The 115,343-nt window shown below is 64.5% G+C and carries 97 protein-coding genes and 1 pseudogene (2 of these 98 only partly in view); 60 read left to right on the forward strand and 38 right to left on the reverse strand.

Annotated elements, in window-relative coordinates; all coding sequences use genetic code 11:
- The 15 genes from FNA67_RS07855 to FNA67_RS07925 all read left to right on the forward strand — a co-directional run.
- Positions 1-169 carry the 3' portion of a glycosyl hydrolase family 8 gene (locus FNA67_RS07855; RefSeq protein WP_244616533.1) on the forward strand. It extends 860 nt beyond the left edge of the window, so the window shows 169 of its 1,029 coding nt (coding positions 861-1,029); its start codon lies off the left edge, out of view; the stop codon is at positions 167-169.
- Positions 166-2,163, forward strand: coding sequence for a tetratricopeptide repeat protein (locus tag FNA67_RS07860; protein WP_147655651.1), 1,998 nt, complete (start codon positions 166-168; stop codon positions 2,161-2,163). Before FNA67_RS07855 ends, FNA67_RS07860 begins: the two co-directional genes overlap by 4 nt.
- A 63-nt stretch (positions 2,164-2,226) precedes the next feature.
- On the forward strand, positions 2,227-3,621 hold the full coding sequence (locus tag FNA67_RS07865; protein ID WP_147655652.1) for an aminotransferase-like domain-containing protein: 1,395 nt from the start codon (positions 2,227-2,229) through the stop codon (positions 3,619-3,621).
- Positions 3,622-3,717: 96 nt separating this feature from the next.
- A complete protein-coding gene (locus tag FNA67_RS07870) occupies positions 3,718-4,152 on the forward strand; it encodes a DUF983 domain-containing protein (RefSeq protein WP_147655653.1) in 435 nt (144 codons plus the stop codon).
- A 318-nt stretch (positions 4,153-4,470) separates the two neighbouring features.
- Positions 4,471-5,664 carry an ROK family transcriptional regulator gene (locus tag FNA67_RS07875; protein WP_147655654.1) on the forward strand — a complete coding sequence of 398 codons (1,194 nt, stop codon included), beginning with the start codon at positions 4,471-4,473 and terminating at the stop codon, positions 5,662-5,664.
- Between the two features lie 141 nt (positions 5,665-5,805).
- Positions 5,806-7,443, forward strand: coding sequence for an ABC transporter substrate-binding protein (locus FNA67_RS07880; protein ID WP_170267246.1), 1,638 nt, complete (start codon positions 5,806-5,808; stop codon positions 7,441-7,443).
- A 64-nt stretch (positions 7,444-7,507) separates the two neighbouring features.
- Positions 7,508-8,494 (forward strand): ABC transporter permease, encoded by a 987-nt coding sequence (locus FNA67_RS07885; protein WP_147655656.1) that lies wholly within the window; start codon positions 7,508-7,510, stop codon positions 8,492-8,494.
- A complete protein-coding gene (locus tag FNA67_RS07890; RefSeq protein ID WP_147655657.1) occupies positions 8,495-9,421 on the forward strand; it encodes an ABC transporter permease in 927 nt (308 codons plus the stop codon).
- On the forward strand, positions 9,414-11,045 hold the full coding sequence (locus FNA67_RS07895) for a dipeptide ABC transporter ATP-binding protein (RefSeq protein ID WP_147655658.1): 1,632 nt from the start codon (positions 9,414-9,416) through the stop codon (positions 11,043-11,045). Before FNA67_RS07890 ends, FNA67_RS07895 begins: the two co-directional genes overlap by 8 nt.
- A 2-nt stretch (positions 11,046-11,047) precedes the next feature.
- The gene (locus FNA67_RS07900) at positions 11,048-12,121 is read left to right on the forward strand and encodes a sugar phosphate isomerase/epimerase family protein (protein ID WP_147655659.1); all 1,074 of its coding nucleotides are present in this window, start codon (positions 11,048-11,050) and stop codon (positions 12,119-12,121) included.
- Positions 12,122-12,128: 7 nt separating this feature from the next.
- Positions 12,129-12,950: a PIG-L deacetylase family protein gene (locus FNA67_RS07905; protein ID WP_147655660.1), complete on the forward strand. Its 822-nt coding sequence runs from the start codon at positions 12,129-12,131 to the stop codon at positions 12,948-12,950.
- Positions 12,951-13,370: 420 nt separating this feature from the next.
- Entirely contained in the window at positions 13,371-14,801 is a 1,431-nt protein-coding gene (locus FNA67_RS07910; RefSeq protein WP_049704674.1) for an extracellular solute-binding protein, read from the forward strand.
- Positions 14,802-14,966: 165 nt separating this feature from the next.
- Positions 14,967-15,806, forward strand: a complete 840-nt coding sequence (locus FNA67_RS07915; protein ID WP_049704675.1) for a carbohydrate ABC transporter permease — start codon at positions 14,967-14,969, stop codon at positions 15,804-15,806.
- Positions 15,803-16,696, forward strand: a complete 894-nt coding sequence (locus FNA67_RS07920; protein WP_147655661.1) for a carbohydrate ABC transporter permease — start codon at positions 15,803-15,805, stop codon at positions 16,694-16,696. The genes FNA67_RS07915 and FNA67_RS07920 overlap by 4 nt, the downstream gene beginning before the upstream one ends.
- Positions 16,693-18,132 (forward strand): amidohydrolase family protein, encoded by a 1,440-nt coding sequence (locus FNA67_RS07925; RefSeq protein WP_147655662.1) that lies wholly within the window; start codon positions 16,693-16,695, stop codon positions 18,130-18,132. The genes FNA67_RS07920 and FNA67_RS07925 overlap by 4 nt, the downstream gene beginning before the upstream one ends.
- 47 nt (positions 18,133-18,179) lie before the next feature.
- Here the strand turns inward: FNA67_RS07925 and FNA67_RS07930 are convergent, their stop codons facing one another.
- Entirely contained in the window at positions 18,180-20,363 is a 2,184-nt protein-coding gene (locus FNA67_RS07930; protein WP_147655663.1) for a malate synthase G, read from the reverse strand.
- Positions 20,364-20,762: 399 nt separating this feature from the next.
- Here FNA67_RS07930 and FNA67_RS07935 point away from each other — a divergent pair, with 399 nt between their 5' ends.
- Genes FNA67_RS07935 through FNA67_RS07945 form a run of 3 tightly spaced genes read left to right on the forward strand, consistent with a single transcriptional unit; the run spans position 20,763 to position 24,237 of the window.
- Positions 20,763-21,839, forward strand: a complete 1,077-nt coding sequence (locus FNA67_RS07935) for a sugar phosphate isomerase/epimerase family protein (RefSeq protein ID WP_147655664.1) — start codon at positions 20,763-20,765, stop codon at positions 21,837-21,839.
- Positions 21,836-22,768 carry a sugar phosphate isomerase/epimerase family protein gene (locus FNA67_RS07940; protein WP_170267247.1) on the forward strand — a complete coding sequence of 311 codons (933 nt, stop codon included), beginning with the start codon at positions 21,836-21,838 and terminating at the stop codon, positions 22,766-22,768. The genes FNA67_RS07935 and FNA67_RS07940 overlap by 4 nt, the downstream gene beginning before the upstream one ends.
- Entirely contained in the window at positions 22,765-24,237 is a 1,473-nt protein-coding gene (locus tag FNA67_RS07945) for an amidohydrolase family protein (protein WP_147655666.1), read from the forward strand. The genes FNA67_RS07940 and FNA67_RS07945 overlap by 4 nt, the downstream gene beginning before the upstream one ends.
- 21 nt (positions 24,238-24,258) lie before the next feature.
- Here the strand turns inward: FNA67_RS07945 and FNA67_RS07950 are convergent, their stop codons facing one another.
- Positions 24,259-25,446 (reverse strand): M24 family metallopeptidase, encoded by a 1,188-nt coding sequence (locus FNA67_RS07950; protein WP_170267248.1) that lies wholly within the window; start codon positions 25,444-25,446, stop codon positions 24,259-24,261.
- A gap of 134 nt (positions 25,447-25,580) precedes the next feature.
- Here FNA67_RS07950 and puuE point away from each other — a divergent pair, with 134 nt between their 5' ends.
- Entirely contained in the window at positions 25,581-26,987 is a 1,407-nt protein-coding gene (gene puuE, locus FNA67_RS07955; protein WP_147655668.1) for an allantoinase PuuE, read from the forward strand.
- A gap of 27 nt (positions 26,988-27,014) precedes the next feature.
- Here the strand turns inward: puuE and FNA67_RS07960 are convergent, their stop codons facing one another.
- Entirely contained in the window at positions 27,015-27,725 is a 711-nt protein-coding gene (locus FNA67_RS07960) for a GntR family transcriptional regulator (RefSeq protein ID WP_049704684.1), read from the reverse strand.
- Between the two features lie 226 nt (positions 27,726-27,951).
- On the opposite strand from FNA67_RS07960, the gene alc reads away from it, so the two are divergent.
- Positions 27,952-28,944 carry an allantoicase gene (gene alc, locus FNA67_RS07965; RefSeq protein ID WP_147655669.1) on the forward strand — a complete coding sequence of 331 codons (993 nt, stop codon included), beginning with the start codon at positions 27,952-27,954 and terminating at the stop codon, positions 28,942-28,944.
- A 50-nt stretch (positions 28,945-28,994) separates the two neighbouring features.
- Here alc and FNA67_RS07970 read toward each other — a convergent pair whose 3' ends face one another.
- Together FNA67_RS07970 and FNA67_RS07975 are read right to left on the reverse strand one after the other, a co-directional pair.
- A complete protein-coding gene (locus FNA67_RS07970; protein ID WP_147655670.1) occupies positions 28,995-29,705 on the reverse strand; it encodes a GntR family transcriptional regulator in 711 nt (236 codons plus the stop codon).
- 82 nt (positions 29,706-29,787) lie between these two features.
- Entirely contained in the window at positions 29,788-30,537 is a 750-nt protein-coding gene (locus tag FNA67_RS07975) for an aspartate/glutamate racemase family protein (RefSeq protein ID WP_147655671.1), read from the reverse strand.
- Between the two features lie 508 nt (positions 30,538-31,045).
- Here FNA67_RS07975 and FNA67_RS07980 point away from each other — a divergent pair.
- The 14 genes and pseudogenes from FNA67_RS07980 to FNA67_RS22070 all read left to right on the forward strand — a co-directional run bounded on the left by FNA67_RS07980 (position 31,046) and on the right by FNA67_RS22070 (position 46,979).
- Positions 31,046-32,614, forward strand: a complete 1,569-nt coding sequence (locus tag FNA67_RS07980) for an ABC transporter substrate-binding protein (RefSeq protein WP_170267250.1) — start codon at positions 31,046-31,048, stop codon at positions 32,612-32,614.
- Positions 32,615-32,625: 11 nt separating this feature from the next.
- Positions 32,626-33,669, forward strand: a complete 1,044-nt coding sequence (locus tag FNA67_RS07985; RefSeq protein WP_049704688.1) for an ABC transporter permease — start codon at positions 32,626-32,628, stop codon at positions 33,667-33,669.
- Positions 33,666-34,520, forward strand: a complete 855-nt coding sequence (locus FNA67_RS07990) for an ABC transporter permease (protein ID WP_147655673.1) — start codon at positions 33,666-33,668, stop codon at positions 34,518-34,520. Before FNA67_RS07985 ends, FNA67_RS07990 begins: the two co-directional genes overlap by 4 nt.
- Before the next feature lies 1 nt (position 34,521).
- Positions 34,522-35,538 (forward strand): ABC transporter ATP-binding protein, encoded by a 1,017-nt coding sequence (locus FNA67_RS07995; RefSeq protein ID WP_244616535.1) that lies wholly within the window; start codon positions 34,522-34,524, stop codon positions 35,536-35,538.
- Between the two features lie 3 nt (positions 35,539-35,541).
- A complete protein-coding gene (locus tag FNA67_RS08000) occupies positions 35,542-36,360 on the forward strand; it encodes an ATP-binding cassette domain-containing protein (RefSeq protein ID WP_147655674.1) in 819 nt (272 codons plus the stop codon).
- A gap of 17 nt (positions 36,361-36,377) precedes the next feature.
- Positions 36,378-37,466 carry a sugar phosphate isomerase/epimerase family protein gene (locus FNA67_RS08005; protein ID WP_147655675.1) on the forward strand — a complete coding sequence of 363 codons (1,089 nt, stop codon included), beginning with the start codon at positions 36,378-36,380 and terminating at the stop codon, positions 37,464-37,466.
- Positions 37,467-37,732: 266 nt separating this feature from the next.
- Positions 37,733-38,683, forward strand: coding sequence for a sugar-binding transcriptional regulator (locus FNA67_RS08010; protein ID WP_049704692.1), 951 nt, complete (start codon positions 37,733-37,735; stop codon positions 38,681-38,683).
- Positions 38,684-38,832: 149 nt separating this feature from the next.
- A complete protein-coding gene (locus tag FNA67_RS08015) occupies positions 38,833-40,143 on the forward strand; it encodes an ABC transporter substrate-binding protein (RefSeq protein WP_147655676.1) in 1,311 nt (436 codons plus the stop codon).
- Positions 40,144-40,246: 103 nt separating this feature from the next.
- Positions 40,247-41,116: a carbohydrate ABC transporter permease gene (locus tag FNA67_RS08020; RefSeq protein ID WP_049704694.1), complete on the forward strand. Its 870-nt coding sequence runs from the start codon at positions 40,247-40,249 to the stop codon at positions 41,114-41,116.
- Between the two features lie 188 nt (positions 41,117-41,304).
- A complete protein-coding gene (locus tag FNA67_RS08025; RefSeq protein ID WP_049704696.1) occupies positions 41,305-42,132 on the forward strand; it encodes a carbohydrate ABC transporter permease in 828 nt (275 codons plus the stop codon).
- An 11-nt stretch (positions 42,133-42,143) separates the two neighbouring features.
- The gene (locus FNA67_RS08030; RefSeq protein WP_147655677.1) at positions 42,144-43,145 is read left to right on the forward strand and encodes an ABC transporter ATP-binding protein; all 1,002 of its coding nucleotides are present in this window, start codon (positions 42,144-42,146) and stop codon (positions 43,143-43,145) included.
- Positions 43,146-43,162: 17 nt separating this feature from the next.
- Positions 43,163-44,641, forward strand: coding sequence for a mannitol dehydrogenase family protein (locus FNA67_RS08035; RefSeq protein WP_147655678.1), 1,479 nt, complete (start codon positions 43,163-43,165; stop codon positions 44,639-44,641).
- A gap of 67 nt (positions 44,642-44,708) precedes the next feature.
- Positions 44,709-45,260 (forward strand): annotated as a pseudogene (locus FNA67_RS22245) (HAD family hydrolase); the annotation flags it as partial.
- Between the two features lie 75 nt (positions 45,261-45,335).
- Positions 45,336-46,979, forward strand: a complete 1,644-nt coding sequence (locus FNA67_RS22070) for an FGGY-family carbohydrate kinase (RefSeq protein ID WP_170267395.1) — start codon at positions 45,336-45,338, stop codon at positions 46,977-46,979.
- Here the strand turns inward: FNA67_RS22070 and FNA67_RS08045 are convergent.
- The 6 genes from FNA67_RS08045 to FNA67_RS08070 all read right to left on the reverse strand — a co-directional run bounded on the left by FNA67_RS08045 (position 46,969) and on the right by FNA67_RS08070 (position 53,325).
- Positions 46,969-47,712: a ribonuclease activity regulator RraA gene (locus FNA67_RS08045; RefSeq protein ID WP_147655680.1), complete on the reverse strand. Its 744-nt coding sequence runs from the start codon at positions 47,710-47,712 to the stop codon at positions 46,969-46,971. The two genes, FNA67_RS22070 and FNA67_RS08045, sit on opposite strands and share 11 nt — an antisense overlap.
- A 7-nt stretch (positions 47,713-47,719) precedes the next feature.
- On the reverse strand, positions 47,720-48,874 hold the full coding sequence (locus tag FNA67_RS08050) for a mandelate racemase/muconate lactonizing enzyme family protein (RefSeq protein WP_147655681.1): 1,155 nt from the start codon (positions 48,872-48,874) through the stop codon (positions 47,720-47,722).
- A 10-nt stretch (positions 48,875-48,884) separates the two neighbouring features.
- On the reverse strand, positions 48,885-49,982 hold the full coding sequence (locus FNA67_RS08055) for an ABC transporter ATP-binding protein (protein WP_147655682.1): 1,098 nt from the start codon (positions 49,980-49,982) through the stop codon (positions 48,885-48,887).
- 11 nt (positions 49,983-49,993) lie between these two features.
- A complete protein-coding gene (locus FNA67_RS08060) occupies positions 49,994-50,875 on the reverse strand; it encodes a carbohydrate ABC transporter permease (protein WP_049704702.1) in 882 nt (293 codons plus the stop codon).
- Positions 50,872-51,837, reverse strand: coding sequence for a carbohydrate ABC transporter permease (locus FNA67_RS08065; protein ID WP_049704703.1), 966 nt, complete (start codon positions 51,835-51,837; stop codon positions 50,872-50,874). Before FNA67_RS08065 ends, FNA67_RS08060 begins: the two co-directional genes overlap by 4 nt.
- Positions 51,838-51,909: 72 nt before the next feature.
- The gene (locus FNA67_RS08070) at positions 51,910-53,325 is read right to left on the reverse strand and encodes an extracellular solute-binding protein (RefSeq protein ID WP_174851696.1); all 1,416 of its coding nucleotides are present in this window, start codon (positions 53,323-53,325) and stop codon (positions 51,910-51,912) included.
- A gap of 324 nt (positions 53,326-53,649) precedes the next feature.
- On the opposite strand from FNA67_RS08070, the gene FNA67_RS08075 reads away from it, so the two are divergent.
- From FNA67_RS08075 to FNA67_RS08115, 9 genes are all read left to right on the forward strand, one after another.
- Positions 53,650-54,345, forward strand: coding sequence for a GntR family transcriptional regulator (locus FNA67_RS08075; RefSeq protein WP_049704704.1), 696 nt, complete (start codon positions 53,650-53,652; stop codon positions 54,343-54,345).
- 59 nt (positions 54,346-54,404) lie between these two features.
- A complete protein-coding gene (locus FNA67_RS08080) occupies positions 54,405-55,736 on the forward strand; it encodes a mandelate racemase/muconate lactonizing enzyme family protein (RefSeq protein ID WP_244616537.1) in 1,332 nt (443 codons plus the stop codon).
- An 83-nt stretch (positions 55,737-55,819) separates the two neighbouring features.
- On the forward strand, positions 55,820-57,016 hold the full coding sequence (locus tag FNA67_RS08085; RefSeq protein ID WP_147655684.1) for a mandelate racemase/muconate lactonizing enzyme family protein: 1,197 nt from the start codon (positions 55,820-55,822) through the stop codon (positions 57,014-57,016).
- 99 nt (positions 57,017-57,115) lie between these two features.
- Positions 57,116-57,808: a L,D-transpeptidase gene (locus FNA67_RS08090; RefSeq protein WP_147655685.1), complete on the forward strand. Its 693-nt coding sequence runs from the start codon at positions 57,116-57,118 to the stop codon at positions 57,806-57,808.
- 340 nt (positions 57,809-58,148) lie between these two features.
- Positions 58,149-61,112, forward strand: coding sequence for an autotransporter outer membrane beta-barrel domain-containing protein (locus FNA67_RS08095; protein ID WP_147655686.1), 2,964 nt, complete (start codon positions 58,149-58,151; stop codon positions 61,110-61,112).
- The gene (locus FNA67_RS08100; RefSeq protein ID WP_147655687.1) at positions 61,099-61,350 is read left to right on the forward strand and encodes a MerR family transcriptional regulator; all 252 of its coding nucleotides are present in this window, start codon (positions 61,099-61,101) and stop codon (positions 61,348-61,350) included. The genes FNA67_RS08095 and FNA67_RS08100 overlap by 14 nt, the downstream gene beginning before the upstream one ends.
- A complete protein-coding gene (locus FNA67_RS08105) occupies positions 61,331-61,597 on the forward strand; it encodes a phosphoribosylaminoimidazolesuccinocarboxamide synthase (protein WP_147655688.1) in 267 nt (88 codons plus the stop codon). The genes FNA67_RS08100 and FNA67_RS08105 overlap by 20 nt, the downstream gene beginning before the upstream one ends.
- Before the next feature lie 145 nt (positions 61,598-61,742).
- Positions 61,743-62,933, forward strand: a complete 1,191-nt coding sequence (locus FNA67_RS08110) for a DUF3644 domain-containing protein (protein WP_244616539.1) — start codon at positions 61,743-61,745, stop codon at positions 62,931-62,933.
- Positions 62,934-63,399: 466 nt separating this feature from the next.
- On the forward strand, positions 63,400-65,136 hold the full coding sequence (locus tag FNA67_RS08115; RefSeq protein WP_147655690.1) for a peptidoglycan D,D-transpeptidase FtsI family protein: 1,737 nt from the start codon (positions 63,400-63,402) through the stop codon (positions 65,134-65,136).
- Between the two features lie 269 nt (positions 65,137-65,405).
- Here the strand turns inward: FNA67_RS08115 and FNA67_RS08120 are convergent, their stop codons facing one another.
- The 6 genes from FNA67_RS08120 to FNA67_RS08145 all read right to left on the reverse strand — a co-directional run bounded on the left by FNA67_RS08120 (position 65,406) and on the right by FNA67_RS08145 (position 72,069).
- A complete protein-coding gene (locus FNA67_RS08120; RefSeq protein ID WP_147655691.1) occupies positions 65,406-65,843 on the reverse strand; it encodes a VOC family protein in 438 nt (145 codons plus the stop codon).
- 181 nt (positions 65,844-66,024) lie between these two features.
- Positions 66,025-67,410, reverse strand: coding sequence for an ADP-ribosylglycohydrolase family protein (locus tag FNA67_RS08125; RefSeq protein WP_147655692.1), 1,386 nt, complete (start codon positions 67,408-67,410; stop codon positions 66,025-66,027).
- 16 nt (positions 67,411-67,426) lie between these two features.
- A complete protein-coding gene (locus FNA67_RS08130; RefSeq protein ID WP_049704714.1) occupies positions 67,427-68,341 on the reverse strand; it encodes an ABC transporter permease in 915 nt (304 codons plus the stop codon).
- A complete protein-coding gene (locus tag FNA67_RS08135; RefSeq protein WP_147658165.1) occupies positions 68,341-69,402 on the reverse strand; it encodes an ABC transporter permease in 1,062 nt (353 codons plus the stop codon). Before FNA67_RS08135 ends, FNA67_RS08130 begins: the two co-directional genes overlap by 1 nt.
- Positions 69,402-70,931, reverse strand: a complete 1,530-nt coding sequence (locus FNA67_RS08140; protein ID WP_244616541.1) for an ABC transporter ATP-binding protein — start codon at positions 70,929-70,931, stop codon at positions 69,402-69,404. The genes FNA67_RS08135 and FNA67_RS08140 overlap by 1 nt, the downstream gene beginning before the upstream one ends.
- A 34-nt stretch (positions 70,932-70,965) precedes the next feature.
- On the reverse strand, positions 70,966-72,069 hold the full coding sequence (locus tag FNA67_RS08145; protein WP_049704716.1) for a BMP family ABC transporter substrate-binding protein: 1,104 nt from the start codon (positions 72,067-72,069) through the stop codon (positions 70,966-70,968).
- Positions 72,070-72,262: 193 nt separating this feature from the next.
- On the opposite strand from FNA67_RS08145, the gene FNA67_RS08150 reads away from it, so the two are divergent.
- Complete coding sequence (locus FNA67_RS08150; protein ID WP_049704717.1) at positions 72,263-73,267, forward strand: LacI family DNA-binding transcriptional regulator; 1,005 nt, start codon at positions 72,263-72,265, stop codon at positions 73,265-73,267.
- A 1-nt stretch (position 73,268) separates the two neighbouring features.
- On the opposite strand, the gene FNA67_RS08155 is transcribed toward FNA67_RS08150, so the two are convergent.
- From FNA67_RS08155 to FNA67_RS22110, 5 genes are all read right to left on the reverse strand, one after another.
- Positions 73,269-75,059 (reverse strand): ABC transporter ATP-binding protein, encoded by a 1,791-nt coding sequence (locus FNA67_RS08155; RefSeq protein WP_147655694.1) that lies wholly within the window; start codon positions 75,057-75,059, stop codon positions 73,269-73,271.
- A 61-nt stretch (positions 75,060-75,120) separates the two neighbouring features.
- Entirely contained in the window at positions 75,121-76,674 is a 1,554-nt protein-coding gene (locus FNA67_RS08160) for an ABC transporter substrate-binding protein (RefSeq protein ID WP_210246446.1), read from the reverse strand.
- Positions 76,675-76,813: 139 nt separating this feature from the next.
- Positions 76,814-77,725: an ABC transporter permease gene (locus FNA67_RS08165; protein ID WP_147655695.1), complete on the reverse strand. Its 912-nt coding sequence runs from the start codon at positions 77,723-77,725 to the stop codon at positions 76,814-76,816.
- Positions 77,722-78,645 (reverse strand): ABC transporter permease, encoded by a 924-nt coding sequence (locus FNA67_RS08170; protein WP_049704720.1) that lies wholly within the window; start codon positions 78,643-78,645, stop codon positions 77,722-77,724. The genes FNA67_RS08165 and FNA67_RS08170 overlap by 4 nt, the downstream gene beginning before the upstream one ends.
- Positions 78,638-79,507: a metallophosphoesterase family protein gene (locus FNA67_RS22110; protein WP_147655697.1), complete on the reverse strand. Its 870-nt coding sequence runs from the start codon at positions 79,505-79,507 to the stop codon at positions 78,638-78,640. Before FNA67_RS22110 ends, FNA67_RS08170 begins: the two co-directional genes overlap by 8 nt.
- Positions 79,508-79,663: 156 nt before the next feature.
- Between FNA67_RS22110 and FNA67_RS08180 the strand changes: the two genes are divergently transcribed.
- Both FNA67_RS08180 and FNA67_RS08185 read left to right on the forward strand, forming a co-directional pair.
- Positions 79,664-80,416, forward strand: coding sequence for an HAD-IIA family hydrolase (locus FNA67_RS08180; protein WP_170267251.1), 753 nt, complete (start codon positions 79,664-79,666; stop codon positions 80,414-80,416).
- Positions 80,417-80,440: 24 nt separating this feature from the next.
- Positions 80,441-81,319, forward strand: a complete 879-nt coding sequence (locus FNA67_RS08185; protein ID WP_147655699.1) for a MurR/RpiR family transcriptional regulator — start codon at positions 80,441-80,443, stop codon at positions 81,317-81,319.
- Here the strand turns inward: FNA67_RS08185 and FNA67_RS08190 are convergent.
- Positions 81,316-82,320 carry a LacI family DNA-binding transcriptional regulator gene (locus FNA67_RS08190; protein WP_049704724.1) on the reverse strand — a complete coding sequence of 335 codons (1,005 nt, stop codon included), beginning with the start codon at positions 82,318-82,320 and terminating at the stop codon, positions 81,316-81,318. The two genes, FNA67_RS08185 and FNA67_RS08190, sit on opposite strands and share 4 nt — an antisense overlap.
- A gap of 259 nt (positions 82,321-82,579) precedes the next feature.
- Here FNA67_RS08190 and FNA67_RS08195 point away from each other — a divergent pair, with 259 nt between their 5' ends.
- The 7 genes from FNA67_RS08195 to FNA67_RS08225 all read left to right on the forward strand — a co-directional run bounded on the left by FNA67_RS08195 (position 82,580) and on the right by FNA67_RS08225 (position 89,210).
- Entirely contained in the window at positions 82,580-84,160 is a 1,581-nt protein-coding gene (locus tag FNA67_RS08195) for an ABC transporter substrate-binding protein (protein ID WP_147655700.1), read from the forward strand.
- 60 nt (positions 84,161-84,220) lie between these two features.
- Positions 84,221-85,162, forward strand: coding sequence for an ABC transporter permease (locus FNA67_RS08200; RefSeq protein WP_049704726.1), 942 nt, complete (start codon positions 84,221-84,223; stop codon positions 85,160-85,162).
- 3 nt (positions 85,163-85,165) lie between these two features.
- Positions 85,166-86,038, forward strand: coding sequence for an ABC transporter permease (locus tag FNA67_RS08205; RefSeq protein WP_147655701.1), 873 nt, complete (start codon positions 85,166-85,168; stop codon positions 86,036-86,038).
- Positions 86,035-87,051: an ABC transporter ATP-binding protein gene (locus FNA67_RS08210; protein WP_147655702.1), complete on the forward strand. Its 1,017-nt coding sequence runs from the start codon at positions 86,035-86,037 to the stop codon at positions 87,049-87,051. Before FNA67_RS08205 ends, FNA67_RS08210 begins: the two co-directional genes overlap by 4 nt.
- On the forward strand, positions 87,048-88,064 hold the full coding sequence (locus FNA67_RS08215; RefSeq protein ID WP_147655703.1) for an ABC transporter ATP-binding protein: 1,017 nt from the start codon (positions 87,048-87,050) through the stop codon (positions 88,062-88,064). The genes FNA67_RS08210 and FNA67_RS08215 overlap by 4 nt, the downstream gene beginning before the upstream one ends.
- Positions 88,057-88,794, forward strand: a complete 738-nt coding sequence (locus FNA67_RS08220) for an alpha/beta fold hydrolase (protein ID WP_147655704.1) — start codon at positions 88,057-88,059, stop codon at positions 88,792-88,794. Before FNA67_RS08215 ends, FNA67_RS08220 begins: the two co-directional genes overlap by 8 nt.
- A gap of 89 nt (positions 88,795-88,883) precedes the next feature.
- Positions 88,884-89,210 (forward strand): hypothetical protein, encoded by a 327-nt coding sequence (locus tag FNA67_RS08225; RefSeq protein ID WP_147655705.1) that lies wholly within the window; start codon positions 88,884-88,886, stop codon positions 89,208-89,210.
- Positions 89,211-89,220: 10 nt separating this feature from the next.
- On the opposite strand, the gene FNA67_RS08230 is transcribed toward FNA67_RS08225, so the two are convergent.
- Positions 89,221-90,978 carry an ABC transporter ATP-binding protein gene (locus FNA67_RS08230; RefSeq protein ID WP_147655706.1) on the reverse strand — a complete coding sequence of 586 codons (1,758 nt, stop codon included), beginning with the start codon at positions 90,976-90,978 and terminating at the stop codon, positions 89,221-89,223.
- Positions 90,962-92,710 carry an ABC transporter ATP-binding protein gene (locus tag FNA67_RS08235; RefSeq protein WP_147655707.1) on the reverse strand — a complete coding sequence of 583 codons (1,749 nt, stop codon included), beginning with the start codon at positions 92,708-92,710 and terminating at the stop codon, positions 90,962-90,964. Before FNA67_RS08235 ends, FNA67_RS08230 begins: the two co-directional genes overlap by 17 nt.
- 164 nt (positions 92,711-92,874) lie before the next feature.
- On the opposite strand from FNA67_RS08235, the gene FNA67_RS08240 reads away from it, so the two are divergent.
- Complete coding sequence (locus FNA67_RS08240) at positions 92,875-94,014, forward strand: helix-turn-helix transcriptional regulator (protein ID WP_049704732.1); 1,140 nt, start codon at positions 92,875-92,877, stop codon at positions 94,012-94,014.
- A gap of 6 nt (positions 94,015-94,020) precedes the next feature.
- On the opposite strand, the gene FNA67_RS08245 is transcribed toward FNA67_RS08240, so the two are convergent.
- From FNA67_RS08245 to FNA67_RS08270, 6 genes are all read right to left on the reverse strand, one after another.
- Entirely contained in the window at positions 94,021-94,224 is a 204-nt protein-coding gene (locus tag FNA67_RS08245) for a hypothetical protein (RefSeq protein WP_049704733.1), read from the reverse strand.
- A 75-nt stretch (positions 94,225-94,299) separates the two neighbouring features.
- Positions 94,300-95,079 (reverse strand): pentapeptide repeat-containing protein, encoded by a 780-nt coding sequence (locus tag FNA67_RS08250; protein WP_170267252.1) that lies wholly within the window; start codon positions 95,077-95,079, stop codon positions 94,300-94,302.
- Positions 95,066-95,809, reverse strand: a complete 744-nt coding sequence (locus FNA67_RS08255; RefSeq protein ID WP_147655709.1) for a hypothetical protein — start codon at positions 95,807-95,809, stop codon at positions 95,066-95,068. Before FNA67_RS08255 ends, FNA67_RS08250 begins: the two co-directional genes overlap by 14 nt.
- Before the next feature lie 23 nt (positions 95,810-95,832).
- Positions 95,833-96,354, reverse strand: coding sequence for a c-type cytochrome (locus FNA67_RS08260; RefSeq protein ID WP_049704736.1), 522 nt, complete (start codon positions 96,352-96,354; stop codon positions 95,833-95,835).
- Positions 96,355-96,415: 61 nt separating this feature from the next.
- The gene (locus FNA67_RS08265) at positions 96,416-98,143 is read right to left on the reverse strand and encodes an outer membrane protein assembly factor BamB family protein (RefSeq protein WP_170267253.1); all 1,728 of its coding nucleotides are present in this window, start codon (positions 98,141-98,143) and stop codon (positions 96,416-96,418) included.
- A gap of 256 nt (positions 98,144-98,399) precedes the next feature.
- Positions 98,400-98,747 carry a hypothetical protein gene (locus tag FNA67_RS08270; protein WP_145976705.1) on the reverse strand — a complete coding sequence of 116 codons (348 nt, stop codon included), beginning with the start codon at positions 98,745-98,747 and terminating at the stop codon, positions 98,400-98,402.
- Between the two features lie 294 nt (positions 98,748-99,041).
- Between FNA67_RS08270 and FNA67_RS08275 the strand changes: the two genes are divergently transcribed.
- Entirely contained in the window at positions 99,042-100,805 is a 1,764-nt protein-coding gene (locus FNA67_RS08275; protein WP_244616543.1) for an adenylate/guanylate cyclase domain-containing protein, read from the forward strand.
- On the opposite strand, the gene FNA67_RS08280 is transcribed toward FNA67_RS08275, so the two are convergent.
- Positions 100,806-101,477 carry a Crp/Fnr family transcriptional regulator gene (locus FNA67_RS08280; RefSeq protein ID WP_147655711.1) on the reverse strand — a complete coding sequence of 224 codons (672 nt, stop codon included), beginning with the start codon at positions 101,475-101,477 and terminating at the stop codon, positions 100,806-100,808.
- A 121-nt stretch (positions 101,478-101,598) separates the two neighbouring features.
- On the opposite strand from FNA67_RS08280, the gene FNA67_RS08285 reads away from it, so the two are divergent.
- Complete coding sequence (locus FNA67_RS08285; RefSeq protein ID WP_147655712.1) at positions 101,599-101,916, forward strand: DUF1127 domain-containing protein; 318 nt, start codon at positions 101,599-101,601, stop codon at positions 101,914-101,916.
- A 199-nt stretch (positions 101,917-102,115) separates the two neighbouring features.
- Entirely contained in the window at positions 102,116-106,069 is a 3,954-nt protein-coding gene (locus FNA67_RS08290; RefSeq protein WP_147655713.1) for a hypothetical protein, read from the forward strand.
- Between the two features lie 4 nt (positions 106,070-106,073).
- Here FNA67_RS08290 and FNA67_RS08295 read toward each other — a convergent pair whose 3' ends face one another.
- Positions 106,074-107,276, reverse strand: a complete 1,203-nt coding sequence (locus FNA67_RS08295) for an MFS transporter (RefSeq protein ID WP_147655714.1) — start codon at positions 107,274-107,276, stop codon at positions 106,074-106,076.
- 113 nt (positions 107,277-107,389) lie between these two features.
- Here FNA67_RS08295 and FNA67_RS08300 point away from each other — a divergent pair, with 113 nt between their 5' ends.
- Positions 107,390-108,277, forward strand: coding sequence for a LysR family transcriptional regulator (locus FNA67_RS08300; protein WP_049704743.1), 888 nt, complete (start codon positions 107,390-107,392; stop codon positions 108,275-108,277).
- Here the strand turns inward: FNA67_RS08300 and FNA67_RS08305 are convergent.
- Positions 108,274-109,257 (reverse strand): aldo/keto reductase, encoded by a 984-nt coding sequence (locus tag FNA67_RS08305; protein WP_147655715.1) that lies wholly within the window; start codon positions 109,255-109,257, stop codon positions 108,274-108,276. The genes FNA67_RS08300 and FNA67_RS08305 overlap by 4 nt on opposite strands.
- 100 nt (positions 109,258-109,357) lie before the next feature.
- On the opposite strand from FNA67_RS08305, the gene FNA67_RS08310 reads away from it, so the two are divergent.
- A complete protein-coding gene (locus FNA67_RS08310; protein ID WP_147655716.1) occupies positions 109,358-110,251 on the forward strand; it encodes a LysR family transcriptional regulator in 894 nt (297 codons plus the stop codon).
- Positions 110,252-110,351: 100 nt separating this feature from the next.
- On the forward strand, positions 110,352-111,851 hold the full coding sequence (locus tag FNA67_RS08315) for an FAD-dependent monooxygenase (protein ID WP_147655717.1): 1,500 nt from the start codon (positions 110,352-110,354) through the stop codon (positions 111,849-111,851).
- Here FNA67_RS08315 and ugpC read toward each other — a convergent pair.
- The 4 genes in view from ugpC to FNA67_RS08335 are tightly spaced (at most 13 nt apart) and all read right to left on the reverse strand, a layout consistent with a single transcriptional unit that may run on beyond the window.
- Entirely contained in the window at positions 111,844-112,893 is a 1,050-nt protein-coding gene (ugpC, locus tag FNA67_RS08320; protein WP_147655718.1) for a sn-glycerol-3-phosphate ABC transporter ATP-binding protein UgpC, read from the reverse strand. The genes FNA67_RS08315 and ugpC overlap by 8 nt on opposite strands.
- Before the next feature lie 13 nt (positions 112,894-112,906).
- The gene (locus FNA67_RS08325; protein ID WP_147655719.1) at positions 112,907-113,590 is read right to left on the reverse strand and encodes an HAD-IA family hydrolase; all 684 of its coding nucleotides are present in this window, start codon (positions 113,588-113,590) and stop codon (positions 112,907-112,909) included.
- Positions 113,587-115,122 carry an alkaline phosphatase D family protein gene (locus FNA67_RS08330; protein WP_147655720.1) on the reverse strand — a complete coding sequence of 512 codons (1,536 nt, stop codon included), beginning with the start codon at positions 115,120-115,122 and terminating at the stop codon, positions 113,587-113,589. Before FNA67_RS08330 ends, FNA67_RS08325 begins: the two co-directional genes overlap by 4 nt.
- Positions 115,115-115,343, reverse strand: partial view of a glycerophosphodiester phosphodiesterase family protein gene (locus tag FNA67_RS08335; protein WP_147655721.1) — the final stretch only. 518 nt of this gene lie beyond the right edge of the window; 229 of the gene's 747 nt are visible here — the last part of the coding sequence; the start codon falls outside the window, past its right edge; the stop codon is at positions 115,115-115,117. The genes FNA67_RS08330 and FNA67_RS08335 overlap by 8 nt, the downstream gene beginning before the upstream one ends.

Consider the following 115,343-nt stretch of genomic DNA (forward strand, 5'->3'; position numbering starts at 1 on the left):
CAGGATCATCGGCGCGGCCTTGAACTGCGTGCTGACGGGAGAGCCGGTTCCCGCCGATTTGCAGGCCTTTTCTCCGACGAGCTATTTTGCCGCCACGCTGCAGCTGTTGACGCTCGATTTCCTGCGCCGGGATGCACCAATGTGTCTGGAGGGAGGGACTGCACGATGAAGGCACTGCTTCGTTTGCTTGTCTTGGCGATGCTTCTAGGGCAGGCCTCCACCGCAACGGCCCAGGCCCCTGCGGCTTCGGGCGAGACGGCTGCGCCGGCGCCGACCGCGCAGACAGGCACGCCCGACGAGACCGCCCTCAGATACTTCGCGCGCCAGGGCGATACCAAGCGCGTGGAGGCTGAGATAGCCCGCCTCAAGGCGCTCTATCCCGACTGGCAGCCGCCCGCCAACCTGCTGGCCAACGACTACACGCCGGACCCCGCCATCGAGCACATCTGGGAGCTCTATGGACAGGGCGATTTCGCCGGGGCCCGGGCGGCCATCGCCGCCAAGCAGAGCGCCGATCCTGCTTTCACGCCCAGCGAAGACCTGCTCCACAGCCTCGATGTGGGGGAGGCGGGCGTCAGGCTGCGCAACGCTTCCGACGCCGCACAGTACGAAACCGTCGTCTCCATTGCCGCCCAGACGCCTGAGCTTTTGACATGCGCCAGCGTGGACAACCTCTGGCGAGTTGCCGAGGCCTTCATCAAGACAGACAAGACGCCGCGGGGCCTAGACGCCTATAAATATATCCTGACCAACTGCACCGACCCTCAGATTCGCCTGGCCACGGTGCAGAAGGCGATGTCGCTCCTGCCGCGGGCCGACCTCGACCCGCTCCTCGCACTGGAACGGCCCGGGCCAGATGGCGCGGGAGAGTTCACCCCGATCCGTCTCGATCTCGCACGCGACGCCATTGCCGAGGTCTTGACCGGAAAGGTCGGCAAAGCCAGCGATGCCGACGTGAGCCTGCTCGAAAGCAGCGCCCGGCAGACCAAGGTACCCGACGATCTCCGCCTGCTCGGCTGGTATGCCCTGAACCAGAAGAAGCCGGCCGACGGTCGCGACTGGTTCGAAATGGCGACGGCCGCCGACCCGGGCGCGCTTTCCGCTCACGGGCTCGCCGTCGCTCTGCTCGATCTCGACCGCCCCGGCGAAGCCGAGCAGGCGCTCGCCGCCTATAGCGGCGACAGCGAAGAACTCACCAGCCTCTACCTCACGGCTGCCTCTGCCCTCCTGGCGCAGGATCCGCGCCCGGAACTCAAACCCGAGGTGCTCGATCGCATCGTCCAGGAGACCATGGCTGCGCATAATGCCAAGGCGGCGCAGGAACTGGGCTGGTATGCCTATGCGTTCGAACAGCCTCAGACTGCCGCGCAATGGTTCAAGCTTGCGACCACCTGGGATCCTCAGGACGAACCGTCCGCCTACGGCCTTCTGGTCGCGAGCGACGCTCTCAAGGACACGCAGACCGTACGCGAGATCAAGTCGCAGTGGTCTGCGAAGTCGGCGCGTATCGCCAATTTCGGTCAGGCGACCGGCAAGCGAAGCGAGATAACGCCGACCGCATCGCCCGCGGAGGCGCCTGCGCCCAAAGTCGCCGTGACGTCCACCCCGCCACCGGCATCGGCACGCTCAAGCAGCCGATCGTGTGCCACCTTCGTTTCCCCAGGGAGCCTTTCAGCAAGTCAGGCCCTCGCGCGTGGCTGGTGCCTGATGGACCTCGAGAGGCCTGCCGATGCCGTTGCCAATTTCGCGCGGGCCCTCGAGTCGTCGGCCGGCCAGGTGCGGAGCGATGCCGCCTATGGGCAAGCTCTGGCTTATATCCGGCTCGGGTTGCCAGATTACGCCATGGTGGCGGCTGCGGCCGCCCCGCTCACCCAGAAGCGCATCAACGAACTCCAGATCGCAATCCACACCAAGGCCGCCCTGGCGGCCTACGAGATCGGTGACTACAAGAATGCGCTTCGGGCGCTGGATGAGCGCGCCCGGTATGCGCCCGAACAGAACGACTTGCTGACGCTACGCGCGTGGTCCTACTACCACCTGCGCCGCTATCGAGAGGCGCAACAGATCTTCGCAGCCGTGGCGGCGACGGGATATCAGGATGCTGTCGCCGGTCTGGATGCCGCCCAGACCGCCCTCCGCATCCAGTCGGAACGCGGCTTCTAGGAACCCCGAACAGCTGTTTGACTAAGTGGTATCCATACACTATCCATACAGATAGTGACGTGGATGGACAAAGTGGCACGCTCGAAAATCCCCTCCTGGCAGCCGAAGATCGATCGCGACGAGGGTCCGATGTACCTCGCAATTGCCGACGCACTTGCCGCGGACATCGCCAGCGGCGCGCTGGCGCCCGGTGCCGCGTTGCCCTCCCAACGGGCGCTGGCCTCGGCTCTGGGCGTCGACTTCACCACGATCAGCCGTGCCTATAACCATGCCCGCGATCGGGGGCTCATAGAAGGGCGCGCGGGGCAGGGTACCTTTGTGCGCATGCGTGGCGTGTCACGCCAGCAATCGGCCCTCACGGGCGTCGACATGAGCATGAACCTGCCGCCCTTGTTCGACGATCAGGCGCTGGCGGCGAGAATGTGGCGCGAGATCGCCGATATCGAGCAAACCGGCGGATTGCCCCTGCTGCTGCGGTACCAGGAGGCTGGCGGCGGAATGGAGGATCGCGCTGCGGGAGGCGAGTGGCTGGCTTCAAGGATCGGCGCCGTCGAGCCCGGGCGCGTTATCGTCACGGCCGGCGCGCAGGGCGCGTTGGCGGCAATCATGGGGACGCTTGCCGCAGCGGGCGAGGCGATCTGCGTGGAAGAACTGACATATCCCGGGCTGCGCGCCTTGGCGGCCTTCACGGGGGTGCGCCTCGTTCCCCTAAGCATGGATGGAGAAGGGTTGCTTCCGGATGCCTTCGAAAGGGCTTGCCGGGCAGAGAAGCCCAAGGCGCTCTATTGCATGCCCACGATCCACAACCCCACTACCGCGAACATGCCGCTGGAGCGCCGCGAAGCCATCGCCGCGATTGCCCGCGCCCATGGGGTTCCGATCATCGAAGACGACGCCTACGGGATGCTGCCGGTCAGTGGTGAGCCGACATTGGCCAAACTCGCGCCCGACTTGGTGTACTACGTGGGAGGCGTAGCCAAGACGCTGTCGCCGGCATTGCGCATTGCTTACCTCGTGGCTCCCGATCTGCGCGCCGCCTCGCGCCTCGTCGGCGGCGTGAGGGCAACGACCCTGATGGCTTCGCCGCTCTCGACCGCCATTGCGACGCGCTGGATAACGAGCGGCACGGCCCAAGGCGTCCTGAGTGCCATCCGCCGTGCGACTGACGAGCGCAACCGGTTGGCCCGTCGGCTGCTCCCCGGCGCTATCATGAACGACGCCGGCTTCCACGCATGGTTGCCTCTCGGCCATGGCTGGCAACGCGGGGCTTTCGTTTCCCACCTGCGCAACGCCGGCATCGGCGTTGTCGCCAGCGATGCATTCGCGGTTGGCGCTGCGACGGAGGCTGTACGTCTTAGCCTGGGAAGCGCTGGAACTGTGGCCGACCTGGAGCGCAGCCTGAATGTAATCGCCGATCTGCTCGATAACCCTGGCCCGCTCTCCGAAATGATCGTCTAGCGCTGACGTGCTTGCATACGGCGCCTGTATTCTATACATACAATAGCAATAGTGTATGCGTATGTGTATAAACTGTATGTATAGCAGGAGAAGGCGATGACGACGCTTGTGTCCGAGGAGACCCATTTCGACAGCGAGCCCCGACCCATCTGGCCGGCCATGCTCAACGGCATGCGCTGCCGCTGTCCGCGTTGCGGGAAGGGGCGGCTTCTGCACAGCTATCTCAAGGTGAACGACCGCTGCTCGGAATGTGGCGAGGAGTTCTTCCACCACAGGGCCGACGATCTGCCGCCTTATGTGGCCATCATGATCGTTGGCCACATCCTGGTGACCATAATGTTCCACATGGAGACGATCGGGGCGGGGAGTCCCTTCGTCTACCTGGCGGTATTCGTGCCGCTTTCCATCATCATGCCACTTGCGATGCTGCCTTCGATCAAAGGGGCGGTCGTAGGGCTGCAATGGTCTCGGCGCATGCATGGATTCGCAGGGGCTGGCCGGATGGAGAGTAAGCCGGAGTTGACCCAATGAACCCTACCGAATTGTGGATCATCGCGGGTATCGTCGCTCTCTTCGTGGCCCTGCTGACGGCTATCGGGTGGGGGATGCTCCAAACGCGCGGGCTGGATCGCCCTGCGATCGACCGCGGGCCAATCACTGATTGATTGAGCCGCGGAGGCGCCCATCTGGTGCTCCCCTGGATAATCAGCTCTTGCTATTGAACGCTCCGGTCGCACAGGCCGGGGCGTTTTTCACATCGTGCATGGGCTTGCCCGATACCCATTGACATCGGGAAGGAGTCGTCCTCACATAGACTGTAAGGAAAGTTACCAGACAGTCGTGAGCCGCATGGAAGTCTTGGCCGGAAGCCCCCGTCTTCTACGAAATCTCAATGAGAAAGCTGTGCTGGAGCGCCTGCTCGACCAGGGCTCGCTGACCCGCATGGAACTCGAGGCCTTCACCGGCCTCTCCAAGCCGGCCGTCTCAGACCTGCTGCGCCGCCTCGAAAGCGCTGGGCTGATCCGCAAGGATGGCGAGAAGGCGGGAACCTATGGTCCCAAGGCGGGGCTGTGGTCGCTCGAGCCGCGCTCTGCCTGCGTGGCGGGTGTCGGGGTTACTCCCCATGGTCTCAACGTTGCGGTCGCGGACATCACCGGCAATCTACTGGCCGAAGTCCACTCGCCCAAGAAGCCATCCGAGCTCTACCAGGCCGGCCCAGAGCTCCATCGCGTGATCGATGAAGCGACCCGGGCGGCAGGCATATCGATCAAGAACCTGGACCAGGTCGTGGTCGGGCTGCCCGGCATCGTCGATATCCAGACAGGTCACCTTCGCAAGGGCCAGCAACTGCGGAACTGGGAGGGTTTCGATATCCCGGCCTCCCTCATGTCTTCGCTCGGACACAACCACGTCGTCGTGGAAAATGACGTCAACCTGGTCGCGCTGGAAGAAATGGCGGTTGGAGCTGCCAAGGGCGTCCAGACCTTCGTGCTCTTCTGGGTCGGGGAGGGCGTCGGCGGCGCTCTCGTGCAGGCAGGTCGGCTGGTGCGGGGCACGACCGGGAGCGCCGGTGAACTTGGCGGCGCTATCGTGCCCGAGCGGATCGCGGCGCCCGGGGAACCGGTCAGGGTTACGCTGCTTGAAAACCTGCTTTCGGTCGAAGGCATCGAAGCGCTGCTGGCCGAGCACGGCCTGGCGGGCGGCGACCATGCGGAGGCGGTGGCCCGGGCGGTCAAGGCGGCCGAGCAGCACGCGGCGTTCATCGAAGAGCTCGCCTATCGCTTTGCGGTGGGCCTTGCCGGCGCGATCGGTATTCTGGATCCCGACATGGTGGTGCTGGCCGGCGACATTGGCCAGGGAGGCGGACGGGTCCTTGCGCAGCGCGTCAGTGCGCTGCTGGCCCGGCTTCCGATCGCATTACCCCAAATCGTCCCGACTGCGGTCAGCGAGAACGCCGTTCGCGCCGGGGCTATCGAACTCGCGCTCGAATACACACGCGAGCGAGTGTTCACGGGAGGCAGCGCGGCACGCGGCCTCCCGTGAGGAACTACGCCTGACAGTTGAAAAATGACGACAAACGAGTCCCAGGAGGACAACATGCATAAGGCGAGTAGCAGCACAAGACGCCGGGGCGGTATCTCCGGCGTGTTGGAGGGAATTCGGACAGGCTTTCTGGCAACGGCGATGGGCGCGGCCCTGCTTTCGGGCACACTCGTTACCGCCCAGCCGGCGTTAGCCGAAGTCCCGCTCGATCAGCTGGTTCGCATCGTGGCGGAAGGCGGCAGCAGCTTCACCCGCACCTTCAATCCGTTTTCGCCCACCACGCGATGGGTCAGCCTGCGTACGATGTACGAGCCACTGATGATCCAGAACTACGCCACGGGAAAGCTCGATCCGTGGCTGGGGACGGACTACAAGTGGTCCGACGACGCCCTGAGCCTCACAGTGACGTTGCGCAACGACGTCAAGTGGTCCGATGGGCAGCCCTTCACCGCCGACGATGTGGTCTTCACCTTCAACCTGATGCGCGACAATCCCGGTCTCATCGGGCCGGCATCGGGGGCGTTCGGGCAATATCTCAAATCCGTCGAGGCGGTCGATCCGACTACGGTCAAGTTCACGTTCTCGACGACCTATACACCCGGCCTCTATTCGCTCGTCGACCAGTTCATCGTTCCCGAGCACGTCTGGAAGGATGTGAAGGATCCGGTGACGTTCGAGAATGCCGACCCGGTCGGGACCGGCCCCTTCACCACAATCGACGCCTTCGGTACGGACCGCTACCAGGTCACGCAGAACCCGAACTACTGGCAGCCACTCAAGATCCAGGGCGTCTTCGTCCAGGGCTTCAACGGCAACGACCAGGTGAGCGCCGCCGTTCTTTCGGGCAATATCGACTGGGGTGGACTGGTTCCCGATCCGGACACCACCTTCGTGCCTCTCGATCCTGAGCATTTCGGCTACTGGTGGCCGCGCACGTCCGTCGTGTTGCTTCAGGCCAACACCACCGATCCCAGCCTGGGCGACGTCAATGTCCGCAAGGCCATCAGCATGGCGCTCGATCGGCAGCGCATGATCAACACGGGTGTGTGGGGTAAGTCCGTGCCGGCCAACGCCACCGGCCTGCCGGAAGCCCCGTTCAAGGATTGGCTTGATGCCAAGGTAATCGCGGATGGGCAGGGCTGGGTGAGCATGGATCCCGATGCCGCCAACAAGCTGCTCGACGATTCCAGCTATGCCAAAGGCCCCGACGGCATCCGTGTCGGCAAGGATGGCAAGCCGCTCAAGTACGATATCATCGTTCCCTCGGGGTGGAACGACTGGGTTTCTGCCTCCCAGATCGTCGCGGAAAACCTCAAGGATATCGGCATCGACGTTACCTTGCGCACGACGACCGCGGATAGTTGGACCAACTCGACCTTCACCGGTCAGTTCCAGCTCTCGCTTGGCACCGCCCAGCGCACGGCAACCCCGTTCGAGTTCTACCGCAACAACATGGCGACGACTTCGGTCAAGCCCGTCGGCACGGCCTCCCCGAACAACCAGCAACGCTATGGCGATCCGAAGGTCGATGAGCTGCTCTCCAAGTTTGCGGCTTCGACCGACGCGAGCGAGCAAAAGGCGATCATCGCTGAGCTCGAGGGCATGTTCTCGCAGGCAGCGCCCGCCATCCCGCTCTACGAACAGCCCGATTGGGGACTCTATAACACCCGGCGCTTCACCGGCTTCCCCAATGAGAAAGACCCCTACGCGCCGCTCAGCCTGCAGATGACCAACGGTCCGCTGCTCGTCTGGCCGCATCTCGAACGTCGCGCCGAGTAGGCACGGCTCGGGGGCTCCCGTCCGTCCCTTCGGATGGGAGCCTCCGCTCACGGGAGGGAACCCAATGTACTATGTCTTGAAGCGGCTGGCGTTCTACCTGCTGGCAGCATTCGTCGCCATCACGGTGAACTTCTTCATACCCCGGCTTACCCCTGGCGATCCGGCCTCAACGATCGTGGCCACCTACTCCACGTCCATGAACGCGGAGTCACTGCAGGCCCTCAAGACGGCCTATGGCCTGACCGACGACCCTCTGGTGCAGCAGTATTTCACCTACCTGGGCAACATCTTCAAAGGCGATTTTGGGCGCTCTCTTTCGCAGTTTCCGGCGCCGGTTCTTTCGGTCATCGGGGCGGGCTTCGGTTGGTCGGCCCTGCTTGGGCTCACTGCCGTGTTCCTCAGCTTCATCATCGGATCGGGGCTCGGCGCGCTGGCTGCCTGGCGGCGCGGAGGCTTCTTCGACCGCGTGACCCCTCCGGTGCTGCTGTTCCTGGGCTCGTTCCCGTACTTCTTCCTGGCGCTCCTGCTGTTCTACGTCTTCTGCTTTAAGCTCGGTTGGTTCCCGATGGGCAACGCCTATTCGAGCGTCAATCCGCCGCCCTTCACGCTCGCCGGCATCGGAGACGTCCTACTGCATCTGATGATGCCGGCCTTCACGATCGTTCTCGTTTCCCTCGGGCCGTGGACGCTCAACATGCGCAACGCCATGATCGGAGTGCTGAGCGAGGACTACCTGACGCTGGCCGAAGCCAAGGGGCTCCCGCCCCGGCGGGTACTTTTCGACCATGCGGTGCGAACGGCGCTGCTGCCCAATATTACGGCGCTGGGCGCCGCAATCGGGGGCGTGTTCTCGGGGCAGTTGCTCACCGAAATCGTCTTCACCTATCCCGGACTTGGTTACGCGCTCATGCGGGCCGTGAGCGCAGTGGATTACCCGCTGATGCAAGCCCTGTTTCTCATCATCACGCTCTCGGTGCTTGCCGCAAACTTCCTCGTCGACACCGTTTACGTGTTCCTCGATCCGCGCGTCCGCGCCGGTGGGGAGGCATAATTGGCCCTTATCGATACATTTAGCGCTCGTGCGCGCCGGCAGATGCTGGGGTCCGTTCCGGTTGCGGTCGGTCTGGTTATCCTCGGGACGCTGATCCTCGTGTGCGCCCTCGCGCCGTGGATTGCTCCCTATCATCCGACGCGGGCCGTTGGCGGCATCAACGAACCTCCGTCGTTGGCACATCTTTTCGGCACGACCGGGCAGGGACAGGACGTTCTCAGCCAGTTCCTCTATGGCGGGCAGAACACCCTCTGGGTGGCCTTCGCCATCGCCGTCCTCACCACGCTGATCGCGCTCGTCGTGGCATTGACCAGTGCCTATTTCAGAGGTTGGGTCGATGACGCGCTGACCCTGGTTTCGAATGTCTTTCTCGTCATTCCAGGCCTGCCGCTCGTCGTGGTGCTGGCGGCGTTCCTGCCGCCCGGCTCGCTCACCATCATTATCGTCCTCACCCTGACGGGTTGGGCTTTCGGGGCGCGACTTTTCCGCTCGCAGGCACTCTCGCTGCGCGAACGGGAGTTCATCGCGGCGGCCGAGGATGTCGGGGAGAGCCGGTGGCGCATAGTGGCGATCGAACTGCTGCCGAATATGGGCTCGGTCGTTGCCGCGTACTTCGTCAACCAGGTGATCTTTGCCATCACCGCCCAGGCCTCGCTCGAGTTTCTCGGGCTGGGCAATGGCGGGCAGGTGACCTGGGGGACGATGCTGTTCTGGGCCCAGAACACCTCGGCATTGATCCGTGGGGCCTGGTGGACATTCGTGGTTCCCGGCATGGCCATCGCGCTCACCGCCTTCTCGCTGGCTCTCATCAACAACGCCGTGGACGAACTGGGCAATCCGCGCCTGCGCGCCGACAGGCTTCTGCGCCGCGCAGGCTTCCGCAAGCCCAGCGCCTCCCTCATGACCCCGGTGAAGCGCAATGACTGAGCAACCCGCACTCGAAATCTCGAACCTGAGCGTCGGTTATGCGGGGGAAAGCGGCATAATCCCGGCAGTCGAGGACGTATCACTCTCCATTGCCCCCGGTGAGTTCGTCGGGCTCGCAGGCGAGTCCGGCTGCGGCAAGTCGACGATCGCCCAGTCGATCCTGCGTCTGCTGCGCGCGCCGGGCGTCATCACGGGAGGGACCATCCGCATCTGCGGGAGCGATGTGCTCTCCTCGGACGACGACAAGGTACGTGCCCTGCGCTGGCGCACGGCATCCATCGTGCTGCAGAATTCGCTGACCTCGCTCAACCCGGTCAAGCGCATCGGCTGGCAACTCCAGGAGGTGCTCGATCGCGCCAAAGGCAGCGAGACGGCCCGGCGAACCCCCGCCGAGCTTCTGGAAATGGTCGATATCGACCCCGCCCGCTTGCGAGCCTTTCCGCACCAGCTCTCGGGTGGTCAGCGACAGCGCGTCGTGATCGCCATGGCGCTCGCCCTGTGTCCTGCGCTCGTTATCCTCGATGAGCCCACCACCGCGCTCGATGTGATCGTGCAGCAGGAGATATTCGTCACGGTCAAGGCTTTGCAGCAACGCATGGGCTTTGCCGTCCTGCTCATCACCCACGATCTGCCCTTGCTCTTCGATGTCGCGGACAGGATTGCCGTGATGAAGGATGGCAGGATCGTCGAAAACGCGACCATCGAGGACTTCCGCCGAAACCCCAGGCATCCCTATTCTCGTGTCCTGATCGAGGCGACGCCTCGGTTGAACCTCTCCGGGCCGGGTTCGGCGCGGCCGCCGTCGGCTGCTCATCCGGTCCTGGAGACGGCGCATCTGAGGAAAACCTATGGCGACGCCCCCTGGTCGCACGCATCCGCCCTGGTAGCCGTCGATGATGTTTCGCTGCGGGTCGCGCCCAGTGAGATCGTGGCCATTGTCGGTGCGTCAGGCAGCGGGAAATCCACGCTGGGACGCATGGTGACGGGTCTCATTCGCCCGACCTCGGGCGACATTCTGCTCGACGGTCGCCCACCGGTGCCCGTCTCGCAGCGCAGGAAGGGGCAATCCCGCGCGGCCCAGATGGTCTTCCAGGACGTCTATGGTTCGCTCAATCCCCTGCATACGATCGGCCATCACCTCCGCCGCGCGGTCATCTCCGCGCCCAGTGGCGGCAGGGACGTTGCCAGGCGGGTTGACGACCTGCTGGCCGAGGTCGGGCTGACGCCTCCCTCCAATTACCTCGATCGTCGTCCGCACGAATTGTCGGGCGGCCAGCGTCAGCGCGTGGGCCTCGCTCGTGCCCTGGCGGCATCGCCAAAGCTTCTGGTGGCGGACGAACCCGTCTCGATGCTCGACGTTTCCATCCGCCGCGACATCCTCAGTCTCATTGCGCGGCTGCGCGACGAACAGGGCGTGGCTGTTCTCTACATCACGCACGACGTGATCAGCGCAGGCTACATCGCCGATCGGATCGTGGTCATGCACCGCGGCCAGATCGTTGAGGAGGGCCCCGCCAAGGCGGTGCTCGCCAATCCCCGGCACGACTACACCCGCCGCCTCATCGCCGCCGTTCCAGGCGGCATCGCTCCGGCCGACGCGGCCGCCCTCCAACCAGCGACCTGAACATGACAAGTCTCACTGTCCCTCCAATTCGTGTCGGCATAGACGGCCGAAAGTTCCCTCGTGCCTCCGAACTGGGTCCGATCAAACTCATCGAGCGCTGCGCCGAACTCGGCCATGAAGGTGTCTTCTTCCGCACGGTGCTCGATGTCTCGCCCACCCTCGACCGTGGCTTCCTGCGCGCGGTCAAGCAGCGCGCCGATGATTTCGGCCTCTACCTCGAAATGGGCCTGGGCAAGATCAACCCCTACAACACCCCCGAAGCCCCCGAAGTGCGCGATGTCGGCAAGGGCGACTACCTGCTCGGCATGACCCGCATGATCGAGGCCACCACCGAGATCGGCTGTACGGCGCTCTGGGGCGATACCGCGAACTATCAGCGGCACGACTGGGGCCTCCATGCCATCGACCGCTATCGCACCGACGTCACCTGGGAGGACCAGCTCGACGCTACGCGGAAGTTCCTGCTGCGGCTTGCGCCGGTGCTCAAGGATCATGGGGCCGTCGTTGCCATCGAGACGCACGAGGAAATCACCACGACCGAGATCGTGCGGCTGATCGAGGCTGTAGGCACGGACGTGGCCGGTGTCACGCTCGACCTGGCTAACGTCGTGGTGCGCGGGGAGGATCCGGTGGCGGCCACCCGGCGCGTGGCGCCCTATGTGCGCAAGACCCACATGCGGGACCTCATTCTCTTCGAGCGCCCGATGGGGTTGGAGCGACAGATCCGCGCCATCGGCGACGGACTTATCGATTGGCAAGCCGTGCTTGGCGCGCTCTTCGCTGCCGGGGTCAATCCCAACTTCACCATCGAGAATGTCTGGGGTCCGGACAGGAATCAGATTCCGCTCTTCGATCCGGATTGGCAGGCCCGTCAGCCCGATGCCGAACTCGGCGAGATCCTCGAACTCATCCGTCTTTCGCGCCTCTTCGAGGCCGCGGTCCGTGCCGGCACGATGCCGCCGCCGGACGACTACTATTCCGTCCAGGCCGATCTCCCCGAGCTGGAAGGTTTCGTCGAGCGTAGCGCTCGAGCCCTCAAATCCGCGGCAGCAGCCCTCGCCGCCGCAAAGGAGTGATGTTTAGATGAATTACCCGCTCAAGGTCCTCGTCATCGAGGCGCATCCGGACGAGGCCGAAATGTATGCCGGCGGCACCATGCGGCTCCTCGCCGACAAGGGCGCTGCCGTCAAGTTCATGTCCCTGACCAACGGCGACGCCGGCCACCATCTCATGGAACGCGGGCCGCTCAAGCGTCGACGCGCCCGTGAGGCCTACGCCGCGGCTCGCCTCTTGGGTGTGCTCGACTATGAAATTCTCGATAATCACGACGGCGAGTTGATGCCCGACCTGGCGCTGCGCCAGAAGGTCATCTCGGCCATCTGCCGCTGGCAGGCCGACGTGGTGATCACCTTCCACGACGAGTGTGATGGGCACCTGGACAACCGCAACGCCGCCAGGGTCGTGCGCGAAGCCGTCGGCTTCTCAGGCAATGCCAACATCGTGGGCGATGTGCCGGCCCTCGAGCGTGCTCCCATCTGCCTCAAGATGACCGACTATGGCGCGATTGGCGTCCATCGGCATGATGTGGTCTTCGATGGCGACGCCTCGATCGAGGCCAAGCTGAAAGCTTGTGCCGCCCACGCAACCCAGTTCCTCGAATACGCACCATTCGAGCGCGGCTTCCTGGACGAAGCAGAGGTCGCCACCGACTGGCCGTCGCAACGCGCCCTGGTCCTCAAGCACTGGCCCGAATTCATGTATGCCCTCGAGGAAATGCGGCCCGCCCTGCGAGCGCGCTACGGCGAGGCTCGAGGCAATGCGATCCAGTTCGCCGAGAGCTTCGACCTTGCGGGATACGGCCGCAAGGTGACGAGCCAGGAGGTGGCTGACGTCTTCGGCATCTAGCGAGTTCGGGCCCACTCCCTGGCCCGCCCTGAGCGCCGCGGTTCCGAAAGGGCCGCGGCGTTTCGTTTGCCTGCCTACCTAAATGTGTATCAAAAACGTATTGCGTATGTATCCAATTGATGCAAGGCTCACATCGTCAGTGGATAGCGGAGCAACTTGCCTGAAAGCCAGGCAAAGTGCTCATAATCGCGACAGATAGGGAACGTCTGCGATAGCGCTAGTCGGACAACCGGTGCTTCTCAACTGAAGTGCTGGGTGTCGACTGATGTGCTCGGTGTGAATCATCTCTAGGAGAAAGATGATACAATATTGAGTGCGGTTAGGCGTATGTGAGGGGCGGCCTCTCTCGACACGAACCGCGTCCGCCGCGGCGACGGGAGTGGTGCAGCCAGACGTCAAACGGCTTGCAAGGAGAGAGACATGGCCGCAGGCAACAATTCATCCAAACCTGAGGGAATTTCCCGTCGGGCCCTTCTGGCCGGCATGGCCGGCACCGCACTAGCGGGTGCGCTCGCCCCGGGCCTCATCGGCACTGCCCGGGCTGCCGGCAACGGCAAGATCGATCTGGGCGGCTATGCCGGTCCGGAACTGACGACGGAGCCGGTAACACTCCGCTTCATGCGCCAGGACTTTACGCCAGACGTCAACGCGCTGCTCGAAGGTGCCTATGCCGAGTTCACCGCGGCATACCCCAACATCACCATCACCGAAGAAAAGGTGCCGTACGGCGACCTGCAGAAGAAGCTGCTTGTCTACATCGCCTCCAACGATGCGCCCGACATCATGATGGGGCGCACGGATTTCGCCGACGCCTACCACGCCGGCAAGGTAGCGCTGCCGCTCCAGGACTATTTTGCGCCCGAATACGTCGCCGATATTCCCGAGAACTTGCGCAACGCCGCCTCTTCGGGTGGCAACCTCTACTGCGTGCCTTGGGAAACCAGCGTCATGCTGCTCTATTTCAACCGCGACCTCTTCGAAAAGGCCGGCGTCCCAACGCCTCCCGAAGTCGAAGGGCTCGAGGGCGGCTGGACCGACGAAGAACTCATCGCGCGTCTTGAAGAGGTCAACGCCAAGCTCAAGGCTGCGGGCGATAACCAGTCCTGGGCGCTGGCGGCAGCTGGGCAGGGGAACGGTGGGCCCGGAGCCAACTACAGCCAGCTCGAAAGCATCTGGATCCGCTCGCAGGGCGATCCCAACGCGGCAAAGGACTCGTCAGCCTACAAGACCCTCATGGGGATCAGCGACGACGGCTTGTCGGTGTCGGGCTATATCGACACGCCCGAGGCCATCAAGGGAATGCAGTATTACCAGAGCCTCTTCTCCAAGGGCCTGACACCGCTTGGCCCGGTGCCGAACCAGTTCCCCGGGGGTATCGCGGCCACATATTTCGGCGGACTGAACTTCACCAACCGCTTCCGCGTGCCGGGGCAGGAGCCGAAATTCAAATGGGGCGTGTCGCTGCCGCCCAAGGGCAACATCGTCTTTAACGGCAACGGTTCGGATTCGCCGCTCGTCTGGTCGAAGGCGAAGCACCCGGCTGAAGCCGTGGCGTTGCTGGCCTTCCTCTGCAACGACAAGAACAGGCTCGCTTTCCACAAGGCCTGGGGTTCGATGCCCTCTCGTACTTCGCTACGGACGGCCATGAGCGAGTTTGCAACCGAGCAGCCGTTCAAGATGGCCTCCGCCCTCTCAGACGCCTCCTACAGCGTGCCGCGGACACCCGGGTACTTCGACTACTTCAACGCCATGAATCCGGCGGTCAAGGACATCGCCCTGGGCGCCGACCCGGCAAAGGTACTGCCGGATACGGCTGCGAAGATCGATCGCCTCCTGGCCAAGTACAAGTAAGCCGGACCAACCGGACAAGCGGGGTGGCGGCCCGACCTTTCGGCCGACCGCCCCGCGTCTTCGATCAGGAAGCGCGGAGGGTGTTCCATGCAGGCCACAGCGGCAAAGCCTCCCCGGGAGCGACAATGGACCGGGCAAAACAGTAACCCAATTCTTGGCCTGGCCATGATCCTGCCGGCCGCTGCGGCGCTGGCGCTGTTCCAGTTCCTGCCGCTGATCACGGCGGTGCTCAACAGTCTCCAGTCCTTCAGTCCTTTCGACCAGTCATCGACCGGCTGGGTAGGGCTGGACAACTACGCGGAGCTGCTCGCCGATCCTGCGTTCCGCTCAGCTCTCCTGAATACCTTCGTCTATATCGCCCTCATGCTTGGGCTCACCATACCGCTGGCGTTGGTGCTGGCTGTACTGCTTGACAAACGGCTGCCCGGCTCGACCTGGTCGCGCAACGCCATCATCGGGGCGCTTGCGGCATCCGAAGCGGTGACGGCGCTCATCTGGAACCAGATGTACGAGCCCTCGAGCGGCCTCTTCAACGCCATCCTCAACGCCGTGCATCTGCCGACCCAGCCGTTTCTCACTGGGAGTAGCCAGGCACTCATCAGCATCGTCATCATGTCGGTGTGGAAGGATGTGGGGTTGCCCATGCTCATCTTTCTCGCCGGACTTCAGGCCATTCCGCGCGAACTGCCGGAGGCCGCTGAACTCGATGGTGCCAGCGAGCGCCAGGTATTCTGGACCATCACGCTCCCCTTGCTGCGCCCCAGCATCATCGTGGCGCTGTTCATGATGACCATCACCGCCACGCGCATGTTTACGCCCATCCTCATCATGACCCAGGGCGGTCCGCAGGGATCGACCACCAACCTTGCGCTCTATTCCTACATGCTCGGCTTCGAATTCCAGTCGCCCGGCTCCGCCTCTGCGAGCGTCGTCTGCATGCTGGTTGTGCTGGCGCTGGTCACCGCTGCCCAGAGCTTCATCCTGCGCGACAAGGAGGCGAAATGACCACGGCGTCCCTAACTCTGCCGCAGGCCGGCTCCGTCGATCGCGCCGAGCGCCGTCACTTCATCGCGCGTCGCGCAGGTTCAATGATCCTCCTCGCCGCAATCGGGATCATCTTCGTCTTTCCGATCGCCTGGGCCGCACTGTCCTCGTTCAAGTCCACCAACGACATCATCACCGGCACCTTCCCCTTGTCGTGGTCCTCTTTCCTGCCGCTCCAGCCCACCTTCGAGAACTACTTCTACCTCTTCACCGAGCTCAATTTTCAGCGGAACCTGCTCAATACGCTCATCGCTGCCTGCGGGCAGGTGGGCATCGCCGTGGTGGCCTCTTCGCTTGCCGGCTACGCCTTTGCCCGCTTGCGCTTCCCCGGCAGCCGCGTGGTGTTCGCACTGTTGCTGCTGACCGCCTTCATCCCGGTCGAAGCCATCATCGTCCCGCTCTATCGCATCATGCAGTGGCTGGGCCTCGTCTCGACCTATCCCGCGCTGTTCCTGCCCTTCGCGTGCAATCCTTTCGGCATCTTCCTGATGCGCCAGGCCTTCCGGGACATTCCGCTCGAAATGGAAGAGGCCGCCAAGATCGATGGAGCAGGGCCGCTCCGCGTGTTCCTCACCATCGCTTTACCCAACGTCAAGCCGACACTGGCGACGCTCGTGCTCATCCAGTTCATCTGGTCGTGGAATGCCTATCTCTGGCCACTTGTGATCATGCAGGACCCCAATAAGCAGATTGCCCAGGTGGCGATCGCCAATCTCAAGTCCATTCCCAATTTCCCGATGGACGGACCGCTTTTCGCTGCCGCCACGGCCGTCACCATCCCGCTGGTCATCCTCTCCATCGTGCTCCAGCGCTACTATGTCCGCGGCCTCGTTACCTCCGGAATGAAATGACCATCACCCTGCTCAAAGCCAAATGGATTGTCGGTCACAAGAACGGCCGGCATTGCCTCTATGAAGATGGCGAAATCGCTGTCTCCGGCCACAGTGTCCTCTTTGTCGGCAAGGCCTTCCCGGGAAGTGCGGAAAGGGTGCTGGACTACGGAAATGCGCTGATCGGACCGGGATTTGTCGATCTGGATGCCGTCTCAGATCTCGACACGACGGTCCTGGGTTTCGACAACCAGCCACCGGCGCGGAAGGGGCGCGTCTGGCCTCAAAGCTACATGCAGGCGGGTCCTATCGAGATGTATACGCGCGAGGAACTGGCCTTCCAGAAGAAGTATGCCTTCACGCGCCTCATCCGCAGCGGCATCACGACCGCATTGCCGATCGCCTCGCTTTTCTATCGGGAGTGGGGCGAGACGGTCGAGGAATTCTCCGATGCAGCCGGCGCTGCCGAGGAATTGGGCCTGCGCGTCTATCTCGGTCCGGCCTATCGCTCGGGCAACACCTTCGTGCGCGACGACGGCTCGCTCGACTTCCATTTCGATGAGGCCCGAGGGCTGGCTGGCCTTCGGGACGCCGAGAAGTTCTGCGCCGAATTCGAGGGTAGGGGCGATGGCCTCATTCGGACGATGCTCGCCCCCGACCGGGTGGAGACCTGCACGCCTGAACTGCTGCGCCAGTCCGCTGCCGCCTCACGAGAGCTCAACGTCCCCGTTCGCCTCCATAGCTGCCAGTCTCGCTTTGAGTACGACAGCGTCGTCAAACTGCGCGGCATGACGCCGCCGGAATGGCTCAAGAGCCTCGACTTCCTCTCGGAGAGGGCGCTACTGCCGCACGGCACGTTCGTGTCGGGCGACGACCTCGAGATCGTCAGGGACTCTGGGGCCACCATCGTTCACTGCCCGTTGGTCTCGGCGCGCCATGGCAACGCGCTGCGCTCTTTCCGCTCCTATCGCGACATGGGCATCCGCATCGGACTAGGCACCGATACCTATCCGCCAGACATGCTGCTCAACATGCAGGTCGGTCTGATGGTTTGCCGGGTCGTCGAGCAGAACTCCGAAGCCTGTCGTGCGGAAGACTACTACGACGCTGCCACCGTCGCCGGCGCCGATGCCCTGGGCCGCCCGGACCTCGGGCGTTTGCAGCCGGGTGCCAAGGCCGACCTCATTGTGGTGGATTTCGATGATCCCTTCATCGGCCAGACCATCGATCCAATCCAAACGCTGCTGCTCAACGCAACCGCCCACACCATCCGCTCGGTCATGATCAACGGCCGCTTCGTGATGGAAGATGGCGTTATCCCCGGCATCGATGACCGCGCCTATCGCCGTCAGGCCCAGGGGCAGTTCGATGGTGTCGTCGCCAAGTACCCCATGCGCACCCTGGGTCATCCTCCCTTGGAAGAGATATTCTCATCGAGCTATCCCCGCTTTTCCTGACGGCCCCAAAACTAAAAGGCCCCGTCCAGCGACGGGGCCTTTCCTTTTCAGCCGAACAGGGCCTTGGCTTCGCGTCGCCGCGCCGTGAGAATATGTTCAGTATAGCCGTTAGGTTGCTTGCGACCCTTGAGAACCAGGTCCTCGGCCGCCTTGAAGGCAGGGCCGTCGAAGCGGGGTGCCATGGGGCGGTAGCCGGTCGTGCCGGCATTCTGGGCATCTACCACCTCTGCCATGCGCCGCAGCGTTTCGCGCACCTGCGCTTCGCTGACCACGCCGTGATGCAACCAGTTGGCGACGTGCTGGCTGCTGATGCGCAGCGTGGCGCGATCTTCCATCAGCCGCACGTCGTGGATATCGGGCACCGTCGAGCAACCCACGCCCTGATCGACCCAACGCACCACATAGCCCAGCAGGCCTTGCAGGTTGTTCTCGAGCTCGTCGTTCACCTCCTCCGCCGAGTATTCCCTGGTCGAGAGCGGGATGGTCAGCAGGTCGGCCAGTGCGGCGCGCGTTTTGCCTCGCAACTGGTCCTGAACGCTTGCGACGTCGACGGCATGGTAGTGCAATGCATGCAGTGTGGCCGCAGTCGGGGTGGGTACCCAGGCGGTGCTGGCTCCAGCCTTTGGATGGCCGCTCTTCTGGGCCAGCAGGTCCGCCATCTGGTCGGGCGCGGCCCACATGCCCTTGCCGATCTGGGCGCGACCGGGAAGGTTGCGCGCAATGCCGACATCGACATTGTTGTCCTCGTAGGCCTTGATCCAGGCCGTTGCTTTCATCTCGGACTTGCGCACCATGGGGCCGGCTTCCATCGAGGTGTGGATCTCATCACCCGTGCGGTCGAGGAATCCGGTGTTGATGAACACGGTGCGGTCGCGGACCTTGGAAAGACATGCAGCCAAGTTCACCGAGGTGCGGCGTTCTTCGTCCATCACCCCGATCTTCATCGTGTAGCGCTGCAGGCCCGTGAGTTCCTCGATGCGCTTGAAAAGAGCATCGGAGAGCCCGACCTCGTCCGGCCCGTGCATCTTGGGCTTGACGACGTAGACCGAGCCGGTGCGGCTGTTGCGCGCCGCATTCTCGCCGCGGATGTCCTGAACAGCGCTGGCGACTGTAATCGCGGCGTCGAGGATAGCCTCGGGTACCGGCTTGCCGGCCCCGTCAAGCACGGCATCGGTGAACATGTGGTGCCCCACATTGCGCACCAGCATGAGAGAACGACCGTGAACGGTGAGTGACTCTCCCCCGGGCGCCGTGTAGGTGCGGTCGCCGACGAGACGCCGCTCGATCGTCTTGCCGCCCTTCTCGAACTGCGCGGTGAGCTTGCCGGTCATCAGGCCGAGCCAGTTGCGATAGGCCGCGACCTTGTCTTCGGCGTCAACCGCTGCCACGGCATCCTCGAGATCCATGATGGTCGATACCGCCGATTCCACCACGACATCGGCGATGCCAGCCTTGTCGAGCTGGCCAACCGGGCTTTCCCGGTCGATCACGAGCTCGATGTGGAGTCGGTTGTTGACTAACAGGACCTTTGTGGGTGCATGGCGCGGACCGACGAAGCCGGCGAGCTTGTTGTCGTCCACGAGCCGCGTCTTGCGGCCATCCGCCAGCGTTGCCTCGAGCCGTCCGCGCTCGACGGCATAGGCCGTGGCTTCAGCGTGACTGGCGGCGACGAGCGGGGCAGCCTCATCGAGGAACGCGCGCACGCGGGCTATCACCCGTTCTGCGCGACGCGGGTTGAACGCGCCACTTCGGGCAGCGCCGTCGTCGGCACCGATGGCATCGGTGCCGTAGAGCGCGTCATAGAGGCTCCCCCAGCGGGCATTGGCGGCATTGAGGGCGTAGCGCGCATTGGAGACGGGCACGACCAGTTGCGGGCCCGCAATGGTGCCGATCTCGGCATCCACGTTCTTGGTCGCGACCTGGTAGGCGTCGGCGGCAGGGGTGGGCTGCAGGTACCCGATCCCGCGCAGGAACGCCTCGTACTCAGCCGCGTCGTGCGGTTTGCCCTTACGTTCGATGTGCCAGGCGTCGATCTTCCCCTGCATGTCGTCCCGAATGGCAAGCAACTCGTGATGCCTCGGCGTCAGGTCTTTGATGATCGAGGCAAGACCTTCCCAAAAAGCCGCCGGCTCGATCCGAGCGGTCGGCAGCACCTCATCGTCCACGAAGGCGCGCAATGCGGGATGGACGGAAAGACCGGCGACGCTCTCGTAATTGTCGGGCTTGGTCACGGAAAGAGCTCCTTGAAGGATCGAAAATGGGCGGCGAGGCGATGGGGGCGCCCCCGCCACCCTAGGTTGGTTCTGCCGAAGAGACGTCGACCTCCCGAACCGATCCAGCCGTCTGTGATCGGGGCCTGTGCGAGATCGTTCGTTCTCCTCCTCATCGAAGGACTAACAAGCCTGGGGTGCCGATCGTAGGCGCCCAGGGACAGCCTGTGATCGCAAACATTGTATCCATTGACAAGCATTTTTTGATACAAGATAGTATACAAATTCAGTGTTCGGTCACGGGCTAAGATGGGCGTGGTAGACGGAAACAGGCCGGAAATCCGGGGCGTTTGGTGCCTTCCCAGTGCGGGCCGTAGTTACTGGCGGTTTTGTATACAGCTTTAGTCTGAGGAGGCGTGGATGCGGATAGGCGTCGATGGGCGCAAGATACCGGAGGCGGCCCAGCGCGGCCCGGTCGATAGCCTCGACCATGGCAAGAGCTTCGGCATTGGCGGGCTTTTTTACCGGACGGTGCTGGACATGAGCCCCACGCTCGATCGCGGTGAGTTGCGGGCCATCCGCCAGCGTGCGGACGAATTGGGCATGTATGTCGAAACCGGCCTGGGCAAGGTCAATCCCTATGCCAGCCCGGAGGCTCCGGAACTCCGGCGTGCCGGCGATGGCGACATCGTCCTGGGTTTCCGGCGCATGATGGAGGCGTGCGTCGAGATCGGCTGCACTGACCTCTGGATCGCCACCGCGAACTACAAGACCGTCTATGCGGGCAAATGGGCCTATGACCGTTTTCGCACCGACGTGACTTGGGCCGAGCAGCTTGCGGCGACCGAGGGCTTCCTTCACAAGCTCGCGCCTATCGCGCGCGACTTGGGTATCCACATGAACATGGAAACCCACGAAGAGATCACCACCTTCGAGTTGCTCCGCCTTATCGAAGCCGTGGGCGAGGACGTCATGGGCGTGGTGCTCGATACGCTCAACCCGATGCAACGCGGGGAGCATCCGGTCTGGGCCGCGCGGCGGGTCGCGCCCTATGTTCGCCAGACCCATATCAAGGACGCCTATCTCGCCCATGTGCCGGGAGGCATAACCATTCAGGCTCGCGCCTGTGGGGATGGCGTTATCGATTTTGGCGAGGTTCTGAAGGTCCTTGCCGCTCACAACGCCACGGTGAATCTTTCGCTCGAATGCGCAGGGCCCCGTGACGCCAGCTTCGTGCCGCGTCACACGCTGATCGAGGTCTTCGAGCCTGATTGGCTTGCCAACCACCCTGATCTCACCATCGAGGAATACGCCGCGTTCCTCGAACTCGTTCACACCTATGCCAGGCGCATTGCGTCGGGCGAGGTGCCCACGTGGGATCAGTACGTCGCCGCGCCGTTCGGCTATGACGAATCCATCGCAACCATCAAGAAGAGCACCGCGCACCTGCGGGCGATATGCTCCGAACTCAACCTTCCCCTGGAGGCCGCCCCATGATCGGCATCATCAAGAGCTCGCTGCCCGATGCGAGGAACCTTTCGGCGATCGAAGCTCTCAACGCAGCGGCGCAACTAGGGCTCAAAGGACTGCTGTTCAATTCGCTCTACGATCTCAGCCCCAACCTAGATCCGTCCGAGATGCAGACCGTTCGCGCCGAGGCCGACCGGCTCGACCTCTTCATCTCGGCGAGCCTTGGAGTGGTCAATCCGGCGCTGCCGTTTCGCGGCGAGAAGATCGCCGAAGCTGGGGCAGGGGATATGGAGGCCGGGGTACGCCGCCTCGTCAGCCTCGCGGCCGATATCGGCATTCATGACCTGTTCTTCGTCATCGGCATGATCGAGGAGCGATTCAGCGAGACTGTCACCTGGCAGGTGCAGCGCGATGCGGTCGCGGCCTTGATCCTGCGCTGCGCGCCTCTACTGCGCGAGCGCGGCTCCAAACTCCTCATCAAGACCCACGAGGAGATCACGACGGCCGAGATTGTGGCGCTGGTCGAAACCGTCGGCCCGGACCTGTTGGGTGTTGCCTACGACCCGGTCAACGTCCTTTGTCGCCTCGAGGATCCGGTCGAAGCGGCCCGCCGCGTCGCTCCGTTCGCTGTCCAGGTGCACTATGACGATGCCATCGTGCGCTTCGAGGACCGTGGCATTCGCCGCTTCCTCTCACCCGCAGGGGAAGGCGCCATCGATTGGGAGGCCATCCTGGCACTCATGCCCAAAGCCAATGTCTGGATCGAGATGCACAGCGGCCAATTCGCGATGCCTGTCTTCGATCCTGCCTGGTTGCGCTTGCAGCCCGGCATCGCCCTCAACGAATATGCGTCGGTGCTCGCCATGGCCGTCAAGTTCGGCGGACGCGAAATGCCCTGGGACCAGACCAGGCCCACCGACCGCCTGCCTCAAGCCTACCGGAACCTCTTGAAATGACCGATCTCCTTCTCCTGCACGGCACCGTCATCACCGTCGACCGCGAACGCCGCATCATCGAAGACGGCGCCGTCGCTATCTCCGGCGACCGGATCGTGGAGGTTGGCACCTCCGCCGAACTCGAACCGAAGCACGTCGGCAAGAAGATCGTCGATTGCCGCGGCAAGGTGGTGATTCCGGGGCTGGTCGATGCGCACGGTCACGCCGGTCACTCGCTCATCAAGACCATCGCGGCCGATAGCCCGTCGATGTGGATGCGCATCGTCACGCCGACGTACTACCACTACGCCACGCGCGACTTCTGGTACGCCGACGGGTTGGTTTCCGGCCTCGAGCGGCTGCGCGCCGGCGTCACCACCGGCGCCAGTATCATCGCCTCGATGCCGCGCAGCGATGACCCCGTCTTCGGCATCAACCACGCCAAGGCCTACACCGAGGTCGGTATCAAGGAAATCCTCTGCGTGGGGCCGGCCGGTCTCCCCTGGCCGCATCCGGTCACGCGATGGGATACCGGCAGGCCCGTCCGCCATGACGTGACCTTCGAGGAAATGATCGAGGGCGCAGAGGCGGTGATCGAGGCCGTCAACGGGAGCGCCGACGGCCGCATCAAGGTTTACCTGACGCCCTTTACCATTGCGCCTTCCGTCGATCCCTCCAATCCGTCGACCCCGGACAAGGCCGTCAATCTCACGGCCGATGACCGGATGCAAGCGCGGCGGGTGCGAGAGACCGCCCGCAAATGGGGCGTTCGCATCCATTCTGATGCCTTTGCCGGCCAGGTGCGCATGGCGTTCCAGGACAAGGAAAACGCACTGCTCGGGCCCGATGTACACCTGCAGCACTGCATCGGTCTGTCTCACGAGGAGGTCGATATCCTCGCCGAAACCGGGACGCACATGACGCACTCCCCGGGCGGCCGGGCACCGATCCTCGACATGATTTCCAAGGGCGTCAACGTGGCCATCACCTCGGACGGCACCGCGCCGCGCCGGCCCTTCGACATGTTCCAGATGGCCCGTATGGCCCAGTTCGCCCAGCAAATGCTTCATGTCGACCAATATCTGCTGCCGCCCGGCAAGCTACTCGAAATGATCACCATCGACGCGGCAAAGGCGCTTGGCCTCGACCACGAGGTCGGTTCGCTGGACGCCGGCAAGAAAGCGGACGTCACCATTATCGACATGCGCCAACCGCACCTGACGCCGAACTGGATGGTGGTGCATCGCCTCATGCATCAGGCCGTGGGGAGCGACGTCGATACGGTGATCGTCGATGGCAAGATCCTGATGGAGGGCCGTAAGGTGCTCACCGTCGATATGATCGACGCCCTCGATTTCGGTGAACGCGAAGCCTGGGCGCTCGTGGAGCGAGCGGGGCTGAGGGCGCACATGCACGATCCAGGCTGGGGCCAGTTGAGCCGCACGTTCAGCGAACCTATCGTCCCTCCCGCACCGCCAAGGATCGACTAGTCATGGGGTATCCCGCGCAGACTAGCCGAGAACGGCAAGTCCGCGCGGGTACCTTGTCAGCCATTCCGCGCCGGTTTCGGTCACGACAGCCGCGTCTCCGGCGCAGACGTGGCCTAGCCCGGGCAGGTTGTAGTTGGGGTGAATTTCCACCACCTGCCCCACGCTCAGTAGCGGTCCCTGTGCATCCAGCCGCTTGTCGCGAGAGGCGCTGAGCGCGTAGGCCAGCGGCGGGTCGCTGTAGTCGAGCCCGAGCTGGTGGCATGACTGAAACCGGAAGGGATCGGTTTGGCGCGTATAAGGGCAATTGGCGTCGATAAGGCCCTCCAACACATCGCTGATCAGGTGTGCAGGCTTGCCCGGCGCCATCACGGCCAGAGCCGCATCCTGGATGCCGATGAGCGTCTCTGCCGCCTTTGACAGATCGCGGCTGGGCTCACCCAGGATCGCCATGCGCAACCCTTGCGTGAAATGCCCTTCAACACAGACTGTCGTCCCGAGCTGCACCCGGTCGCCCGGCGAAATGGTGCTGGCCAGCTCGAAATACTCGAAGCTGGTGATAGGCGGGTTCGGGCCAACTGCAAGCCAGAGCCTGGCGCTTTCCGCCTCCAGGGCGCGGCCCGCAAACTCCACTTCCGCCATGAGGCGCGCCGGCGTCATTCCCGGCTCCACAGCTGCCTGGAAGGCGCGCGCGATCATCAGATCCGAGATCCGGGACGCTTCGCGTTGCAGCGCAACATCGGCGGGATGGACGATTTCCCGCAGTTTATGTACGGCCGCATCGACATCGATCAGTCGCGGCAGCCTGGCGACGATGTTGCGCTCTATCCGAACGGGGAGGTCAGGACGGCCCGCGAGGCCGATCGGAGCATCCTCACGGATCCCCAATTCGTCCAAAGCCTGCGCGATGCCCGCCCCGAAATCAGCCGCCTGCCGCACCTCGGCCATCGTCGACACCCTGGCCCTGAACATGCGTTTCTCGTTCGAGCCAGGCCCGAAGGCGATGGGCCGCCCCTGCGCCGGAATGAGCAGCGCCACCGCGCCGTTGAAAGTCGAATAGCCAAGGAAGTAAGCGGTATTGCCGCCGCTTTGACCCGCTCCGCCGGCGCGTGAGGCGGAGCAAAGCACGAGAGCAGCGAGGCCGCGTTCCGCTGCCAGGTCGCGCGCTCTTTCGATCCGTTCCTCAAGAACTTCCTGTGGAATGACCATCATCTCGCTCTCCCTCATGATCGGATACAATGAATGTAGATTATGTATCAGAAAATGGATTGAGCAAGGTCCAAATCTGTGGAAGAGCTACAGGACCCAGGCGCCTTCGGTGTGCCGGTCCTGTCCAGGAGAATTCAATGCGCTATCCCCGCAACATGCGCGGCTATGGAGCCGATACGCCTAACGCGAACTGGCCCGGAGGCGCCAACGTCGCCGTGCAGTTCGTCCTCAACTACGAGGAGGGCGGGGAGAACAACATCCTTCACGGCGATGCGGCCTCCGAGGCGTTTCTCTCCGAAATTCCGGGAGCTGCGCCCTGGCCCGGCCTGCGCCACTGGAACATGGAATCTGTCTACGAATACGGTGCCCGGGCCGGTTTCTGGCGCCTGCACCGGCTCTTTACCGATCTCGATGTGCCCGTCACCGTATATGGCGTCGCCACAGCGCTCATGCGTGCGCCCGAGCAACTGCGTGCCATGCAGGATGCTGGTTGGGAAATCGCAAGCCACGGCTACAAGTGGGTCGAGCACAAGGACATGCCGCCCGAAACCGAGCGCGAGCAGATCGCTGAGGCCATACGCCTCCATGCCCTGGCCACTGGATCGCGACCGACAGGCTGGTACACAGGCCGCTGCTCGGTCAACACCGTCGATCTGGTCTCGGAAGCCGGCGGGTTCGACTATATCTCGGACACCTACGACGACGATCTGCCCTATTGGCGCGAGCACCAGGGCAAGGCCCAACTGATCATTCCCTACACGCTCGAGGCCAATGACATGCGCTTCGGCACACCTAACGGTTTCAATTCCGGCGATCAGTTCTACAGCTACCTCAAGGACACCTTCGACTATCTCTACGAGGAAGGGGCGGCCGGGCGTCCCAAGATGTTCTCGATCGGTCTTCACTGCCGCCTCGTCGGCCGCCCCGGCCGCGTCGCCGCCCTCAAGCGATTCATCGAGTATGTGCAGAGCCACGACCGGGTCTGGATCGCCAGGCGCATCGACATTGCCCGGCACTGGACCAGGGAGCATCCCTACCGCAAGCCTCGCCTGGTCCCGTCCCAGTTGGAAAAGGCCGCCTTCATCGAGACGTTCGGTGGCGCTTTCCGCAATGGCCAGTGGATCGCCGAACGGGCCTGGGGTGGCGAACTGGGACCGGTAAACGATAGTCCCTACGGCTTGTTCTTCGTGTTGCGCACTCAGTTTCGCGCCGGAACCGACGCGGAGAGGTTGCATGTCCTGGAGGGCTATACCGAGCTCAACAACCGTATCGAGGCAGCCAGGATCGTGGCGGACGAGAGCGAGGCCGAGAGCCTCGATGCCATGACCGCCGGTCAGAAGGCGCGGCTGCTGGAGCTTCTCGACGCCTATACAGACAAATTCGGCTTCGGCGTCATCTTCGCAGTGCGGGATTACACCACGGCCTCGCTTCTGGCGTCCCTCGAGCTGCGCACGGCGAGCGATCGGGAAACCGAGATGGCCGTGACTTTCCGCGAGGTGGAGCGGCTTGCTCAATTGCAGGTCGAGGCGGCTTTCGCCCGGTGAGGTGGGGCAGGGCTCTGCCCCAAACAATCAGGCGTAGCGCGCCAGGATTTCGCTCAGATTGCGCTCGGTGCGCTTGGTCTGGCCGATGTTGGCGCGCTCGAACACCTGTTGCAGGTGCTCGACGATCGCCGTTCCCGCGGCCTTGGAGTCGCGGGCGCGCAGAGCCGCCAGTACCGCCGCATGTTCATCGACGCTGCAATCGGATTCCTGATGAGTGCTATGCTGCGCCAGGATCAGCGAAGTGCGCGAAATCAGCGACTTGAGAAAGCCTGCCAGCACTTCGTTGCCCGCCATGCGGGCGGCAAGAAGGTGGAATTCGCCCGAAAGCAGGATCGCTGCCGCATGGTCGTGTGCATCGGAGACCTTGTGCTCCTTGTCCAGGTGCGCCTCGAGGGCCGCGATCTGCTTGTCGGTGATGACCGTGGCGAGCTTTGAAAAAATCTCGCGCTCGATGGCGTTGCGCGCTTCAAACACCTGACGCGCTTCCTCGGGGGTCGTGCTGGCCACGAACGCTCCGCGATTCTGGCGAAACTCGACCAGCGACTCCGTGTGCAGCCGGTTCAGCGCGGCGCGAACGATGGTGCGGCTTACCGAAAACAGCGAACCGATGGATTCCTCGCTCAGCTTGGTCCCCGGCATCAGCTCCTGGGCCAGTATCGCCTGGAACAGCGCCTGATAGATCGCGTCGATCCGCGATCCGCTCTTGTCGTCGAGTTCACCGTTGGAAGCCTTGGCCATTTCCCCACACCCAACTCATTGATGCACTGCACTGGTGCATCGTGCCCAAAAGTTCTGCATCTCAATTGCCCCGCCAAGCCCCGGAAAACAAGGAAAATACGATTCGCGCAGAGTTTTTTGAGGCAGATTGGCGTGCTTCTGCGTTCGCCGTACGTCGCCCGTCGGTTTGACAAAATGGATACGATATGATCATTGATCGTATGCATATTACGATGTGGAGTTGCCGATGGCTGATCTTCCCCCCTTTGCCCGCAATGCGGTGAACCTGGCTTCTGCGGGGCTGGGTGCCCGGGCGCTGTTCGCCACCGACGATTTCTTCGCCGAGGTCGGGCGGATGTTGGCCGATGCACCGGCGGTGTTCTACCCCGACAAGTACGACGATCACGGCAAATGGATGGACGGCTGGGAGAGCCGCCGCAAGCGCGGGCCCGGGCACGACTATGCCGTGGTCAGGCTCGCCACCGCCGGCGTCATCCGCGGCTTTGACATCGACACCGCCCACTTCACCGGCAACTACCCACCCGCTGCCCGCATCGAGGCCTGCGACGTGCCGGGCGAGCCCGACGACAAGACCGCCTGGACCGAGATCCTGCCCATGACCCCGCTAGGACCCTCGGCCCACCACTATCTCGAAAGCCGCTCGGCCCAGGTCTGGACCCATGTGCGCCTGCACATCTACCCCGATGGCGGGGTGGCCCGGCTGCGCGTCTTCGGCGAGCCTCATATCGATGCCGCCGCCCATGCCGGCAAGCTCATCGACCTGGCCTCCGGCCTCAATGGCGGGCACGTGGTGGCCTATTCGGATGCCCATTACGGCGCCTTCGGTCGGCTGCTGGCCCCGGGCCGCGGGCTGGACATGGGCGATGGCTGGGAGACCCGCCGCCGCCGCGTGCCGGGCAATGACTGGATCATCATCGCGCTGGGCGCGCGCGGGATCGTGGAAAAGGTCGAGCTCGACACCGCCCACTACAAGGGTAACTTCCCCGACAGCGCCTCGATCCTGGCCGGCGAGATGCCGGCGGGCAGCGACGCGCTCGAGGAGGCGGTGGTGACCTCCTCCATGTTCTGGCCCGAGCTCCTCCCCCAATCCAGGCTCCAGGCCGACCACATCCATGTCTTCGAAGCCGTCAACGCCACGGGCCCCGTGACCCACATCCGGCTCAACATCTTCCCCGACGGCGGCATTTCCCGCGTCCGCATCTGGGGCAAACTCGCCTAGGAAACCAACGCGGCGGGGATGGACATGCTATTCTCGCTGATCTCTCGGCCTCAGGAGTATTGTGCTAGGACCTCCTGAAGGCCCCGCGCGGGGCGCTTCGGCTCCAGCAGGTTGGAGCGCTCTAGCACGTGCTGCAGATGGTTGCCGATCGCGGCGATCGCGGCTGCCGGATCGCCTGTCTTGAGAGCCTCGACGATCGTCAGGTGCTCATCCACGCTGCAATCGGACTCCTCGTGCCGTCCATGCTGCGCCAGGATCAGGGACGTGCGCGAGATCAGCGACTTGAGGAAACCTGCAAAGACCTCGTTCCCGGCCATCCCGGCCGCAAGCAGATGAAACTCGCCCGACAGCAGGATCGAACCCGGCGCGTCCTCCCTCTCGTTCGCCTCGCGTTCCTTGCGGATATGATCGGACAGCGCAGCGATCTGCGCCTCGGTGACGTTCTGCGCCAATAGCGCAACCACTTCCCGTTCGATGCAACTGCGGGCCTCGAACACCTGTCGGGATTCCTCAAGGCTGGGGCTAGCTACGAATGCGCCCCGGTTCTGTTTGAATTCGACGAGCGATTCTGTATGCAATCGATTGAGTGCCGCGCGCACAATCGTGCGACTTGCGTCGAAAAACGAGCCAATGGTCTCTTCGGAAAGCTTGGTGCCGGGCAGCAGGTCCTGGGCGAGGATGGCGCGAAAAAGCGCCCGATAGATCACATCAATGCGGGAGGTTCCGGCCTTGTCGGGAGGCGTTTTGGCTTTGCCGGGCATCTCGAATCTCGCCCACGGATTGGATCATATAGATGATACAATTTAATGCACGATGCCCAAGCGCAAGGCAATGCCTTTGCAGTCAGTGGGCGCTGCTGGCCTGCAGCGGTGGTTGCACAGACCCCGAAAATGCGTCCGTCAGAGCCGGAGAAAGTCCGGTCGTCTCGCCCTTCGATCCATTCGTTGGCAAGGCGCGTCCTGAGGTGGCGAGCCGGATCGCCTTGCGTACGCCCGCGCGATGCGGGTCGAGAACCGGGACAGGGGAGGTGGCGATCACCTGGGGCAGGGCGGGAATGAGGCCGGCTCCGCCCAATACGATACGACTGGCGCCCACTTCGCGGGCTCTCGCGGAAAGGAAGTCCGCGATGCCACTCGCATCGTCGCCCGCTTTCTCCATCGAATAGACCCCGCTCACGCGGTGGCCAAGATCCAGCTTCTGCACCAGTTCGGAGAGCATCTCGCACCATACGACACCACGGGTGGCAACGATGAAGGGACCATGCTCCTCGGCCGCCGCAAGCAGCCCGGCCTCTGCGAAGCCAACTACCGGCAATCCGGTCATCTCGACCAGCGCGTCCAGTCCCGGGTCGCCGAAACAACCCAGGATGATGGCGTCAGGCGCTGCGCCTTCGGCTATCGCCTGCGCTGCCGCGTCGAGGACGGCGTGCGCCGCAATCGCCACCGCCGCTCGCGAGGAAATGTACCGGAACCCGAAGGTCGCGGTGACGGTCTGTACTGTTACAGCCGCGCCCGCCTCGTCACGAACGAGGGCATCGATGCTTTGCGACACGCGCTGGGACGTATTGGGATTGATAACGAGCAAGCGCGGCATCGCAGAGATCCTCGAGGACTGAGCCAGATCATGGCGTCGCCGGCCGCAGGGCCGAGTGCGCTTGCCTTGGGCTCAGCAGAGAGGGCGCTGGCCCTCCTCCGGCATCACCTGGCAATCTCGCCAATGCCAATGCGATATCACTGTATAAGATCGAGTGTCAATTTGTATCCAACATGGAATCGTTATCCGTGAATGAACTTTGGGTATGCGCGCCTCACTCGCCCATTCCCGCACGCTCTAGATGCCAAGCAGGTGGCCTGTTGTGGAGTAGATCATCCCCGGCTTCCTGGAGAAGTGATCGCGACATTCGCGGATTCGCGAGCAGGATGCGTATCTAACCTGCTGAACAATAAAGGCTTTGTTCGTATGGGAGCGATCCCGCACTTTTAAGCGCATATAGGTCAGATTTTTGTATCCATTCAAGTCAAGATCGGATACAAAATGAATGGGGAATGTCTTTGGGCTATGCGCCAAGTCATTAAGGTTTCAGACAAGGGAGTCTAGAACTATGCAAAACTTACTCTCGGCAGGCCAAACGCGCCGCCGGCTCCTCGGAACGGTTGGCGCTGTGTCGCTGGCTCTTGCTCTCGGGCTGGGCGGCGTTGCACCGTCCTTCGCTGCCGACCGGGCGCACACGATCATCGTGGGTATGGGCGGACAGATCAATACGCTCGACCCGCTGCGCGCCGACTACAACCAGACCAACACCATCATCAGTGCCGTTTACGACACGCTCGTCACCTATGACGAGACGACGCTCGTGGGGAGCCTGGCCAGCGAATACGCCTATGCGGACGACGCCAAGTCGATCGCGATCACGTTGCGTCCGGACGTCAAGTTCCACGACGGCACCATTCTCACCGCCAAGGATGTCGCCTATACGCTCGACCGCCTCAAGCGCCTGGGCACCGGCGTCGCCTCGCTGATCGATGGATACGAATCCACCACCGTCAGCGACGATGCGCACCTGACCATCAACCTGAGCAAGCCGAACACGCTGTTCCTGCCCTCGCTGAGCAAGATTTACATCGTCAACTCGGCCCTGGTCGAAGCCAACAAAGGCGCCGATGACGGGCAGGGGTGGCTGCAGTCGCACGACGCCGGTTCGGGTCCCTACGTGCTGGGCGACCAGTCCCAGGCGGTGGTGATCGACCTTTTCAAGGATTATTGGGCCCCAGAGGCCGGGCGGCCAGAATCGATCGTCTTCCGGCGCATCGATGAAGGCGCTACCCGCGTCGCTGAACTGCGGGCAGGCAATGTAGACGTCGGCTTCTCCATCCCTGATCGCGACGCGGCCGGCATGGTGAACGATCCCAGCCTCAAGGTCGTCCCGATCAACACCAGCTACCAGGCCGAGATCGTCTTCAACACCCAGGCCGGCCCGACCGCCGATCCCAAGGTCCGCCAGGCGCTGCGCCTGATCTATGACTACGAGGGCGGCCTGCGCGGCATCCGCGGCAACAACGGTGCGCTCGCAAATGGCCCGCTCCCGGCACGTCTCAACTGCCGCCCGGACCTGCCGGTCGTGCACCGCGACCTCGACCAGGCCAAGAAGCTGCTGGAAGAGGCGGGGGCGCTCGACACCACGTTCAAGATGAACTTCCAGCCGGTGTTCGAGCTCCAGAAGCAGGAGGCGACGCTCTTCCAGTCCAATGCCCGCGAAATCGGACTGAACATCGAACTCGAGCCCATCGCGTTCCCGAACTATCTGGCCTCGCTCAAGGATCCGGCTACCATCCCCTCGATGATGCTGCTCGAGGACTTCGCGCAGTTCCCCGATCCGGGCATCATGCTGGTCAAGGGCTACAAGTCCGATGCCGTCGGCACCAACCGCGCCGGCTACAGCAACCCGGAGGTCGACAAACTCCTCGACCAGGCGATCGCCACGGCCGATGATGCCAAGCGCTGCGATATCTATAAGCAAGTGCAGACCATCCTGGATGCCGACTCCGTGATGGTGGACATGTATGGCGTCTACAAGCCCGCGGTTTATCGTGTGGGTACGCTCGCGGACCTCAAGGCCAGCATGCTGGCCACGCCCGCCGAGCCGGCCGACTTCCGTCTCGCCAACCCGTAAGGGAGGCTGAAATGCTCGCGTTCCGCGCCTATTCCTGGTTCCTGGTTCGACGGCTGGGACTGACATTGTTGACCCTTTGGGGGCTGGCCTCGCTGGTCTTCCTGATGGTCAAGCTGATGCCCGGCGACGAGGCCCAGATGGCCGCGGGCGCGGACGCGTCCGCCGCCCAGATCGAGGCGGTTCGAGAAAGACTGGGGCTCGATGCCCCGGTCATCCTGCAATATTTCGGCTTCCTGGGCCGCCTCGTACGCGGCGACCTGGGAACCTCGATCGTCACCCTCCAGCCGGTCCTGAACGATCTCGAGAAGGTGCTGCCGAGCACGCTAGAGCTGGTGTTCTTCGCCATGCTGATCAACCTGGCCGTCGCCATCCCGACCGGCATCGTCGCCGCCAACCGGCAGGGCGGCATCTTCGACACCGTTTGCCGGGTGACTGCCGTGATGCTGGGCGGCATGCCCGCCTTCTGGCTGGCACTCGTCCTGCAATACCTGCTCGGCAGTGTCTGGCGCATAGTGCCCATCTCCGGGCAGTCGTCCTTCGGCATGGCGGCGCCGACCGTGACCGGGGCGACCGCCGTCGATGCCATCATCGCGCTCAACGGGCCGGCCTTCCTCGATGCCCTGCATCACCTGATCCTGCCGGCCGCCGTCCTCGCCGCACTTTTCGCGACCCAGGTCTTCCGCACCTTACGCGCTTCCCTGCTTGGGGTGCTGCGCAGTGACTTCATCACCGCCATCCGCGCCAAGGGCGCATCCTCGCGGCGCATGCTCGTCCGGCATGCCTTGCCCAACAGCCTCAACCCGGTGCTGACTCTGTCCGGAACGCAGGCCGGCGCCATGATCGGCTCGGCGGTGCTGGTGGAAACCGTCTTCGCCCGCCAGGGCATCGGCGCCTACATGTTCAACGCCGTCGCCCAGAAGGACAGCTTCGCCGTCCTGGGTTCGGTGATGTTCATAGGCACGGTCGTGTGCCTGGTGAACCTGGCGGTCGACATCCTGCAACTGCTGGTCGATCCGCGCATTCGCGCCGCTCAACTCGGGAGCCAGACCCAATGACCGCTCCAGCCATCGCCGCGCCGGCGGCCCGCCCGGGCCTGCGCCTGAGCCCCTTTGAAATCTTCGTCGTCGCGCTTGTCGCGTTCCTGCTCGCTATCGCGCTGTTCGGACCGCTGGTGGCGCCGGACAGCGTCTACAGGTCCGATATCGCCAATTCTCTGATGCCGCCGAGCTTCGACCACTGGTTCGGCACGGACGATCAGGGGCGCGATGTCTTCTGGCGGTTGATCGTCGGCGCCCAGACGACGCTCCTCTCTGCCTTCCTCGTCGTGACCCTCTATTCGCTGATCGGGGTCACCATTGCCACCGTCGCAGCCGCCGGACCGCGCTGGCTGGACGAAACCTTGATGCGCATCACCGACATCGGGCTGGCGCTGCCCGGCATGATCGTCGCCCTCGGCTTTGCCGCCGCCATGGGCCCCAGCCTGCAATCGGCCGTCATCGCCATGGCAATCACTGGCTGGCCCATCACCGCCCGCATGCTGCGCGGCATCATGCGCCAGACCATGGAGGCCCAGTTCGTGGCCGGAGCCCAGGTGCTGGGCGTTTCCAAATGGCGTCTGATGACCAAGCACGTCCTGCCGAACTCACTCGACGTGCTGATCGTCAAGTGGGCCGGTGACGTGGGGACGACCGTGCTTGTGCTAGCCAGCCTTTCGTTCATCGGCGTGGGCGCGCAGCCGCCGAGCGCGGAGTGGGGCGCCACCATTGCCAGCGCCCGGGGCTTCGTCTCGACCGCCTGGTGGACTGTCGTCGCGCCGGGCGCCGCCGTCGCCATCACCTCAATCGCCTTCGGCCTGCTGGGTGACATCATCCAGGTGCGCCGCGATCCGTCACTGAGGGGGAACTGAGATGCAGATCGTGCACCCCATGCCCGCCATGCCCGAACCCACCCCGAAATACGCCCCGCTCGTCACAGCCAGCGGCTTGACCGTGGACATGCCGCTCGGCCGCGACGGGAACAGCGTGCGCATCGTGGACAATATCGATTTCTCCATCGGGGTCGGCGAGCGCGTCGCCCTGGTGGGCGAGTCGGGATCGGGCAAATCGCTGACAGCCCGCGCCCTGATGCGCCTCGACCGGCTTGCCCGCCTGTCGGGGCGCATCGACTTCGACGGCCAGGACCTGCTCAAGCTGAGCGAGCGGGAAATGACCCGCTACCGCGGCAGCGCCATCGCCATGGTCTTCCAGGACCCGATGAGCTTTCTCGATCCGCTCATGACCATCGGCGACCAGGTTGCCGAAACCTTGCGCATACGCGGGGTCGGCAAGGCCGAGGCACGCAAGCGGGCGCTGGCGGTTCTCGATGAACTGGGCGTGGACCGGGCTGCCGAGCGGCTCGATGCCTATCCTCACGAGTTCTCGGGCGGCATGCGCCAGCGCGTGGTGCTGGCCATGGCGCTGGTCGGCGAGCCGCGGCTGCTGATTGCGGACGAACCCACCACGGCGCTCGATGTGCGCGTGCAGGACCAGGTGCTGGACCTGCTCGACGACGTTTCCGCGCGCCGCGGACTGGCGGTGCTATTCATCACCCATGATCTGGGGGTGGTCGCCGGCTTCGCCGAGCGCGTGATGGTGATGTACTCGGGCCGCATCGTCGAGGACGGGGAGGTCGAGCAGGTCTTCGCCCATCCGAAGCATCCCTACACACGAGGGTTGATCAAGGCCGTGCCGCGCATCGACCAGGACCTGCACAAGCTCTACGCCATTCCCGGGGCCCCGCCGCCGCCATTGGCGCGGCCAAGCGGCTGCCCGTTCCATCCGCGCTGCAGCGAGAGTTTCGATCGCTGCGTGAGCGAGTTGCCGGCCGTCCTCAATGTCGGTGGCGAGCGCGTCGCCTGCCATCTGCACGACCCGCTGCGAGTGTGAGCCATGCTGCTGAAGATCGACCGCATCTGCAAATCCTACGCCGCGTTCCCCAACCCGCCGACCCGGGTGCTGCATGAGGTTTCGCTGAGCATCAACCACGGCGAGGCGCTCGGACTGGTGGGAGAGTCCGGTTCGGGCAAATCAACCATCGCCAAATGCCTCCTCGCGCTGACCAAGCCGGAGGAAGGCTCGATCACCTATGACGGGATCGACGTGATCCACCCCAAAGGCGAAGATCTGCGCCGGTTCCGGCGCGAGGTGCAGATGGTGTTCCAGGACCCCTACGGCAGCCTCAATCCCCGCATGACGGCGGAGGAACTGATCGGGGAGGGGCTTCTCGTCCACAAGCTGGAGAGCGGCGCCCAGGCGCGGCGCACGCGGGTGGCCGAGATGATGGAAATGGTCGGCCTCAACCCCGACGACATGGATCGCTACCCGCGCTCCTTCTCCGGCGGGCAGCGCCAGCGCATTGCCATCGCCCGGGCCCTCGTCATCCGGCCGCGCATCCTCGTCTGCGACGAGCCCGTGGCGGCGCTCGATGTTTCCGTCCAGGCCCAGGTGATCAACCTGCTCCAGGATATGCAGCGCAAGCTCAACCTCGCCATCGTCTTCGTCGCCCACGACCTGGCAGTGGTCAGGCATCTTTGCGAGAACATCGTGGTGCTGCACAAGGGCGTGGTGGTCGGGCGCGGAACGCGCGAGGAGATCTTCGGCAATCCGCAGAACGCCTACACCCAGGCGCTGCTCGCCGCCGTCCCGGTTCCCGACCCCGCCATCGGCCGCGCCCGCCGCGCGCAGCGCCTGGCCCAAACCACCAACTAGACCACGAGGAGACCCCGATGCGTATCGGTGTTGATGGCCGCAAGATCCCGGAAGCCGCCAAGCGCGGCCCGGTAGCCAGCTTCGATCATGCCCGCGACCTTGGCATGGAAGGACTGTTCTTCCGCACCGTGCTCGACATGAGCCCGACGCTCGATGCCGGCTATCTCGGCGAGATCAAGCAACGCGCCGACGAATTGGGCATGTACCTGGAAACCGGCCTGGGCAAGGTGAACCCCTATGCCACGCCCGAAGCGCCCGAACTGCGGCTGATCGGGGACGGGGACATCGTGGCCGGCTTCCGCCGCATGATGGAGGCCTGCGCCGCCATCGACTGCCGCGAGCTCTGGGTGGCCACGGCCAACTACAAGCCGGCCTTCACAGGCCGTTTCGCCTATGACCGTTTCCGCACCGACGTGAGCTGGAGCGAACAACTGGCCGCGACCGCGCGCTTCCTCAAGAAGCTGGCGCCCATCGCACGTGACCTGGGCATCCACCTCAACCTCGAGACGCACGAGGAGATCACCTCGTTCGAACTGGTGCGGCTGGTCGAGGAGGTCGGGCCCGACGTGACAGGCGTTGTCTTCGACACCGCCAACGTGCTCCAGCGCGGCGAACACCCGGTGTGGTCGGCGCGGCGGCTCGCGCCCTATGTGCGCCAGTCCCACGTCAAGGATGCGCTCATCGCCTATGACGGGGCAGTGCTCGACTTCCAGATGCGCCCGTGCGGGGGTGGGGTGGTCGATTTCCGCGCCATCCTGCCGATCCTGGCCGAGGCCAATCCGGATCTCAACCTCTCCATCGAGAACTACGAGTCCTTCACCGATCGTCCGCGCAACCCGCCCAAGATGATCATCGAGATCGCCGATCCGGCCTGGCTTGAAGGCCACCCCGACCTCTCGGTCGAGGAATATGCGGCCTATCTCGAAATGGTGCAGGACTATGCCAAGCGCATCGCCTCGGGCGAAGTGCCGGACCGCGAGACCTTCGCCAAGTGGGCGGTCGAGAATTACCACTATGACGAGACGGTCAAATACATCCAGCAAAGCGCAGCGCATATCCGGGGGATTTGCGAGGACCTCAACCTGCCGCTGAAGCGTGCCGCGTAGAAAATAACACAGTAATATCAGCGAGTTACGAGAGATTGATGGTGACCTATGGTCGCCCCAATCGATAAAATTTGAAAACATTTCCGGTGATCGTGCGCGGCTTTTCGCGTTGCAGTTGCGCGGCAGGGTGAAAAGCGCAATAGCTTGCGCATACGGTGATGATCCGCCGAGGGCGCGCCCGGAATAATTCGCGGCGCGTCAACAAAAGTCTTGCGGGCAAAAGCTCATTGATTGAGTATCCGCTCGGACTACCGGGGTGGATACGAATGGCGTCACGACAGGACAACGCAACGCGGCTCGACGATGCAGCGCGCGCAGGCTGGCTTTACTACGTCGCCGGCAACACCCAGGAAGAGATCGCCAGCAAGCTGGGCATCTCGCGCCAATCCGCGCAGCGATTGGTATCGTTGTCGGTAAGCGAGGGGTTGATCAAGGTGCGGCTCGATCACCCGATCGGGCGCTGCATGGACCTGGCAACGCGCCTCCTGGCGCGCTATCCGCTCGACCTGGTCGAAGTGGTGCCGAGCGACCCGCAGAACCAGTCCACTACGATCGGTGTCGCCGAAGCGGCCGCCGCCGAGATCGAGCGGCGGCTCAAGTCCGACGAGCCCATCATCATGGCCATCGGCACGGGGCGTACGCTCAAGGCCGCCATCGAGCGGCTGCCGCCTATGGACGCGGGCCAGCACAAGATCGTCTCGCTGACCGGCAATATCGCGCCGGACGGCTCGGCGCACCTCTACAACGTCATCTTCAACATGGCCGAAACCGTCAAGGCGCGCAGCTTTCCGATGCCTTTGCCGGTCATCGCGTCCTCTGCGGCCGAGCGCGAGCTGCTGCACGGCCAGACGATGATCCGGGCAACCCTCGACCTGGCCGCCAGGGCCAACGTCACCTTCGTGGGCATCGGCGACCTGAGCCCCAATGCGCCCCTCTACCTCGACGGCTTCATCACCGAGAACGAACTCAAGGCCCTCCAGAAGGCGGGCGCCGTAGGAGAGGTGGTCGGTTGGGCCTTCGACAGCCAGGGCCGCCTTATCGAGGGCCTCACCAACGAGCGCGTCTCGAGCGCGCCGCTGCCGTCGCGCGAAACCTCGCTGGTGGTGGCTTTGGCCAAGGGCGAGAGGAAATTGCCCGGCATCCGCGCCGCCATCGCCCGACGCTTCGTCAACGGGCTCATCACCGACGAATTGACCGCCGAAGCCCTGCTTTCCTGAGCCTGGGCGCCCACCGGCTCCCATCGATCGCCATGGATTGATCCACTACCAGGCCGGTTGCGCTCGCGACCGGCTTGACTCTTTTTGTGCGCGGGATGAGTATTTGCTCATCACAGAAGCAAATGCTCGTTTGTGATGGGAGGAAATCGATGAAACTGACACCAGTTCTGGTGGGCGCGCTCGCATTCTCGGCGCTCATCAATTCCGCTTCCGCCGAGACGCTGACCATCGCCACCGTGAACAACGGCGACATGATCCGCATGCAGAAGCTGACCGACGACTTCACGAAGGCAAATCCGGACATTCAGCTCGAATGGGTGACGATGGAGGAGAACCAGCTCCGCCAGAAGGTCACCACCGACATCGCCACCAAGGGTGGCCAGTACGACATCGTGACCATCGGCACCTACGAAGTGCCGATCTGGGCCAAGCAGGGCTGGCTGCTCTCGCTGGACGACCTGGGCGCGGACTACGACGTCAACGACCTGCTGCCCCCGATCCGCGCGGGCCTGAGCCTGGACGGCAAACTCTACGCCGCCCCGTTCTACGGCGAATCCTCGATGGTGATGTATCGCAAGGACCTGATGGAAAAGGCCGGGCTGACCATGCCCGACGCGCCCACCTGGGACTTCATCGCCGACGCCGCCCGCAAAATGACGGACCGCGCCAACGACATCAACGGCATCTGCCTGCGCGGCAAGGCCGGCTGGGGCGAGAACATGGCGTTCCTGACGGCCATGTCCAACTCCTTCGGCGCGCGCTGGTTCGACGAACAGTGGCACCCTCAGTTCGACCAGCCCGAGTGGAAGGATACGCTCCAGTTCTACGTCGACCTGATGAAGGACGCCGGCCCGGCCGGCGCGTCCTCGAACGGGTTCAACGAGAACCTAGCGCTCTTCCAGTCCGGCAAGTGCGGCATGTGGATCGACGCCACCGTGGCCGCCTCGTTCGTGACCAACCCCACGGACTCGACCGTTGCCGACAAGGTCGGCTTCGCTCTGGCACCCGACAAGGGGCTGGGCAAGCGCAGCAACTGGCTCTGGGCCTGGTCGCTGGGCATCCCGGCGAGCTCCACCAAGGCCGACGCGGCCAAGAAGTTCGTGGCCTGGGCCACCTCCAAGCACTACATCGACCTGGTCGCTTCCAAGGAAGGCTGGGCCAACGTGCCTCCGGGCACGCGCGCCTCGCTCTACGCCAACCCGGAATACCAGAAGGCCGCGCCTTTCGCGAAGATGACGCTGGATTCGATCAACTCGGCCGATCCGACCAATCCGACCGTCAAGCCCGTGCCTTATGTGGGCGTGCAGTTCGTGGCCATTCCCGAGTTCCAGGGCATCGGCACGACGGTGGGCCAACTGTTCTCGGCGGCGCTTGCCGGCCAGTCCTCGGTGGATGACGCCCTCAAGCAGGCCCAAGACGTGACCACCCGCGAAATGACCAAGGCCGGCTACATCAAGTAGCCCATCCCTGGAGCCGTCCGACCCCGCTGCCCCCTTCGGGGCCGGACGGCAACCCTATCGGCTTTCCAGATCGTCACCGGCGTGAATCGGGAGGATATACGCCATGGCTACGTCGCAGACGCGCACGCTCGCGCGCTTCATGCTCGCACCCTCGGTGGTCGTGCTTCTTGTCTGGATGATCGTGCCATTGGCGATGACGCTGTGGTTCTCGTTCCAGAACTACAACCTGCTCAATCCCATCACGAGCTTCGCCGGCTGGACAAACTACTATTACTTCCTGACCGACCCGGCCTTCCTGCAGTCGATCCTGAACACCATCCTGCTCGTGGGCGGCGTGCTGCTGATCACGGTGATCGGCGGCATCCTGTTCGCGCTGCTGCTCGACCAGCCCATCTTCGGGCAGGGGATCGTGCGCATCCTCGTCATCTCCCCGTTCTTCGTGATGCCGACGGTGGCGGCATTGGTCTGGAAGAACATGATGATGAACCCGGTCTATGGGATCTTTGCCCATATCGCCAAGTTCTTCGGGCTCCAGCCGATCGACTGGTTCGCCCAGTTCCCGCTGTTCTCGATCATCCTGATCGTGGCCTGGCAATGGCTGCCGTTCGCCACGCTGATCCTGCTGACCGCGCTCCAGTCGCTGAGCGAGGAGCAGAAGGAGGCCGCCGAGATGGACGGCGCCAACGCCATCAACCGCTTCATCTATATCGTGCTGCCGCACATCTCGCGCGCGATCACGGTGGTGATCCTCATCCAGACCATCTTCCTGCTGGGGGTCTTCGCCGAAATCCTCGTCACAACCAATGGCGGGCCCGGCTACAACTCCACCAACCTCGCCTTCCTCGTCTACCGCACGGCGCTGCTCAATTTCGATGTGGGCGGGGCGGCGGCCGGCGGCGTGGTCGCGGTGATCCTCGCCAATATCGTGGCCGCCTTCCTGATGCGGCTCATCGGGAGGAACCTGGATGCGTGAGGACGATGGAATGCGGGATCAGGCGATGTTGCTCACCCCCCTCCCAACCTCCCCCGCAAGGGGGGAGGTGCTGACCGTGGGTGTTGAGCGCTTCGTGTTCCAGCAACTGGATCGAAACACCTCCCCCCTTGCGGGGGAGGCTGGGAGGGGGGTGAGCCCCGGACGACGCCACAGGGGAGGACGCTGACATGGCCCGCGCAGTTTCAACGCAGCGCAAGATCGGTTTCACTGTCCTCGCCTGGTTCCTGGCGCTGCTGATCTTCTTTCCGATCCTCTGGACGGTGCTGACCAGTTTCAAGTCCGAAGCGGAGGCGATCGCTTCTCCGCCCACCCTCATTCCAAACTGGACGCTCGAGAACTACTTCGAGGTGCAGGCGCGCTCGGACTATTTCCGGCACTTCGGCAACTCGGTGATCATCTCGGTGGGCTCGACCCTGCTGGCGCTGCTCATCGCCGTGCCGGCCGCCTGGTCGATGGCCTTCGCGCCGGCCAAGCGCACCAAGGACATCCTGATGTGGATGCTCTCGACCAAGATGATGCCGGCGGTCGGCGTGCTGGTGCCGATCTACCTCATCTTCCGCGACGCGGGGCTGCTCGACAACGTCTGGGGGCTGACGGTCATCCTGATGCTCATCAACCTGCCGATCGTGGTGTGGATGCTCTACACCTACTTCAAGGAAATCCCGGTCGATATCCTCGAAGCGGCGCGGATGGACGGCGCCATCCTCTGGAAGGAGATCGTCTACGTGCTGGTGCCCATGGCGGTGCCGGGCATCGCCTCCACGCTCCTGCTCAACATCATCCTCGCCTGGAACGAGGCCTTCTGGACGCTCAACCTCACCGCCGCCCGTGCGGCGCCGCTGACCGCGTTCATCGCCTCATACTCGAGCCCGGAAGGGCTGTTCTGGGCCAAGCTTTCCGCCGCATCCACGCTCGCCATCGCACCCATCCTGCTGCTCGGCTGGTTCAGCCAGAAGCAACTCGTGCGCGGCCTGACGTTCGGCGCCGTCAAATAAGGGGGACTGCAATGGGTTCGATCACGCTCGACCACGTCAACAAGACCTTCGGCGGCCACCAGGTCATCCCGGACATTTCCCTTTCCATCGAAGACGGCGAGTTCGTTGTCTTCGTGGGGCCCTCGGGTTGCGGCAAGTCAACGCTCCTCCGGCTGATTGCCGGACTCGAGGACACCACTTCGGGCACTATCAGGCTCGACGGCGTGGACATGACCGACTCGCCGCCCGCCAAGCGCCAGCTCTCGATGGTGTTCCAGTCCTACGCGCTCTATCCGCACATGAGCGTCTACGACAACATCGCCTTTCCCCTGAAGATGGCGAGCATGGACAAGGCGACCGCCGACGCCAAGGTGCGCGACGCGGCGCGCATCCTCAACCTCACCGACTATCTCGACCGCAAACCGCGCCAGCTCTCGGGCGGCCAGCGCCAGCGCGTCGCCATCGGCCGCGCCATCGTGCGCCAGCCCAAGGCGTTCCTGTTCGACGAGCCGCTCTCGAACCTGGATGCGGCGCTGCGCGTCAACATGCGGCTCGAGATCACCGAACTCCACCAGCAGCTCAAGACCACCATGATCTACGTCACCCACGACCAGGTCGAGGCCATGACCATGGCGGACCGCATCGTGGTGCTCAACGCGGGGAGGGTGGAGCAGTTCGGTTCGCCCCTCGAACTCTATCGCCACCCGGCCAACCGGTTCGTCGCCGGCTTCATCGGCTCCCCCAAGATGAATTTCATCGAGGGCCCGGAGGCGGCCAAGCACGACGCCCACGCCATCGGCGTGCGCCCCGAGCATTTTGCGATGTCGCGAACGGAAGGCACCTGGAAGGGCAAGGTCGGGGTTGCCGAACATCTCGGTTCCGATACGTTCCTGCATGTGCAGGTGGAAGGACTGGGTCTGCTCACGGTCCGCGCCCCCGGCGAGCATACATTCGAACACGGCGACGACATCTACCTGACCCCCGAACCAGACCGCATCTACCGTTTCGACCGCGACGGACAGGCGATCCCCTGACCGACCGGAGGAGTTCCATGACCACCAAGCTCAACCAGGCCAACCTGCCGGCCATCGCAAACCGGGCCGCCGTGCCGCAATACGATCGCGGCGCGCTCAGGGCCGGCATCCTGCATTTCGGCGTCGGAAACTTCCACCGCGCCCACCAGGCCGTGTACCTGGACGACCTCTTCAATGCGGGCGGGAGCCTGGACTGGGCCATCGTGGGAGCGGGCGTGCGTCCGGCCGACGAGGACATGCGCCAGAAGCTCAAGGTGCAGGACTGGCTGACCACGGTCGTGGAACAGGAGGCGGACCTCTCCCGGGCCAGGGTGACGGGAGCCATGGTCGACTACATCAAGCCCGGCGACATCGAGGCGACCCTCGAGATGCTGGCGAACCCGGCCATCCGCATCGTCTCGCTGACGATCACCGAGGGCGGCTACTATATCGATCCGGCCAGCCAGCAGTTCGACCCCACCCATCCCGACATCGTGGCCGATGCGTACAATATTGCCGCGCCCCGCACCGCGTTCGGGCTGATCCTGGGCGGGCTGATGCGGCGGCGCGACGCGGGCGTCGATCCCTTCACGGTCATGAGCTGCGACAACATTCCGGGCAACGGGCACGTGACTCAGAACGCGGTAGCCGGGCTTGCCGCGCTCATCGATCCGCTGCTCGCCGCCTGGGTGCACGAGCACGTTGCCTTCCCCAACTCGATGGTCGACCGCATCACCCCGGCCACATCGGCGCGCGAGCGCGAGATGCTGGAAAAGGATTTCGGCATCGAGGACAACTGGCCGGTCTTCTGCGAAGCCTTCAAGCAATGGGTGCTCGAGGATCATTTCCCCTCCGGGCGGCCCGCGCTCGAAAGGGTCGGCGTGCAGTTCGTTCCCGACGTGGCGCCGTTCGAGCTGATGAAGATCCGCATCCTCAACGGCGGGCACGCCACCATCGCCTATCCGGCCGCGCTCATGGATATCCATTTCGTCCATGAGGCCATGGAGGAGCCGCTGGTGCGCCGGTTCCTCGAAAAGGTCGAGCGCGAGGAGATCATCCCCATCGTGCCGCCGGTGCCCGACACGAGCCTGGATGAATATTACGAACTCATCGACCGGCGCTTCTCCAACCCCAAGATCGGCGACACCATCACCCGGCTCTGTCTCGATGGCTCCAACCGCCAGCCCAAGTTCATCCTGCCTTCGGCCGCCGACCGGCTGGCGGCGGGACAGGGCGTCACGGGGCTGGCGCTGGTCTCGGCCCTCTGGTGCCGCTACTGCTACGGCGAAACCGACAGCGGCACCCCGATCGCGCCGAACGATCCGAGCTGGGACCGGCTGACAGCCGCCGCCAAGAAGGCCAAGGCCGATCCGCAGGCCTGGCTGGCGATGGGGGATATCTTCGGGCCGCTCGCCCGCAACCCCGCCTATGTTGCCGCGTTCTCCCATGCGCTCACCACGCTCTGGGAGGTGGGCACGCGCGAAACCCTTATCCGCTACCTCGAGGACAGGCTCTAGCCTTTTCGGACAGGCTCGCCGAGGCGAGCGACGCTGGCTATAAGCTGACCGGGGGAGGAACTGGCGGGTGACGATCGGCCTTATCATCTTCGACTGCGACGGCGTGCTGGTCGACAGCGAGCCGCTGGCGATCCGCGTGCTCATCGAGGCCATAGCGGCGCAGGGCATTACGCTCGACATGGCCGACGCCTATCGCGACTATCTCGGCCGCTCGCTCGCGTCGATCTCGGCGAGCCTGCACGACAGCCACGGCGAGCCACTGGGCCAGGCGGCGCTCGAAAGCATGCGCCACGATCTCTATGCGCTCTACCGCAAGGAGTTGCGGGCCAGCCCCGGGCTCAAGGAGGCGCTGGGAGCGTTGCGCATCCCGGTGTGCGTGGCCTCATCGAGCCATCTCGAACGCATCCGCATCAGCCTTGAAATCACCGGGCTCACCGATTTCTTCGAGCCGCACATCTTTTCTGCCTCGATGGTCGAGAACGGCAAGCCGGCGCCGGACCTGTTTCTCCACGCGGCAAGCGAAATGGGCGTCGAGCCGTCCCGCTGCCTCGTCATCGAGGACAGCCCGGCCGGCATCTCGGCCGCCCACGCGGCCGGCATGCGCGTCTTCGCCTATACCGGTGGCAGCCATATCGGGCCGGGCAACCTGCTGCCGCTCATCCAGGGGCGGGCGCCGACCCGCACCTTTTCGGACATGCGCGAATTGCCCCGGCTCGTCGCCGAACTCGATGCCGCCGACCGGGCGCTGCTGGTGGCGGTGGACGTGGGGACGGGAAGCGCACGGGCCGGCGTTTTCACGCGCGAGGGAAAGCTCCTGGGGCGCGCCGAGCAACCCATCGAGCTGCACTGGCCCGACGCAAACCACGCCGAACACAGCTCCGAGCAGATCTGGGCCTCGGCCTGCATCGCGGTGCGCAATGCGCTGGCGCTGGCCAAGGCCGATCCCACCCAGGTGGTGGGCCTGAGCTTCGACGCCACCTGCTCGCTGGTGGTGCGCGACAAATCCGGGCATCCCTTGACCGTGGCTGCGGACGGGAACGACCACTGGGACACCATCGTCTGGTTCGACCATCGCTCGCTGGCCGAGGCCGCCGAGTGCACCGAAACCGGGAACCTGGTGCTGGACTATATCGGCGGGGTGATGTCCCCGGAAATGCAGGTGCCCAAGCTCATGTGGCTCAAGCGCAACCTGCCGAAGACCTGGGAGAAGGCCGGCTATTTCTTCGATCTGGCCGATTTCCTCACCTGGAAGGCCACCGGCTCGCTGGCGCGCTCGCAATCGACGCTCGTCTGCAAATGGACGTTCCTTGCACACACCCGGCCGGGCTGGCAGTCGGAATTCCTCGAGGCCGTGGGCCTGGACGACCTGGTCGAGCGCGGCAGCCTGCCCGACGCCGCCAGCCCCGTTGGCAGCAGCGCCGGCACATTGACGCGCGAGGCGGCCGAGGCCCTGGGGCTGACCGAGAACTGCCGCGTCGGCATCGGCCTGATCGATGCCCATGCGGGGGCGCTCGGGGTGCTCGGCGCTTTCGCCGGTGACGAGGACACGCTCGACCGCCATCTCGGGCTCGTGGCGGGCACCTCCAGCTGCGTCATGGCGCTCAGCGGCGAGCCGCGTCCGATCCCCGGCGTCTGGGGGCCTTATTACGGGGCGGTGCTGCCGGGTGCCTGGCTCAACGAGGCCGGCCAATCAGCGGCAGGCGCGGTGCTCGACTACGTGCTGCGCGCCCATCGAGCGGGCGGCGAACCGACCGCTGCGCTCCACAAGGCCGTGGCGGACCGGATCGTGCAATTGCGCGAGCGCGAGGGCCCGGCCATGGCCGGACGCCTCCATATCCTCCCCGATTTCCACGGCAACCGCTCCCCGCAGGGCAACCCGGACGCGCTGGGCGTGATCTCGGGGCTGACGCTCGACACCGACTTCGACAGCCTATGCCGGCTTTACTGGCGGGCTGCGGTGTCGATCGCGCTGGGGCTGCGCCATATCCTGGACACCCTGGGCGAGCGCGGCTATTCGACCAAGACGCTTTACGTGACCGGCGGGCACGTCCACAGCAAGCTGCTCATGGAACTCTATGCCGACGTCACCGGCTGCGAGATCGTGGTGCCCGATTCCGACGCCGTGCTGCTGGGAACCGCGATGGTGGCGGCAACGGCGGCCGGGCTCTATCCCTCGCTTAACAAGGCGGCGGTCGCCATGCACCGGGACGGGCCGGTGCGCCTGCCCAACCCCGAAGCCAAGCCGCGATACGACCGCGACTACCGGGTTTTCCGCGAGATGATCCGCCACCGAGACGCGATAGACGCCATCGATCGCGAGCAGAACCTCAAGCCTTGACCGGATTGAGCTTGCGCCACTCCTGGTATTCGCCCTGCGCGTCGGCGTGGAGCGGGTAATAGCGCTGGAGCGGGGCGCCTTCCATCAGCTTCATGCGCGAGAAGTCCTCCCACTCGTGGTGCTCCTGCGCCTTGGCGATGACTTCCTCGGCCAGCCGGACGGGCAGCACCACGGCGCCATCGTCATCGGCCACGATGATATCGCCGGGGATCACCGTCACCCCGCCGCAGGCGATGGGGACGTTGACAGCGAAAGGCATGAGCCCGGTCTGGGTGTGGAAATTGGGCGTCCAGCCGCGCACCCAGAGCGGCAGGTCGAGCTTCTTGAGGTTGGGGTAGTCGCGCAGGCACCCGTCGATGACCATGCCGGCCCCGCCGCGCCCCTTGAAATAGGTGGACATCATGTCCCCGAAGACGCCCGCAGTCATGTCGCCGCGCGCGTCGACCACGACGATGTCGCCTTCCTCCACGTGATAGAGGACATGGCGATGGAGCTGCTTTTCGGGGTCGGTATATTCATCCTCCCCGTAAAGATCCTCGCGCTTGGGCATGAACTGGAGGGTGAGGGCAGGGCCGACGATGGCCTTGCCCTTGTTCCAACTCACCGGCCCCTGGATGTGGGGATTGCGGATGCCCATGTGGCCGAGCGTGCCCGCGACGGTGGCGGCGCCGATATCCCTGAGCGCCTCGATGATGGCCCTGGGCGGGCGGGTGATGCCGGGTGTGTGCGTCATGGCGATCCTACCAGTTCGTGACCGAGCCGTCGGTCCGGTGGAGATGAGGGGCTTCCCAGAACTTGAAGCTCTGCCGCTTGACCAGGTCCTCGTCGACCTCGACGCCCAGGCCCGGCGCGTCGCCGACCGGATAGACGGCACCATCGAGACGCGGCTGGGTGAGGAAAATCTCGGCATTGTCGAAGCCGTGATAGAGCTCGCCCGGCGACGCTCGGGTTTCCAGCCAGGCGAAATTGGGGACGGCTGCGGCGAAGTGGATGGTGGCCGCGGTGCAGATCGGCCCCAGCGGATTGTGGGGCATCATGTCGACGTAATGCGCCTCGCTCCACCCGGCGACCTTCATCGCCTCGGTCAGGCCGCCGACATTGCACACGTCCACGCGGTTGAACTGGTGAATGTCGCGCTCGATGTAGGGCAGGAACTGCCACTTGCTCGAAAACTCCTCGCCGACCGCGAAGGGCACATCGGTGAGTTTTCGCAGCGCCTCATAGGCTTCGGGCGTCTCGTCGCGAATGGGCTCCTCGAGGAAATCGAGCGTGCCCGAGGGCATCTTCTGGCAGTAGGAAGCGGCTTCGGCGACCGACAGGCGGTGGTGGTAGTCGACCCCGAGCACCACAGCATCGCCCAGTTCCTGACGCGCCTTGACGCACCATCGCGCGGTCTCGGCGACGCTCTGGCGCGGCTCGTAGACGCCGCGATTGCCATGGTCGGCCGGAAAGAGGCGGATGGCGCTCCAGCCGAGAGCCATGAGTTCTTTCGCCTGCTCGATCATCTCCGGGCCGCAGGGGCCGCGCGTCGTGGCAAAGGTGGGAATGTGGTTGCGCTGCTTGCCGCCGAGGAGCTGGTAGACCGGCACGCCCAGCGCCTTGCCCTTGATATCGTGAAGGGCGATGTCGATGGCCGAGATGGCGGCTGTGAGAACGCGCCCGCCTTCGAAATACTGGCTGCGGTACATTTCCTGCCAGAGCGCGCCGATGGCCATCGGATCGCGCCCGACGAGGAACTCGCGATAGTGCTCGATCGCGCCGACGACGGCCTTTTCGCGGCCCGACAGGCCGCTTTCGCCCCAACCGTAAAGGCCTTCGTCCGTCTCGACCTTGACGATGAGCTGGTTCCGGGTGCCCACCCACACGGGGTAGGGAGTGATGGCGGTGATCTTCATGATGGAACGGTCAGGCGGCCTTTAGCGCGTTGGTTGTCTTGGCGTCGAAGAGATGGAGGCGTCCCTGGTCGAACTCGATCCAGACCTTGTCGTCCGGCTCGATATGGACGGAGGGATCGAGGCTGATATTGACCACATCATCGCCCACGAAAACCTGGGCGAAGGTGATGTCGCCAGTCGGCTCGACCGTATAGACCTTGCCCGGCGCAGCGCCTGGAACGGCGGACTTGTGAAGCTTGAGGGTCGAGTGCCGGGCGCCCAGCACGACCTTGTTGGTCGAGGCGGCCAGCGCCTTGCGGGCATTGCGGGCATCGAGCGGCAGCTCCCAGCCATCGGGGCCGCGCAGCAGGGCGTCCGTGCCGTGGCTCGCCACCTCGACATTGATGAGGCTCATGGCCGGGCTGCCCACGAAGCTGGCGACGAAGGTGTTGACCGGATCGGCGAAGACATTGGCCGGGCTGTCGTATTGCTGGAGCACGCCGCCATGCATCACCGCCATCTTGTCGGCCATGGTGACCGCCTCGAGCTGGTCGTGGGTGACGTAGACCACGGTGGCGTTGAGGTTGTGGTGGAAGCGCTTGATCTCGCTGCGCATCTGCACGCGCAGCTTGGCGTCCAGGTTGGAGAGCGGCTCGTCCATGAGGAACACGGCCGGATCGCGCACCAGTGCGCGGCCCAGCGCGACGCGCTGCTGCTGGCCGCCCGAAAGTTCGCGCGGGCGCCGTTCGAGCAGGTGCGTGATGTCGAGGATGCGCGCCGCTTCCTTGACCTTGCGCTCGATCTCGTCCCTGGGCCGCTTGCGCATCTGCAGGGGGAAGGCAAGGTTGTTAAAGACCGTCTTCTGCGGATAGAGCGCGTAGTTCTGGAAGACCATGGCGATGTCGCGATCCTTGGGGTCGAGGTCGGTCACCACCCGCTCTCCGATGACGATGTCGCCGCCCGACATGGGAATGAGGCCGGCTATGAGATTGAGCGTCGTGGTCTTGCCGCAGCCCGAGGGGCCGACCAGCGCGACGAACTCGCCGTCATTGACGTGGAACGACACGTTGTTGACCGCGTAGAGGCTGCCATAGTTCTTGACGACATCCTTGAGGACGACTTCCGCCATCGCCGGACTCCCTAGTGCTTGACGGCACCCTCGGTGAGGGCCCGCACGAAGTATTTCTGCAAGATGAGGAACAGCACCACGACTGGCACGCTCATCAGGAACGTGGCGGCCATCAGGCCGGGCCAGTCGGTTGCGAACTCGGTGAAGAAGCGCTGGATGCCCACCGGCAGGGTCATGGACTCCTGCTTGGAGAGGAAGGTGTAGGCATAGACATATTCGTTCCAGGCCCCGATGAACGAGAAGATCGAGGTGGCGATGATGCCCGGCGTCGAGAGCGGCATGACGATGAGCAGGAACGCCTGGAAGCGCGTGGCGCCATCGATGCGCGCCGCCTGTTCGAGCTGGATCGGGATATTGTCGAAGAAGCCCTTGAGCAGCCAGATCGAGAGCGGCAGGCCGAAGGTGAGGTAGGTCAGGATCAGCGATCCGTGCGTGTTGACCAGCCCCAGCCAGCGCATGAGCAGGAAGAGCGGCATCAGGAACACCACCGCCGGGAACATGTTGCGCACCAGCACGCCGAAGAAGAGCAGGGTGCGGCCCGGGAAGCGGAAGCGCGAGAAGGCGTAGGCAGCCGGAACCGCCACCGCGACGCCCAGAATAGTCGTCAGCAGAGACACATAGAAGCTGTTCCAGAAGTAGCGCAGGAACTCCTGGCCGATGCTGTCGGACGGATCCACCAGCCGCCAGTAGTTCTGTAGCGTCGGCTCGGCCGGCCACCACTGCGGCGGATATTGCAGGGCCGCGAACTGCGACTTGATGGAGGTGAGGAACATCCACGCCATGGGGACGACCGTGAAGATCATCAGCAGCACGAGGGCGATCCGGCCGGCCCAGCGCCACCAGTCGACGGGCCGGCGATGCACCGGCCGGCGGGAGATATCGATCGCGCTCATGTCTCGCCCCTCGCATCGTCGCCGCGCGTCAGGGCGCGGACATAGAAGTAGCCAAGCACCATCATCACGATGAACAGGATCACCGCGTAGGCGGAGGCCGTGCCATAGCGCTGGCGGCCGAAGGCGATGTTGTAGATCTGGGTGATCCAGATGTCCGAAGCACCGGCCGGTCCGCCGCCGGTCATGATCCAGGGGATGATGAAGGCGTTGAAATTGGCGACCATCAGCAGCAGCACGGTGACCATCGAGACGCCCTTGAGGTGCGGGAACGTCACGTGCCAGAAGCGCTGCCAGGGGCTGGCGCCATCGACCTGGGCGGCGCGCAGCAGTTGTTCGGGCACCGTCTGGAGCCCGGCCATGAGCATGACCATGGCGAAGGAGAATTCCTTCCAGACGTTGACCACGATCAGCGAGGGCAGGACCGTCGTGGTGTTGTCGAGGAAATTGATCGGCTGGTCGGTAAGCCCCAGTTGCACCGCCAGGGCGCCGATGACGCCGAAATCTGAGTGGTAGAGCCATTTCCAGACATAGGACGCCGCCACCGCGCTCACCACATAGGGGATGAGCAGCAATGCCCGCAGCACGCCGCGACCGACGAAGGCGCGGTGAAGCGAGAGCGCGGCGGCCAGCCCGAGCAGGAACGCGAAGAGCGTGGAGAAGACCGTCCAGATGATGGTGTTGATCGTGGCCTCGTGGAACGAGGCGGAGCGCAGGACGGTGACGTAGTTGTCGAACCCGATGAAGATCTTGTCCTTCATCTGCAGGTTCGCTGGCGTTTTGAAGAAGCTCAGCTCGATCGTGTAGTAGATGGGGTAGGCGATCACCACCAGCATCACGATGATGGCCGGGGCCACGTAGAGATAGTCGTAGCGGTGATCGATGATCCGCTTGAGGATGCCGGCGCGCCTGGGGCGCACGGGCGTTGCGGAAGCGGCTGCCTCCCGTTCCGTTGCGATAGTCACGGGCGTCGTCCTCGTCTTGTCCACGGGGGACCGGCGGCACGCATGCCGCCGGCCGGGCTCGGGAGGAAAGGCTTACATGCCCTCGAGCAACTCCTTGACCTTGCCGGCTGCATCATCGGCGGCCTGGTCGACGGTCATCTTGCCGGTGAGCGCGTTCTGCAGCATGTCCGGCACGATGATGTTCATGATCTCGGTCGCCTCGGGGATCACCGGGAAGGGGATGCCGTTGGGCAGCATGGACGTGGTGACGTCGAGGAACTTGATGGTGTCCAGGCGCTCCTTCATCCACTCGGTCTTGAAGCCGCGCAGGTTGCCGGGGTTGGAATCCACCCAGGCCAGCTTGGTCGACCATTCCGGGCTCGTCCAGAAGCAGACCAGTGCCTTGGCCGCCTGTTCGTCGAGCCCCCCATCCACGTAATCGTTCTTGATGATGTGAATGTTGGAGCCGCCGAACACCACGGCGCGCCGCTCAGGCCCTTGCGGGATGAGGCCGTAGCGCATGTTGGCCACCACGGTATCGGCCATTTCCTTGTCGGCGCCGGTGGCCTTGGAGGCCAGGTCCACCATCTTGGCGTATTCGGCCGGGTGGGCGATCATCATGCCGAGCTGGCCGGCGATGAACGGGTTCTGGTTTTCGTTCTGCGTGTTGGTAAGCGCCGAGACCGGCACGGACTTGTCACGCACATACATGTCGTAGGACGCCTGCAGCGCCGCCTTGGCGCCGGCATTGTTGATCTCGACCTCCTGATAGGTCGGAGTGGCGCTCGCCTCGTCCAGCGCGCCCCCGCCAAAGGCCCAGAGCTGCGGCATGAAGCGGAACGGGGTGTTGCCCGCATTCTGCTTGGCCACGAGCCCGTAGCCGGGCACCCCCAGCTTGTCGTGAATCTGCTTGGAATAGGTGACGACGTCGTCCCAGGTTGCCGGCGGCTTTTCCGGGTCGAGACCGGCGCGCTTGAAGAGATCGGCGTTCCAGATGAAGGCCATGGTTTCGTTGTTGGTCGGCACGCCATAGGGCACGCCGTCATACATCACCGACTTCATCGCGCCCGGCCAGAAATCGGCAGTCGGGTAGCCGACATCCTCGGGCTTGAGCTCCTGGAAGTAGCCCTTGGACGAGAACTCGATGCCGCCCAGGATCTGGAGGCGCACCACCATGGGCGCCGCGTTGCCGAGCAGCGCCGTGCGCAGCTTGTCGAGCAACTGGTTGTAGTCGATGTTCTGGTTGTCTACCTCGATATTGGGATAGGTCGCCTTGAAGGCCGCCCAGAACTCGTCATTGACCTTGCGGCTGATATCGGGAGAGGCCTCGTTCGGGCCCGTCCACCAGACCGAGACCTTGCCCTTGTAGTCGAGCGGCACGATCTTGGAGCAGTCCCCGGCGGTATCGACCTTTTCGGTCCCGGCGATGCTGCGGACATATTCGGGGGACCACTTGGAAAGGTCCACGCTCTGAGCATAGGCAGTGCCCGACAGCAGGGACGCGGCCATACCAAGGGCCACGACATATCCCACCACCTGGCGGCGATTTAGGCAGCCGTCATCGACTTCGCGATCACGCGAATTGGTCATCGAGATTCCTCCTCATGCATTTGCCTGCTCGGCCCGGAGGCCGGTCACGCACTCCCCGCAGCTCGCGCTGCTTCCTCCACGGGCGTCCGGCTTGGGCCGGCTTCTCCCCATGGCGTGGACAGTTTCAGAGGACAAAGTATCTGTCAATATGCGTCAGATCGTACATTCTTTGATTGAGTTTGCGTATGAATGGATCGAAGTTAGGGGTTGGAAAGTGCCTTAAAGCTGCATAGAACCGGCGCCATGGACCCGATTACCGCCCCACCGCCCGACCAACTGGAGTCGTCAGTTTCCGTCTACGAGATGATCCGAGAGGACATCATCGCCGGCCGCCTCGTGCCCAACGAACGGCTCAAGGTCGGCGAACTGGCGAGCCGCTACGACACCTCGACCAACCCCATCCGCGAGGCGCTCCAGCAGTTGCGCGGAGAGGGCATGGTGGTCATGGAGGCCAACCGTGGCGCGCGGGTGCGCCCAATCGACGCCGACTTCGTGCGCGACATCATCGAGATCGAGATGCTGATCGAACCGGCGCTGACCAAATGGTTCGTCTCGGTGGTGAGCGAAAAGGATATCGCCGAACTCGAGGCCAAGCAGGCCGAGATCGAAGCGCTCAACTTCGCCGATCCGGCGGCGCACGGACGGCTGGATACCCAGTTCCACCAACTCATGTACGACCGACACTACAACCGTCACGCGGCCGAGCTCTGGTGGAAGCACCGCGAAATCCTGCGGGCGATCAGCCGGCGCTATCCGACTTCGCTCAGCCGCCGGCAGGCGGTGCTTTCCGAGCACCGCGAGCTCATCGCCCGCATCCGCGCGCAGGACGCCGAAGGCGCCGCTGCCGTGGTCGAGCGGCACGTGGAGGGATCGGGCCGGCACATCATCGAACAAATGGGCATCGCCCAACGCAAGGCACCCCGGAGACAACCGGGCTAGGCACTCGCCGCGGGAGGCGCGGCGTCAATCGACGAGGCAGCGACAAGGAGGAGGCCGCCGTGACGATCGACATCGACCAGATCAAGCGAACCGAAACCATCGAGAACAACGTGCGGACCGGTTCGCGTCCGAGCGACCTCAGGATAACCGACATCCGCGTGGCCACCGTGGTCGGCCACGGCTACTACCCGATCCTCAAGATCGAGACCAACCAGGGCATCTACGGCCTGGGCGAAGTGCGCGACGCGGCGCACCACTTTTATGCGCTCCAGCTGAAACACCTGCTGATCGGCCAGAACCCCTGCAACGTCGACTACCTGTTCAAGACCATCAAGGCTTTCGGCGGCGACGGGCGGCGCGGCGGCGGCGTCTGCGGCATCGAGATCGCGCTCATGGACCTGGTCGGCAAGGTCTACGGGGTGCCGTGCTACCAGCTGCTGGGCGGCAAGTATCGCGACAAGGTACGCCTCTATGGCGACACGCCCACTCCGCGCGACATGACGCCCGAAGGGTTCGTGGAAGTGGTGATGAAGCGCAAGGCGCTGGGCCTCACCTTCATCAAGTTCGACCTTTCCGCGCGCCTCTTCGAGCAGACGCCGGGGGCGCTGGTTGGGCAGGCGACGAAATACGAGTACGAGCAGTTTCGCCAGCGCTACGTGCCGGGCCGCGGGGCGGGGGCCCGCATTTCGGAGCGCGGCGTGGAACTGGCCGCCGAAATCACCGCAGCGGTGCGCGAGGCGGTGGGGCCCGAGATTTCGCTCTGCACCGACCATTTCGGCGAAGGGTTCGTGACGGCCGACGAAGCCATTCGGCTCGGCGCCGCGCTCGAGCCCTATAACCTGGCCTGGATCGAGGACCCCATGCCCTGGCGCGACATCGCCAACCACAAGAAGGTGGCCGACGCGCTGCTGACCCCGGTGGCCGCGGGCGAGGACTGGTACCTCTGGGAGGGTTTCAAGGAGGCCATCGAGACGCGTGCGGTGGATATCATCCACCCGGACATGCTGACCTCGGGCGGCCTGATGGAAACCAAGCGCATCGCCGAGCACGCCGAGCGCTACGGCATCCCCACCGCGCTCCATGCCTGCTGCTCGCCGATCGCGATGATGGCAAATGTCCACCTGGGCGCCTCGATCGCCAATCTGGTGGCGCTCGAGCACCACGGGCTGGACCTGCCTTACTACCGCGACCTGGTGACCGGGCTCGACGAGGACTACATGGCCGATGGCTACGTGACGGTGCCGGAGGCCCCGGGCCTGGGCATCGACCTCAACGAGGACGGTATCAAGGCCAACATGCGTAAAGGCATGGCCTATTTCGGCGACACCAGCGACTGGGACCACATCCGCGTCGAATTCGACCGGCTGCCGCCCGAACTCGAACTGGACTGAACCCCCGGCCGCGGACCCGCCAGGCGCGGGTCCGCATCGGGCAACGACGACAAGACTGGCCACCTGGCCGAGAGGCGAATCCCATGAAGATTGTTGACCTGCGCTGCGCCGTCATCGGCCGGCATCCGATCGTGCGCATCGTGACCGACGAAGGGCTCTACGGGCTGGGCGAGGTGGAGTTCACCAAGACCTACCTGAAACCCTTCGTGCTGCATTTCCGCGATGCCCTGATCGGGGAGGACCCGACCGACGTCGAGCGCGTGATGCTGAAAATCCGCCAGCGCGGCTCGTTCAAGCCCTATGGCGCGGCGGTGAGCGCCATCGAGCACGCGCTCTGGGATATTGCCGGCAAGGCCGCGGGCGTGCCGGTCTACAAGCTCCTGGGCGGCAAGGTGCGCGACAAGGTGCGGGTCTATAACGGCTCGATCCGCCGCAAGCGCACCGGCGACCGGCCCGAGGACTACGCTGCCGACGTCAAATGGATGATGGAGCAGCCGCAGAACTTCTTCATGGTCAAGCAGGGCATCAGCTTCCACTCCAACATGAAGACGAACGTGGAAGGCTTCCACTATGGAGTGACGCAGCCCCCGACCTATCACGGCGCCATGGACCAGGGCGTCATCAGCGAGCGCGGTTTCAACCACATGCTCGATTGCGTGGCGGCGATGAAGGAGGTGACCGGCGACAAGGTGAGCCTGGCCCTCGATTGCGGCCCCGGCTGGTTCCTGCCCGACGCCATCCGCTTCGCCCAGGCGGTCGAGAAGTACAACCTGATGTGGCTCGAAGACATGCTGACCGGCGACTACGTGCCCTGGGTCAACCCGCAGGCGTATCGCGAGTTGACGGTTTCGACCTCGACCCCGATCCATACCGGCGAGCAGATCTACCTGCGGCACAACTTCAAGGAACTGATCGAGACCCAGGCCGTCCGCGTCGTCGGCCCCGATCCGGCCGATATCGGGGGCATCGCCGAACTCAAATGGGTAGCCGAACACGCCTATATGCACTCGATCCTGATGGCGCCGCACGGCACCGCCAACGGGCTTTTGGGGCTGGGCGCGCTGATCAATGTCTGCGCCACGCTGCCGGCCAACTACATCGCCTTCGAGTATCCGAGTGCTTCGGACCCCTGGTGGGAGGAGATCGTGGAGGGGCTGCCAGCCCAGATCGTCAAGGACAGCATGGTGGACCTGCTCGAGGCGCCCGGTCTGGGCCTCGACATAAACGCCGAAGCGGCGCGAAAATACCTGCGCGAGGAGGACGCCGGCTTCTTCGATTGAGCGCGCCCGGACCGGGCTTGCCAAATCGAGCCTTGTGGGGCCAATCTCGCCCTCTGGGGGCGCTCTGGTCCGGCAACGGGAAATGGGGAACTTCAAATCATGATCGTGGACGAAACTGAAGACCGGGCGCGCCCGGAATCCGGGCGCCTCAACCGGCGCGCGTTTCTCGTCGGCTCGGCCGCTGCCGTTGGCGCGCTGGGCCTGGCCGGGTGCACCTCGTTCGGCGGCGGCCCGGTGATGAGCTATGCCGAGGCCGAAAAGGTCTATGGCCCGGTACCCGACGAGCGCTTCCCGATCCCGGCGGTCAACGTCAAGAAGATCAACCCGAAATACTTCCGCCGTACCGTGCGCTACGACAGCAAGGAAGCGGTGGGCACGATCATCGTGGACCCGCGGAACTACTACGTCTACCGCATCGCGGGCGATGGCTACGCCACCCGCTACGGCGCCAATGTCGGCCGCGACGGCTTCCGCTGGAGCGGGGACGCCTATGTGGGGCGCAAGGCCGAATGGCCGGTCTGGACCCCGCCCAAGGAAATGATCGCCCGCCAGCCGGAAGCCGCCAAATACGCCGGTGGCATGGCCCCCGGCCTCGACAACCCCTTGGGCGCGCGCACGCTCTATCTCTACCAGAACGGGGTCTACACCCTCTACACCATCTACAGCACCCGCGTGGCCGAGACGATCGGCAAGGGCATCTCAAGCGGCTGCATCGGCCTGCTGACGCAGGACATGCTCGACCTGTACGAGAAGACGCCGGTGAACACGAAAGTGGTGGTGTTGAAGGCGTAAGGGGGCGTCCGCGCGGGCAGCGCCGCGATCTCTGCCAGATCGGTATTTGCCTTGGGGGTATTTGTGTCGCTCTTGGGTGCGGGTAGAGCACCAGGGTTTCGGGTAGAGCCGCAAGCATTCCAGACGCTCGTATGTCAACTCGGGCTCAGACCGACGGTCACCCCACTCGCCGACTCCGGATTTGGAGGCGGCAGTATGGGTTTGGGTCGGCGTGGGTAGTATCTCTAAAGGCAACAGCGTCTATACAACGTCAGCATTCCACGATACGTGAAATTGTCGATATATTAAGCATCTTATTCATAAAATCAGCCATTTATTGACGCATTTTAGTCGTGGCGCGATGCAGGAAGACTGCTTTCTTCGAAACGTTCGGTCATTCCGCCGGCGTCTGCTTAATTCGGCGGCGCCCTTCGTGGTGGCGCTGGCATCACTCTCTCCGGCATCCGCCCAGGTATCCATCACCGGGGATAGCTCCCCGTCGGATCCTGCTCTCATCGATGGCAGCGTCGACCTGGATATCGGTTTTGGCGCTCCCGGGAGCCTGACCATTCTCAATGGCGGCACGTTGACGAACAACACCGGCTATGTCGGCCGCGATGCTGGGGGCAATGGCAGCGTGATGGTTTCGGGCCAGAATTCGCGATGGGAGAATCAGGGCGACGTCGTCATCGGGCAATATGGCCAGGGGACGCTCGACATTCTGGCGGGCGGGTTCGTGACCGGAGGGAATGGCTATGTCGGCGCCAGCTTGGGCGGCACAGGCGTCGTGACGGTTTCGGGCGACGATGGTTCTGGCAATGCGTCCACCTGGTCTCTCCAGCAAGATCTGGCCATAGGCGATGAAGGGACAGGAACGCTCAACGTCACTCAGGGTGCTCATGTCACGACCGGTGGGCGAATTAGCGTTGGTTCCTGGGAGCAAGGCAATGTTGGGCTTTCTGATGGCGCCACGGTGTCGAGCCATGATGCTATCATCGGTAACAACGGTCATGGAGAGGCACTCCTGACGTCAGGCGCGTCCTGGACCGTGGTAGATCAATTCACGGTGGGCCTATTCTCTCAGGGCGTTCTGCGCATCGAAGACGGTGCCAGCCTGACCAGCAACCAGGGCTATGTGGGTGCCAATGCCGGTGGCGACGGAAATGTTACCGTTACCGGTGGCGCCAACTGGGAGATGACCGGTGCAAATCTGAGCCTGGGCAATTACGGCGTCGGTGTGATGACCATCGAAGATGGTGCAAGGGTCTACGCGAATAACGGCGTCGACCTCGGTTCCTCGGACGTGGCGGCAAGAGGCACGATGAACGTACTCGGTACGCCGGGTGGGCGCGGGATTCTGGAAACCAGCGGTTTCCGCGGCGGCATGGGCGCGGCGAATGTCACCGTGGATGGCGGCGTGGTTCGTGCAATCCGCGACAATAACAATTTCTTCAGCAATTACGGCGCTCAGCAGGTCACGCTCGGTGCCGGTGGCGGCATCATCGATACCAATAGCCACGATATCGGCATCGCCCCCGTAATGACCGGAGCGGGCAGCCTGACCAAGGAAGGTCTGGGCACGCTGACCCTGACCGGCGCCAACACCTATGGCGGCGGAACCACGATCTCGGCCGGCACCTTGCAGCTGGGCGATGGCGGAACGAGCGGCAGTATTATGGGCAGCGTCGCCAACAGCGGCATCCTGGCTTTCAATCGCTCGGATGTGGTGATCTTTGGCGGGACGATCGCCGGGACGGGTGGCGTTTGGCAAGTCGGCTCCGGGAAGACTGTCCTCACCGCCGATAGTTCGGGCCTGTCGGGCGTGTCAGCCGTCTATGACGGTATCCTGGCGGTCAACAATGTCCTTGGCGGGTCGTTGGAGGTTCGCGGCGGGCGGTTGCAAGGCGTCGGCCAGGTGGGCGCTACGACGAACTTTGCCAGCGGCACTATCGCTCCGGGCAATTCGATCGGAACGCTGACCGTGGCGGGAAACTATGTCGGCAATGGCGGGACGCTCGAAATCGAGTCGGTGCTCGGTGACGACAATGCGGCCACGGACCTCCTGGTAGTGACTGGCGACACCTCGGGCAGCACCAATGTCCGCGTTATCAATGTCGGCGGCGCAGGTGCGCAGACGACGGAAGGCATCAAGATCGTTGATGTCGGCGGTATTTCCGGCGGAAGTTTTGCACTGCTTGGAGACTACACCTTCGAGGGGGCGCCTGCCGTGGTTGCCGGCGCCTACGCCTATCGCCTCTACAAAGGGGGCGTCAGCACAAGTGCCGATGGTGACTGGTATCTGCGGTCAGACTTGCTCGCTGGCACAGCGGGTCCGCTTTACCAGGCCGGCGCGCCGGTCTACGAGGCCTATGCCACGGTGCTACAGAGTTTCAACGAACTCGAAACCTTGCAGCAGCGCGTCGGCAATCGTGCCTGGACCGCCGGCGTGGTCGAGCGGGGCGCCATGCCGGAGGCGGTCGGCCCCAACAGCGGTATTTGGGGTCGGATAGTTGGCCGCCACGCCAATCTGGATCCACGGTACTCCACCACCGGGGCGAACCTCGAAGTCGCCACCTGGCAATTGCAGGCCGGGGCCGACCGGCAGCTCTATTCGGGCGAAGAAGGTCGCCTCGTCGGCGGACTGTCCGCGCGATACGGCACCGTTGCGGGCGACGTGACCTCGATATTCGGAAACGGTTCCATCAGCAGCTCGGGTTACGGCCTGGGCGGATCGCTGACCTGGTATGGTTCGACAGGATTCTACCTCGATGCGCAAGCCAACCTGACCTGGTTCGACAGCGCCCTCACCTCCGCGACTGCCGCTAACAGGCTGGTCTCCGGCAATGGCGGCTTCGGCTATGCCCTTGGCGTGGAAGCTGGTCAGCAGGTCGCCCTCAACCGGAACTGGTCGCTCACGCCGCAGGCGCAACTGATCTATTCGGATGTTGCCTTTGACCGCTTCACCGACGTCTACGGCTCCGCCGTTTCGCTGACAGAAGGAACTGACCTCAACATCCGGCTGGGCCTTTCGGCAGACTACCAGGACAGCTGGACCGATGAGGCTGGCGAGACCAGCCGGCTCCACGGCTATGGCATTGCAAATCTATACTATCACTTCATGCCGAGCAGCAGGATCGACCTTGCCCGAGTGGAATTCACCAATACGCAGGACGATTTCTGGGGCGGATTGGGCCTTGGCGGCACCTACAGCTGGCGCGACGACAAGTATGCCCTGCACGGCGAAGCGGGCATCAACACCAGTCTCGTCAATTTCGGCAAAAGCTTGAGCTTTGCCGGCACGGCGGGGCTGAGTGTCCGGTTTTAGGGGGGTGTGGCGTGTCTATGGCCCTAGCGAGTCGGCGCGCCTGCATCAGGTGCTGACCCTGAAGTCGCTCGGGCTGTCGCTGGCCCATATCGGGCGATTGCTCAAGGGCAGGACGGCGAACTTGCCGGCGCTGCCCGCCCTCCAGGAGGATGTCCTGAGCGTGCGCATCAATGACCTGATGCGGGCCCGCAAGGCGGTTCAGGCCGCGCTCAGCAAGGTTGCGCGACTCCTATCCTGAACGCCTGGCCGCCGGAGAGCGGCCAGACAGCTTCGACAAGGACGTTATCCGCGAGTGGGTCGCCGCGGAGTGCGATCCCTACGCCGATGCCATCCCGGAAATTTCGCCCGAACTGATCTGGAAGACCGCACTGACCTATATTGAGGCCCATGAACGGATCACCGGGCAGCCATTCACGCCGCCGCCGCCCGCGCCGTCCGTGCATGATCGGGTGCTATCGGCCCTGGCGGAGTTCCATGCGCCCTGAGTTCGGCTGTGGGCCAGGCGGCGGCTTTTGGGATTTGTGCGGGGGAACGGCCAAGGTCGGCAGGGCGGCGCATTCGGGGTGGTAGCGGTCGGTCCGGTTTTAGTAATATTAATGCAATGATCTGCCGATTTTCTCGGGGGCGAGTTTGGCAAAGAACGGTGTGTCTCTGACATCTGAGGAAAAGCGGGTTGCCAAGGCCCTGCTCGCGAAGAAGTGGCGCAATCAGGACATACAAGCCCTCATCAACGTTGGCCGAAAGGCGACTATCAACAGCGGACGCATAACCGGCGTCAAGAAGAACGCCCAGCAGGAGTCGGCGTCCGAAGAAGAGGTCGCGTTTTTCCTCCTGAAGAAGAGGTCATACGATCAGCAGACGGGTCTCAACCGATACGATGACGAGCGTCTTATACGTGCCCGCGAGGCCATGATCCTCGCTGTCCAAGTGTTTAACAGCGCGGCGCTCCGGTTTAAAACCGAAGTGTTTACGATGTTGGCCAACGTAGCGTGGACCTACCTCATGCATGAGTGGTACGCGCGCAATACGAAGCTGGAGATCATAAATGGCGAGGGATTCTCTAGGCCGCTGAGCGAGCTTGTGGAGCGCGCAGACTCTCCACTGACTGATGGAGTGCGGCAGAACCTGCGAGCGCTGAAGGTCCTGCGGGACAAGGTGGAGCACCACCTCCTAGGCAGGGCCGATCAGAAATGGCTCGGGATTTTCCAAGCTTGCTGCCTGAACTTTGACAAGGCGCTGTGCGAACTGTTCGGAAAGGAGCTGACCCTGGCAAGCGAGCTCTCTTTTGCACTGCAGTTCGCGAGCATGAACCTCGAACAAGTGACCACGCTCAACCAGTACGAACTCCCGGCTAACATCAACGCCATCGATGCTCTAATCACTGACGGAATGACGCCGGAGCAGTTGAACAACATCGAGTTCCAGTTTCAGGTCGTATACACCCTCAGCGCCGCTCCGAAGTCCAAAGCCCACATCCAGTTCGTCAATCCAGTATCGGCGGAGGGAAAGGAGATTCATAACGTTCTGGCCAAGAAGGTAATCTCGGATGAGCTCTATCCGTTAAAACCGGGGAAGGTCGTTAAACAGGTCGCAGCAAGGACCAAGAAACACTTCACGTCGCACACGCATCTGCAGGCAATGCGGTACTTCAAAGTGCGGCCGAAGAACGGCGCTCCCCAGCCAGAAAACACCGACAAGACGCACTGCATCTATCATCCGGTTTACAAAGCGTATGCATATTCGCCTGAGTGGGTGGAGAAGCTTGTGGCTGCGGTTATTGACCCCGAGGTCTATAAGAAAATCAGGGCTGTGAAGCTGTGAAGCGACTAGGTTTATCCTAGTGACCGATGGCAGCTTTGGGGGATTGATCAAGAAGGCTGATGGCCGAAACGGGGCCGGAAACCAGCCGCCATGGGTTTTGGATGCCGGGGCGCCTCGCTCCACCTGCGTCATCCTAACTCCTCCGCCAGCTCCAGCAGTACGCCTTCCGGGCCGCGGATGTAGCGGAGGCGGTCCGTGTCGCCGTTAGGAGCACGGATGCGGGGCGGAAGGCGACTTGTGGTTATGCCCTGATGTGACACGAGTGATTAGGGGTGATCTTCGGACCGTTGGCGTTTGCGACTGACCTCTCGAAGGAGACGCCCAGCGGCTTTCCCATCAGCGATCCTGCGGCGCGGACGCCTGCCAGAGGTAATCTTTCGTTAACAGCTGGAATTCAAAAAGCTTCAAAAGCTTCAGACTGTTGGCTACAGACGCGGTACCGAAACGCCGCACGTGATCTCCCATCATGACCGCTTCCGACAATGTCGAGAAGGCAGGGCTGCGAAGCCATGCCGCCATTTCGCCTGCGACTATTCATATCCAGGGCGTGGCGGGGGAGCGGTCGCATCTCATGCGCTCCCGCATCCGGATAGTGGCGGTCCTGACCGTCATCGGGTTCCTCTTGATAGGGGCCCGACTGATCCAGCTTGGGACGGTAGAAGTCGATCAAACAATCGAAGGGGTGGCTCGCGACATCATTCAGGCGTCGCGGCCGCCTATCCTCGATCGTAACGGAGTGATGCTGGCCGTCGATATTCGTGTGCCATCTCTCTTTGCCGAACCGCGTCGGATCATCGACGTCGAAGAGGCCGTCGAAGGACTTCGGACGGTCCTACCCGACCTTGATGAGCAATGGTTGAGGGAGCATTTGACCGGGGAAGGAGGGTTCGCCTGGATAAGGCGCGAACTCACTCCGGCGATCGAGGAGCGGATCATGGCCCTGGGGATACCGGGCATCGATTTTATCCAGGAAAGCAAACGATTTTACCCATCGGGACGCGATGTGGCCCATATCATCGGGGGTGTAAACGTCGACAATCAAGGCATCGCGGGCATGGAGCTGGCAATCGATCGTAAGGAACTTGCGGTCCTGCAGGAGGTTGGCCTGGCGCGAGATGCGGTGCTCGAACCGAAGACGCTGTCGATTGACATCCGAGTCCAGCACGCCGTGCACGAAGAACTCCTCAGAGCCATCGAACGCTTCCAGGCAATCGCCGGTGCTGGGGTCATACTGGATATCCGAACCGGCGAAGTGATCGCCATGGTGTCCCTGCCTGACTTCGATCCGAATGTACCGGTGACCGCCTTGGACAAGGATAGCCTCAATCGGATCACCAACGGCACCTTCGAACTGGGCTCAACCTTCAAGACGATGACGATCGCGGCGGCGCTGGACAGCGGTGCTGTTGCCCTCAATGACATGATTGACGCTCGCGAGGGGGTTCGCTTCGGCCGCTATGTTCTCGATCATGGCCGGCACGAGATTATGTCGGTTTCCGACGTTTTCCGATACTCGGACAATATCGGCACCATCCGCATCATGCAGGCGATGGGCAAGGAGGCTCTACGATCCTTCCTTGGTACAGCGGGCTTTGACCGCCGGTCGCCCATCGAGCTGCCGGAGCGCGCGATGCCCAGGGTGCCGAACGAGTTCTCTGACGTCGGTGCGGCCACGGCGTCCTACGGCTATGGTTTTGCCGCCACCCCCATGCATATGGCCTCTGCCGTTGGTGCCTTGATGAACGGCGGATATTATGTCCCTCCGACATTGTTTGCCCGGAAGGATGCAGAAGCCGGGCAATTGTCCCAACGGATCGTAAGCCCGCAAACCAGCGCGGACATGATCTATCTTTTCCGGATGAACGCATTGCTCGGCTCCGGCCGCCGGATGGAAATGGGGGGCGTGGGCTATCGGGCCGGGGGTAAGACGGGCACGGCGGAGAAGGTTATCGAGGGGAGGTACTCCAAGACCAAGAATATCACCGTATTCACCTCAGCGTTTCCACTCGATGCTCCTCGATACGCCATGCTCATCATGCTCGATGAAGCCCAAGCCGAGAGCGCGCAGTCCAATCGTGAGGCCGGATGGAATGTCGCCGTCGTCAGTGGCGAGATTATCGCTCGCATCGCACCGATGATTGGGATCTCACCATCGAAAAGCCGAGCGTTTGATGCGTCGATCATGGCAAAGGCCGGGCATTAAGTCGGGCGCGAGTGCCCTCTGTTTGGTCACGCAAATTTCTCACTCTTCTCTGGCCGTTCGTCATTGGTCGCTCCGGCCGCTCATGCGTTTGATGTTTCCTTCGATTGGGGAAATATCCCGAGATGCGCATTGGGAAATCCAACGGGGTTGCCAGCCCGCAGTTCGCCCTCAGCGGGCTTATTCTTCGCAGGCATACGATCAACGACTGGAATGGGGTCGAAACCAGCCGCCATGGGTTTTGGATGCCGGGGCGGCTCGCTCCACCTGCGTCATCCCAACTCCTCCGCCAGCCCCAGCAGTACGCCTTCGGGGCCGCGGATGTAGCAGAGGCGGTAGGTGTCGCCGTACTGGACCACTTCGCCGACGAGTTCGGCGCCGTGGCGGGCCAGCCGTTCGAGGGTGGCGTCCAGATCGGTCACGGCGAACATGACGCGCAGGTACCCCAGGGCGTTGACCGGGGCGGTGCGGTGGTCGGCGATGATCGAGGGGGCGAGGAAGCGCGAGAGTTCGAGGCGGCTGTGACCGTCGGGCGTGCGCATCATGGCGATTTCGACGTGCTGGTTGCCCAGGCCCGTGACCCGCCCGGCCCATTCGCCCTCAATGGTCGCGCGGCCTTCGAGTTCGAGGCCGAGTTCGACAAAGAAGGCGATGGTCGTGTCGAGGTCCTCGACGACAATGCCGACATTGTCCATCCGTTTGACCGCCATGTGTCCCGTCCCTTTCGTTGGTGGTTGCGAAGTTGCCGTCATGGTGGCCGGGGCGGCGCAGGCGCGTCAAGGCGAGGAGGAGCCGGCGGCGCGAGGGCAAGACAAAAAGACGCGGATTTCTCCAGGGAAATCCGCGTCCAGTTGGGTGCCCCGCGATGGGGACGCGGGGCGACAGGGTTGGTTAGCGCCAGCGTTTGACCGCTTCGACCGTCTGGCCGACGAGATCATCGAAGGCGATTTTTGCCGGGCGGCGCATGTAGGTGACGATGTCGCCGGCGAGGAGGGGCTTGCTCCAGCGCTCGGCGATGATGCCGCTGCCCTGCTGGCAGGCGAGGACGCAGAGGATCTGTGCGGCGTTGCAGTCGACGTCGTGGCCGATGCCGCAGATGATTTCGAGCGTGCGATCGAAATCGCCCTCGCCGAACCACAGCGCCACGACCTGCGCGGCCGCGTTCGGGTAGACGTGGATCCAGTTGTATTCGACGTATTCTGCGTCGCAGAGCGCCCAGGCCGACTGCCAGTCTTTTGCGGTCTTGCAGGCATTGAGCGCGAAGGCAAGAACGGCGCCGTATTCAGTGGCGGGCGAGAAGAGCGCGATGGTCGAGGTGAGGAGGGACTTGCTGTCGCTCACCACGAAAGCGCGGGCGGCGAGCACGGCGTTGAAGACTTCGCCCAGGATGCCGTTGCCGGCAGCGGAAATCTGCGCGTCGAGATAGGCGAGGCGCGCCGCTTCGCGGGCATTGCCCGGAGCGACCATGCCGCAGATCGTGCCGCGCATCTGGCCGCCGATCCACTCGTCGAACGGATTGTCGATGACGCCGGTGAGCGGCGGCAGCACACCGCGGCGGATGTTGTTGAGCGCCACCTGCTCGGCCGACCAGCCCATGGGGATCATCGAGGTCCAGCGCTCGGCAATGTCGGTGCTGGTGACGGCATGACCCTTCTCGCCAAAGGCTTCGAGGAAGGCGAGTTCGAACGTGATATCGTCGTTATAGGTGTTGGGCTGGCGCACGTAGTCGCGGATGGGGCCGAAGGCTTCGGCGATGTTCTCGGCGGAATAGCCTTCGAGCGCGGTGCCGGCGGCGGCGCCGACCAGCTGGGCCAGCCAGCCGCCGCGGATGCGATCGGTGAACTCGGCGGTCGTGGGGTCGACCGCGACGGCCTCGGGCCAGGAGGTGGCGGCGTCGAACTCCTCCCAGGAGCCGTAGCGCAGGGTCTGCTGCGAGGGATGGTTGGGGTCGGGCTGCGCGGCGGCCATCAGGGTGCGCAGGCGCGTATCCATGACGTAGAGCGTCTCGAAATCGTCCTTGGCGAGGGCGGCGTAGCCCTGGTCGAGCAGGTCGTTGTAGGGCGCAAGGACGTAGCCCTTGTTCTCCAGCGACTGGAGGGCGGCGGCCATCAGGTACTCGGGCGCGGCCGAACCGGGGACGTTGCTCTTCCAGAACAGAGCCACCATGGCATCCTGGGAATTCATGAGCTGGGTGGCGTCCCAGGTCTGTTCCTCTTCGGTGCGCACCACGGGCTTGGTGTTGCGCAGCAGGTCTTTGGTGAGTTCCCAGGCCTTCATATGATTTTCCAGTATCCTAGACGAGTTGGCGGGCCCGGCGGCGGCTGACATAGACGGTCAGCACGACGATCGGGACGACGTAGGGGATCATCTGCATCAGCTCGTGCGGCAGCCCGAGGCTCTGCATGGTGATCGCGGCGGTTTCGGCGACGGCGAGGATCAGCGAGGCGGCGAGCGCGCCCCAGGCCGAACCCATGCCCATAACCTCTACCGCAATGGCGATGAAGCCGCGGCCGGCTGTCATGTTGGAAGCGAACCAGCTCACGTAACCCATTGAGAGATAAGCGCCGGCCGCGCCGCCGAAGACGCCCGAGAGCACGAGCGCGGCGGCCTGCACGCGCTTTACGCTGATGCCGGCGGTGGCGGCCGATTTCGGGTCCATGCCCACGGCGCGCAGGCGCAGGCCGAAGGGCGTGCGCAGCATCAGGATCGAAACCAGCGGCACCGAGAGGAGCGCGAGATAGGTGAGGATATGGTGGCCGGAGACCAGTGGGCCGAGCACCGGAATGTCCGCGATGAACGGGATCCCGACATTGGGCAGCACCTCGCTCTTGAGCGCACCCGACATGCCCTTGTCGCCCGTGGCGAAGAAGAGGACGAGGGTCGTGCCGGCGGCGGCCGCCATGTTCAGCGCGATGCCGGTGATGATGAGATGAGCGCCCAGGCCGTTGACGACGAGTGCCATGACCCAGCCGACGAAGCCGCAGACGATGAGGGCGGCGAGGAACCCGAGCCAGGCATTGCCCGTATAGGCGCTGACGAGCACCCCGGTGAGCGCGCCGACCAGCATCATGCCCTCCATGCCGATATTGAGCACGCCGGCCCGGTCGGAGATGAGGACGCCGAGCCCCGCCAGAAGCAGGGGAGTCATGACGCGCAGGACCGTGGCGAAGAGCGCCGGGTCGGCGATGGTGGCGAAGAAGGCGTCCATCACTTGGCCTCCTGCTGCTTGATCGAGCGGATGGCGCGGAGGAGCCGCGGGTTCTCGAAGATGATCTTGGCGGTGACGGCGACCATGATGGCTGCGGTCAGGATGCCGACGATCTCGCTGGGCACGTCCATGCTGCGGCCGAGAATGTCGCCGCCGACCTGGAGGTAGCCGAGGAAGAGGGCCGCCGGGATTATGAGGAACGGGTTCTCGCGGGCGAGGATGGCCACGATGATGCCGGTCCAGCCCAGGCCCGGCAGGCTGACCCAGGTGAAGCGCGTATAGAGCCCGAGCACTTCCACCGCGCCCGCCATGCCGGCGATGAGGCCGCCGACGACCTGCGTCGCCATGGTGATGCGCGTGATCGGCAGGCCGAGATGGGCGGCAAAGCCGGGGCTCGAGCCGACGATGCGGGTATTGAGGCCCGAGCGCGTGGCGAAGAGCCAGATGCCGCCGAGGATACAGGCGACCACCGCGATGATGGCGCCGCTGTTGAGGCGCGTGCCCTGCAGCAGGCGGTCGAGCCGCGCGTCGGCGGGAATCTTGGGCGAGGTGAGGGCGCCCGCGGTGGGATCGCGCAGCACGTAGCTGAGGAAGAGAAGGCCGGCGAAGAGCAGGGCGAAGTTGAAGACCAGCGAGGTCACCATTTCAGGCGCGCCGTGACGGACGCGCAGGTAACCCGGCACGATGCAGGCGACAGAGCCGATGCAGGCACCGGCGAGAATGGCGAGCGGCGCGGCGAGCGGGCCCTGGATGCCGACCATGATGGCAAAGGCCGCAGCGCCCAGGCCGCCGAGGAAGAAGCCACCTTCGGTGCCCAGGTTGAACATCCCCGCGCGGAAGATGACGGTGGAGGCGAGACCGGTGAGCGCGATGGGCGTCGCCGCTTCGGCGATGTTGCCGATATGGCGAACGCTGTCGAAGGGGCCGAGCAGGAACGCGAAGAGCACCGCACCCGGATCGGGCTGGCTCAGCGAGAGCGGCACGAGGACGACGAGGATCACGGCGGCGATGACGAGCACGGTCGTCGCGAGTTGCACCAGTGAAGCGAGGATCGAGCGCATCATCGGGCGTTCTCCAGGCCAAGCATGTAGGGGCCGAGCGCGGCGGGCGTGAGCGAGGGGCCGTTGGGGAGATCGGCGACGATCCGCCCCGCGAAGAAGACCAGCACGCGATCGGAAAGCCTGAGCAGTTCATCGAGGTCGGCCGAGACCAGCAGCACGGCGGCGCCGTTGCGGGCCGCCTCATCGAGCCGGCGGTGAAGGAAGGCGGCGGCGGCCACATCGATGCCGCGCGTCGGCTGGTCGGCAATGAGGAGCTTTGGCTTCGTCGCCAGTTCGCGCGCCGCGATCAGCTTCTGGGCGTTGCCGCCCGACAGTGAATCCAGCCGCTCGTAGATGCCGAAGCTGCGAACGTTGAATTCCTTGATCATGGCCCGAACCCTGTCGGCGATCCTGCCGCGGCGGAGGAACGGGCCGGTTTGCAGATCCTTGTTCCCGTCAGTGCCGGCAATGGCGTTGTCGGCCAGGCTTAGTGCAGGCGCGCCGCCCTGGGCGAAGCGGTCGGCGGGGAGATAGGCCAAGCCCGCATGGCGCCAGGCGTGGCTGTCGGCGCCGGTCATGTCCTTGCCGTTGAAGGCGATGCTGCCCGAGGCGGGGCGCAGGAAGCCGCTCATCACCGAGACGAGGCCGCGCTGGCCGCTGCCATCGACGCCGGCAATGCCGACGATCTCGCCAGCACTGATGTCGACGGAAACTTCGTGGAGCAGGTCGGCGGGTTCGCGCGTGCGGGTGGAGACGGACTTGAGGCTCAGTACCGTCTCGCCGTCAGCCGCGCCGTGCTCGCGCCGCGCCACTTCGACGGCGTGGCCCATGACCATTTCCATGATCTTGTCGTCGGGCACGTCCCTGAGCGCCACGGTGCCGGTGAGGCGGCCGCCGCGCAGCACGGTGACACTCTGCGCCAGCGCGCGCACTTCGTTGAGCTTGTGCGAGATGAAAAGGATGGTCATGCCGGCATCGCGCAGGCCGCGCAGCCGGTTGAAGAGTTCCTCGATCTCGGGCGGGGAAAGCACCGCCGTCGGTTCGTCGAGGATGAGAATGCGGGTGTCGCGGGCGAGGGCCTTGAGGATCTCGACCTTCTGCTGGGCGGCGACGGAAAGCGTCGAGACCGGCGCGTCGGGCTCGACCTGGAGGTCGTAGCGCGCGCTGAGTTCCGTGACCTGGCGACGGGCCTCGGCGCGATCGATGAGCACGCCCTTGCGCGGCTCATGGCCCAGAATGATGTTCTCGGTGACGGTGAGCGCCGGGATCAGCGAGAAGTGCTGGTGCACCATGCCGATACCATGGGTGGCGGCGAACGCGGGCGCGCCGGCTTCCACCGGCGCACCGTCGAGCAGGATGCGACCGGCACTTGGCGCCTCCAGCCCGAAGAGGATTTTCATCAGCGTCGACTTGCCGGCGCCGTTCTCCCCGCAGATGGCGTGAATCGTCCCCTTGGGAATTTCGAAGCTCACCGTGCTCAGGGCAACGGTGCCGTTGGGATAGGTCTTCGAAATTCCGTCGAAGGCAATGACGGAGGATGTGTCTGCCATGTCGGGGCCGATCACGCTCATCTTTGGTGGGAGACTAGGGGCGAACGCTGTCGCGCAGGGCGTTGAGCGCCTCGGTGGTCATGCCGAAGGCGGTCGGAACCTCGATCTCGCCTGCGGCGATCTTTTCCTTGGCGGCATTGATCGCGGCGACGGTTTCCGGCGAGGCGAGCTTGGCGAAATTGCCGGTCTCGACGAGGCCGACCGCGCCTTCCTTGAGGCCAAGGGCCTCGACCGAACCCCAGGGCAGGGTGCCTTCCTTGATGCGGTCATAGGCCGAGAGCAGGCTCACATCGACGTTCTTGAGCACCGAGCTCACGACCTGGGACGCAATGCCCGGATCGCTTTCGGCAAAGATGGCTTCCTGGTCGGAATCGACGCCGAGCGCATACTTGCCGGTCTCCTTGGCGGCCGAGAGCTGGCCGAGGCCGGCCTGCGAGGCGGCGTTGAAGCCGAGCACCACGCCGGCACGGTACTGGGCGAGCGAGAGCTCCTTGCCCTTGGCGGCATCGGTGAACGAGCCGGCATAGGAGACCGCGACCTTGATGTCGGGCGTCACCGACTGGGCGCCGGCAATGTAGCCAACGAGGAAGTCGTTGATGACCGGAATGTCCATGCCGCCCAGGAACCCGAGCGCGCCGTCAGCGCCGAGCTTGCCGGACTTGACGAGGTCAGCGGCGAGCAGGCCGCCGAGATAGGAGCCTTCGTTCTGCTTGTAGTTGATGGCGTAGACGTTCTCGAACCCGCCTTCCTCGAAGGGCAGGGAGGCATCGAACAGGATGTACTTCTTGTCCGGGTACTGCTTGGCGACTTCGCCAAGGGTCTCGGAGAGCGAATAGGTGCCGCCGATGATGATGTTGTAATCCTGCTCGGAGACGTCGAGCAGCGCCGGTTCCCACTTGGTGGCGTCGTCCCCGACTTCGAGCACGCGCGTTTCGACGTCGTCGCCGTACTTGGCCTTGATCAGCTCCATGCCGTGGTTCGCGGAATCGAAGAAGGACTTGTCGCCCAGGGCGCCGTTGACGATCAGCACGATCTTGTCCTTGGCGAGAGCGGCAAAGCTCATCGAGCCAGTCAGCGCCGTGGCTGCAACGAGGCTGAGCGAAAGACGCAGCATGGTCTTTCGGGTGAGAAGAGGCATATCGGATCTCCCTTTGGCAAGCGCCTTATGATCGGTCACGACCGAGTTGCGGGTATGGGAGGGCCTTGCGGTCAACGAAGCTCCTCCAAACCTCGTTTAATCGTGTAAACTCACAGAAACGGGGAACGCGGTCTCTTGTCAAGACGAATCGTTTAATCGATTAAGGAAGGCGGGGACAACGAGAGAGCCGGCAATGGCGCGCAAAGGCATAGCGACGGAAGAGACTTCGCGCGGTCCGACCATGCGCGACGTCGCCAAGGCGGCGGGCGTGTCGTCGGCCACGGTTTCCTATGTCCTCAACAATCTCAACAAGGTAACGCCCGAAGTCGACGCGCATGTCCGCAAGGTGGCGCGCGAGATGGGCTATTCGCGCAACAGCGCGGCGCGAGCGCTCAAGACGGGCCGGCACAACGTCATCGGCTGCATCGTGCCGACACTGGCCTCCCCGGTCTTCCCCGAAATCGTGCAGGCCGTGCAGCGGCGCGCCGAGGAACTGGGCTACGCAACCTTCGTCATCGACTCGGGCGAGGGCCCAAAGCGCGAAGCGCAGGCGATCCAGTCGCTCGCCAAGCACGGGGTGGACGGGGCGGTGGCGCTGCTGGCCTCGCGCCCGCCGCTTGCCGACCTGCCGCAATTCCCCATCGTCGCCATCGACCAGCCGGTGCCGGGGCTAGACAGCGTCAGGGCCGACCATCGCACGGGCGGGCGCCTGATGGCCGAGCACGTCATTGCCCTCGGCCACAAAAGGGTAGGGCTGGTCTCGGGCGAGCTCGACCTGCTCTCGAGCCGCGAACGCCACGAGGGCTTCATGGATGCGGCGCGCGGAAAACTCGAAATCTGCTGGGATGTCGAGGTGTCGCTGATCCCGACGCTCCCGCGCGAGGCGGTGGAGGCGATCCGCCGCCGCGACGTCACCATGATCGCCTGCGTCAACGACGTGGTGGCCATCGGGGTGCTGAGCGCGTTGCGCGACAATGGCATAGCGGTGCCGGGCGAGGTCTCGGTCTTCGGGTTCGACGACATGGTCTGGTCGCACTGGCCGCTGATCGACCTCACGACCATCCGCCAGCCCCTGGCAGAACTCGGCCGCGATGCGGTGGAGCTGCTGGTCGAGCGCCTCACCGATCCCGAGCGCCCGCAACGCGACATCGTGCTGCCGGTGAGCCTGGTCGAACGCGGCTCTACCAGGCGACTCTAGCTCAGGACGCCAGCACGAGGTGATCGGGCCCGACCGTCTCGTAGACGGGGCGCGGCGCCGCATGCCCGACCGGGAAGATCGGGGAGGGAAGCTGTGTCGCAGGCGGCGCGCTGGTGCGGCGGCGCTCGGGGTCCGGCGTCGGGACGGCCGACAGCAGCATGCGGGTATAGGGGTGGCGCGGGTCGCCGAACACGGCGGCGCGCGGACCGATCTCGACGATCCGGCCCATATACATCACCGCCACCCGGTGGCTCATGCGCTCGACCACCGCCATGTCGTGCGAGATGAAGAGGTAGGAGAGCCCCAGCTCTTCCTGCAGTTCGATGAGCAGGTTGACCACCTGCGCCTGGATCGAGACGTCCAGTGCCGAGACGGCCTCGTCGGCCACGATGAGCTTGGGCGATAGCGAAAGGGCGCGGGCGATGCAGAGGCGCTGGCGCTGGCCGCCCGAGAATTCGTGCGGATAGCGGTCGAGCTGGTCTTCGGTGAGGCCGACGCGCTTGACGAGCGCCACGACGCGATCGCGCAGCGAGGAGCCGGAATCAAGCCCGTGGATCACCAGCGGCTCTGCCACCTGCTCGAAGGCGGTGAGCCGGGGATCGAGCGCGGCATAGGGATCCTGGAAGATGATCTGCATGTCCCGGCGTTTCTCGCGCAGGGCGGAATGGTCAAGGGCGAGCAGGTCCGTGCCTTCGAGCGTGACGCTGCCGGACCTGGGCTGGACGAGGCGCAGCACCGAACGGCCGGTGGTCGACTTGCCGCAGCCGGATTCGCCGACCAGCGAAAGCGTTTCCCCCGTGCCGATCGAGAAGGAGACTTCGTCCACCGCGTGCACGTTGGCCACGTGCCGCTGCAGCATACCCTTGCGGACGGGGAAACGTGTGACGAGGTCGCGGACCTCGAGGAGCGGCTTGCGCTCGCGCGCGGCCGGCTGCTGGCTCTCGCCCTCGAAGCCGAAGCGGCGCGGACCGTCATGACCGGTCATGGCGCCGAGGCGCGGGACCGAGGCGAGGAGCAGCTTGGTGTAGTCCTCACGCGGCGTGGCGAAGAGCGGCTTGACCGCGTTCTCCTCGACCTTCCGGCCGTGGCGCATGACCACGACGCGGTCGGCGATCTCGGCGACGACGCCCATGTCGTGGGTGATGAACAGCATGGCCATGCCGTTCTCGCGCGAAAGCGTGCGCACGAGATGCAGGATCTGGGCCTGGATGGTGACGTCGAGCGCGGTGGTGGGTTCGTCCGCGATGAGCAGTCGTGGCGAGCAGGCCAGGGCCATGGCGATGACGATGCGCTGGCGCATGCCGCCGGAGAGCTCGTGCGGGAACTGGCCGAAACGGCGCTCGGGCTCCGGGATGCGCACGCGCTTGATGAGTTCTATGGCCTCGCGCGCGGCTTCGGCGTGACTGACGGCGCGGTGGGCGCGAATGACCTCGGCGATCTGCTCGCCGACCGTGAACACTGGATTGAGGCTAGTCATCGGCTCCTGGAAGATCATGGCGATCTCGTCGCCACGGACCGAACGCAGGTCGCGATCCGGGGCGTTCGCCAGATCGATCCCGGCGCCGTCGCGGCGCTGGAAGCGGATGTGGCCGGAAGGGATGGTGCCGCCGTTGAAGGCGGTGAGGTCCAGGATGGACATCGCAGTGACGGACTTGCCCGAGCCGGATTCGCCCACGAGCGCCACGCACTCGCCGGGCGCGATGGCAAAGCTCAGGTCATCGACGGCGGTAAAGGGGCCGCTCTCGGTCTGGAAGGTGACGCGCAGGTTCTCGACGTCGAGGAGCTTGTCCATTCGGGCCTCCGGGGCAAAGCAGGAAGGACGGGCGCGGGTGGCGCGCCCGTCCGTGGTCGGTTTAGTCGGCGAGGGTGACGGCGCCGGCGCGGAAATCGAGCACGTAGGGGATGTGGCCCGGCAGCGGCTTCCACTCGAGCTTCTGGGTCATGCCGTACGATTCATAGGGCTGATAGAGCACGAAGACCGGGGCCTCTTCCTTGATGTAGGCCATGATGTCCGCATAGGCCTGCTTACGCACGGCGATGTCGGTCGAGTAGCGGAACTTCTCCCAGAGGGCATCGTATTCCGGCGTCGAGTTCCAGGCTGCTTCCGTGCCCGAACCCTTGGGCGCCCACATGGTGCCGAACGAGCCCGCCGGGTCGGCGAAGTACATGGGGTTGGACCAGTTGCGCGCGTTCATGGTCGGGTCCGAACCCGTCCACTTCGGATCGACATTGAGGTTCATGTTGACCCCGACCGCCGCCCACATCTCCTTGATCGCCTGCGCGGCGAGGAGCCCGTTGGTGTAGTAGACCGGATCGGTGTCGTAGCGGATCGGGGTGCCGTCATAGCCGGCTTCCTTGAGCAGCTCCTTGGCTTTCTCCGGATCGTATTCGAAGGTGTTGAGCTCGGGCATGTAGAGCTGGCCGTACTGCGGATAGGTGTGGCTGGAGGGAACCACGGCCTTGCCGAGCCAGAGCGCTTCGTTGAGCAGGTTGCGGTCGATGGCGAGGCCAAGGGCCTGGCGCAGGCGCTTGTCGGCCATCAGCGGGTTGCGGGTATTGAAGATCACCACGTGGAAGAGCGGGGTTACGGCACCCTCGACCTTGAGCGAGGGATTGCCCTCGATGGCCTCGATCTGGTCGGGCGGCACGTTGGTGATGAGGTCGACTTCCCCGTTTGCGAGCGCGGTGGTGCGGGTCGCCAGTTCGGGAATGCGGCGCAGCACGACCTGGTCGAACGGAGCCTTTTCGCCGAAAAAGCCATCGAACTTCTTGTAGGTCAGCGTCTCGCCGGGCTGGAAGTTGGTGATCTGGTAGGGGCCGGTGCCGATGGGCGCCAGGCCGAAGGCGTCGAAATCGGAGACTTCGATGGCATCGGGGTCACCGGAAAGGCCCATGATGTACTTCTTGGGGACGATCGAGCCTTCAGAGGTGTTGAGCAGGGTCTCGAACAGCGGCTCGGGCTTCTCGGTAGTGAAGCGGACGGTCTTGTCGTCCAGCGCCTCGACCTTGATGAAGTTGGCGAAGAACTGCTTGTGGATGCCGGCATATTCCGGCGTCATGTCCTGCAGGATGCGCTCGAACGAGAAGACCACGTCCTCGATGGTCATCGGGTCGCCGTTCTGGAACTTGACGTCGGTACGGATGGTGACGTCGAACTCGGTGGGCGAATTCTGCTTCCACGCGGTCGCCAGGCCCGGCTTGAAGGTAGCTTCGGGCTTGGAATAGTCCTTCTCGATCAGGGGATCGAAGGCGTTGTAGTAGATCTGCGAGCCGTTATTGCCGAAATCCTTGCCCGGATCGAGGAAGGGCGGCAGGTTCTGGGTGGCGACGCGCAGCTCGGCCGCGCTGGTGGCCATCGGCACGAGCGCGGTGGCGCTCGCCAGGGCCAGAAGAAGCATTTTGTACATGACGGTCTTCCTGTTTTTAACAAGGCCGCTCCGTTGGGCCGGCGGGTGCCGGTCCTGAAGGGCATTGCAGTGGGGACTTGGGACGGTCCGCCGCGAGGGGAGGGCTCGCGGCGGCCCGTTCGTGCCGGGCGGGGCCCGGTTACTTGAGCTTGACGTCGAGGGCGTCGCGCAGCCAGTCGCCGATGAGCAGCACCAGCAGCGAGACGAACATGATGGCAAGCGATGGAACGATGGCGATCCAGGGGCTGGAGGCGAGGTAGTCGCGTCCGAGCCCGACCATGGAGCCAAGCGTGGCGGTCGGCGGTTGCACGCCCAACCCGAGGAAGGACATCGAGGATTCCAGCAGGATCAGAGACGAGAACGTCATGGTCCAAACCACGATGATGGGTGAGGCGATGTTGGGCAGCACGTGCTTGAAGAGGATGCGCCCGTGCGAGGCCCCTGCGGCTGTGGCTGCCTCTACGAAGGGCATGCGGGCGACCGAGAGCACCTGGGCACGCACGATGCGGGCATAGGTTTCCCACCCGGCGATGCCGATGACGCAGACGAGCACCGGCAGCGAATTGCCGAGCATGGCGATGGCGAGCAGCGCGATCAGGGTGAACGGCACGGCGATCTGCACGTCAACGAGCGCCATGATGATCGCGCCGATCCGGCCACGGGCATAGCCGGCGACGATGCCGAGAATGCCGCCGAGGAACAGGCTGATGAAGCTGCCGATGAGCGCGATCAGCAGGGTGAACTGAAGGCCGTAAAGGGTGCGCGAGAGCAGGTCGCGCCCGAGCTGGTCGGTGCCCAGCAGGTGGGCGGAGCTGGACTTGGCGAAACCGACCGGAGGCTTGAGGCGCGCCAGCAGCGTCTGCGCATTGGGATCGTAGGGCGCCAGCGCCGGCCCGAAGATGGCGAGCAGCACCACGATTGCGAAGAGCACCAGGCAGATCCGCATGAGCGGACCGGCTTTCTGCCAGAGCCGGGCAAGGCCCGTGGCGCGGCGGCGGCGGGTCGTGCCGGCAGTATGCAGGCGCGGGAGCGGGGCGGCGAGATCGGTCATGTTGCGGCTACCTTCACGCGAGGATCGATGGCGGCGTAGATGAGATCGACGATGACGGAGGTGGTGACGACGAGCGCGGCGATGAGGATGACGCCGAACTGGAGCACCGGATAATCGCGGCCGATGGTGGCCATCACCACAAGGTCTCCCACGCCCTTGGTGGCAAAGACCGCCTCGACCACCACGCACCGGGCCACCATTCCGGCGACCTGCAGGCCAATGACGGTGACCACCGGAATGGCGGCGTTGCGCATGGCGTGCTTGCCGATGACGAGCGTCTCGGAAAGGCCTTTGGCGCGGGCGGTGCGCAGGTAATCCTGGCCGAGTACGTCGAGCATGGCGTTGCGGGTGAACCGGACGATTTCGGCCAGCATCGGGGCGGCGAGGACGATTGCCGGCATCAGGAAATGCAGGGGCGTCGCATCACCGGAACTGGGGAACCAGTGCAGGTTGTACGAGAAGATGAGGATCATCGCGATGGCCAGCACGAAGTTGGGCGTGGCGTAGCCCACGAAGGCGAGGCTGGTGATGGCCGAACCGATGACGTTCCTGCGCTGCAGCGCCGCGACGATGCCGAGGGGCACGCCCAGCGCTACCGAAAGCGCCAGGGCGTAGGAGAAGAGCAGGAGCGTGTTGGGCAACCGCTCGGCATAGATCTGCATGACGGGGCGGCGCTCGTAGAGGCTGAGCCCTAGGTCGCCGTGCAGCAGGCCCTGGACGAAGCGGGTGAACTGCACCCACAGGGACTGGTCGAGCCCGAACTGGCTGACGATGGCGGCCTTGGTCGCCGGGTCGATGCCCGGCGGCAGCATGTAATCCATGGCATTGCCGGAAAGCCTGGTGGCGAAGAACACCAGGACGATCACGGCCAGGAGCGTTGCAACAGCTCCCAGGATGCGGCGCCCGAGGAAATCAAGCACTTTGGCGCTCCGCCTCGGCGGCGAGGTCGATCTCGGTGAAGGGACGGAGCGGGGAGACCCAGCGCTGCTCGCCCGACCTGCGGAACGGCACGCGGACGAAGAACGGATCGTTGCCGAAGACTTCCACCTCCATGGTGCCGTTCTCGATAGTGAGGATGGCATAGGCCGCCGCGGTCTGCGGCATGGTGGTGAAGCGCTCGCTCAGCGACTGGATGGTGACGTGCTGGACGTTGGCGACGTTGGTGATGGTGTTCCAGTGCACGTGGCCCGAGAGCCAGGCGGCGGCGCGGCCGGTGGCCTCAACCGCTTCACGCACGGCGGAATGGTCCGGGTAGGTCGAGTAGTGCGGGTTGCGCTGGAAATAGTAGTTGCCGATCTGGGAGTGACCCGAGAGCGGCACATGGGTGGCGATGATCGCCGGGCGTTCGTCGGCATTGAGCGCATCGACCAGCCAGGGCAGGCCCGCCGCGGTCAGCGGAAAGCCGACGCCCATCTCGATCTTGACGCCCGGCTGCCAGAGGATGAGGCGCATATCGCCAAGATCGATGACGCTGCTGGCCATCGACTGGCCGAAGATCGCCTCGTTGTCGGCGACCGAGAGGTTGACGACGTCGTGGTTGCCCAGGACGTGGGCGCGCGGGCCGTTGAACCGGGCGAGGGCGGTCGCCACTTCACCGGCCGAGCGCATGTCGGTCTCATGGTCGGTGTCGGAGATATGGTCGCCCAGGTCGAGCAGCAGGTCGGCGCCGACGGCATTGGCGTGATCCACGAAGCGTTCGAGCACGGGCAGGCCATTCCAGTCCGCGGCCTTGGTGTGGGACTGAGGCCCGTGGTGGATGTCGGTGACGATTGCGATCTTCATGATGGCCCCATTGTCTGCCGCCGGAGGTCCGGCTCGTTGTGTGTGAGAATGGGTAAGGGGCCTCTGTGACGGTATGATGAAAGTTTCTCAATATCATCGATGTTGACATTGAGCTTGTCTCAATTCACCTTCCGCCGACCTGAACGGGAGCATGACGTGGATTCTCTCAACTTCGACGCGGCCGGCTATCTCATCGACCTGGACGGCACGCTGATCAGCGGCCGGCAGGCGCTGCCCGATGCGCTATGGCTGCTCGAGCAGGTCGCGGGCCGCTTCATGCTGGTCTCCAACGATGCCGAACATACGCCCGAGCAGCTCTCCCGCATGTTGCGGCCGCTGGGCCTGGCGATCCGTCCCGAACGGATCGTGCTGGCGGGAATGACGGCGGTGGACACCATCGCAACTGACTATCCCGGCGCGAGCGTCATGCTGCTGGGCAGCTCGTCGCTGCGCGCCTATGCCCGTCACAGGGGGCTCTGGCTCGATGGGCCGAAAACCGATGTCGTGCTGGTGATGCGCGACCGAAAGTTCAGCTATGCCAAGCTCGCGGCGGCCGCCGATGCCGTCCATCGCGGCGCGCGGCTGGTGGCGGCGTGCCCGGACACCAGCCATCCCGGCCCGCTTGGACAGCCGGTGCCCGAGACCGGAGCGCTGGCAGCGGCCATCCTGTCGGTGGCGGGGCCGGCGCCGATGCGGGTCATCGGCAAACCGGAACCCATCCTCTTCGAGGCGGCCTGTGCGCGCCTTGGGATTGTACCGCGCGATGCGGTGATGGTCGGGGATAACCCGGCCACGGACGGCCAGGGCGCCTCGCGCCTGGGCATGACCTTCTGGCAGGTTCGCCACGGGCGGCTGCGCGGCAATCTCAACCTCGTGCATTCCGCCCTTCCCGAGGCGGTGCCCGCGTGATCCCTGTTCCCGGCGAGAGAAACGATGGCCGATAACGACAAGCAAACCGCCACCACCGGCCTCGAAGGCGTGCTCGACCGCATCCGCGTGATCCGCCGCGACCTGCCCCCCACGGCGGGACGCATCGCCGATTTCGTCCTCAACAACGCCAGCGACGTCGTCCACATGTCGGTGACCGAAGTCGCCGAAGGCGCGGGGGCCAGCGAGGGCAGCGTGGTGGGCTTCTGCCAGCTGCTGGGCGCGCGCGGCTTCCAGCAGATCAAGATCGCACTCGCCCGCGACCTGGTGCAGCCGGTCCAGTTCATCCACGAGGACCTGACGCCCGCCGACGATATCGGCACCGTGGTCGACAAGATCTTCCAGTCCGACCTCCAGGCGCTGACCGATACGCAAAAGGCCCTCGACCGCAACGAGATGGCGCGCGCCGTCGCCACGATCCGCAAGGCCAAGCGGGTAGAAGTCTTCGGCATCGGCAGCGCCGCGCCCATCGCCGAGGACACCAACTACCGGCTGCTGCGCATCGGCATCATGAGCCGGGTGAGCGTGGACAGCCACGTGCAGGCCATCACCGCCTCGCTCGCCGACAAGGACGTGGCTGTGATCACCATCTCCCATTCGGGCAGCACCACCGAGACGCTGGCGGCGACGCGGCTCGCCAAGGAGGCAGGGGCCACGACCATCGCTGTGACCAATTTCGGCAAGTCGCCGCTACTGGCCTATACCGACATCGTGCTCAACACGCTGGCGCGCGAGACCCAGTTCCGCACCGAGGCCATGACCAGCCGCATCGCGCAACTGGCCATCATCGACACGCTCATCGCGTGCCTGGCGTTGGCAGACTACGAGCGGGCGGTTTCCACCATCGGCAGCACGTTCGAAGTGCTCTCGACCAAGCGGCTCTAGAGGCCGCGGCAGGATTCCCGGACCTGCAGGCGCGGCGGCACGCGCACGATGCGCGGCGGTCCGGCATTCTCGCCCGAGATCCGGGCCAGCAGCAGTTCGGCGGCGTTGGCGGTGATGGCGGCGACGTCCTGGGTGAGCGAGGTGATGCTCGGCTTCCAGCCTTCGGCCGGATGAAAGCCATCGAAGCTGGCGACCGATACGTCCTCGGGTACGCGCAGCCCCATGTTCTTGAGCCCCGCCATCGTGCCGAGCAACTGCGCGATGTTAATGCAGGCGATCGCCGTGGGCGGGGAGGGCAGGGTCATCAACTGCTGCACGGCGGTAAAGGCGTGGTCGTACTTGTAGACCGGCCGGCGCACCAGGTCCTCGCGCACCGATACCCCTGCCTCGGCCATCGTGGCCCGGAACCCCTCGAGGCGCTCGTCTGACGGGGAAATCCCCGGCCGCCCAGCCAGGAACGAGATGTCGCGGTGCCCGAGCTTGAGCAGGTATCGCGTGATCAACTGCGCACCCAGGTGGTTGTCGTCGGCCACCGCATCGAACCGGCTGCCCGGAATGATGCGGTCGACGAGCACGGCAGGCGTGCGGATGGCGTCCGAGAGGCGCTCGGCATAATTGTCGCCATGGCTGGTGGCCGCGATGACGAGGCCGGCGACGCGGTGGGAGGAGAAGAGCTCGATCTCGCGCAGCTCCCGCTCGGGATCGTCCTCGTTGCTGGCGAACAGCATGTTGTAGCCGCGCGCCGAGAGCGCCGCCTGCATCGCCTTGGCGATATGGGCGGCCCAGGGGGTGGCGATGTCGGGGACGATAAGCCCGATGGTGGTGGAAACGCCCTTGCGCAGGTTTCGCGCCACGGGATCGGGGTGGTAACCCGCCTCCTCGACGGCGGCCCAGACGCGCTTCTGGAGCTCCTCGCTGACGGGGGCAGTGCCGTTGAGCGTGGCCGAAACGGTCGTGATCGATACGTTGGCGATCCGCGCCACATCCTTGATGGTCGGCAATTCGACGCTCCTTTTGCCGGCTACACAAAGCCAACGCAAATCGTTTCGTCAACATCCAAATGTGCGTTTGTCGGCCGATAACGCAGCCTTCCCGGCGGCATTGACGAATTTTGTATCTTGCAGCCTCCCCACAGATTGGCTAAACGCAAAACGTTTCGTGCATTGCACAAGCCGGTGAAGTCAATGCTATGAGTAGCAACCGGTTCGGTGATGCGTAACGATTTGTGCCGCCGAAGCGGCTGGGAGGAGAATAGACACGATGCGAGTAAGATCGCTTGCCGCGGTGGCGCTGGCCGCCGCCCTGGTCCTGGGGGGATCGGTCGGGGCCAACGCAGAATCGGTTCTGCGGCTCCGCATGAACGGGGACATCAATTCGGTCGACCCGATCGCCACGACCAACTTCACGATTCGCAACAGCGCCTACCTGATCTACGACACGCTCTTTGCGCTCGATGCGAACTATCAGGTTCAGCCCCAGATGGCCGAGGGTTACACCCTCTCGGACGATCAGTTGACCTATACCATCACCCTGCGTGACGGCCTCAAGTTCCACGACGGCAGCCCGGTTACGGCCACCGACGTCGTGGCCTCGCTCGAACGCTGGGGAAAGGTGGACGGCCTGGGCAAGATCCTGTTCTCCAAGGCCGCCTCGCTCACCGCCGCCGATGACAAGACCGTCGTCCTGCAGATGAACGAGCCCTGGGGGCAGGTGCTGCCGGCGCTGGGCAAGATCTCGTCCAACGTCCCCTTCATCATGCCCGCGCGCCTCGCCGCGCAGGATCCGAGCGATCCGGTCAAGGAACCGATCGGGTCGGGCCCCTACAAGATGGTCGTGGATGAATGGGTGCCCGGTAGCGTCGCGGTCTACGAGAAGTTCGCCGACTACGTGCCGCGGCCCGAGCCGGCCAGCATGGCCGCCGGCGGCAAGGTTGCCAATTTCGACCGCGTCGAAATCCGCTACATCCCGGATTCCGCCCAGGCTGTCGATGCGCTGCTCAATGGCGAGATCGACTGGATCGAGGACGTCGGCGCCGACCTGCTGCCGCTGTTCGACGGCTCGGACACGGCCCACATCCAGGTGTCGCCGCAGGCGGGCAACAGCCTCCAGCTGGTGGTCAACCACCTCAACCCGCCCTTCGACAATCCCAAGATCCGCCAGGCCCTGCAACTTGCCCTCGAGCAGCCGCCCTTCATGCAGGCCATCTTCGGGGAACAGACGCAGCTCTACCAGATCTGCGCGGCTGTCTTCTTCTGCGGCACGCCGTTCGAGAGCGACATCAACACCGATCGCATCCTTCACCGCGACGTGGATCAGGCCAAGGCGCTGCTCGCCGAAGCCGGCTATGACGGCACCCCCGTCTTCCTGCCGCACGTCACCGACATTCCGTTCCACGACCACGCCTATTCGGTCCTCAAGCCCATGCTCCAGGAAGCCGGGTTCAAGGTCGATGAGCAGATGACGGACTGGGCTTCGGTCTCCACCCGCCGCGCCAGCAAAGAGCCGGTGGACAAGGGCGGCTGGAACGTCTTCTTCACCGGCTGGGGTTTTGTCGACCAGTCCAACCCGATGACCAACGTCTACGTCGCCGGCCAGGGGCTCAACGGCTGGTTCGGCTGGGCGGATTCGGCCGAGCTGCGCGACCTGCGCGTCAAGTTCGCCGAAACCACCGACCCGGGCGAGCAGAAGCAGCTCGCAGAAGACATGCAGCGCGTTGCCTACGATCTGGTACCGTTCGTGCCGCTCGGACAGGCCTCCATCGCCCAGGGCGTGGCGAGCAACCTTGAAGGCTTCATCGAAAGCCCCGTTCCCTTCTTCTGGAACGTCAAGCGCAAGGACTAGGCCCGCTGGACGGGTTGCCCGGACACCCGGGCAGCCCGCGACGGGGAGGGGACCGCACCAATGCTCAACTACATCGCCGGCCGAATTGCCTCGGCCATTCCCATCCTGCTTCTGGTGGCGATCTTCATCTTCTCACTGGTCAACGTGACACCCGGCGATCCGGCTGTGCTGATTGCCGGGGACAACGCGACGCCCGCCCAGGTCGAAGCCATCCGCGAGCGGCTGCGCCTGGACGAACCTCTCCCCGTCCGCTTCTTCGTCTGGGCTGGCAACGCTGTGCGGCTCGACCTGGGCGAGTCGATCTATTCGAGCCAGCCGGTGACGCGACTCATCGCCCAGCGGCTCGAACCCACCTTCGTGCTGGCGACGGTGACGCTGATCCTGACGATCCTCATCGCGCTGCCACTCGGCGTGGTCGCGGCCTGGAAATCCAACACCTGGATCGACCGCTCCATCATGGCTTTCGCCGTGCTCGGCTTCTCGGTACCCGTATTCGTGATCGGCTACCTGCTGGTCTACGTCTTCTCGGTCAGGCTCAAGTGGCTGCCGGTGCAAGGCTATAGCCCGCTTGCCGATGGCGTATTGGGCACGTTGCGCAGCGTCGCGCTGCCCTCGCTTGCCCTGGCGCTGGTCTTCGCCGCGCTCATCGCCCGGGTCACCCGCGCGGCGCTGCTCGAAGTCCTCAGCGAGAACCACATTCGCACCGCCCGCGCCAAGGGACTTTCGACCTGGCGCATCCTCGTGATCCACGCCCTCAAGAACGCCGGCGTGCCGGTGATCACCGTCATCGGCATCGGCTTCGCCACCCTCATCGGCGGGGTGGTGGTGACCGAGTCCGTGTTCAATATCCCCGGAATCGGGCGCCTCACCGTCGATGCCATCACCCGGCGCGATTATCCGGTGGTGCAGGGCGTCATTCTCTTCTTCTCGGTCCTGCTCATCGTGATCAACATTCTTGTCGACCTGAGCTACGCGCTCTTCGACCCGCGCGTGAAGGGCTGACCCATGGCCATGCTTCAAGCCGCCGTCCGCGAGCCCGGCGCCGCGCGCCTGCTGCGCTATGCCCGCCGCAACCCGGCCACCACCATCTGCTGCCTCATTCTCCTGGCTCTGCTGCTGGTCGCCGTCTTCGCCCCGCTGATCGCGGGCGATCCGATCAAGATCGATCCGGCACGCCGCCTGACGCCACCGGATGCCGAAGCGATCTGGGGCCGCGACCACCTGGGACGCGACGTCTTCGCCCGCGCCATCTACGGCACCCGCATTTCCATGCTGGTCGGATTCTCCGTGGCGTTCCTGACCACGGTGCTGGGCGTCACCATCGGCATCTATGCGGGGCTCTCGCGCATCGGGAGCCTCGTGGTCATGCGCCTAACCGACGCCATGATGGCCATTCCGGCAATCCTGCTCGCCATCGCCTTCGCCTCGATCCTCAATGCGGGGCTGGTGACGGTTATCATCGCGATCACCATTCCCGAAGTGCCGCGCATGGTCCGCTTGGTACGTTCGGTGGTGCTGGGAGTACGCAACCAGCCGCACGTCACGGCGGCCATCTCGATCGGCACCTCCGGGCTGCCGCTGGTCTGGCGCCATATCCTGCCCAACACCATGGGCCCCGTCCTCGTCCAGGCCACCTATGCCTGCGCGTCGGCGATCATCGCCTCGGCCGTGCTGAGCTTCCTGGGCGTCGGTATTTCGCCGGAGGTGCCGAGCTGGGGCGGCATGATGGCCGACGCCCGCTCGGTCTTCCGCCTCCACCCCATGCTCATGCTCTATCCGGGTGTGCTGCTGTCGCTGCTGGTGCTGTCGGTCAACATCCTTGGCGATCGGCTCAGCGATGCGCTCGACCCGCGCAAGAGCCGGAGGGGCGCCCTATGACCACCGTTCTCACCATCGACCGCCTCAATCTCTCTTTCGTCAACGAAGCCGGCGCCATCCACGCCCTCGATGAGGTCTCGTTCGCGCTCGGCAAGGGCGAAGTGCTCAGCCTCGTCGGCGAATCCGGATGCGGCAAGAGCGTGACGGCCATGGCCATCATGGGACTGTTGCCGCGCGGTACGGCGCGCGCGACCGGCTCGATCCTGCTGGGCGGACAGGACCTGCTCAAGGCCAGCGAGAAGGAAATGCGCCGCCTGCGCGGCAACCGCATCGGCATGGTGTTCCAGGACCCGATGACCTCGCTCGATCCGGTCCACACTGTGGGCATGCAGATCGCCGAGGTGGTGCGCCGCCACAAGGGCGTCAGCAACGCCGCTGCCCGCGCCCGGGCGCTCGAAATGCTCGATCTCGTGCGCATCCCCGATGCCCGCAATCGGCTGGCGGCCTATCCGCATGAGCTTTCAGGCGGCATGCGCCAGCGTGTCATGATCGCCATGGCGCTGGCCTGCGACCCGGAAATCCTCATCGCCGACGAGCCGACGACGGCCCTCGACGTGACGGTCCAGGCGCAGATCCTCGACCTGATCGGCGAGCTCAAGTCCGAACTCGGCATGAGCGTCATCCTCATCACCCATGACCTGGGCGTGGTGGCCAAGACCGCCGACCGCATGATGGTGATGTATGCCGGCCGGATCGTGGAGGAGGGGACGGTCGAACGTGTATTCTCCCGTCCCTCTCACGGATATACAGCCGGCCTGCTGCAATCGCTGCCCGGGCACGGGGCGCTGGCGCGGCGCAGCCCGTTGCCCGAGATCGCCGGTTCGGTGCCGCGCCTCGACAAGCGCGAGCCAGGCTGCACGTTCGCACCGCGCTGCCGCTTCGCCCATGAGGCCTGTGCCAACCCGCTGCCTCCGGCCCGACAGGTGGATGCAGGCCACAATACTCTCTGCATCCGAGACACCACCGTGTTCGAGGCGATCAGGGACCATGACATCGTGAGGGCCTGGGCATGACCGAGACGCCGTTTCTATCGTTGCGCGGGATCGGCAAGACCTATGCGCTGGGGCGCTCCCATTTCGGCGGGCCCCAGAGGTTCCTGCATGCCGTCGATGACGTGACACTCGATGTTCGCCGTGGCGAGACGCTGGGGCTGGTCGGCGAAAGCGGCTGCGGCAAGTCTTCGCTCGCCCGCGTCATCATGCAGCTCGAACGACCTACGGCCGGAACCATGGCCATGGACGGCATCGATCCGACGCAGTTGGGGCGTCGCGCCCTCAAGGACGCGCGCCGCAACTTCCAGATGATCTTTCAGGATCCCTATGCCTCGCTCAACCCGCGCATGAAGGTACGCGCCATCATCGCCGAGGTGCTGCGCAACTACCGGACGGGCAGCGAGGACGAGATCGCCGCGCGCGTCGAGGAACTGGCGGGGCAGGTGGGGCTGGGCCGGCACCTCCTCGATCGGTTCCCGCATGAACTCTCGGGCGGCCAGTGCCAGCGCATCGGCATTGCCCGGGCCATCGCGCTCAAGCCGCGCCTGATCGTGGCGGACGAGCCGGTTTCGGCGCTCGACGTCTCCATCCAGGCGCAGATCCTCAACCTCATCGTGCGCCTTCAGGCCGAGATGGGGCTGACGCTGGTCTTCGTTTCCCACGACATGTCGGTAGTTTCGCACGTAGCCGACCGGGTTGCCGTCATGTACCTGGGTCGCATCGTGGAAATGGGCGAGACCGACGCCATCTTCAACGCGCCGTCCCATCCCTATACCCGTACGCTGCTTGCGGCGGTGCCGAGCCCGACGCCGGCGGCGCGAACCGGCGCGCTCTCGCTCAAGGGCGAACTGCCCAGCCCGCTCAACCCACCCAGCGGGTGCCATTTCCGCACCCGCTGCCCGTACGCCACCGATCGGTGCGCGGCCGAACGCCCGATGCTGCGCCCTATCCAGGGCGGCCGGCAGGTGGCCTGCCACTTTGCCGAAGCCTTTCCGACCAACCCGACCAAGTCATTCGAGACCGTCCATGCCTGATCCGCTCGTCCTGCTACCCGGCCTCCAGTCCGACGACCGGTCATGGTTTTACCAGCTCGAGCATTTCGGCCGCTCGCGCCAGGTCATCGTCCCCAAGGGGCAGCAGTATTGCGATACCATCGCGGAGATGACCGACGTGGTGTTCGAGCAATTGCCCGAGCGCTTCCATCTCGCTGCCTGGTCGATGGGCGGCTACATCGCTCTCGCCATGATGCCACGCCTCTTGGGGCGCATGGCGAGCCTGATACTGGTGGGCACCTCCGCGCGCCCCGAGGACCCCGCCAGCACCCCGCGTCGCCGCGACCTGCTGGCACTGGCCGAACGCGAGGGAATCGAGGTCGCTTCGCTCAGGAGTTCGGCCCACAGCACCCTCGACATCGAGGCCGTGGCGCCCGAGGTCCGGGCGGGCCTGCTCCTGACCTGGACCGAGCTCGGGCTCGACGCCTATCGCAAGCAGCAGCACGCGATCATCGAACGGCCCGATACCCGGGCCAATCTCGGCATGGTCGATTGCCCGACGCTAATAATCGTGGGCGAGGCCGACCAGACGACGCCACCGGACTGCGCCCGGGAAATGCACGCCGCCATTCCCGGTTCGCACCTGCACGTCATCGAACGCAGCGGCCATTGCGTTCCCTTCGAGCGCCCGGAGCTCTTCAACCAGATCCTCGATGACTGGCTCCTGGCGCAGGACCATGCCGAGGGGGAAATGCGGCGTCAGCAGGGGTGAGCGAAAGGGGCATTGCCGCGGCGGTTCGGCGCGCCTATGTCAGTTGATGGGCGCGGCCCTTGGGGGATGATTGATCGCGGGAGGCAAGGATGCCACTCGAAGAAGCCCTTGAAGCCGAATTTCATCAACGCATGCTGGCCGTCTACGAGCACTGCTCGGAACATGGCTACTATCCACGCAGGTTCCGCGAACACGTCGCCGATAGCGGCGGGCTCGCGGTGGCCCATGCCCTGATGGCCGCACCGGTCTCGCAGGGCCTGGTTCGTCTCTACGCCATGGGGCTGCCCGAACTTTCCGTCGAGGCGCTCGTGCTGGAGAGCAGGTTCGAGCCTCTGTTCTCGCCGGCCGAGCGGCATGCGGCGCAGGATCATCTGGATTCTGTGGCCGAAAGCAGGTTGCTTTCGGGGCACCAGTAGCGCTGGAGCGTCAGCTCGTCATCGCGCCGTGCATGAGCATGTCGAGCGCATTCTCCATCGAGCCGGCCCGCGTGACCGCGCCACCGTTGACGAAGAAGATTTCGTCGGCGTCATCGATGGTGTTGAGGCGGTGCGCGATGACCACCTTGGTGGTGGTCTTGGGCAACTGGCCGAGGATCTCATCGAGCAATTGCTCGGTGACCGTATCGATATTGGCGGTCGCCTCATCGAGGATCAGCAGTTCCGGATTGCGCAGGGCGGCGCGCACGAAGGCCACCAACTGCTTTTGCCCCAGGCTCATCGCGTCGCTCGATGAGGTGACGGCGGTATCCAGCCCATTGTCGAACCGCGCCAGCAAGCGCGAAAGGCCGGCTGCATCGAGCCGGCTCGTCAGTTCCTCGTTGCTCGCCGAAACGAGGGCCGGATTGCCGTAGCGGATGTTGTCGCGCACCGTGCCGGTGAAGAGAAACGGCTCCTGGAGGATGAACCCGATCTTGGCCGCGCGCTCCTCGGGCGTGAAGCTTCGGATGTCGCGGCCATCGAGCATCACCCGCCCGTGCGTGGGATCGAAAAGGCGGGCCATGAGGGACGCGGTAGTGGTCTTGCCGCCGCCGGTGGGACCGATCATGGCGTAGGTCTTCCCCCGCTCGAGCGCAAAGCTTACGGACCGCAGCACGTCCTCGCCGTCCGGGTAGTGGAACGATACGTCCTCGAACGCGAGCACGGCGTCCGAAGCGGACGGTACGGCGGCGATCACCTTCATGTCCGAAGTCATCGCCAGCACCTCGGAAATGCGGTCGAGACCGGCCAATGCCAGTTGCAGCGAGGCCCAGATGGTCGCGATCTGCCGGAGGGGATTGTAGAAATTGTTGACGTAGAGCAGGAAGCCGATCAAGAGGCCAACGCTCAGCTCGCCCTGGCCGATCAGGGTAATGCCATAGGCCAGCACCACCAGCTGCCCCAGGTTCGAGGCCAAGCCATAGAGCGGAATGAAGAGGTTGCTCGCCACCCCCGCGCGTGTCGAGGCCTGGTAGTTGGCGTCGTTGGCCAGGCCAAAGGCAGTGCGGAAATAGTCGAGGCGGTTGAAGGCGACGATGACCTTGAAGTTGGCAAGGCTCTCCTGAACCTCCCCGCTCAAGCTGCCCAGCGTCTGGAGGCTCTTGAAGCTCGCGCGCTTCACCCAGCCCGAGATGAGCTGGGTCACGCCCAGGACCAGCACGGCTGGCACAAGAGCGGCCGCGCCGAGCCGGGGATTGAGCGTGAGCAGCAGGATGCCGGCGCCCACGATCAGCACCGAGTTGCCCAGGAACTGCATGAGCGCCTGCGCGAAGAACTGGTTGAGCTTGTCGGTATCGTTGTTGATGCGCGAGATCAGGTCGCCCGCGCGGTTCTGGTTGAAGAACCCGACGGGCAGCTCCTGGAGTTTGGTGAAGAGCGCATTGCGTAGGTTGAAGAGGACGCGACGGCCCAATCCGCCCATGGTGCGCGTCTGCGTGTAGCCGGAGCCCAGTCCCACGAGGAAGACCACCAGCAGCAGGCCCGACCAGGTGAAGAGCCCGCGATAGTCGCCCGCCGCGATGAAACTGTCCACGATGTGGCTGATGATCAGCGGGGTCGACAGCGTGGTGGCCGAAGTGAGGAGGATGGCGCCGAACGCGAGCGCGATCACGCGCCCTTCGCCTTTCAGCAGCGGCAGCAGCCGGCCCAGGGAAACCCAGATCGACTCGGTCGAGGTGCTCGCACCGCTGGTATTAAGCTTGTAGCTCATAGTCCTGGGTGCTCTGCTGGGAGGAATAGATCTGGACGTATTCCGGTGAACTGGCGAGGAGGTCCCGATGAGTGCCGCTGGCGAGAAGCTTGCCCTCCATGAGCAGGACGATCTGGTCGAAATCCTCCACCGGCGCGATCTTCTGGGTGACCGAAATCAGGGTGATGCCCGGGTAGTTGGCCCGCACATTGGCCAGGATGCGCCGCTCGGTCCGGGCATCGACGCGGGCCGTGAAGTCATCGAGCAGCAGCACCTTCGGGTCGAGCGCCAGCGCCCGGGCGAGCATGATGCGCTGCTTCTGGCCGCCCGAGAGCGAGGTGCCGCGCTCCGAGATCACGGTGTCGAGGCCGAGGGGTAGGGTAGCGATGAAATCGTGCAGTTCGGCCGTAGCGATCGCCTTGGCGAGGCTGGCGTCATCGACGGTCTTTGAGAAGGCGATGTTCTCGCGCAGCGTCAGGTTGAACATGACGCTGTCCTGGAAGACCAGCCCGACCTGCTGGTGCAGGGACTGCTTGTCATAGGCCTCTATCGGGACACCGTCATAGGTGACGGTGCCGGCCTCGGGCGTGATGAGCCCGGTAATGGCAAAGAGCAACTGCGTCTTGCCCGCCGCGGTCGGCCCGATCACCGCCGTGCGCGTCCCCGCTGGGGCGACAAGGCTCACGTCATCGAGCACGACATGCTGCCCGTAACGGACGGTGAGGCCGGTCGCGGCGACATCGCCGCTGATTTCGGTAACCAGCGTTCCGGCCGCACGCGGCTCGGGCGCTTCTAGCACTCCGACGATCCGGTCGTAGGAGGCGGTGGCCTGCGCCACCACGTTGCTCATGAAACCGATCACAAGGATGGGGAAGATGAGGATGGAGAGATAGGCATTAAAGGCGGTGAAGTCGCCCAGCGTCATGGCACCCGAGATGACGAAATGCCCGCCCAGGGCCACGATGGCGAGGGTGGCGAGGTTGGTGCAGAAGGTGATCACCGGGATCAGGGCCGCAAAGAGCCTCAGGATCGACATGCCGATGCTCATGGCCTGCCCATTGGCGGCCAGGAACTTGTCGTATTCGACCGCCTGCGAGTTGAGAAGACGAATGAGCGAGGAGCCCAGGATGGACTCGTTGATCACCCGGTTGAGCCAGTCGATGGCCTCCTGAGACTTGCGGAAGAGTTTCCGCACTCGCCCCAGCACGTAATAGAAGGTGACCGCGATAACGGGCACCACGCAGAGCACCACCAGCGCCAGCCGCCAGTTCAGGAGCAGCAGCAGCGTGCTCGCGCCCACGATCAGGAAGAACGACGAAACGATCGAGGCGATGGCCTGCGACACGAAGGACTTTATCGCATCCACGTCCGAGGTGAGGTTGGTCAGCAGCCGGGCAGGGGACGTGCGCTGCACATAGGCGAAATCCTGCGAGGCGATCTTGCCGACGAGCCTCGTCCGCAGGTCGCGCGCCACCCGTTCGGAGGTAAAGGTCTGGAAGACCGCTTGCCCATAGGCGAGGACGAATATGCCTGCGGCCAGCGCGCTGAACTCGATAACGACGCGACTCAACGAAAGGTTGGAGGACCCGATGCCGTCGATGGCAGCCGCGATGATGCGCGGCCCGACAAGGTTGAGGCTGTTCGCGCCGATGGTCAGCAGCACCAGCCCGGCGATCCAGGGCCAATAGGGGCGCAGCAGATCGACGATGCTGCCTTTGCGAGGGGCAGGAGACGGCTCGGGACGATCGGTCATGTCTCGGCATCTCCTGGATTCGCCACAGCCTACAACAGGGGGCTTCCACCCCGTCAACAGGCGCCTCGCTGGTCGCGCACGATCGCTGGCTATGTGTGACTTCTGGCGGCATTGACCCGATTTCAAGCCCGTTGATAGGTTTCGCCCGCAAGAGGCAGGAATTCATGACGCTCATCACACAGCTCAGCAGGCTGACCGATCTGGCCTACGACGCGGCAGAAGGCGGCAGTTGGGAGAGCTTCCTGGCGGCCACGGCGTCTGTGTTCGACGTCGAACAAGCCAACCTGATGACCGATGTTCCCGATAGCGGCAGTGGCCGCCCCCTCGGGCAGGAGCATAGCTGGGGCGCGCTGCCCAGCTCCTGGTATCCGGATCCGAGCAACGACCAGCTGATGGAGCGCACCTGGCGGCTGCCCCGCGGCCGCATCGCGGTGATCCAGCGCCTGGCGGAAAGCAACGAGCACGCGCTCTCAGAGCACTATCGCACCTTCCTGGTGGAAGCGCGGCTCAACCACCTGGTGCTGGCCCTGGTGCCGCAGACTCGCGGGCGCGTGGCGTTCTTCAGCCTCGTGCGCACCGTCGACCAAGCGCCGTTCTCACCCGAGGAAATCGAGGCGATCGAGGGGTTGATCCCGCATATGCGGCGCGCATTGCGACTGGCCGGCGAGCGTTCGGCCCCGCCGCGCAAGAACCTTTTCGAGCACAGCCCGTACGGCCTCGTGCTTCTCGATGAGGAGGGGCAGAGCCTGGCTGTCAACGACCTGGCGGGCGAGCTGCTGACCAATGGCGACGGCATCTGGTCCCTCGGCAGCAGCATCAATATCGCGGGCGTACGAGACTTCCCGGCCTTCGTCGCTTCGCTTCTCGAGAGCGGTCCCGACTTCGCGCCGGCCGTCCTGCGTATCGAACGCAGGAAAGCAGAGCAACCGCTGGCCGCCATCGTGGCCCCTGCACCGGCGGAGTGGAGCCAGGTCGGCGGGCGTCCCGCCGCCGCGGTCCTCGTGCTGGGCGACCCGGAGCAATCGAACAGCCCCGAAGCGGATGTGCTGGTCGCCCACTATGGCCTGACGCGCAGTGAGGCGCGCCTCGCCGTGATGCTGGTCGAAACCAGAACGCTCAAGGCTGCCGCCGCCCGGCTTGGCATAGCGGCGGAAACTGCCCGGCATCACATCAAGTCGGTCTTTCACAAGACCCGTACGCACAGCCAGGCCGAGCTGGTCCGTCTGCTCGTGCGTCACCCGACGGCCTTGTTCACCCCGCTTGGGGGGAGCCGGCCCTCGATCCTGCTTTCTGCCAAAAGTTGATCGGGCTCAGGCCAGTTCGCCCACCGGTACCCCGGACTTGAGCGCCTGCAGGCGCTTTTCCATCGCGTCGCTCTCCTCGGCGCTGAAGCGATTCCAGCGAAAACCTTCGATGATGGCGTCGATCTCGGCGCGTCGCTGCTCGTAGGCCTCTTCGGTCTCGCCGGCGACTTGCGGTACCTTGTAGCGTACCCAGCTATAGATTGCAGGCATGTGCCGCTCGTTGTGCTTGGGGGAGGAACTCCCAGCCCTAACGAGATCGGCAGCGGCAGTAGTGACCCAAATGGGTCAATTCGTCGGAGCGGGATCGTCTCCGGTGTTGGCGGCTTCGATATTGGCGCCTGAAAGGTCGGCCCCGGTCAGCCACGCCTGGAGCATGCGGGCGCCGTCCAGGTCCGCGCCGGCAAGATCTGCGTCGGTGAGGCGCGCATATCGGAAGTCAGCGTCATGGGCGACGACCCCCGAAAGGTCCGCCGAGATCAGACGCGCCTCATAGAAGACGGCCCGCGAAATCTCGGCCCTCGCGAGGCTCGCCTTGCGCATGTCCGCCTTGAAGAAGCGCGTACCGGTGAGCGTCGCGCCCGCCAGGTCGGTGCCGACGAGCACGGCTTCGTCCGAAAGCCCGCCGGTCCAGACGGCGTTTCCCATCTTGGCACGCGAAAAGTCGGCGTGCTGGGTGCGCGCCTCGGTTAGATTTGCCCCTTCCAGCGTCGCGGCGGAGAGGTCCGCCTGGTAGAGCAGCGCGCCCTCGAGGTTGGCGCCAGTCAGATCAGCGAACTTGAGGTCGGTGACGTTAAGATTGGAGCCGACGAGATTGGCGTTCCGCAGATTGGCGCGGGTCAGAACGGCGCGGTGGAGCACGACGTCAGAGAGGTCGGCGCCTTCGAGATTGGCTCCGGTCAAGTCGCGACCCTTGAGCCTGGCGCCGTGGAGGTCACACCCGGGGCAGTCATTGGTCGTGCCGGCGAGGAATGCCGCACGGTCTCCGGTCTCCGCCTGCGCCAGGGCAGGCGTAAGCAGGGCAGTGAGCGCGAGCGCTACGAGCAGCGAAAGGCTAGTCCTGGGCATTTTCGACCACCGTGATCGAGGGATCGAACATCTCGAAACGCGCCGTGCTTTCATATTGGCCGCCCTTGCGGACCTGATTGGTATGGGGATCGATCGCCGTTTGGCCGCGGCGATGGAGGAGGCGCGCCTTGACGCTCAGAGCCAGCCCGTCCTCGGACCTGGCCGTGCAATCCTGCTTGACGAAGCGGTTGCCGACCGGGGTTTGTCCGTCGGTGGCCGGCAGCTCCTCGCACGTCCAGCGTCCCGTCCCGAACTTGCCCTTGAGGTAGATGGCGAGCGTGTAGGCGGAGCGCCGGTTGCGCAGGCTCGTGCGGTCGTCGCTGACGGCGCGCACGCCCCGCAGGACCCCGCCATCGTCGAAGAGCGCCGAGATGATCACCGGGAATTCGCCGATGCTGGTCCCGGCATAGCGCTCGGCCACCGGCGCGACCTGCATGGCCAGCGCCCAGTATTCGACTTCGTCATCATAGCGGAACTGGACTTCGTGGAGGCCTGAGGCGTCGGCCGGGCAGGTGGCGAAGTCCTTGAAACCCTTGAGGGGAGTGGACGGAGGGCCGCCATCGGTGCCGCAGGCAAATTCCTGGAAGTCGGCCGGTTGCTCGGCAACCGGCGCCCCCACCTTGAGGCTCCAGAAGTCGGAGCGCTGCGATGGGGCTGGCTGTGCCCACGCCAGACCGGGCGCGGGCACGAGCAGGGCGGTGAGGAGCAAGCCCGCGAGTGCCTTGTGCATTTTCAAGCTCGCCACTTTGCCGCTCACTTGTAGGCGTTACACACCGGCTTCTTGCCGTAGTACTTCTGGCATTCTTCCAGGGTCGGCTTGTCGGACTTGCCCACCAGCTCGGTCTGGATGTACGCGACGAGGTCATCGGCCTGGTCGGACGTCATGGGCTTGCCCTTGTGCGGGGTCATGCCTTCGGCGGCCGCCGCATCCATGCCGTAGCAGCGATCGTCGGTGTAAGCCTTGGGGTCGTGGCTGGGCATGTTCGTACCCGGCCGGCCGCACAGGATGGTCTCCTTGAGCACGGCATCGTCCATGTCGATGCTGCGCAGGGAGGGACCATCGGGGTTCTCGCCGATCTTCTGGCCGTTGCCGGCCCAGCCGTGGCAGCCGGCGCAATCGGAGCCCTTGAATACCTTGAAGCCGGCATCGACCTGGGATTGCTCGTAGGTCGCCTTTGCGTCCTGGGCGGACGCGACGCTGGAAACTGAACTTGCCGCCAGGACGGCTGCCGCCGTCATCGCGGCAACGCGGATGATTTTCGCGATGCGCTGCATTTGAGTTCCTTCTGAACGGGAAATGCGGCGGGTGGCGCCCGCCGCATTCGAGATCTTCCGACTAGAGCGAGAAGACGTAGAGGGTGGACGCCTGCTGGAAGTTCGCCATGGACTTGGCGTTCTCGTCCTTGGCACGCGCCGGGTACTTCTCGAAGTTCATGCCCACGCCGCCCGGGCCGACGGCCACGGCGATGTACTGCTTGCCGTTGATCTGGAAGGTCATCGGCGGAGCGTCGATCATGGTGCCCACGTTGAAGGTCCACACGCGCTCCAGGGTCTCGTCATCGAGAGCATAGAGATCGCCATTGGCGCTCGTGCCGAAGACGAGCCCGCCCGCGGTCGAGAATGCACCGCCCTTGGGGGCAGAGGTGAGGTCGAGCCGCTTGGCAACCTTGCCGGTGGCCGTATCGACGGCGCTGACCGAACCGGTCAGGTACTCGTCTTCGGGAATGGCGGCCTGGTTGAACGCGCAACCCTGGATCGCCAGGCCGTAGACCAGCTTGGTCCGAGGGCTGTAGGTCGTCGGGAACATGTTCACGCCGCCCTCGATGAACGGGCAGTAGCTTTTGTCGGCGCCTTCGGTGGTGAAGACCGAGGCATCGAGGCGTGTTTCAGGCAGGTAGGTCTGCACGCCGCCGTTGGGCGTGTATTCGACCGGCTTGCCGGTCTTGGGATCCAGACCCTTGGTCCAGGTCACGCGGTCCACATACTGCTCGCCGTTGACATAGGCGCCGTTGGTGCCGTCCAGGTTGTAGAAGAAGCCGTTGCGGCCGAAGTGGCCGAGCAGGAGCTGATCTTCGCCATTGACCTTGGCGTTGTAGAGCTGCTGGCTGCCGACTTCGTCGAAGTCCCAGCTATCGTTGGGCGTGTACTGGAAGTGCCACTTGAGCTTGCCGGTATCGGCATCGAGCGCCACGGTCGAGTTCGAGTAGAGGTTGTCGCCGGGGCGCTCCTTGGGCGAATAGGCCGGGTAGGGCTGGCCGATACCCCAAACCAGTTCGTTGCGCGCCACATTGAAGGAGCCCGTGACCCAGGTGGCCGAGCCGCCGGTTTCCCAAGCGTTGTTCTCCCACGTCTCGTGGCCGGCTTCGCCTTCGCCCGGGACGGTATAGAAGGTCCAGATCAGGTCGCCCGTCTCCGGATCGCGCGCTTCCAGGCGCCCGCGCATTGGGCCATCGCCACCGGCCGGGCCGATGATGATCTTGCCGTTGATGGCCAGCGGGGCCATCGAGAAGTACTCGGCCGGGTTCTGCTGGGTCTCGACGCGGAACTTGACCTCGCCCGTCTCCTTGTCGGTGGCGATGAAGGCGCCATCGGGGCTGAGCGAGTAGATGTTGTTGCCGTAAAGGGCGACGCCGCGGTTGTTGAGGATGCCGGTGGCGAATTCCGGATCGGTCTGCGGGTCCATGATCCAGTTGATGAAACCGCGATCGCCCTTGGTCATGTCGATGCGATAGACGCGGCCCCAGCCGTCCGACATGTACATGATGCCGTCTTCGACCAGCGGCGTGCCCTGAAGCGAGGACGAGAAGCTGCCGGCGCCGACGCTGGGCGGAGCGAGCGGAACCGTGAAGGCGACCTTGAGGCCCTTGACGGTGTCGCGGTTGATTTCGTCGAGCGGGGAGTAGCGGTTGCCGTCATAGGTCCGGTTGTTGGTCAACCAGTTGCCGGGCTCCGGGTTGAGCAGGCGCTCATAGGTAACTTCGGCGGCCGAGACCAGCGTGGTCGTCGACAGAAACGCCAGGGCCATGATGGCGCCTTTGCGCTTCAGGTGCTGCAATGCGGTCATCCAACTTTTCTCCTGAGTGCTCGGATGCATGGCCGCTATATGCATCCGGCCCGGATAAGTTCGAGATATACCCTCCATTAGTTATTCTTAGTGGGGTGCCCGCAAACACCCGTGAACGTTGGCGATTTCGCGCCTCGTTTGCGCGCGAGAATGTGCCGGCCCGCGCGGGCAGGACGCATGGCCGTGCCTTGCGATCGCCGCTTTTTGTCGATGCCGGAGGCACCGCAGACGGTCGTTTCTTGTGGAATCGCTGCGGTCAGGACCGGCCGGCGGCCTGCGCCCATAACGCTGCCGTTTCGGCGATCTCCTCGGCCAGATGCTCGAGGCTTCTCACCTTGTCGAGGAAACGACTGTCATTGGCCGCGGCATGGGAAAGCGCCTGCCCGGCGAGGGCCAGTTCCTCGCGGCACTGGCGCACCTTGAGCGCGAGCAGGTCCAACTGCTCGCGCATTGCGCCATCGAGATGGGCATGCCGGGTGACCATCTCGCGAAGCTTGCGCGCCTCGCTATGCCACTCTCCGACCGGTACGCGGATATTGCTCAGGCACAGCGCGATCTCGCGCTTGATTTCCTGATCTCGGCTTTGTCTTTTCTTTTCGCTCACAACCATAAGTCAGGCCGGTGAAAATGGGGGCCACCAAATTTCACCGGCCCGCTCCTCCTCGAGCAATCCCGAGGGGTGGCGCACCACGCCGGCCGAACTGCGGAGGCTGGACGGCGGCTGCGCCACGCCGCGGGATAGCGGCCAGCAATATTGGCAGCGGCCACGCGGAACGGCATTTAACTTTGACATGTCGGCGCCCCCAATTTCGCGCCGCACCAGGGAGGTATTCGAGCGGCGCGCCTTGGGTTACAGTCCACCCATGCGGTAAGTCTGTTTTCGCACCACGGGGGTGGCGTGATTACCGAAGAGGCTCAGGTACTTTCACGGCGGCTGGCAGCCATCATGGTTGCCGACATTTCCGGGTATGGCACCCTTATGGGCGCCGACCAGGAGGCGACCGTGCGCGACCTGCAGGCCCACCGCGCCGCGGTGCTGCCGCTCATCGACGAGCATGGCGGACGGGTCGTCGACCTGGCGGGCGATGGCATCCTGGCGGAGTTTCCCAGCGCCCTGGGGGCGGTAAAGGCCTCGCTCGCCCTGCAGGCATCGATGGCCGAGCGCAACGCCAACGTGCCGCCGCAACGCCGGATCGAGTTTCGCATCGGCATCAATCTGGGCGAGATCATTCACGACCAGGGGCGCATATATGGCGACGGCATAAACATCGCGGCGCGCTTGCAGGCCTACGCGCAGCCGGGCGGCATATGCGTGTCGGGCAAGGTGCTCGAGGAGGTGCGCGACCGCACGGAGGTCACCTCGCGCCACCTGGGCGAGCACCAGCTCAAGCACATCGCCCATCCGGTCCATATCTACGCGCTCGAGGCCAAGTCGTCGGCGGGACCGTCGTCGCCGGTGCCGACCGGGCCGCTGCCCTCGCTTGCCGTGCTGCCGTTCCAGAACCTGAGTGGCGACCCCGAGCAGGATTATTTCGCCGATGGCGTGGTCGAGGACATGATCACCGCCCTCAGCCGCTTCAAGAGCTTTGCCGTCATCGCCCGCAACTCCTCGTTCGTCTACAAGGGCAGGGCGGTGGACGTGCGCCAGGTTGCGCGCGAACTGGGCGTCCGCTACGTGCTCGAGGGCAGTGTCCGGCGGGCGATGAACCGCCTGCGGATTTCCGCGCAACTGATCGACGGCTCCACGGGCGCCCATATCTGGGCCCACACCTATGACGGCGTGGTCGAAAGCGTCTTCGATTTCCAGGACCGCATTACCGAAACCGTCGCCGCAATGGTCGAGCCGCAGATTCGGCAGGCCGAAATCGAACGATCGCGCCGCGAGCGTCCGGATAGCCTGGACGCCTACGACCTCTACCTGCAGGCCCTCCCGCTTCTCTATTCGGTGCGCGCCAAGGACAATGCCGCCGCCTTCGGGCTGTTGCTCAAGGCAACCGAGCTTTCGCCCACCTTCGCACCCGCGCTGTCGGGCGCTGCCTGGGCCCTCGACCATCGCTCCAGCATGGGCTGGGCGCCGCTGAGCGAGGACGATCGCAAGTGGGGGCTCGATCTCGCCCAGGCGGCAATCGCCAATGCCAAGGACGACGCCACGGTCCTCGCTCATTGCGGCATGGCGCTGGTGTCGGCCCACGAATACGAACGCGGGTTCATCACCATCCAGCGGGCGGTGGAGGCCAACCCCAACAATTTGGTCGCGCTGTTCGTCGCGGGGATCGGGCACCTGCATTGCGGCAGCCTGGACCAAGCCATGGCCTATTTCGAGCGCACCCTGCAGTTGAGCCCGAGCGACCCGGACGCCCATTTCCCCTTCACCGGCATCGCCCACGTGCAGATGTGCCTGGGCGCCTTCGCGCAGGCCCTGGCCTGGGCCGAAAAGTCCTTTGCCATCAACCCCGACTTCGACTGCACGCTCTGGATGCTCATCGCCGGCAACGCACAGCTGGGGCGTCTCGAGGAAGCCCGTCGTTACCTCGGATATCTGCAACGCGTCACGCCCGGCGTCACCGTCGCGCGCATTCGGGAGGGACAGCCGCAGAAGGACCCGACGCGCATGGCGGCGATCCTCGAGGGCCTGCGCATGGCGGGGCTTCCCGAGGCCTGATCACCGTGCGAGGTTGCCCAGTGCCTGCCGGTCGAGCAGGTAGATGCGACCCTCCACGAGTTCGACCAACCCCTCCCGCTCCCACTTGTGCAGGCAGCGGTTCACTGTCTCGCGCGAGCCTCCGACCATTTCAGCCAGCACGCCCTGAGTATCGCTGACGCGATAGCGCCCATTGGGGCCGCGCGCGGCGCGCTCCAGCAGTGTCTTGGCCAGCCGCCCGGGCAGATCGAAGAACGCCAGGTCGGCCATCCGTTCGTCGGAGCGGCGCAGGCGCTCGCAGAGGAGGCGCAGCACGGTCGAAGTGAGCTGCCAGTTCTGCGCCAGCATCGTCATCACCTCCTGGCGTGGAAACACCAGGAGAGCACAATCCGTCGCGGCGCTGGCATCCGCCGACCGGTCCCCGCCATCGAGCAGGGCAATTTCGCCGAACACGGTTCCCGGACCAAGCTCGGCAAGCTGGATCACCCGGCCCTCGGCCGATGGGTAGCTGATCCGCACGAGACCGGCTTCGATCAGCATCATCGAAACCCCTGGGTCACCCATCCGGAAGATCGGCTGCTGCGCCTTGAAATGCTGGCGGCGGGCCGACTGCACGAAGCGCTGCCGCTCGGTGTCGTTGAGCACCGGGAACAGCAGGGAGGTCTGCAAGGCGGACTCTGTCGGCTGCTCCATGGCGATTTCTACCCCGCACCGTTTTGGCTGTGACGCCCGTCACACGAGATCGGCCCCGTCCGATGCTAATCCAAGCACAACGGCGCGACGAGAGAGATCGATACGAGAGGGAGACTGACAGATGTTCGACTACTTCACTGAACACGCCGTCAAGTGGCTCGCCCAGCGGCGCACCATCGCGGCACTCGACAGCCTAAGCGACCACGACCTCGCCGACATCGGGCTCAGCCGCGTATCCGGCGGCGTGTTCCATGTCCCGATCCTGGGTTTTTACGGCGACGCCAGCTACCAGGATTTCAACATCACCACGCTCCGGTTCAAGGACCAGGACGCCATGCCTAGCTTCGAGCCGGCGCCCGTCCAGCCGGTGATCTCACCTTCCCCCCGCTCCACGCGGCGGCCGGCGCGCATACGCAAGGCCGCAGGCGCGCGAGCTTAACTGAGTGGGCTCCTGTTCTGTCCTCCGCCGGGAGCCCACTTTTTTCTTTTCGATTCAAGGCGCTGGCTGTGCCTGGCAGGTTTCGCTGATCGCTAGTGACATATAACGGGTTATATAATACCGTCGGCAGCCGCGACTATCAGCCTTCGATTCTAGCTTTTGTACAGCTCAGTTCTGCCTCCTCGATGGAGCTCTGATCATGTCTTCCAAAAGTGGCTTAGCGGACTACCTGCGCACCGAATTCCGATCCGTTCCCCTTCGCCAGATTCTGCATCAGCCGGTCACGGTGCTCTTGGGCATCAATGAGGCCGTGGCCACCCAGCTCAAGAAGCTGGACGTCGAAACGGTGTTCGACCTGGCCACGTCGAGCGTCTTCGAGGATGCCTTCAAGCTGGTGCGGGCAGCGCAGGCGCTCGACGATCCGCTTTTCCAGCACGGCTCGCCAACCGCCGACATGGTGCGGGCGGCGACCGTGGCGGGCATTCCGATAGCCGAACTGCAATTCCTGCCGATCGCCGCGCTCAAGGCGGTGCCCGCCGCGTCTGCGGACGGTATCGCCGAAGCGCTGGACGCCGCCTCGATCCGCGACATGGCGCTCTATCCGGGCTACCTGCACGCCAAGGACATCCTGGATGCGGTCTATTTCCCCGAGAACAGCGCCGGCTTCGATCCGGAAATGCCGCAGGATCTCCTGCCGGAGACGGGCGAGTTCCCCACCGAGCGGGTGCAGTACACCACGCTGCTGATGGACGAGATTCGCATGACGGAGGCAGATCCGTTCGTCGACATCGCCAGCAACGACTTCAAGCCCATCGACCTGGCCAAGCTGTCCGAGGCCGACGAAGGTTTCCAGCGGATCGCCAAGGGAGCGCTGCTCACCTTCAACCAATCCTGGTACGCCCATGGCGTCACGCTCGGCCAGTTGCTCCACAGCACGGCACTGGCGCCGGGCGAGAGCACGCGCGTGGCGGTCATCGACTGGTCGCGCAAAAGCCGGGCCGGCCAGACCGAGGTGATCGACGAGACGGACGACCTGACCAACGACATGTCGCAGAACCGCTCGATCAGCGAGGTGACCAAGGCCGTCGCTCAGGACGCCCAGGGTGGGTTTTCCAGCACCGACACTACGAGCCACTCCTCCCAGAGCGGCACGTCGCTGGCGGGAGAGTACAGCGGCGGTCTCCTCGGCTCGCTCCTCGGCGGACCATCGGTGTCAGGCGGCTACAGCAGCAGCGAGGCCGATTCCAAGTCCCACGCCGAGAGCTATTCCTCGTCCTGGGGCCGACGGGACATTGCCGCCTCGATGATGCAGAACATCAACGACCGCACGCACCAGCACGCCCATTCGAGCCGCAGCCGACGCGCTTCGGTGGTCAAGGAAGTCTCCCAGAGCGAGCACGAGAACATCAGCACGCGCGTCATCTGCAACTACAACCACATGCATGCGCTGACGGTGCAGTATTACGAGGTCGTGCAGATCTACCAGGTGGAGGTTCAGCTCGCGAAGGCAGAGCAGGTGCTGTTCGTGCCCGTGGCGCTGATCGATTTCAACAACGAAGAACAGATCCGCCGCTTCCAGACGGTGCTGGCGGCCGCCGCGCTGACCAGGGAAATCGGCTCTGCGCTGCGGAACCTCGACGTGATCGAGGTCACTCCGGACACCAAGACGCGCTTTGCCGGGTTGGGTGTCACGCTCGACGACTACTGGAAGAACGTAGTCTTCGTGAAGGCTGCCGCGCAGCCCTCGGTGCTCTCCGCCGCCGCGCTTGCCGCCAAGGTCGAAGAGCCCGTTGCCGCCACCGCGGCCAAGGAAGATGCCCCGATCACGCTTGCCGGCATCCGCGCGGCGGTGCGGGAGGCAATGGTTGCGACCCAGCCCGTCATCCAGCAACAGGCCGCGCCGCTCCAGCTCAGCGTCGCGCTCAATGCCGTCGAGCAGGTCAACGACCATCTCTGGAACAGGGACCAGGTCGCGACGCTCGCCGGGCTCCTCAACTTCATGGTGCTGCGGCCCAATTCGAACGCGATCTTCCTGCCCGCCGACGTCTGGATCGAAAACGCGGTGGTGGTCGCCGGAGCCACGGCCCTCTCGGTCGTGCTGCACAACAACGCCGGCAACGCCATCGCCAGCTTCGGCCCGACCAATCCCGTCGCTGCCAGCCAGGTCAGCCGCGTCGGCGTGCGCGGCACCAATAGCGGCGGCCCGGTGACCGCCACGGTGACGCTGACCCTCAACCGGAACGGCGTGCGCTTCCCGCTCGAGCTGCCGGCAGTGACGGTGGACAAGGGATTTTCGGGAGAAACCCGGGTCGTCAAACTTTCGGCGGGCGGGGTCAACGCCAATCTCAAGACCCACCTTTCCGCCAACCGCGCCTATTATAGCCAGGCGGTGTTCCGCTCGCTCGACGCCGCGCAGATCGCGCTGCTGCTTTCGGGGTACCGGATCGAGATCGCCGGCAAGATGGTGCCGGTGGCGCAATTGCTCGACCCCAAGCCGATCCGCTATGTCGGCAACTACCTGGCGTTCCGCATGGGCGTTGACCCCGCCATCGATGCGACCTGGCCGAAATGGCTCAATGAACGCGGCATCAAGGTGGGTTCGGCCAGCGTCGACGTGGTTCCCCTGGCCAGCGGCGGCACCTTCGCCGAAGCGGTTCTCGGGCGCGCCAACTCGGCCGAGAAGCTCGACATCACCCGGTTCTGGAACTGGCAGGATTCGCCCATTCCGCTCCAGCCCACCGAAATTGCCGCTATCCAATCGGGCAGCCGCGCCACCCCTGAAGACGTCACGCCCGGCCAGCTGTCGAGCCCCATCATCAACCAGATGGCGCCTGCGGCCTTGCCCGATCCGACGGGCATTGCCGCTATCCTCACCGCCATCCAGAATGGCAACATGTTCCGCGACATGAGCGGCCTGCAAGGTACGATCGGGCTCGCACAGGCCGCCCTTCAGGCCACGGCCGCCGGGGCTTCCACGGCGGGCCAACAGGCGGGCACCAACATGCAGAACCACCTGCAGGCCCAGACCGAACGCATGCGCATCGCGGCAGACCTCGCCAAATCGGTCATTTCGGCGGCGGCCGGCGTTCCCTCGACCGGCGGCTCGGGCGGCGGCAGCAGCAACCACTCACAGGACGGCGCCAAGGTCAACTATTTCGACAAGACCGCCGGCAAGGGCGGTGGCGCTGCCGGATCGGCGACCGGCTCCGCCGGTGGCGCCATTCCCGATGGCGGATCGACTTCGGGCGGCGCTTCGGGCGCGGGCGCCGGAGGCGGCGGGACTTCGGGAGCCTCGGGAGGCGGCGACGCCGGCTACTCGCAGAACCCGGGAATTCTCTCGGCGACCTGGGGCGACACGCAACCGCCTTCGAACTTCGTCAGCAAGCTCATCGACAAGATCACCGGCACCGGCGAGGAGCCGGAATCAGGCGCCGTCGCGCTCGGCAACGCCACCAAGGCCTGGCCCTATCTCGACCGGACGCGGGTCGTCACCCGTCTCAACGCCCTGCGGGGCGATCCTGATCTCTTCGACCAGGGCAAGATGGGCCTTTGCACCGCGGCGGCCTTCTACCACCACATCCTGCAGCGCAATCCGCTCAAGTTCGCCCAGTTCGCCAATGCCCTGCACGGCGCGGGCGTGGGCTATCTGGGCGAGCTCAAGGTGCGGGCCGGCTATGACCTGCGCAATGCCGACTACGCTGCCCTGGCCGCCAAGCATCCGCCTTTCCCGCCCGAGGCGGACTGGATGCTCATGAGCGCGCTGCGCGACAGCGAGAACTGGATCTTCGACTTCGAGGGCGATCCGGACGACGACGACATCTCAACCTCGGCTAAGGAACTGAGCGAGTGGTACGGGGACACCAAGCTCTATTCCTCAGTGTCCTTCAGCACCGACCAGTCGATCGCCAAGATCAAGGCAATCAAGAAAGAGCCCGACAACCACGTCGCCTTGTGGATCAGGACCAACATGATCTCGCCCGGCCGCATGACCGGTCACATGATCACGGTCGAATCCCCCATCACGATCGATGCGACCAACAAGATCACCTTCGACTACTGGACCTGGGGACGCCAGAAGCCCTACCAGACCATCTCGATGCAGCTGAACGCCTTTCAGCAGGACTTCTTCGGCGTCATCACGGCCAAGTTCTAGTTGGTCAGACGGCGGCCGGTGCGGATGTCGTTCCGCGCCGGATGCGCCAGATGAGCGGCACGAGGATGAGGGCGACGGCGGGGAAGACCAGCCAGTTGAGCGCTGCCCAACCCGACGATGTCAGCAGCGCCCCCGACGAGAACGAAGCCAGCGCCACGATCCCGAAGACGATGAAGTCGTTTGTTCCCTGCACCTTGCTGCGCTCTTCGGGGCTATGGCAATCGGTGACCATGGCCGTGGCGCCCAGGAAGCCGAAATTCCAGCCGATGCCCAGCAGCGTCAGCGATACCCAGAACTGCACGATCTCCGTGCCCGAAAGTGCCACCATCGCCGAGACGCCGATGATCGCAAGACCGAGCGCGGTGACCCGCTCCTTGCCGAAGCGAGCCATTAGGCGACCCGTGATGAAGCTTGGGCCGAACATGGCGAGCACGTGCCACTGGATGCCCAGGGCCGCGTTGCCCACCGAGTGTCCCATATGGACCATGGCCACCGGCGCGGCCGTCATGACGAAAGTCATCAGGCCGTAGGATACCACGCCCGCCGCCACCGCCAGGATGTAGCGCGGCGACCGCAGGATCTCCGACAGCGGGCGTCCGCCGGACTTTTGCGCCTGCGGCACCCCGCTGCGTTCGGGCGAGCGCAGGAGCAGCAGCACCGGGATGGCCAGCAGCGCGAGCGCCGCCTGGCTGAGGAAGCTGCCCGCGTATGGCACGTCGGGAATGCTCTCCCGCGTCCAGATGACGAGCTGCGGGCCCAGTATCGCGGCCGCCAGGCCGCCCACCATGACCGATGAGATGGCCACGCCCTTGAGAGGCCCGCTCACGCCATCCGCCGCCGCAAAGCGGTAGCTCTGGACGTAAGACGCATAGAATCCGCCCACGAACGTTCCCAGGCTAAAGACCCAGAAGGACGCCCAATAGATGCCAAGGGCCGCAATGAGCCCGGCGACTAGACCCGTCGCCGCGCCCAGAAGGTAGCCCGAGCGCCGGCCAAACCGGCGCATTATGAAGGCCGCGGGCAGGGTGCCCAGCGCCAGGCCAAGGTTGTAGAGGCTGACCGGCAGGGTGACGATGGCCGGATCGGTGGACAATTCCTGCCCCACCAGCCCGCCGAGCGAAATGACGATCGGTCCGCTCGATCCGCCCAGGGTCTGGGCCATGGCCAGAACCAGGATATTGCGCTTCGTCGTCGTCTCGTCGGTCATCGGGCTGCCCATGCTAATAGCTCAGGGCGCGCAGCCCGAATGTTGACGCTGGTCTAACAAAGCCTCAGCATGAAGGAAAATGGTCATTATTCACGCAAGCATGCAATCCGCTCATGATTGAACGGCAACACCTCGCAATCGTCCGGGAAGTCGTCAGCGCCGGCTCCATTACCGCCGCCGCCGAACGGCTGGGCGTCAGCCAGTCTGCACTCAGCCATTCCATCTCCAAGCTCGAGGAGAGGCAGGGCGCCAGAATATGGGAGCGGAACGGGCGCACCATGCGGCTTACCCGCGCCGGTGAACAACTGCTCCAGCTCGCCGAAACCGTGCTGCCCCTGTTCGAGCATGCCGAGCGCGTGCTGGTCGATGTCGCACAGGGGCGGCGGGGAACACTCCGCATTGGGATGGAGTGTCATCCGTGCGAGCGCTGGCTCATGACCGTCACGGCGCCGTATCTGGAGCGTTGGCCCGATGTCGACCTCGATATCCGCACCGGGTTTCGCTTCGACGGCGTCGCCGCGCTGAGGGCCGGGGAGATCGACCTTCTGGCCACGCCCGATCCGCTGAACGTACCGGACCTGCACTTCGTGCCATGCTTTGACTATGAGTTGCGGCTGGTCGTCCACGAGCGCCACCGACTGGCGGGCAAGGCGTTCGCGACGCCCGAGGACTTCGTCGAAGAGGTGCTGTTCGCACTACCGGTCGCCCTCGACCGGCTCGATGTCTTCACCCGCTTCCTCATCCCGGCCCAATGCCAGCCGCGGCGCCGGGTTCCGGCCGAGACGACTGACCTGATGCTCCAACTCGTCGCTGCCGGGCGCGGAGTCTCGGTACTGCCCGAATGGATCGTCCGCGAGGACGGGGCGAAGCTGCCGATTACCACAGTCGGAGTCGGCCCGTCGGGCCTCCACAAATCCATCAATCTCGGCTTCCGAGCCCGGGACGCGGACGTCGATTTCATCACGGCCTTCGTTGACGAAGCCAGCGGCAGGGCGAGCTAGAGCCCGACCCGCCGCATCTGTTCCTCCGGGTACCGCGCTCCCTGGATGCGTACGTTCGCTGTCTCGATTTCCGCGAGGTCGGCCGGGGTCAGCGCCACCTTGAGGGCGCCGATATTCTCATCGAACCGTACAAGGCTGCGCGTGCCGAACAGCGGCACGATCCAGGGCTTCTGCGCGAGAAGCCAGGCGAGGGCCACCTGCGCGGGCGTGGCGCCGTGGCGCTCCCCGATCGCACGGATCAGCGCGACGAGGGCCTGGTTTGCCTCTCGCGCCTCAGGAGCGAAGCGCGGAATTCTGCTGCGCGTGTCATTGTCGGCAAAAGTGCTGGTCGCATCGATCGTTCCGGTGAGGAAGCCCTTGCCCAGAGGACTGAAGGGAACCAGACCGATGCCGAGTTCCTCGAGCGTGGGAATGATCTCGGCTTCAGGCTCCCGCGTCCAGAGCGAGTATTCGCTCTGCAGGGCCGCCACGGGTTGCACCGCATGTGCCTTGCGGATCGAGCCGGCACCCGCCTCCGAGAGACCGAAATAGCGCACCTTGCCTTCGGCGATCAGATCCTTGACGACGCCCGCCACGTCCTCCATCGGCACGTCCGGGTCGACCCGGTGCTGGTAGTAGAGGTCGATGTAGTCGGTTCCCAGGCGCTTCAGGCTGCCTTCGACCGACTTTCGGATCTGGGCCGGCTGGCTGTTGACCCCACCGCGATGTTCGCCCGTCTCCTGGTCAATGTCCCAGCCGAACTTGGTGGCGATGATGACCCGATCGCGCATGCCCGCAAAGGCTTCCCCGATCATCTCCTCGTTCGTCCAGGGTCCGTAGACTTCGGCGGTATCGAAGAAATTCATGCCCCGTTCGACCGCGGAGCGCAGCAGCGTGATCATCTGGTCGCGATCCGGAATGTCGCGGCTCTTGCCGTAGCCCATGCCGCCCAGCGAGAGGGCCGACACCTCGAGGCCCTGGCCGAGTTTGCGTTTTTCCATTTGTCATGACCCTCCATTTTGATTTGCGGGGAGGATAGGCCCTTACCGGCTTAAGGATTAGCCGGTAGATGTGATATGAACTTGTGAGGTTCATTCACAAATGCCCAGCGATAACCTGAACGATATTGCGGCCTTCATCGCCGTAGCCCACGAGCGCAGCTTTACCAAGGCGGGCGCCAAACTTGGCGTCACGCCCTCGGCCCTCAGCCATTCGGTGCGGGGACTCGAGGAACGGCTGGGCATCCGGCTTCTCGCGCGGACGACCCGCAGCGTCTCTCCGACCGAGGCAGGCGAGCGGCTGGTCCGGTCGCTTGGGCCGCTTCTGGAGCAGGTTTCGGTGGAACTGGCCGGGCTGAGCGAGTTGCGCGATCGTCCCGCCGGCACCGTGCGCATCACCTGCAACGACTACGTCATCGGCACGATCTTCCGGCCAAAGCTCGGGGATTTTCTGCGACGCTACCCCGATATCAAGGTCGAGCTGATCATCGACTACGGCTTCACCGACATTGTCGAGGAGCGCTTCGATGCCGGCGTGCGGTTGGGCGAGGCACTGAGCAAGGACATGATCGCCGTGCCGATTGGCCCGGATTGGCGCTTCGTAGTGGTGGGGGCGCCGGAATATCTGGCCGACCATCCAGCGCCTGAGACGCCCCAGGAACTGACCGAGCATATCTGCATGAACTATCGCCTCACCGGAGCGGGTTCGGTCTATGCTTGGGAATTCGAGAAAGACGGTCGCAAGGTCAACGTAAAGGTCGACGGCCAGCTCACCTTCAACAGCGCCATCCCGGTCCTGAACGCTGCGGTAGATGGCCTGGGGCTCGCCTATGTCCCGGAGGACTTGGCGGCTCCATACCTGTCGGACGGGCGTCTCAAACTGGTTTTGGACGATTGGTGCCCGGTAATCCAGGGCTACCATCTCTACTATCCGAACCGCCGGCAGGCCTCGCCGGCCTTCGCGCTTTTGGTTGAAGCCCTGCGCTACCGGCGCTGAGCGCCTTCTCCCATACTTATATGTAACGCACGACGGGCTTGCTTCAAGCCCGCCACTATCGCCTAAAAGGCTGGCTCCGAAGCGCAAGAGGAGTGCAGCAATGACTAGCCATGACGTTGTCATCGTTGGAGCGGGCCCGACCGGGATGATGCTCGCCGCGGAACTGTCGCTGGCCGGCGTCGATGTCGCGATCGTCGAGAAGCGGCCCACGAGCGAGGTCGTCGGCTCGCGCGCGGGAGGGCTTCATGCCCGCACGCTCGAGCTTTTCGACCAGCGCGGCGTTGCCGATCGGTTCGTGGCCGAGGGCCAGAAGGCCCAGGTGACCGGCTTTGCTGGCAAAGTGCTCGACCTCAGCGACTTTCCCACGCGGTTCCCCTTTGGCCTGGGCCTGAGGCAGTCGCGGATCGAACCGATCATGGCCGATTGGGTCCGGGACCTCGGCGTTCCGGTCTACCGGGACCGCGAGGTCATCGATTTCTCCACCGATGATGATGGCGTCGACATTGCCCTCGATGACGGCACGTCTCTGGACGCGCTGTACCTTGTGGGTTGCGACGGGGGCCGCAGCCTCGTTCGCCGGATCGCCGGCATCGAGTTTCCGGGTTGGGAGGCGACGGTCAGCAATATCATCGCCAATGTCGAACTCGCCGAGACGCCCGAATGGGGCATTCGCCACGATGACGCGGGCATCCACTCGCTCGGTCGGCTCGATTACAAGATCGTCGATGGCAAGATCGTTTATGCCGACGAGGGGCCGGTCGGCGTGTTGGTGACGGAGCGCCAGGTCAACCAGGGTGAACCTACGCTCGATGATCTCAAGGCCGGCATGGTGGCCGCTTTCGGCAGCGACTACGGCGTGCACAGCCCCACCTGGCTCTCGCGCTTCAGCGATGCCACGCGCCAGGCGGCCACCTATCGAAAGGGCCGTGTACTGCTGGCAGGCGATGCCGCCCATATCCATTATCCGGCAGGCGGGCAGGGCCTCAATATCGGCGTCCACGATGCGGTCAATCTCGGCTGGAAGCTCGCGCAGGTGATCAAGGGTACCTCGCCCGAAAGCCTGCTGGATACCTACCACGCCGAGCGACACCCGGCGGACGCCCGCGTCCTGCAGATGACGATGGCGGCCGGAACGCTCCAGCGCCCGGGCGCCCGCATCGACGCGGTGCGCAACGCCATGGCCGATCTCCTGGGCATCGAGGAAGCGCGCAAGCGCTTTGCCGGTATCCTCAGTGGTCTCGAGCTGCGCTACGACCTGGGCGAGGGTCATCCACTCCTCGGCCGGCGCATGCCCGACCTCGACCTGGCGACGGCGACCGGCCCGATGCGCGTATTTTCCCTCCTGCACGAGGCGCGCCCAGTGCTGATCAACTTCGGCCAATCGGACGCGGTGGATGCCGGAGGCTGGGCCAGCCGCGTCAAGCTCATCGAGGCAAGCCATGACGGGCCCTGGGAACTCCCCGTGCTCGGCACGGTACGCGCACCGACCGCCGTCCTCATCCGTCCTGACGGCTACGTCGCCTGGGTCGGCGAGGGGAGCGAGGAAGGGCTCGTGCAAGCCCTCTCGCTCTGGTTCGGTCCCGCCATCCCGGCTAGTTGATGCGGCGCTCGGTGGCGTCGTAGAGGTGCACGGCCTCCATCGGGGCGCTCAGGGTGATTTCAGCCAGGGGCGCTCCCGAACGATAGGCGCCGGGAACCCGAGCGATCAGCGTGCCGATCTGCGGACCGCCATTCACATAGAGCAGGCTCTCGGCGCCAAGCACCTCGACGCCCTCTATCCTGCCGGTCAGCGAGATCGCCGGGTTCTCGATCGGTTGCAGCGAGAGGTCCTCGGGGCGGAATCCGATCATGCCGCCCCGCACGGGGAGGGCAGGGCTGAGCAATGCCGAAGAGCCACGAAGGTCGTCGGTCGCCACCAGGTTCATCCCGGGCGAGCCTATGAACCGCGCCACGAAGGTCGTCTGGGGCCTGGCATAAAGCTCGTAGGGTGTTCCCACCTGTTCGATCCGCCCCGCATTCATGACCACCAGGCGATCGGCCAGCGTCATGGCCTCGAGCTGGTCGTGGGTTACATAGACCGAGGTCGCGCCCAGAGCCTTCTGCAGGCGCCGGATTTCCACGCGCATATGCCCGCGCAGCTTGGCATCGAGATTGGAAAGCGGCTCGTCGAACAGGAACGCGCGGGGCTTGCGCACGATGGCCCGGCCCATCGCCACACGCTGGCGCTGGCCACCCGAAAGGGCGGCGGGTTTGCGATGCAGGTATGGCTCGAGCTCCAGGACGCGCGCCGCCTCCGCAATGCGCGTTTCGCGCTCGGCGCGCGGCGTGCCACGGTTCTTCAGGCCATATTCGAGATTGCCGTAGACGCTCATGTGCGGATAGAGCGCGTAGTTCTGGAACACCATGGCGATGTCCCGGTCCGCCGGCTCCACGTCATTGACGACCTTGCCATCAAGAGCAATCGTGCCGTCCGAGATCGTCTCCAGCCCCGCGATCATGCGCAACAGCGTGGACTTGCCGCAGCCGGAGGGACCCACAAGCACCAGCAACTCGCCATCCTGGATGGTCAGGTCAATGCCCTTCAGGGCGAGCACATTGCCCGGATAGCGCTTCTGGGCCGAGTGGATTTCAATGGTGGCCATGCTGTGTCTCCGCTCAGAGTTGTGGCACTGCCATGCGGACATGGCGCGAGAGTTGATCGGCAAGTTCGTCCGCCCCGACCGCGACGCTCAGCGCACCGGCGTCCATGAGCGCCTCGGGTCTTCCCGATCGGGTTTCATTGGCGGCCACGAACCCGATGGCGCGCACACCTGCCGCCAGCGCCGCGCGGACACCGGCCGGGCTGTCATCGATCATGAGCGCGTGGCGGGCCGCGATCCCGGTCTTACCGAGGCAGTGTTCGATGAGATCCGGGGCCGGCTTAGGCGAGGCCACCATTTCGGCGCTATAGACATGCGGCGCGAAATCGGCCCAAAGCGGCGTCAGGCCGAGGCTGCTTTCGAGCCGCGTCAGTGTGCTGTTGGAGGCAACGCAGCGCATGACCTCGAACGACCGGACGAGCCCGAGCATCCCGTCCATGACCGCCAGTTCGCGGCGGAACGTCTCGTAGAGCTCGCCATGCCAGTGGGCGAAAACGCCCTCGGCGTCCGCCAGTCCGCGGACGGTGAGCATTTGCTTGAGCTCGACCTCGGACTTGCCCGTGAATTGGACGAGCACCTCTTCGGGCGAGATCGGCACGCCGCCCCGGGTCACCGCTTCTGCCAGCGTCCGGCAGGCAATCGGTTCGCTGTCGATCAGCACGCCGTCGCAGTCGAAGATAATCAGGTCGATGTCGTTCATGAAGTATGCGGTCCAGTCGTAATGAGGGCCGGTTCGCCATCGGCGACGGCAAAGCTTGCAAGGTTGAAGGTGGTGGCGTCCGGATCGGCGCGATCGCTGACGGCAAGGAACTGCGTTTCGAGGCGCGTGGCGCTCACCCGGGCGATGGCGTAGCCATGCTGCTGGCCCTCGGCAAACTTGATGTGCGAATTGCCCGCGAGCGCGGCGGCGGTCGCCTTGGCCGAAGGACCGTTCGAGGTGATCGAGCCGACGGTGAACTCGACGGCGAGGTTTCCCGGCGCCGGTTCGAGAAAATCGCGAGGGAGCTCGGCCGCGTAGAACGTGTGGACATCCCCACCAACGAATACCGGGTTTGAAACCCCAGCGGCGTCGACCATGCCGAGAAGTCGCCTGCGCGCGGCCTGATAGCCGTCCCAACCGTCCAGGATATCCGCCTCCTTGCCCGAGCCGGAAACCCGTTCCGAGAGCAGCGTCGGCTGGGCGATCATCGTCCAGCGCGCCTGAGCGACCGAAAGGCGCCTGGCCAGCCACTCCTCCTGGTCTGGCCCGAGCATGGTGCGATCCGGGTCGGCGGCTTCGGCCAGGCTTTGCGCGACATGCGTGCGGTATTGGCGCGCATCGAGGAGAGCCAGATCGAGCAGGGAGCCGAACGAATAATAGTCGCGGATCGTCAGGTTATCGAAGCCCGGCTCTATGTGCGGCGGAACCGGCATGTGCTCGTACCAGGCCTGATAGGCCGCCCGTCGACGTGCCAGGAAAGCCTCGGCCTGAGGAGCGGTCGGCGCCGCGTCGGAATAGTAGTTGTTGACCACTTCGTGGTCGTCCCAGATCAGCAGCCACGCGAAAGCCGCATGGGCCGACTGCAGATTGGCGTCCGACTTATAGGTGGCATGACGGGCGCGGAACTCGCCGAGCGTGGTCGGTATCGGGCCGTCATGAGAGCGCACGCGTCCGGCGCCCGAGCTGCTCTCATAGATGTAGTCGCCCAGGTGCAGCACGAAATCGAGGTCGCGTCCGGCCATGTCGCGGTAGGCCGCGTAAAAGCCCTGCTCGAAGTGCTGGCAGGAGGCGTAGGCGAAGGTGACCGGCTCCATCGACCCAGCGGGCGGCGCGGTGCGGGTCCGGCCCACGGCGCTCGCAACGGTCGCGGTGGCGAAGCGATAGTAATAGGTCATTCCGGCTTCGAGCCCCGTGACCTCAATGTGCGCCGAATGGGCGAAATCGCCCACCGTCTCATACCGGCCGCTCTGGACGATCCGCGTCAGTTCCCGATCGAGGGCGATGACCCAATCGATTTCCACTGGTCCACGCGGAGCTTCCACTACAGGAGCGAACGAGAAGGGGTCGGAGGGCGCCTCGGGAAAGATCAGCCTCGTCCAGAGGACGACGCTATCGGGCCTGGGACAGCCCGACGCGACCCCGAGGGCGAAGGTCGGCGCTCCGGGCGCCTCACCCGCTCGGGCGAGCAGCGGCCAGGCTGCCACCGCGGCCAGGCCGGCCCCGATCGCCTGGCGTCGGTTGATACTACCCATTCACGCGTTCCCCGGCGACTTCCAGCGCCAGGACCGGGTCGTCGCTCGTGACGAAGCCAACGCCCCTTGCCAGCCAGGTCTCGATCTCGGCCCGTTCGTTGATCGTCCAGGCACAGAGAAGCGAGGGGGCAATGCGCGCGGTGACTTCCGTCCAGGACGCGGCGAGGAGGTCCTTGTGGATAGCGATGATCCGCACCAGGTCGTCCGCACGATCGAGCGCC

Source organism: Youhaiella tibetensis (assembly GCF_008000755.1).
GTDB classification, from domain to species: Bacteria; Pseudomonadota; Alphaproteobacteria; order Rhizobiales; family Devosiaceae; genus Paradevosia; species Paradevosia tibetensis.

Coding starts and splice junctions, on each gene's coding strand:
- FNA67_RS07940 (WP_170267247.1), top strand. CDS start 21,836: ATGATCGGCATCATCAAGAGCTCGCTGCCCGATGCGAGGAACCTTTCG.
- FNA67_RS08155 (WP_147655694.1), bottom strand. CDS start 75,059: ATGGACAAGCTCCTCGACGTCGAGAACCTGCGCGTCACCTTCCAGACC.
- FNA67_RS08205 (WP_147655701.1), top strand. CDS start 85,166: ATGGCCATGCTTCAAGCCGCCGTCCGCGAGCCCGGCGCCGCGCGCCTG.
- FNA67_RS08140 (WP_244616541.1), bottom strand. CDS start 70,931: ATGGCAGACACATCCTCCGTCATTGCCTTCGACGGAATTTCGAAGACC.
- FNA67_RS08150 (WP_049704717.1), top strand. CDS start 72,263: ATGGCGCGCAAAGGCATAGCGACGGAAGAGACTTCGCGCGGTCCGACC.
- FNA67_RS08070 (WP_174851696.1), bottom strand. CDS start 53,325: ATGGCCGCGTCCCTGCTGTCGGGCACTGCCTATGCTCAGAGCGTGGAC.
- FNA67_RS07925 (WP_147655662.1), top strand. CDS start 16,693: ATGACCATCACCCTGCTCAAAGCCAAATGGATTGTCGGTCACAAGAAC.
- FNA67_RS08165 (WP_147655695.1), bottom strand. CDS start 77,725: ATGACCGATCTCGCCGCCCCGCTCCCGCGCCTGCATACTGCCGGCACG.
- FNA67_RS08030 (WP_147655677.1), top strand. CDS start 42,144: ATGGGTTCGATCACGCTCGACCACGTCAACAAGACCTTCGGCGGCCAC.
- FNA67_RS08120 (WP_147655691.1), bottom strand. CDS start 65,843: ATGGCGGTCAAACGGATGGACAATGTCGGCATTGTCGTCGAGGACCTC.
- FNA67_RS07980 (WP_170267250.1), top strand. CDS start 31,046: ATGCAAAACTTACTCTCGGCAGGCCAAACGCGCCGCCGGCTCCTCGGA.
- FNA67_RS07910 (WP_049704674.1), top strand. CDS start 13,371: ATGGCCGCAGGCAACAATTCATCCAAACCTGAGGGAATTTCCCGTCGG.
- FNA67_RS08305 (WP_147655715.1), bottom strand. CDS start 109,257: ATGGAAAAACGCAAACTCGGCCAGGGCCTCGAGGTGTCGGCCCTCTCG.
- FNA67_RS08005 (WP_147655675.1), top strand. CDS start 36,378: ATGCGTATCGGTGTTGATGGCCGCAAGATCCCGGAAGCCGCCAAGCGC.
- FNA67_RS07950 (WP_170267248.1), bottom strand. CDS start 25,446: ATGATGGTCATTCCACAGGAAGTTCTTGAGGAACGGATCGAAAGAGCG.
- FNA67_RS08130 (WP_049704714.1), bottom strand. CDS start 68,341: ATGGACGCCTTCTTCGCCACCATCGCCGACCCGGCGCTCTTCGCCACG.
- FNA67_RS07865 (WP_147655652.1), top strand. CDS start 2,227: ATGGACAAAGTGGCACGCTCGAAAATCCCCTCCTGGCAGCCGAAGATC.
- FNA67_RS07985 (WP_049704688.1), top strand. CDS start 32,626: ATGCTCGCGTTCCGCGCCTATTCCTGGTTCCTGGTTCGACGGCTGGGA.
- FNA67_RS07875 (WP_147655654.1), top strand. CDS start 4,471: ATGGAAGTCTTGGCCGGAAGCCCCCGTCTTCTACGAAATCTCAATGAG.
- FNA67_RS08135 (WP_147658165.1), bottom strand. CDS start 69,402: ATGCGCTCGATCCTCGCTTCACTGGTGCAACTCGCGACGACCGTGCTC.
- FNA67_RS08260 (WP_049704736.1), bottom strand. CDS start 96,354: ATGCAGCGCATCGCGAAAATCATCCGCGTTGCCGCGATGACGGCGGCA.
- FNA67_RS07880 (WP_170267246.1), top strand. CDS start 5,806: ATGGGCGCGGCCCTGCTTTCGGGCACACTCGTTACCGCCCAGCCGGCG.
- FNA67_RS08055 (WP_147655682.1), bottom strand. CDS start 49,982: ATGGCGGAAGTCGTCCTCAAGGATGTCGTCAAGAACTATGGCAGCCTC.
- FNA67_RS08300 (WP_049704743.1), top strand. CDS start 107,390: ATGATTGAACGGCAACACCTCGCAATCGTCCGGGAAGTCGTCAGCGCC.
- FNA67_RS08020 (WP_049704694.1), top strand. CDS start 40,247: ATGGCTACGTCGCAGACGCGCACGCTCGCGCGCTTCATGCTCGCACCC.
- FNA67_RS07870 (WP_147655653.1), top strand. CDS start 3,718: ATGACGACGCTTGTGTCCGAGGAGACCCATTTCGACAGCGAGCCCCGA.
- FNA67_RS22070 (WP_170267395.1), top strand. CDS start 45,336: ATGCGCGAATTGCCCCGGCTCGTCGCCGAACTCGATGCCGCCGACCGG.
- FNA67_RS08315 (WP_147655717.1), top strand. CDS start 110,352: ATGACTAGCCATGACGTTGTCATCGTTGGAGCGGGCCCGACCGGGATG.
- FNA67_RS08045 (WP_147655680.1), bottom strand. CDS start 47,712: ATGACGCACACACCCGGCATCACCCGCCCGCCCAGGGCCATCATCGAG.
- FNA67_RS08000 (WP_147655674.1), top strand. CDS start 35,542: ATGCTGCTGAAGATCGACCGCATCTGCAAATCCTACGCCGCGTTCCCC.
- FNA67_RS08295 (WP_147655714.1), bottom strand. CDS start 107,276: ATGACCGACGAGACGACGACGAAGCGCAATATCCTGGTTCTGGCCATG.
- FNA67_RS08310 (WP_147655716.1), top strand. CDS start 109,358: ATGCCCAGCGATAACCTGAACGATATTGCGGCCTTCATCGCCGTAGCC.
- FNA67_RS08085 (WP_147655684.1), top strand. CDS start 55,820: ATGAAGATTGTTGACCTGCGCTGCGCCGTCATCGGCCGGCATCCGATC.
- FNA67_RS07895 (WP_147655658.1), top strand. CDS start 9,414: ATGACTGAGCAACCCGCACTCGAAATCTCGAACCTGAGCGTCGGTTAT.
- FNA67_RS08195 (WP_147655700.1), top strand. CDS start 82,580: ATGCGAGTAAGATCGCTTGCCGCGGTGGCGCTGGCCGCCGCCCTGGTC.
- FNA67_RS07935 (WP_147655664.1), top strand. CDS start 20,763: ATGCGGATAGGCGTCGATGGGCGCAAGATACCGGAGGCGGCCCAGCGC.
- FNA67_RS08095 (WP_147655686.1), top strand. CDS start 58,149: ATGCAGGAAGACTGCTTTCTTCGAAACGTTCGGTCATTCCGCCGGCGT.
- FNA67_RS08215 (WP_147655703.1), top strand. CDS start 87,048: ATGACCGAGACGCCGTTTCTATCGTTGCGCGGGATCGGCAAGACCTAT.
- FNA67_RS08245 (WP_049704733.1), bottom strand. CDS start 94,224: ATGCCTGCAATCTATAGCTGGGTACGCTACAAGGTACCGCAAGTCGCC.
- FNA67_RS08035 (WP_147655678.1), top strand. CDS start 43,163: ATGACCACCAAGCTCAACCAGGCCAACCTGCCGGCCATCGCAAACCGG.
- FNA67_RS08010 (WP_049704692.1), top strand. CDS start 37,733: ATGGCGTCACGACAGGACAACGCAACGCGGCTCGACGATGCAGCGCGC.
- FNA67_RS08115 (WP_147655690.1), top strand. CDS start 63,400: ATGACCGCTTCCGACAATGTCGAGAAGGCAGGGCTGCGAAGCCATGCC.
- FNA67_RS08220 (WP_147655704.1), top strand. CDS start 88,057: ATGCCTGATCCGCTCGTCCTGCTACCCGGCCTCCAGTCCGACGACCGG.
- FNA67_RS07860 (WP_147655651.1), top strand. CDS start 166: ATGAAGGCACTGCTTCGTTTGCTTGTCTTGGCGATGCTTCTAGGGCAG.
- FNA67_RS08025 (WP_049704696.1), top strand. CDS start 41,305: ATGGCCCGCGCAGTTTCAACGCAGCGCAAGATCGGTTTCACTGTCCTC.
- FNA67_RS08210 (WP_147655702.1), top strand. CDS start 86,035: ATGACCACCGTTCTCACCATCGACCGCCTCAATCTCTCTTTCGTCAAC.
- alc (WP_147655669.1), top strand. CDS start 27,952: ATGGCTGATCTTCCCCCCTTTGCCCGCAATGCGGTGAACCTGGCTTCT.
- FNA67_RS07990 (WP_147655673.1), top strand. CDS start 33,666: ATGACCGCTCCAGCCATCGCCGCGCCGGCGGCCCGCCCGGGCCTGCGC.
- FNA67_RS08125 (WP_147655692.1), bottom strand. CDS start 67,410: ATGAAGGCCTGGGAACTCACCAAAGACCTGCTGCGCAACACCAAGCCC.
- FNA67_RS08325 (WP_147655719.1), bottom strand. CDS start 113,590: ATGAACGACATCGACCTGATTATCTTCGACTGCGACGGCGTGCTGATC.
- FNA67_RS08185 (WP_147655699.1), top strand. CDS start 80,441: ATGGCCGATAACGACAAGCAAACCGCCACCACCGGCCTCGAAGGCGTG.
- FNA67_RS07975 (WP_147655671.1), bottom strand. CDS start 30,537: ATGCCGCGCTTGCTCGTTATCAATCCCAATACGTCCCAGCGCGTGTCG.
- FNA67_RS08225 (WP_147655705.1), top strand. CDS start 88,884: ATGCCACTCGAAGAAGCCCTTGAAGCCGAATTTCATCAACGCATGCTG.
- FNA67_RS08285 (WP_147655712.1), top strand. CDS start 101,599: ATGTTCGACTACTTCACTGAACACGCCGTCAAGTGGCTCGCCCAGCGG.
- FNA67_RS07900 (WP_147655659.1), top strand. CDS start 11,048: ATGACAAGTCTCACTGTCCCTCCAATTCGTGTCGGCATAGACGGCCGA.
- FNA67_RS07915 (WP_049704675.1), top strand. CDS start 14,967: ATGATCCTGCCGGCCGCTGCGGCGCTGGCGCTGTTCCAGTTCCTGCCG.
- FNA67_RS08015 (WP_147655676.1), top strand. CDS start 38,833: ATGAAACTGACACCAGTTCTGGTGGGCGCGCTCGCATTCTCGGCGCTC.
- FNA67_RS08255 (WP_147655709.1), bottom strand. CDS start 95,809: ATGCACAAGGCACTCGCGGGCTTGCTCCTCACCGCCCTGCTCGTGCCC.
- puuE (WP_147655668.1), top strand. CDS start 25,581: ATGCGCTATCCCCGCAACATGCGCGGCTATGGAGCCGATACGCCTAAC.
- ugpC (WP_147655718.1), bottom strand. CDS start 112,893: ATGGCCACCATTGAAATCCACTCGGCCCAGAAGCGCTATCCGGGCAAT.
- FNA67_RS08280 (WP_147655711.1), bottom strand. CDS start 101,477: ATGGAGCAGCCGACAGAGTCCGCCTTGCAGACCTCCCTGCTGTTCCCG.
- FNA67_RS08060 (WP_049704702.1), bottom strand. CDS start 50,875: ATGAGCGCGATCGATATCTCCCGCCGGCCGGTGCATCGCCGGCCCGTC.
- FNA67_RS07920 (WP_147655661.1), top strand. CDS start 15,803: ATGACCACGGCGTCCCTAACTCTGCCGCAGGCCGGCTCCGTCGATCGC.
- FNA67_RS08160 (WP_210246446.1), bottom strand. CDS start 76,674: ATGTACAAAATGCTTCTTCTGGCCCTGGCGAGCGCCACCGCGCTCGTG.
- FNA67_RS08050 (WP_147655681.1), bottom strand. CDS start 48,874: ATGAAGATCACCGCCATCACTCCCTACCCCGTGTGGGTGGGCACCCGG.
- FNA67_RS07995 (WP_244616535.1), top strand. CDS start 34,522: ATGCAGATCGTGCACCCCATGCCCGCCATGCCCGAACCCACCCCGAAA.
- FNA67_RS07885 (WP_147655656.1), top strand. CDS start 7,508: ATGTACTATGTCTTGAAGCGGCTGGCGTTCTACCTGCTGGCAGCATTC.
- FNA67_RS07905 (WP_147655660.1), top strand. CDS start 12,129: ATGAATTACCCGCTCAAGGTCCTCGTCATCGAGGCGCATCCGGACGAG.
- FNA67_RS07970 (WP_147655670.1), bottom strand. CDS start 29,705: ATGCCCGGCAAAGCCAAAACGCCTCCCGACAAGGCCGGAACCTCCCGC.
- FNA67_RS07960 (WP_049704684.1), bottom strand. CDS start 27,725: ATGGCCAAGGCTTCCAACGGTGAACTCGACGACAAGAGCGGATCGCGG.
- FNA67_RS07945 (WP_147655666.1), top strand. CDS start 22,765: ATGACCGATCTCCTTCTCCTGCACGGCACCGTCATCACCGTCGACCGC.
- FNA67_RS08200 (WP_049704726.1), top strand. CDS start 84,221: ATGCTCAACTACATCGCCGGCCGAATTGCCTCGGCCATTCCCATCCTG.
- FNA67_RS08240 (WP_049704732.1), top strand. CDS start 92,875: ATGACGCTCATCACACAGCTCAGCAGGCTGACCGATCTGGCCTACGAC.
- FNA67_RS08235 (WP_147655707.1), bottom strand. CDS start 92,710: ATGACCGATCGTCCCGAGCCGTCTCCTGCCCCTCGCAAAGGCAGCATC.
- FNA67_RS08265 (WP_170267253.1), bottom strand. CDS start 98,143: ATGACCGCATTGCAGCACCTGAAGCGCAAAGGCGCCATCATGGCCCTG.
- FNA67_RS08290 (WP_147655713.1), top strand. CDS start 102,116: ATGTCTTCCAAAAGTGGCTTAGCGGACTACCTGCGCACCGAATTCCGA.
- FNA67_RS08145 (WP_049704716.1), bottom strand. CDS start 72,069: ATGCCTCTTCTCACCCGAAAGACCATGCTGCGTCTTTCGCTCAGCCTC.
- FNA67_RS08250 (WP_170267252.1), bottom strand. CDS start 95,079: ATGCCCAGGACTAGCCTTTCGCTGCTCGTAGCGCTCGCGCTCACTGCC.
- FNA67_RS08230 (WP_147655706.1), bottom strand. CDS start 90,978: ATGAGCTACAAGCTTAATACCAGCGGTGCGAGCACCTCGACCGAGTCG.
- FNA67_RS08090 (WP_147655685.1), top strand. CDS start 57,116: ATGATCGTGGACGAAACTGAAGACCGGGCGCGCCCGGAATCCGGGCGC.
- FNA67_RS22110 (WP_147655697.1), bottom strand. CDS start 79,507: ATGAAGATCGCAATCGTCACCGACATCCACCACGGGCCTCAGTCCCAC.
- FNA67_RS08330 (WP_147655720.1), bottom strand. CDS start 115,122: ATGGGTAGTATCAACCGACGCCAGGCGATCGGGGCCGGCCTGGCCGCG.
- FNA67_RS08075 (WP_049704704.1), top strand. CDS start 53,650: ATGGACCCGATTACCGCCCCACCGCCCGACCAACTGGAGTCGTCAGTT.